At 39.9% G+C, this 94,543-nt stretch carries 91 protein-coding genes, 2 tRNA genes, 3 pseudogenes and 1 riboswitch (1 of these 97 only partly in view); of the genes and pseudogenes, 53 read left to right on the top strand and 43 right to left on the bottom strand.

The window, feature by feature from the left end:
• The coding region (locus ACINWC141_RS17045) for a transposase (protein ID WP_009393049.1) at positions 1 to 151 on the bottom strand (151 nt) is incomplete at its 3' end.
• A 65-nt stretch (positions 152 to 216) separates the two neighbouring features.
• On the opposite strand from ACINWC141_RS17045, the pseudogene ACINWC141_RS17040 reads away from it, so the two are divergent.
• The 8 genes and pseudogenes from ACINWC141_RS17040 to rdgB all read left to right on the top strand — a co-directional run.
• Positions 217 to 1,434 (top strand): annotated as a pseudogene (locus ACINWC141_RS17040) (TonB-dependent receptor); the annotation flags it as partial.
• A gap of 107 nt (positions 1,435 to 1,541) precedes the next feature.
• Positions 1,542 to 2,225 carry a Fe2+-dependent dioxygenase gene (locus ACINWC141_RS17035; RefSeq protein ID WP_009392971.1) on the top strand — a complete coding sequence of 228 codons (684 nt, stop codon included), beginning with the start codon at positions 1,542 to 1,544 and terminating at the stop codon, positions 2,223 to 2,225.
• A gap of 189 nt (positions 2,226 to 2,414) precedes the next feature.
• Positions 2,415 to 2,567 carry a hypothetical protein gene (locus ACINWC141_RS20175; protein WP_155757904.1) on the top strand — a complete coding sequence of 51 codons (153 nt, stop codon included), beginning with the start codon at positions 2,415 to 2,417 and terminating at the stop codon, positions 2,565 to 2,567.
• Positions 2,568 to 2,683: 116 nt separating this feature from the next.
• Complete coding sequence (gene leuA / locus ACINWC141_RS17030; RefSeq protein WP_009393014.1) at positions 2,684 to 4,381, top strand: 2-isopropylmalate synthase; 1,698 nt, start codon at positions 2,684 to 2,686, stop codon at positions 4,379 to 4,381.
• Positions 4,382 to 4,464: 83 nt separating this feature from the next.
• A complete protein-coding gene (gene metX / locus ACINWC141_RS17025; protein ID WP_009393134.1) occupies positions 4,465 to 5,625 on the top strand; it encodes a homoserine O-succinyltransferase MetX in 1,161 nt (386 codons plus the stop codon).
• On the top strand, positions 5,625 to 6,218 hold the full coding sequence (gene metW / locus ACINWC141_RS17020) for a methionine biosynthesis protein MetW (RefSeq protein ID WP_009393021.1): 594 nt from the start codon (positions 5,625 to 5,627) through the stop codon (positions 6,216 to 6,218). Before metX ends, metW begins: the two co-directional genes overlap by 1 nt.
• On the top strand, positions 6,215 to 6,802 hold the full coding sequence (locus ACINWC141_RS17015; RefSeq protein ID WP_034678999.1) for a tetratricopeptide repeat protein: 588 nt from the start codon (positions 6,215 to 6,217) through the stop codon (positions 6,800 to 6,802). The genes metW and ACINWC141_RS17015 overlap by 4 nt, the downstream gene beginning before the upstream one ends.
• Positions 6,803 to 6,976: 174 nt before the next feature.
• Positions 6,977 to 7,603 carry an RdgB/HAM1 family non-canonical purine NTP pyrophosphatase gene (rdgB, locus tag ACINWC141_RS17010; RefSeq protein ID WP_009392993.1) on the top strand — a complete coding sequence of 209 codons (627 nt, stop codon included), beginning with the start codon at positions 6,977 to 6,979 and terminating at the stop codon, positions 7,601 to 7,603.
• 192 nt (positions 7,604 to 7,795) lie between these two features.
• On the opposite strand, the gene ACINWC141_RS17005 is transcribed toward rdgB, so the two are convergent.
• A complete protein-coding gene (locus tag ACINWC141_RS17005) occupies positions 7,796 to 8,671 on the bottom strand; it encodes an AEC family transporter (protein WP_009393110.1) in 876 nt (291 codons plus the stop codon).
• Between the two features lie 253 nt (positions 8,672 to 8,924).
• Here ACINWC141_RS17005 and ACINWC141_RS17000 point away from each other — a divergent pair, with 253 nt between their 5' ends.
• The 5 genes from ACINWC141_RS17000 to ACINWC141_RS16980 all read left to right on the top strand — a co-directional run bounded on the left by ACINWC141_RS17000 (position 8,925) and on the right by ACINWC141_RS16980 (position 15,260).
• On the top strand, positions 8,925 to 9,143 hold the full coding sequence (locus ACINWC141_RS17000; protein WP_004794775.1) for a Sec-independent protein translocase subunit TatA: 219 nt from the start codon (positions 8,925 to 8,927) through the stop codon (positions 9,141 to 9,143).
• Positions 9,144 to 9,155: 12 nt separating this feature from the next.
• A complete protein-coding gene (gene tatB / locus ACINWC141_RS16995; RefSeq protein WP_009393098.1) occupies positions 9,156 to 9,590 on the top strand; it encodes a Sec-independent protein translocase protein TatB in 435 nt (144 codons plus the stop codon).
• Positions 9,587 to 10,357 (top strand): twin-arginine translocase subunit TatC, encoded by a 771-nt coding sequence (tatC, locus tag ACINWC141_RS16990; RefSeq protein ID WP_009393233.1) that lies wholly within the window; start codon positions 9,587 to 9,589, stop codon positions 10,355 to 10,357. Before tatB ends, tatC begins: the two co-directional genes overlap by 4 nt.
• 175 nt (positions 10,358 to 10,532) lie before the next feature.
• Positions 10,533 to 12,713 (top strand): PhoX family protein, encoded by a 2,181-nt coding sequence (locus ACINWC141_RS16985; RefSeq protein WP_009393086.1) that lies wholly within the window; start codon positions 10,533 to 10,535, stop codon positions 12,711 to 12,713.
• Positions 12,714 to 12,926: 213 nt separating this feature from the next.
• Positions 12,927 to 15,260, top strand: a complete 2,334-nt coding sequence (locus tag ACINWC141_RS16980; protein ID WP_009392956.1) for a PhoX family protein — start codon at positions 12,927 to 12,929, stop codon at positions 15,258 to 15,260.
• Between the two features lie 47 nt (positions 15,261 to 15,307).
• Here ACINWC141_RS16980 and ACINWC141_RS16975 read toward each other — a convergent pair whose 3' ends face one another.
• Positions 15,308 to 16,087: an NRDE family protein gene (locus ACINWC141_RS16975; protein WP_009393191.1), complete on the bottom strand. Its 780-nt coding sequence runs from the start codon at positions 16,085 to 16,087 to the stop codon at positions 15,308 to 15,310.
• A 93-nt stretch (positions 16,088 to 16,180) separates the two neighbouring features.
• Here ACINWC141_RS16975 and lgt point away from each other — a divergent pair, with 93 nt between their 5' ends.
• The 7 genes and pseudogenes from lgt (at position 16,181) to msrA (ending at position 21,078) form a co-directional block, all read left to right on the top strand.
• Positions 16,181 to 16,999 (top strand): prolipoprotein diacylglyceryl transferase, encoded by an 819-nt coding sequence (gene lgt, locus ACINWC141_RS16970; RefSeq protein ID WP_009393202.1) that lies wholly within the window; start codon positions 16,181 to 16,183, stop codon positions 16,997 to 16,999.
• A gap of 79 nt (positions 17,000 to 17,078) precedes the next feature.
• On the top strand, positions 17,079 to 17,438 hold the full coding sequence (locus tag ACINWC141_RS16965) for a hypothetical protein (RefSeq protein WP_009392979.1): 360 nt from the start codon (positions 17,079 to 17,081) through the stop codon (positions 17,436 to 17,438).
• Positions 17,439 to 17,449: 11 nt separating this feature from the next.
• Positions 17,450 to 17,813, top strand: a pseudogene (locus ACINWC141_RS16960) (hypothetical protein); the annotation flags it as partial.
• Between the two features lie 173 nt (positions 17,814 to 17,986).
• Positions 17,987 to 18,829 (top strand): thymidylate synthase, encoded by an 843-nt coding sequence (gene thyA / locus ACINWC141_RS16955; RefSeq protein ID WP_009393073.1) that lies wholly within the window; start codon positions 17,987 to 17,989, stop codon positions 18,827 to 18,829.
• 44 nt (positions 18,830 to 18,873) lie between these two features.
• Entirely contained in the window at positions 18,874 to 19,383 is a 510-nt protein-coding gene (locus ACINWC141_RS16950) for a dihydrofolate reductase (protein WP_003654807.1), read from the top strand.
• A gap of 14 nt (positions 19,384 to 19,397) precedes the next feature.
• Entirely contained in the window at positions 19,398 to 20,453 is a 1,056-nt protein-coding gene (locus ACINWC141_RS16945) for an Lnb N-terminal periplasmic domain-containing protein (protein WP_009393016.1), read from the top strand.
• Positions 20,454 to 20,553: 100 nt separating this feature from the next.
• Entirely contained in the window at positions 20,554 to 21,078 is a 525-nt protein-coding gene (gene msrA / locus ACINWC141_RS16940; RefSeq protein WP_005036987.1) for a peptide-methionine (S)-S-oxide reductase MsrA, read from the top strand.
• A 57-nt stretch (positions 21,079 to 21,135) separates the two neighbouring features.
• On the opposite strand, the gene ACINWC141_RS16935 is transcribed toward msrA, so the two are convergent.
• From ACINWC141_RS16935 to ACINWC141_RS16915, 5 genes are all read right to left on the bottom strand, one after another.
• Complete coding sequence (locus ACINWC141_RS16935) at positions 21,136 to 21,540, bottom strand: ExbD/TolR family protein (RefSeq protein ID WP_003654800.1); 405 nt, start codon at positions 21,538 to 21,540, stop codon at positions 21,136 to 21,138.
• Entirely contained in the window at positions 21,540 to 22,160 is a 621-nt protein-coding gene (locus tag ACINWC141_RS16930; protein WP_004641039.1) for a MotA/TolQ/ExbB proton channel family protein, read from the bottom strand. The genes ACINWC141_RS16935 and ACINWC141_RS16930 overlap by 1 nt, the downstream gene beginning before the upstream one ends.
• Before the next feature lie 42 nt (positions 22,161 to 22,202).
• Entirely contained in the window at positions 22,203 to 22,958 is a 756-nt protein-coding gene (locus ACINWC141_RS16925; protein WP_009393029.1) for an energy transducer TonB, read from the bottom strand.
• 380 nt (positions 22,959 to 23,338) lie between these two features.
• Positions 23,339 to 24,202 (bottom strand): formyltetrahydrofolate deformylase, encoded by an 864-nt coding sequence (gene purU / locus ACINWC141_RS16920; protein ID WP_004794803.1) that lies wholly within the window; start codon positions 24,200 to 24,202, stop codon positions 23,339 to 23,341.
• Between the two features lie 76 nt (positions 24,203 to 24,278).
• Positions 24,279 to 24,971 (bottom strand): TetR/AcrR family transcriptional regulator, encoded by a 693-nt coding sequence (locus ACINWC141_RS16915; protein WP_034678997.1) that lies wholly within the window; start codon positions 24,969 to 24,971, stop codon positions 24,279 to 24,281.
• A 112-nt stretch (positions 24,972 to 25,083) separates the two neighbouring features.
• Between ACINWC141_RS16915 and ACINWC141_RS16910 the strand changes: the two genes are divergently transcribed.
• The 4 genes from ACINWC141_RS16910 (at position 25,084) to ACINWC141_RS16895 (ending at position 28,965) form a co-directional block, all read left to right on the top strand.
• On the top strand, positions 25,084 to 26,532 hold the full coding sequence (locus ACINWC141_RS16910; protein ID WP_009393251.1) for a coniferyl aldehyde dehydrogenase: 1,449 nt from the start codon (positions 25,084 to 25,086) through the stop codon (positions 26,530 to 26,532).
• Positions 26,533 to 26,699: 167 nt separating this feature from the next.
• On the top strand, positions 26,700 to 26,936 hold the full coding sequence (gene rpmB, locus ACINWC141_RS16905; protein ID WP_000048256.1) for a 50S ribosomal protein L28: 237 nt from the start codon (positions 26,700 to 26,702) through the stop codon (positions 26,934 to 26,936).
• 12 nt (positions 26,937 to 26,948) lie between these two features.
• Positions 26,949 to 27,104 (top strand): 50S ribosomal protein L33, encoded by a 156-nt coding sequence (gene rpmG, locus ACINWC141_RS16900; protein WP_003654787.1) that lies wholly within the window; start codon positions 26,949 to 26,951, stop codon positions 27,102 to 27,104.
• 151 nt (positions 27,105 to 27,255) lie between these two features.
• A complete protein-coding gene (locus tag ACINWC141_RS16895; protein ID WP_009393075.1) occupies positions 27,256 to 28,965 on the top strand; it encodes a cation:proton antiporter in 1,710 nt (569 codons plus the stop codon).
• Between the two features lie 36 nt (positions 28,966 to 29,001).
• Here the strand turns inward: ACINWC141_RS16895 and ACINWC141_RS16890 are convergent, their stop codons facing one another.
• From ACINWC141_RS16890 to ACINWC141_RS16845, 10 genes are all read right to left on the bottom strand, one after another.
• Positions 29,002 to 29,280, bottom strand: coding sequence for a hypothetical protein (locus tag ACINWC141_RS16890; protein WP_002114792.1), 279 nt, complete (start codon positions 29,278 to 29,280; stop codon positions 29,002 to 29,004).
• 112 nt (positions 29,281 to 29,392) lie between these two features.
• Complete coding sequence (locus tag ACINWC141_RS16885) at positions 29,393 to 29,896, bottom strand: DUF6586 family protein (protein WP_004794811.1); 504 nt, start codon at positions 29,894 to 29,896, stop codon at positions 29,393 to 29,395.
• A gap of 81 nt (positions 29,897 to 29,977) precedes the next feature.
• Positions 29,978 to 30,340, bottom strand: coding sequence for an ASCH domain-containing protein (locus tag ACINWC141_RS16880; RefSeq protein WP_009393247.1), 363 nt, complete (start codon positions 30,338 to 30,340; stop codon positions 29,978 to 29,980).
• A gap of 9 nt (positions 30,341 to 30,349) precedes the next feature.
• A complete protein-coding gene (locus ACINWC141_RS16875) occupies positions 30,350 to 30,589 on the bottom strand; it encodes an RNA recognition motif domain-containing protein (protein ID WP_009393068.1) in 240 nt (79 codons plus the stop codon).
• 74 nt (positions 30,590 to 30,663) lie between these two features.
• Positions 30,664 to 32,643: an ATP-dependent helicase gene (locus tag ACINWC141_RS16870; RefSeq protein WP_009393237.1), complete on the bottom strand. Its 1,980-nt coding sequence runs from the start codon at positions 32,641 to 32,643 to the stop codon at positions 30,664 to 30,666.
• A gap of 114 nt (positions 32,644 to 32,757) precedes the next feature.
• Positions 32,758 to 33,330: an HdeD family acid-resistance protein gene (locus ACINWC141_RS16865; RefSeq protein WP_034678993.1), complete on the bottom strand. Its 573-nt coding sequence runs from the start codon at positions 33,328 to 33,330 to the stop codon at positions 32,758 to 32,760.
• A 135-nt stretch (positions 33,331 to 33,465) separates the two neighbouring features.
• Positions 33,466 to 34,224 carry a hypothetical protein gene (locus ACINWC141_RS16860; RefSeq protein ID WP_009393003.1) on the bottom strand — a complete coding sequence of 253 codons (759 nt, stop codon included), beginning with the start codon at positions 34,222 to 34,224 and terminating at the stop codon, positions 33,466 to 33,468.
• Positions 34,225 to 34,312: 88 nt separating this feature from the next.
• A complete protein-coding gene (gene topA, locus ACINWC141_RS16855; protein ID WP_009393140.1) occupies positions 34,313 to 36,949 on the bottom strand; it encodes a type I DNA topoisomerase in 2,637 nt (878 codons plus the stop codon).
• A 35-nt stretch (positions 36,950 to 36,984) separates the two neighbouring features.
• The gene (locus ACINWC141_RS16850; protein WP_009393208.1) at positions 36,985 to 37,434 is read right to left on the bottom strand and encodes a hypothetical protein; all 450 of its coding nucleotides are present in this window, start codon (positions 37,432 to 37,434) and stop codon (positions 36,985 to 36,987) included.
• A gap of 148 nt (positions 37,435 to 37,582) precedes the next feature.
• Entirely contained in the window at positions 37,583 to 37,960 is a 378-nt protein-coding gene (locus tag ACINWC141_RS16845; protein ID WP_009393033.1) for a winged helix-turn-helix transcriptional regulator, read from the bottom strand.
• A gap of 99 nt (positions 37,961 to 38,059) precedes the next feature.
• Between ACINWC141_RS16845 and ACINWC141_RS16840 the strand changes: the two genes are divergently transcribed.
• Positions 38,060 to 39,070, top strand: coding sequence for a zinc-binding alcohol dehydrogenase family protein (locus tag ACINWC141_RS16840; protein ID WP_009393193.1), 1,011 nt, complete (start codon positions 38,060 to 38,062; stop codon positions 39,068 to 39,070).
• A 55-nt stretch (positions 39,071 to 39,125) separates the two neighbouring features.
• On the opposite strand, the gene ACINWC141_RS16835 is transcribed toward ACINWC141_RS16840, so the two are convergent.
• Positions 39,126 to 39,371, bottom strand: a complete 246-nt coding sequence (locus ACINWC141_RS16835; RefSeq protein ID WP_009392991.1) for a SlyX family protein — start codon at positions 39,369 to 39,371, stop codon at positions 39,126 to 39,128.
• A 32-nt stretch (positions 39,372 to 39,403) separates the two neighbouring features.
• Between ACINWC141_RS16835 and abc-f the strand changes: the two genes are divergently transcribed.
• The 4 genes from abc-f to ACINWC141_RS16815 all read left to right on the top strand — a co-directional run bounded on the left by abc-f (position 39,404) and on the right by ACINWC141_RS16815 (position 44,554).
• The gene (gene abc-f, locus ACINWC141_RS16830) at positions 39,404 to 41,314 is read left to right on the top strand and encodes a ribosomal protection-like ABC-F family protein (RefSeq protein ID WP_009392978.1); all 1,911 of its coding nucleotides are present in this window, start codon (positions 39,404 to 39,406) and stop codon (positions 41,312 to 41,314) included.
• A 223-nt stretch (positions 41,315 to 41,537) separates the two neighbouring features.
• Complete coding sequence (locus ACINWC141_RS16825) at positions 41,538 to 42,170, top strand: LysE family translocator (RefSeq protein WP_004794830.1); 633 nt, start codon at positions 41,538 to 41,540, stop codon at positions 42,168 to 42,170.
• A gap of 116 nt (positions 42,171 to 42,286) precedes the next feature.
• Positions 42,287 to 43,222 (top strand): LpxL/LpxP family acyltransferase, encoded by a 936-nt coding sequence (locus ACINWC141_RS16820; protein WP_009393052.1) that lies wholly within the window; start codon positions 42,287 to 42,289, stop codon positions 43,220 to 43,222.
• Positions 43,223 to 43,453: 231 nt separating this feature from the next.
• Entirely contained in the window at positions 43,454 to 44,554 is a 1,101-nt protein-coding gene (locus ACINWC141_RS16815; protein ID WP_009393219.1) for a glycosyltransferase family 4 protein, read from the top strand.
• 58 nt (positions 44,555 to 44,612) lie between these two features.
• Here the strand turns inward: ACINWC141_RS16815 and gltP are convergent, their stop codons facing one another.
• Both gltP and ACINWC141_RS16805 read right to left on the bottom strand, forming a co-directional pair.
• The gene (gene gltP / locus ACINWC141_RS16810; protein ID WP_004794835.1) at positions 44,613 to 45,899 is read right to left on the bottom strand and encodes a glutamate/aspartate:proton symporter GltP; all 1,287 of its coding nucleotides are present in this window, start codon (positions 45,897 to 45,899) and stop codon (positions 44,613 to 44,615) included.
• Positions 45,900 to 46,597: 698 nt separating this feature from the next.
• Positions 46,598 to 47,707 carry an endonuclease/exonuclease/phosphatase family protein gene (locus ACINWC141_RS16805; RefSeq protein ID WP_009393087.1) on the bottom strand — a complete coding sequence of 370 codons (1,110 nt, stop codon included), beginning with the start codon at positions 47,705 to 47,707 and terminating at the stop codon, positions 46,598 to 46,600.
• A gap of 187 nt (positions 47,708 to 47,894) precedes the next feature.
• Here ACINWC141_RS16805 and asd point away from each other — a divergent pair, with 187 nt between their 5' ends.
• From asd to truA, 5 genes are all read left to right on the top strand, one after another.
• Positions 47,895 to 49,013 carry an aspartate-semialdehyde dehydrogenase gene (gene asd, locus ACINWC141_RS16800; RefSeq protein ID WP_009393070.1) on the top strand — a complete coding sequence of 373 codons (1,119 nt, stop codon included), beginning with the start codon at positions 47,895 to 47,897 and terminating at the stop codon, positions 49,011 to 49,013.
• 148 nt (positions 49,014 to 49,161) lie between these two features.
• Complete coding sequence (locus ACINWC141_RS16795; protein WP_009393269.1) at positions 49,162 to 50,514, top strand: type IV pilus assembly protein FimV; 1,353 nt, start codon at positions 49,162 to 49,164, stop codon at positions 50,512 to 50,514.
• A gap of 60 nt (positions 50,515 to 50,574) precedes the next feature.
• The gene (fimV, locus tag ACINWC141_RS16790) at positions 50,575 to 51,840 is read left to right on the top strand and encodes a T4P machinery localization factor FimV (protein ID WP_009392997.1); all 1,266 of its coding nucleotides are present in this window, start codon (positions 50,575 to 50,577) and stop codon (positions 51,838 to 51,840) included.
• 59 nt (positions 51,841 to 51,899) lie between these two features.
• Positions 51,900 to 52,871, top strand: a complete 972-nt coding sequence (locus ACINWC141_RS16785; protein ID WP_034679001.1) for an asparaginase — start codon at positions 51,900 to 51,902, stop codon at positions 52,869 to 52,871.
• A 14-nt stretch (positions 52,872 to 52,885) separates the two neighbouring features.
• A complete protein-coding gene (gene truA, locus ACINWC141_RS16780; protein WP_009393235.1) occupies positions 52,886 to 53,683 on the top strand; it encodes a tRNA pseudouridine(38-40) synthase TruA in 798 nt (265 codons plus the stop codon).
• Positions 53,684 to 53,705: 22 nt separating this feature from the next.
• On the opposite strand, the gene ACINWC141_RS16775 is transcribed toward truA, so the two are convergent.
• Complete coding sequence (locus ACINWC141_RS16775) at positions 53,706 to 54,716, bottom strand: AraC family transcriptional regulator (protein WP_009393102.1); 1,011 nt, start codon at positions 54,714 to 54,716, stop codon at positions 53,706 to 53,708.
• 263 nt (positions 54,717 to 54,979) lie between these two features.
• Here ACINWC141_RS16775 and infA point away from each other — a divergent pair, with 263 nt between their 5' ends.
• Entirely contained in the window at positions 54,980 to 55,201 is a 222-nt protein-coding gene (gene infA, locus ACINWC141_RS16770; RefSeq protein WP_001284370.1) for a translation initiation factor IF-1, read from the top strand.
• Between the two features lie 51 nt (positions 55,202 to 55,252).
• Here the strand turns inward: infA and ACINWC141_RS16765 are convergent, their stop codons facing one another.
• Positions 55,253 to 55,624 (bottom strand): lysozyme inhibitor LprI family protein, encoded by a 372-nt coding sequence (locus ACINWC141_RS16765; protein WP_009393093.1) that lies wholly within the window; start codon positions 55,622 to 55,624, stop codon positions 55,253 to 55,255.
• Between the two features lie 173 nt (positions 55,625 to 55,797).
• Between ACINWC141_RS16765 and ACINWC141_RS16760 the strand changes: the two genes are divergently transcribed.
• Entirely contained in the window at positions 55,798 to 56,205 is a 408-nt protein-coding gene (locus ACINWC141_RS16760) for a hypothetical protein (protein ID WP_009393023.1), read from the top strand.
• A 53-nt stretch (positions 56,206 to 56,258) separates the two neighbouring features.
• Here ACINWC141_RS16760 and leuB read toward each other — a convergent pair whose 3' ends face one another.
• The 4 genes from leuB to leuC all read right to left on the bottom strand — a co-directional run bounded on the left by leuB (position 56,259) and on the right by leuC (position 60,158).
• On the bottom strand, positions 56,259 to 57,338 hold the full coding sequence (gene leuB, locus ACINWC141_RS16755) for a 3-isopropylmalate dehydrogenase (protein WP_009393245.1): 1,080 nt from the start codon (positions 57,336 to 57,338) through the stop codon (positions 56,259 to 56,261).
• Positions 57,339 to 57,376: 38 nt separating this feature from the next.
• Entirely contained in the window at positions 57,377 to 57,961 is a 585-nt protein-coding gene (locus ACINWC141_RS16750) for a hypothetical protein (RefSeq protein ID WP_009393104.1), read from the bottom strand.
• Between the two features lie 112 nt (positions 57,962 to 58,073).
• Positions 58,074 to 58,721: a 3-isopropylmalate dehydratase small subunit gene (gene leuD / locus ACINWC141_RS16745; protein ID WP_003654711.1), complete on the bottom strand. Its 648-nt coding sequence runs from the start codon at positions 58,719 to 58,721 to the stop codon at positions 58,074 to 58,076.
• An 18-nt stretch (positions 58,722 to 58,739) separates the two neighbouring features.
• Positions 58,740 to 60,158 carry a 3-isopropylmalate dehydratase large subunit gene (leuC, locus tag ACINWC141_RS16740; protein WP_009393195.1) on the bottom strand — a complete coding sequence of 473 codons (1,419 nt, stop codon included), beginning with the start codon at positions 60,156 to 60,158 and terminating at the stop codon, positions 58,740 to 58,742.
• Between the two features lie 237 nt (positions 60,159 to 60,395).
• Here leuC and ACINWC141_RS16735 point away from each other — a divergent pair, with 237 nt between their 5' ends.
• Positions 60,396 to 60,650: a DUF2061 domain-containing protein gene (locus tag ACINWC141_RS16735; protein ID WP_171061984.1), complete on the top strand. Its 255-nt coding sequence runs from the start codon at positions 60,396 to 60,398 to the stop codon at positions 60,648 to 60,650.
• A 115-nt stretch (positions 60,651 to 60,765) separates the two neighbouring features.
• Positions 60,766 to 61,626, top strand: a complete 861-nt coding sequence (locus tag ACINWC141_RS16730) for a LysR family transcriptional regulator (protein WP_009393236.1) — start codon at positions 60,766 to 60,768, stop codon at positions 61,624 to 61,626.
• Between the two features lie 12 nt (positions 61,627 to 61,638).
• On the opposite strand, the gene ACINWC141_RS16725 is transcribed toward ACINWC141_RS16730, so the two are convergent.
• Positions 61,639 to 61,890 (bottom strand): hypothetical protein, encoded by a 252-nt coding sequence (locus tag ACINWC141_RS16725; protein ID WP_009393147.1) that lies wholly within the window; start codon positions 61,888 to 61,890, stop codon positions 61,639 to 61,641.
• 81 nt (positions 61,891 to 61,971) lie between these two features.
• Entirely contained in the window at positions 61,972 to 62,631 is a 660-nt protein-coding gene (locus ACINWC141_RS16720) for an HAD family hydrolase (RefSeq protein WP_009393222.1), read from the bottom strand.
• Between the two features lie 182 nt (positions 62,632 to 62,813).
• Between ACINWC141_RS16720 and ACINWC141_RS16715 the strand changes: the two genes are divergently transcribed.
• The 3 genes from ACINWC141_RS16715 (at position 62,814) to katG (ending at position 68,355) form a co-directional block, all read left to right on the top strand.
• Positions 62,814 to 63,299 (top strand): RNA pyrophosphohydrolase, encoded by a 486-nt coding sequence (locus tag ACINWC141_RS16715; RefSeq protein WP_004794866.1) that lies wholly within the window; start codon positions 62,814 to 62,816, stop codon positions 63,297 to 63,299.
• An 85-nt stretch (positions 63,300 to 63,384) separates the two neighbouring features.
• The gene (gene ptsP, locus ACINWC141_RS16710; protein ID WP_034678987.1) at positions 63,385 to 65,679 is read left to right on the top strand and encodes a phosphoenolpyruvate--protein phosphotransferase; all 2,295 of its coding nucleotides are present in this window, start codon (positions 63,385 to 63,387) and stop codon (positions 65,677 to 65,679) included.
• Between the two features lie 519 nt (positions 65,680 to 66,198).
• Positions 66,199 to 68,355: a catalase/peroxidase HPI gene (katG, locus tag ACINWC141_RS16705; protein ID WP_009393058.1), complete on the top strand. Its 2,157-nt coding sequence runs from the start codon at positions 66,199 to 66,201 to the stop codon at positions 68,353 to 68,355.
• A 73-nt stretch (positions 68,356 to 68,428) separates the two neighbouring features.
• Here katG and ACINWC141_RS16700 read toward each other — a convergent pair whose 3' ends face one another.
• The gene (locus tag ACINWC141_RS16700) at positions 68,429 to 69,481 is read right to left on the bottom strand and encodes an MBL fold metallo-hydrolase (protein ID WP_009393234.1); all 1,053 of its coding nucleotides are present in this window, start codon (positions 69,479 to 69,481) and stop codon (positions 68,429 to 68,431) included.
• Between the two features lie 657 nt (positions 69,482 to 70,138).
• On the opposite strand from ACINWC141_RS16700, the gene hcaR reads away from it, so the two are divergent.
• Both hcaR and ACINWC141_RS16690 read left to right on the top strand, forming a co-directional pair.
• The gene (gene hcaR, locus ACINWC141_RS16695) at positions 70,139 to 71,044 is read left to right on the top strand and encodes a DNA-binding transcriptional regulator HcaR (protein WP_009393054.1); all 906 of its coding nucleotides are present in this window, start codon (positions 70,139 to 70,141) and stop codon (positions 71,042 to 71,044) included.
• Between the two features lie 269 nt (positions 71,045 to 71,313).
• Positions 71,314 to 71,991, top strand: a complete 678-nt coding sequence (locus ACINWC141_RS16690; protein ID WP_009392975.1) for a DUF1345 domain-containing protein — start codon at positions 71,314 to 71,316, stop codon at positions 71,989 to 71,991.
• Between the two features lie 58 nt (positions 71,992 to 72,049).
• Here ACINWC141_RS16690 and ACINWC141_RS16685 read toward each other — a convergent pair whose 3' ends face one another.
• The 4 genes from ACINWC141_RS16685 to ACINWC141_RS16670 all read right to left on the bottom strand — a co-directional run bounded on the left by ACINWC141_RS16685 (position 72,050) and on the right by ACINWC141_RS16670 (position 75,068).
• Positions 72,050 to 72,655 carry a glutathione S-transferase family protein gene (locus ACINWC141_RS16685; protein ID WP_009393026.1) on the bottom strand — a complete coding sequence of 202 codons (606 nt, stop codon included), beginning with the start codon at positions 72,653 to 72,655 and terminating at the stop codon, positions 72,050 to 72,052.
• A 49-nt stretch (positions 72,656 to 72,704) separates the two neighbouring features.
• Complete coding sequence (locus ACINWC141_RS16680) at positions 72,705 to 73,397, bottom strand: helix-turn-helix transcriptional regulator (protein ID WP_009393201.1); 693 nt, start codon at positions 73,395 to 73,397, stop codon at positions 72,705 to 72,707.
• 67 nt (positions 73,398 to 73,464) lie between these two features.
• Positions 73,465 to 74,139: an HAD-IA family hydrolase gene (locus tag ACINWC141_RS16675; RefSeq protein ID WP_009393131.1), complete on the bottom strand. Its 675-nt coding sequence runs from the start codon at positions 74,137 to 74,139 to the stop codon at positions 73,465 to 73,467.
• On the bottom strand, positions 74,136 to 75,068 hold the full coding sequence (locus tag ACINWC141_RS16670; RefSeq protein WP_009392985.1) for an RluA family pseudouridine synthase: 933 nt from the start codon (positions 75,066 to 75,068) through the stop codon (positions 74,136 to 74,138). Before ACINWC141_RS16670 ends, ACINWC141_RS16675 begins: the two co-directional genes overlap by 4 nt.
• Positions 75,069 to 75,789: 721 nt before the next feature.
• Between ACINWC141_RS16670 and ACINWC141_RS16665 the strand changes: the two genes are divergently transcribed.
• The 4 genes from ACINWC141_RS16665 (at position 75,790) to ACINWC141_RS16650 (ending at position 81,464) form a co-directional block, all read left to right on the top strand.
• On the top strand, positions 75,790 to 79,137 hold the full coding sequence (locus ACINWC141_RS16665) for an Rne/Rng family ribonuclease (RefSeq protein WP_009393258.1): 3,348 nt from the start codon (positions 75,790 to 75,792) through the stop codon (positions 79,135 to 79,137).
• Between the two features lie 191 nt (positions 79,138 to 79,328).
• Positions 79,329 to 81,170, top strand: coding sequence for a long-chain-acyl-CoA synthetase (locus ACINWC141_RS16660; protein WP_009393080.1), 1,842 nt, complete (start codon positions 79,329 to 79,331; stop codon positions 81,168 to 81,170).
• Positions 81,171 to 81,290: 120 nt separating this feature from the next.
• Positions 81,291 to 81,366 (top strand) — tRNA-Lys (locus ACINWC141_RS16655).
• A 22-nt stretch (positions 81,367 to 81,388) separates the two neighbouring features.
• Positions 81,389 to 81,464: transfer RNA gene (locus ACINWC141_RS16650), tRNA-Lys, on the top strand.
• A 63-nt stretch (positions 81,465 to 81,527) separates the two neighbouring features.
• On the opposite strand, the gene ACINWC141_RS16645 is transcribed toward ACINWC141_RS16650, so the two are convergent.
• A complete protein-coding gene (locus tag ACINWC141_RS16645; RefSeq protein ID WP_009392977.1) occupies positions 81,528 to 82,424 on the bottom strand; it encodes a LysR family transcriptional regulator in 897 nt (298 codons plus the stop codon).
• A 112-nt stretch (positions 82,425 to 82,536) separates the two neighbouring features.
• Here ACINWC141_RS16645 and ACINWC141_RS16640 point away from each other — a divergent pair, with 112 nt between their 5' ends.
• Positions 82,537 to 83,292 carry an SDR family oxidoreductase gene (locus ACINWC141_RS16640; protein ID WP_009393139.1) on the top strand — a complete coding sequence of 252 codons (756 nt, stop codon included), beginning with the start codon at positions 82,537 to 82,539 and terminating at the stop codon, positions 83,290 to 83,292.
• Between the two features lie 45 nt (positions 83,293 to 83,337).
• Here ACINWC141_RS16640 and hemW read toward each other — a convergent pair whose 3' ends face one another.
• Positions 83,338 to 84,492 (bottom strand): radical SAM family heme chaperone HemW, encoded by a 1,155-nt coding sequence (gene hemW, locus ACINWC141_RS16635; protein ID WP_009393085.1) that lies wholly within the window; start codon positions 84,490 to 84,492, stop codon positions 83,338 to 83,340.
• Between the two features lie 116 nt (positions 84,493 to 84,608).
• Between hemW and ACINWC141_RS16630 the strand changes: the two genes are divergently transcribed.
• Positions 84,609 to 85,070: a DMT family transporter gene (locus tag ACINWC141_RS16630; protein WP_009393027.1), complete on the top strand. Its 462-nt coding sequence runs from the start codon at positions 84,609 to 84,611 to the stop codon at positions 85,068 to 85,070.
• 33 nt (positions 85,071 to 85,103) lie between these two features.
• A complete protein-coding gene (abeM, locus tag ACINWC141_RS16625; RefSeq protein ID WP_034678983.1) occupies positions 85,104 to 86,450 on the top strand; it encodes a multidrug efflux MATE transporter AbeM in 1,347 nt (448 codons plus the stop codon).
• 33 nt (positions 86,451 to 86,483) lie between these two features.
• Here the strand turns inward: abeM and ACINWC141_RS16620 are convergent, their stop codons facing one another.
• Entirely contained in the window at positions 86,484 to 87,734 is a 1,251-nt protein-coding gene (locus tag ACINWC141_RS16620) for an acyl-CoA dehydrogenase family protein (protein WP_009393008.1), read from the bottom strand.
• A gap of 32 nt (positions 87,735 to 87,766) precedes the next feature.
• Positions 87,767 to 89,014 (bottom strand): SfnB family sulfur acquisition oxidoreductase, encoded by a 1,248-nt coding sequence (locus ACINWC141_RS16615; RefSeq protein WP_009393009.1) that lies wholly within the window; start codon positions 89,012 to 89,014, stop codon positions 87,767 to 87,769.
• A gap of 257 nt (positions 89,015 to 89,271) precedes the next feature.
• Between ACINWC141_RS16615 and ACINWC141_RS16610 the strand changes: the two genes are divergently transcribed.
• The 3 genes from ACINWC141_RS16610 (at position 89,272) to ACINWC141_RS16600 (ending at position 91,509) form a co-directional block, all read left to right on the top strand.
• A complete protein-coding gene (locus ACINWC141_RS16610) occupies positions 89,272 to 90,570 on the top strand; it encodes an ABC1 kinase family protein (RefSeq protein WP_009392982.1) in 1,299 nt (432 codons plus the stop codon).
• A 100-nt stretch (positions 90,571 to 90,670) separates the two neighbouring features.
• The gene (locus ACINWC141_RS16605) at positions 90,671 to 90,925 is read left to right on the top strand and encodes a type B 50S ribosomal protein L31 (RefSeq protein WP_003654672.1); all 255 of its coding nucleotides are present in this window, start codon (positions 90,671 to 90,673) and stop codon (positions 90,923 to 90,925) included.
• Between the two features lie 251 nt (positions 90,926 to 91,176).
• Positions 91,177 to 91,509 (top strand): HopJ type III effector protein, encoded by a 333-nt coding sequence (locus tag ACINWC141_RS16600; protein WP_002114866.1) that lies wholly within the window; start codon positions 91,177 to 91,179, stop codon positions 91,507 to 91,509.
• 177 nt (positions 91,510 to 91,686) lie between these two features.
• On the opposite strand, the pseudogene ACINWC141_RS19900 reads toward ACINWC141_RS16600, so the two are convergent.
• The 5 genes and pseudogenes from ACINWC141_RS19900 to ACINWC141_RS16580 form a co-directional block, all read right to left on the bottom strand.
• Positions 91,687 to 91,815 (bottom strand): annotated as a pseudogene (locus ACINWC141_RS19900) (hypothetical protein).
• A 166-nt stretch (positions 91,816 to 91,981) separates the two neighbouring features.
• Entirely contained in the window at positions 91,982 to 92,362 is a 381-nt protein-coding gene (gene crcB / locus ACINWC141_RS16595) for a fluoride efflux transporter CrcB (RefSeq protein ID WP_005045024.1), read from the bottom strand.
• Positions 92,363 to 92,487: 125 nt separating this feature from the next.
• A riboswitch (Fluoride riboswitch) is annotated at positions 92,488 to 92,554 on the bottom strand.
• A 44-nt stretch (positions 92,555 to 92,598) separates the two neighbouring features.
• The gene (locus tag ACINWC141_RS16590) at positions 92,599 to 93,009 is read right to left on the bottom strand and encodes a GFA family protein (protein ID WP_009393039.1); all 411 of its coding nucleotides are present in this window, start codon (positions 93,007 to 93,009) and stop codon (positions 92,599 to 92,601) included.
• A gap of 77 nt (positions 93,010 to 93,086) precedes the next feature.
• Positions 93,087 to 94,292, bottom strand: coding sequence for a TIGR03862 family flavoprotein (locus tag ACINWC141_RS16585; RefSeq protein ID WP_009393108.1), 1,206 nt, complete (start codon positions 94,290 to 94,292; stop codon positions 93,087 to 93,089).
• A protein-coding gene (locus ACINWC141_RS16580) for a class I SAM-dependent methyltransferase (RefSeq protein ID WP_081400198.1) crosses the window boundary here: on the bottom strand, positions 94,282 to 94,543 show its final stretch. Its footprint extends 377 nt past the window's final position; the window shows 262 of its 639 coding nt (coding positions 378–639); the start codon falls outside the window, past its right edge; the stop codon is at positions 94,282 to 94,284. The genes ACINWC141_RS16585 and ACINWC141_RS16580 overlap by 11 nt, the downstream gene beginning before the upstream one ends.

The raw sequence follows: 94,543 nt of genomic DNA, 5'->3' as shown, positions 1-94,543 counted from the left end.
CAGCCTTTGCTTTGGTATTCCAATTTGAAAGAGTTTGCATTGAAATGCTAAGTTGTCTGGCTGTTTCCGAGACATTGCCTTGATTGGCTTCAATTAATTTGATGGCTTCAGCTTTAAATTCTGTGGTGTAAGTCTTGTGTTTCTTGCTCATGGTAAACTCCTGATGAGTGTGTTTAGTTTACCAAGTTAAAACCTCCTGTTTTTTCAGCACACATCATTTTGGACAGTGATGCTTATAGCGATCAACTTTCTTTGAGAGGTAAATTTAATACTGGTACATTAAAACATTCTTTTAATGTCGGTACTGAATGGAGCTTCCAAGAAACTGATCAAGGTGTACATACATTTACTAATGCTGCAGGTGAAACCACCTCAACCATTTTAGACAGCAACATTCAAAACTGTACTTCAGCCGCTGCTGTAGCAAATGGCTGGTGTACGAGTTTAAATAATCCAGGAAATGGTGCATTCTATGACACACGTGGAGCTATTACAGCACAATCAACCACTCGTAGTCATAATGTAGGCGTCTATGCTTTAGATAGTATCGAATTTAATCCACAATGGTTACTTAACTTAGGTGTGCGTTGGGATAAATTTGAAACTGAGAAAAAATACAATAAAGACGTAGGTGGACGTACACCTCATAAAGCTGGCGATAAACTAGAAAGTGATACAGATTACTTCTCTTACCAAGCTGGTTTAGTTTTTAAACCAACAGAAGATGGTAGTATTTATTTAAGCTATGCTACGTCAGCAAACCCAGTAGGTGTGCTCGCTGAAGGTGATACAGGTTCAGATTCTATTAGCGACTCAGGTACTGCAAGTGCGAGCGCAAACGATCTAAAACCAGAAGAAGCGCGCACTTTTGAATTAGGAACTAAATGGGACCTATTTAATAACCGTGCTAATTTAACAGCAGCAGTTTTCCGTACTGAAAAGCAAAATACACGTATCCAAATCGACCCTAACACGACTGCCAATGCAGGTAAAAGTAAAGTTGATGGATTTGAAATTAGCTTGAACGGAAAGATTACTGACAAGTGGGATGTATCTACAGGCTATAGCTATTTAGATAGCGAAATCACCGAGGCTGCATACAATGCCGTTGCTCAGGAAGGTAAACCTCTTCCATTCGTAGCTAAAAATAGCGCGACTTTATGGTCAACATATAAAGTTATGCCTCAATTGACTTTAGGTGCAGGTGTCGAATACCGCGATCAAGTGTTTGTGAATACAACTGCTCCAAAATACTTACCAACCTATACTATTTATAATGCGATGGCTAAATACGACGTTAATAAGAACGTAAATTTACAGCTTAATATCAATAATATTTCTGATAAGCGTTATTTCACTAGTGCACATGCAGCTCACTACGCGTTTGAAGGTAATGGCCGTAATGCTGTCTTAGCAATTAACTTTAAGTATTAAGGTTAAATTCCATAATACTTTTATGGAATTAATTAAAGTTCATATAAAATAGCCTCGTGACGAGGCTATTTTTACAAATGAAGTATTTATTTTAAAAGGTGTTTGCTGTGATTCATCATATCCCTAATGTTTTAAGTAAAGAGCAAGTTGCCGAGTTTCGTAAGCTCATGAAAGACGCAAATTGGGTGGGTGGAAAAGTGACAGCGGGCACCTTATCTGCTTCGGTTAAAAGAAATCAGCAACTCTCAGAACAAGACCCGCTTACACATCATTTAAGTGATATTGTCATCAAAGCAATTTGGCAAAATCCAGTGTTTCAGGCTGCAGCCCTTCCCCACAAAATTATTCCACCGCTTTTTAATCGTTATGATGAACATGAAAGCTTTGGTTTCCATGTAGACAACTCAATTCGTCTTATCCGTGGGACTTCTGAGCAGCTCCGCACCGATTTATCTTGTACATTATTTTTAAGTGAACCAGATGAATATGAAGGTGGTGACCTCGTTATTGAAGACACTTATGGTTATCACGAAGTTAAATTACCCGCAGGTGATGTGGTGCTCTATCCGTCTACTAGCCTGCATGAAGTCAGCAGCATTACCTCAGGCACTCGTTTTGCTTCTTTTTTCTGGGTACAAAGTTTGGTACGCGATGATAGTAAACGCCATCTTTTATTTAACTTAGATGAAAGTATTCGGGAACTGCGTAAAGCACATGGCGATAACTATCCAGAAGTCATGAAGCTCACCAATATTTATCATAATTTAATTCGAATGTGGTCAGAGCTATAATTACATTTATTTTTGACTTATTGAGATCAAGCAATTTCTCTTACCTCAATATAGCAAAAATATGAAAATTATTTTCTCAAAATCGTAAAATGGCGCAAAATTAGAAAATTATTTTCTAATTTCTGAGATTAAAATTATTATAAGAATTTTGCACAAGGTGTAATCATTGTTTAGATGTGATATATCTAAATGATAAACTTACCAGCAAACCATCAAACTTATTATTCACGGTCTAGAGATGAAAATGAATTACTTGTTTGCCCAGCCTACTCAAGCAAGACATCATCCGCAACTCCTGATGCTGCGCCAAGCGCGCGTATAAAAATTTTGTCTGCTTTTTAAAGCAGCACTTCGAAATTGCCTTTTATTTTTCTTAATTAAATACCATATATAACTGTAGAGACGTTGCCTTTTAAATATATCCAGAGCAACTGCGCTACGAGACAAGGAGTTTTCTCATGATGTTGGCTGACCCAAGCAAAAAATACCGCCGTATGTACCAACGAGTGGATTTACCAGATCGCCAATGGCCAAATAACGAAATTACAAAAGCGCCAATCTGGATGAGCACCGATTTACGTGATGGTAACCAAGCAATTTTTGAACCCATGGACATGGAACAAAAATTCAAAATGTTCAAAATGCTTGTAAAAATCGGTTTTAAGCATATTGAAATCGGCTTCCCTTCTGCATCTCAAATCGACTTCGATTTTACCCGCATGTTGATCGAAGAAAATCATATTCCTGATGACGTATACATTGAAGTTTTAGTTCAGGCACGTGATCATTTAATTGAACGTACCTTCGAATCTTTGGCTGGTGCTAAACGAGCGATTGTGCATATTTATAACTCTAACTCTCCAACCTTCCGTCAAAAGGTGTTGAATGTAGATGTTAATGGTGCAAAACAGTTAGCTATTAATGCTGCTCAAAAAGTGAAAGAGTATGCGGCGCAATATCCTCAAACTGACTGGATTTTCCAGTACAGTCCAGAATGTTTCTCTGCAACAGAGTTAGAAGTCGCTAAAGATGTCTGTGATGCGGTCACAGAAATCTGGGATGCACGTCCTGACCATAAAGTGATTTTAAACTTACCTGCGACTGTAGAAGTTTCTACGCCAAATGTGTATGCAGACCAAATTGAATGGATGCATCGTAATTTGGCACGTCGTGATGGCGTGATCATTTCTGTTCACTGCCACAATGACCGCGGCTGTGGTATTGCGGCATCAGAACTTGCAATTATGGCAGGTGCTGACCGTGTTGAAGGCTGTGTGTTTGGTAATGGTGAACGTACAGGTAACGTTGACGTTGCAGCAATTGCATTGAACATGTACACCCAAGGTGTAGCACCTGAGTTAGATTTCTCTAACATTAATGAAGTGATTGCAACGGTTGAAGAATGTACTGGCTTACCTGTGCACCCTCGTCATCCATATGCAGGTGACTTGGTATTTACTGCATTCTCTGGTTCACATCAGGATGCAATTAAAAAAGGCTTTGAGTACCAGAAAAATGAAGAAATCTGGGATATGCCTTACTTGCCAATCGATCCAAAAGATTTGGGCCGCGACTACGATGCAGTTATTCGTGTAAACAGTCAGTCTGGTAAAGGTGGTATCGCGTATTTATTAGAATCAAACTACAACGTGGTATTGCCGCGTCGTTTACAAATCGAATTCAGTCAGGTTGTTCAACAATATGCTGATGATAATGGTACAGAAATTAATGCAAAAGAAATCTGGACCTTATTTAAAGACACGTATGTTGATGTGAAAAACCACCATTACACAGTCAAAAACTACAGATTATCTGACATTAATGGCACTCAGATCATCGAACTTGATGTTGATGTCGAAGGTGAAACTCAACAGCTTCGCGGTGAAGGTAATGGACCAATCTCTGCATTCTTAAATGCACTTCAGTTACCAATTGATGTGTTGAACTATGAAGAACGTAGTATTAGTTCAGGTGCAAATGCGAAAGCATTAACCTTGATTGAACTTCAAGTTAAAGGTACAGGTAAAGGCTCATTTGGTGCCGGTGTCCATGACAATACAGTCACCTCATCCATTGAAGCAATTATTGCATGTACTAACCGTTTGATTGATCAAGGCGTTTTAAGTACAGATCAGGTGGTTGCCGCAGCTGTTTAATTAAAAAAAAGACTTTGGAAAGGATACCTAGCTTGGTATCCTTTCTTTTTATTCCTGAAAGATTTAAAAGGCGAAATGTTCCCGTGTCTTTTCCAGCTGATTCAGTGGGGTTAGTCACTCCGCAAAAGTTCCAATTTGAAGAACCATTACATCTTGAATGTGACCGTGTTTTGCCACGTTTTGAGTTAATGGTCGAAACTTACGGCACTTTAAATGCAGATAAATCAAATGCCATTTTAATCTGTCATGCCCTTTCCGGACATCATCATGCAGCGGGATATCACCACGAAGATGATAAAAAAGCTGGATGGTGGGATAGCTGTATTGGCCCGGGTAAGGCAATCGATACAAATAAGTTCTTTGTAGTTTCGCTCAACAATATTGGTGGATGTAGCGGCTCAACTGGCCCAACATCACCAAATCCTGAAAATGATAACCGTCCTTATGGACCAGATTTCCCATTAGTTACGGTACGCGACTGGGTCAAAACTCAGGCCATGCTTTCTGACCGTTTAGGTGTAAATGTCTGGTATGCGGTTGTTGGTGGATCATTAGGGGGCATGCAAGCACTACAATGGTCAGTAGATTATCCTGATCGCTTACAAAAATGTGTGATTATTGCCAGTGCGCCAAAGCTTTCAGCACAAAATATTGCATTTAACGAAGTTGCGCGACAGTCGATTTTGTCTGACCCAGACTTCCATCATGGTCGTTATTTAGAGAATGATAGTTACCCGAAACGCGGCCTGATTTTGGCTCGAATGGTCGGCCATATCACCTATCTTTCAGAAGAAGCCATGAAACAAAAATTTGGCCGTGATTTAAAGTCAGGCAAATTTATGTATGGTTTTGATGTCGAGTTTCAGGTCGAAAGTTATCTGCGTTATCAAGGTGAACAGTTCAGCCGTAACTTTGATGCCAATACTTATCTCATCATGACCAAAGCTTTAGATTATTTTGATCCATCACGTGAATACAATCACTCGTTAACGGAAGCGATGGGTAAAACCAAATGTCAGTTCTTGATAGTCTCTTTTACAACAGACTGGCGTTTTGCCCCAAGTCGCTCGCAAGAAATTGTAGATGCACTTATTACCAATCATAAGCCAGTAAGTTACTTAGATATTGATGCAGAACAAGGTCATGACTCTTTTTTATTCCCTATTCCACTGTATGTCAAAACCATGCGCGCTTTCTTAGGCGGTGAAGAACACTTAAAATCGACATCACTGGAGGCAAGTTAATGCGTATTGATCAACAACTGGCAGAAAAGTGGATTAAACCCGGCTCAAGCGTACTCGATTTAGGGTGTGGTGATGGTGAATTACTCGCTCATATGAGCCAAAAGCATCAAATTCGTGCTTATGGTTTAGAAATTGATCAAGAAAAGATTGCAATTGCCGTCAGTCGCGGGTTAAATATTATTCAACAAGATTTGAATCTCGGTTTGAGCCGTTTTGCCGACCAGTCTTTTGACTATGTGGTGATGGCACAGGCTTTGCAAGCCGTAGATGCACCCGATGTTTTATTAAGAGACATGGTGCGTGTGGGTAAACAGGCAATTATTACTTTTCCAAACTTTGCGCATTGGAAGACTCGGTCTTTTCTTGCATTAAAAGGAATGATGCCTGTATCGGATGCTCTACCATATATGTGGTATAACACCCCCAATATTCATTTATGTACATTTAAAGATTTCGAAGCACTGTGTGTGGAAAATCAGATACAAATTATTAATCGACTCGCCGTCAATGGAAATCAGCAGGGAAGCCTGTTAAGCAAACATGTTCCTAATTTGTTTGGTGAAGTCGCTATTTATCGAGTGAGTGCACTATGAAAAAGACATTATTTAGCACACTATTTGCAGGACTGCTAAGTATGCAGGCTCATGCAGATTATATCGCCCAGCCACAATCGGTTGCGAGTCAGGCTGCACGCTTTTCTACAATGGGGGTAAGTGACCTTCAGAAAGCTGCAAAAGCTGGTCAAGCAGGCGCGCAATTTTACCTTGGTACACACTACCAATATGGTAAAGATGTAGAAAAAGATGAGAAACAAGCTTTCGCATGGTTTAAAGCAGCAGCTGATCAAGGTTTATCACCAGCTCAATTAAACGTGGGTCGTATGTACGCCGACGGTATTGGTGTTAGAAAAGATGAGTCCATGGCTCGTAAATACTTTGAAAAAGCAGCAAGCAATGGTGATAACCGTGCAAGCTACAATCTCGCGATGATGGAAGAGCAAAAGAAAAACTACGTAGGTGCTTACCAGTGGTATGAGCTTTCTACTCGTGATGGCATGCTCGACAATAAAGTGATTAGCCTATCTGAAGGTAAGAAAACTGCTCTAGCGGCGAACTTAACTCAAGAACAAATCCGTACCGCACGTGACCGTGCAGACAAATGGATTCAAGCACAATAATAACGGTTCATCCGTAAAAAACCTTACTCGACTAAAGCCACCTTGTATGCTCTACAAGGTGGCTTTAGTTTAGGATATCTCATTTTATATTCTATTTATTTCCCTCTATATCCCCTCTTAAAAAACACGTAACATAACTCACGTTCGATATTAGCTATAAAGTTTGGTTTTATTATGTCTACCCCACATTGGTTTGATCAGGGCAGTTTAGTTCTTGCCAGCAATAACAAAGGTAAAGTCGCTGAGTTTGAAAAACTTTTTGAACAGCTTAAGTTACCTGTAGAAATTATTCCTCAAGGGCGTCTTAATATTCCCGATGCAATTGAAGATGGCTTAAGCTTTATTGAAAATGCCATTATCAAAGCTCGTCATGCCTCTAAAATTTCAGGTAAACCTGCTATGGCTGACGATTCTGGTATTTATGTTCCTGTTTTAGGTGGTGCACCTGGCATTTACTCTGCGCGCTATGCTGGAGAACACGGTGACGATGCAGCAAACAATGCCAAATTATTAAATGATCTTTTACCATATCGTAAAAATGGTGAAGTGATTGAAGGCATGTTTGTGTGCGTACTTGCTCTAGTAACGCATGCTGAAGATCCTTTGCCACAAATTTTCCAAGGCATCTGGCACGGCGAAATTTTAGAAGCTGCACGTGGTGAAAATGGCTTTGGCTATGACCCACTATTCTGGTTACCTGAGCTACAAGTTTCTACCGCAGAACTGTCTAAAGAAGACAAGAATAAGATTAGTCATCGTGGACAAGCGATGCAGTTATTTAGAGAGAGTTTGCAGAAATAAGCTGATCACATGGCCACAATATGCAGCGTTAAAACATATTAAACTTTGTATAGGCAAACCTTACTTTTCAAAGATAAAAAGTAAGCAAAAATCTTTTGTTAGACTGATGGCACTTCCTTGTGCCACAGTCTAACTGGCGGCATCCATGCCGCCTTCGCACAAGCAAGTGTAGAGTTAGAATTAAATAATTAATTAGACGAACATGTGTAAAAACACTGCATAAATCGCAATACAAACACAACTCACAATCGTCCCTGAAGCAATATAAGCCGCAGATCTTCCTGTCCCTTGATAATGTGTTTCTAGCGCTACAATATTGGCTGCTGGTGGCAGACAGAACATTAAAAACATCACTCCAATGTGCTGACTTATATTTGGAATCGGTAGAAATCTATAAGTTAAACCGCAAAGAATAAAACCACACACCACCTTAAATGCTTGAGCTTTCATACTATAGAATAAGTCTTTTAAATGCACTCGAGTACGGCGTAGCCACATTCCCAAAACACACATCCCAGCAAAAGTCATTGCGAACTTAGCAACCTCATACACCCAATGTATAGCTGGATGTTCGATATGTTGAACCCCTAAAAGCCTGAGCACAAGCGCGCAAAAAATTGAAATACACGGTGGAGATGACAGAACTTTTTTTAATATGTTGAGTTTACTTTGTGGTGCAGTTGTTACGGCAGTCACAGCCCATGCATTTCCAAAAAGAGACATACCAATATAGAGCGCAACAATTGGGGCCGTAGCTTCAGGCCCAAATAGAGCCATAGCAAAAGGAAAGCCTAGCCAGCCCATGTTGGTATAACTCACGCATAGCGCTAATAATCTGTCTTTAAATAAGGCCAAATAAGCAAAGAAAATAAGAAATGCTGAACCGAAGCTAAAGAGCATTAAACTCAAGCTACCCGGCTGATAAAATACCATGTTGTAAATAATCACAACTGGAATAAGCAAGCGTGCAAGCCAAGCTGAAAGAACTGGTTTTATCGTTTCTGAAAGAGAAGTCTGGGCAAGCAGAAGTCCAGTGATGAACGCCAATATTGGCAGTAATAACGCCACGTTTTCTCCTCTCACCCATCAAAATCAGTTTGTTATGCTACACCTTTTCAAAATGAAATGTACTCTCCTTTTCAAGTAATTTAAGCTTCTCCTTTTAAGCTTTTTCTAAAATAAAAAACTGCCTACATCCTTTATGAAACCCTTCTTTTGAGATTTTGACTAACAGCTATTGTCTTAAAACTGACATATAAATGTCACATTGTTGTCATGGCAACCTGTTGATATAAAGCAAACTGAAAAGAGGTATAAGATCATGGCCGGTTTATCTATTTGGCACGTCGTTATTTTTGCAATTGTCGTTATTTTATTATTCGGTACATCTAAATTAAAAAATATCGGTAAAGACGTAGGCGGTGCAGTAAAAGACTTTAAAAAATCAGTTCGTGAAGAAGACGAAACTGCTGCTCTTAATACTCCACGTACAATTGATGCCCAAGTCAAAACCCCTGACAGCACATCAGTGAAAAGCTAAAGGTTTTCCACCATGCTTGATGTAGGAATGACAGAACTACTCTGTTTTGCAATTATTGCAATTTTAGTTTTAGGTCCAGATAAACTTCCGGAAGCCGCACGCTTTGCTGGTCGCTGGTATGTTCGCCTAAAACGTTATATTACCAATTTGCAAAATGAGATTGATCAAGAGTTGCGTCTTTCTGAGTTTCGAAAAGAAATGCAGGAAGAACTCAACCGCATTGAAGCACTAGAACGCAAAGTACAACAACAACTTGAAGAAATACAAAAACAGACTACTTCAGACAATTCAGAAAAAACTGAGGTAGCTGAAACGATATCTCAGGCTACGATGTACTCCCCTGTATCGGGCCATTATGAAGTGCCCTTTCTTGCCAAATTTACACCTTTGGCATCTCAAAGCGACACTTTAGAAACACCCCCCGTTAAATTGAAGATTGCCGTATGAACCAACTGCCTTCAACGACTGTAAATACGCAAGAAAATTTAGACCAAATGCCAATCATGAACCATTTGGTCGTTTTAAGACGTCATTTATTTAGGATTGTCGGGGTAACATTATTTTTATTCTTTTGCTTATTACCCTTCCGAAATAACACTTACCAATTATTATCTGAACCTTTAAGGCTGCAACTTCCAGCATCGTCTTCAATGATTGCAACAGATGTAACTGCAACCTTTATGGCGCCTTTTAAGCTCAATTTATTTGTCGCACTTGTGCTGGCAATGCCATTTATTCTTTATGAAATATGGACTTTTGTCCGCCCAGCGTTATATCAAAAAGAACGTCATTTAGCGCTGCCATTACTCATCGGTAGTATTGTTTTGTTCTATGCCGGAGTTGCTTTTGCATACTACATTACGCTTCCTGCAATTTTACATTTCTTTATTAGTGTATCGCCTGAAACTGTTGCACCGATGACGGATATTAATAGCTACCTAAGCTTTTGCTTAAAGCTGTTTTTAGTTTTTGGTGTAACTTTTGAAATTCCGATCGCGACACTTTTACTGATTCTAATAGGCGTAGTAAATACAAAGAGTCTTGCTGAAAAAAGACGTTTTATCATTGTGGGATGTTTTTTTGTAGCCATGTTCATTACCCCACCAGATGCAATTTCTATGGTGATGTTGGCGATCCCGATGTGGTTGCTTTTCGAACTTGGATTATTGTTCGGTAAAATTCTTGAGAAAAGAAAAGCTCAATCTGATGAATAAAATTATAATTTAAAGAAAGCCTGAAATATAAAGTTCAGGCTTTTTCATATCAACCACTTTTTAATCTACGAACCTATAAACTGTCTTCAAAGTGACTTAAAAATGTAAGAAAAGTGTCATTTACAATCCATAGAATCAACTCAACAAATATACTGACAAAAGTTACGGATTTATTATGACAACTGCTTCTAACCACCCAACACGTCGCGACATTTTAAAATGGTTTACGGGGATCCCTTTTCTTCCATTAGGTGCGATGGCTACGGCAGCAACATTAGCAGGATGTAACGATAGTAATGATGATTCAGACGTTACAACTCCAACAAAACCAATTAACTTTAAAAATGCAACGTTCACTTCAATGCCAGCTCCTTCAGTTGTAGCTGATATTGCAACGACAGCATGTGCATCAAAGCTTGCTATTTCATGGGAAGATGGCAGTAAAACCGAATACCAACTGGCTTACAAACCATTCTTCTTAACAGGTACTGAAGTTCCTGATGGTAAAGGCGGAAAGATTATCGCGGGTGGTTATTTTGACATTAATAATAAGCCAATTATCGATAAATCAGTTGCTGGCAAAGAGCGTCAATTCTTCTCTGACTGTCCAGATGGTAGTTCTCTAATTAGCTTCAAACAAGCGACTGGCAAAGATTTTACAGATGCAGACAAGAAAGCATTAGGTGTCACTGGCAACCCTGTATTCCATGTGGTTCAGTTTGAATATTTATCAAAAGACCAAAATGGTGGTGATACTTACGGTAAATTATCTTCTCCGATTGCAGTGCTTACTTTAGATCAAGACCCGAAAACTGGTCATTTAACTTTAATTAAATATCATAATGTAGACACTTCAAGTGCGCATGGTTTATGGATTACTTGTGGTGCAAGCTTGTCACCATGGGGAACTCACCTTTCTAGTGAAGAATATGAACCAGATGCTTTCAATCAAAAGTTAGGTCAATCACTTTCAACCCTTAAAGCATTTAGTAAAAATGTCTATGGTGATGAAAATGCGGCTAACCCATATAACTACGGTCATTTACCAGAAATTACGGTAAATGCAGATGGTACGGGTCGTGTGACAAAGCACTACTGTTTAGGCCGTATTTCACATGAGCTTGTGCAAGTTTTCCCAGATAACCGTACAGTTTTGATGGGTGACGACTATACCAATGGTGGTCTCTTCATGTTCGTTGCAGATAAAGAGAAAGACCTATCTGCCGGCACACTTTACGTTGCCAAATATACAACAATACTTACAGATACAACGACTGGTCAGATCTCTTGGATCAAGCTTGGTCATGCAACAAGTGTAGAGATTGAAAACCTAATCAAGAGCGGTATCAAAGGAACTGATATTTTCGAATCGGTTCTACAAATTGCCAAATATCCAAGCGATGCAACGACAGCAGAAAAAGATGCTATTGATGCTGGAGATAAAGGTACACCTGAACAACAAGTTTTAGCAAAAGCTGCGAAAGATCGTTTAAAACTACAACAAGCTGCTCAAAAAGCAGAATTAGAAGCTCAAGGTTTTAAATTTACTTATTTGAGCAAAACTGGTGTTTATCTCAAGCTTAAAGATAACAGCGACAAAACTAAACTTGCAGCGGCTTTCCTTGAGACACACCGCTACGCAGCTTACGTTGGTGCTTCAATGGCATTGACCAAGAACGAAGGTACGACTGTAAATATTGCAGATAAACGCGCATATTCAGCTTTAGCTAACATTGTTGATTCAATGGTTGAAGGTGGTAGTGGTTACCTTGCTGAGCACAACGTTAAATTCCCGAAAATCACGGCTGGTGGTATTTTGGAGCATAAACTGACAGGCGGCCAAAAAGACAGCTCAAATGTAGCAATTAACAGTGAATGGGTACCTAGCCAATCTAGTCTTCTCATTAAAGGTAAAGACATTAGCTTTGACAGCTTAGGTAACACTGCTGACCCAGAACAGATTGCTAGCCCTGACAACTTAAAGTTCTCTGAAAAGCTACGTACGTTATTTATTGGTGAAGACTCTGGTAACCACTTAAATAACTTCTTATGGGCTTACAACGTTGATACCAAGCAACTGATCCGTATCTTGTCTACACCAGCAGGTGCAGAGTCAACTGGTCTACACGCAGTTGATGAAGTAAACGGTTGGACTTACATCATGAGTAACTTCCAACATCCAGGTGATGAATGGAACCGTTTCTATAAAGAAACTAACGGTGTTCGTACTGGTATCAGTGCAGATTTACTTGCGCAAATTGATACAGCAATTAATACCAACTACAGCAACAAATTCGCAGCAGCAGTTGGCTATATCACTGCCGACCCAATTGCTCCATCTGTTGTAAAAAAATAATTTCTACTCTTTAAAAAAGAAACCTGCTTTATGCAGGTTTCTTTTATTTTAGATCATCCGCGATTTTAAAAATCGACTTATACTTTCAACCAAACGATCAAATATTTCACAAACCTATCATCAAAACGTCAAAGCCTCGTCACACTACCCAACTAAGCTAATGAAGACTTTTAGAACAATCTCTTTATTTACTTACTTACTTAGGAATTTCCCATGACAGAGCTGACGCCATATCATGAAGACCAAGAACTGGATAATAATACTTCTGACAATATCCACTTTCGTGACATTTTAGAACAACATGTAAGTCGTCGTAGTTTAATTACTAAAGCTGCAAGCGGTGCCGTAGCTCTAACTTTAGCCTCTACTTTAACAGGCTGTAATGATAACAATGATGACTCAGGTTCTAACAATGGTGGAATTCCACCTGTAGATCCAAATAAAAAACCAGAAAAATTAACTTTCACGGCAGTTGCAAAAAACCACAACGATATTGTGACTGTACCTGAAGGTTATGAAGCCAATGTCATCTATGCTTTAGGTGATTCAATCAACCCTGCTTTTGGCGAATGGGACGACAATAATATTCCATCTGGCCCAAGCTTCCAGTTCCGCTCTGGTGACTGCCACGATGGTATGCACTTCTTTGGTTTGAATGCTTCAACAAACAACTTTGATGAAAGTGTTTCAGCCGAAGGTTTGTTGGTGCTGAATCACGAATATATCAACCAGACCTTCCTTCACCCAAAAGGTCCAACAAAAGTTAATGGACGCCGCCCTGAAGATGAAGTGATTCGTGAGACCAATGCGCATGGCGTATCTATTGTTCACATCAAGAAAGATGCAACAACTCAAAAAGTAGTAATTGATAAAAAATCAATTTTTAACCGCCGTATTACAGCATCAACAGAGATGAATTTTGCAGGTGCTGCTGCTGGGTCTAGTTTGCTTGCTACTCGTTTCTCACCTGCGGGTCGTCAAACTCGTGGTACTCATAATAACTGCGGTAACGGTTATACCCCTTGGGGCACTTATTTAACTACCGAAGAAAACTTTATTGGTTATTTCCAACGTTCAGGTAGCGATGAATATGCACGTACAGATGCAGAAAAAATTGCATTAAAACGTTACGGTTTAGGTGTTAAAAAAGATGAACCTTATCTGTATGAGAAAGATGAAAAAGGTGCTCCTAAAAAAGATAAAGACGGCAAGGTCATTTATTTAAAAGATAAAAACGGTGAGCTAATTCCTAACGTTGATGAACAAGGGCGACAAATTTATTTAGGCGTAAGTTCACGTTACGGCTGGGAAACAGCAATTGGTCAAGTTGAATCACAAGACTTATATGACCGCTGGAATGCTGATGTAAAAGCCGCTCAGGCAACACAAGACTACCGCAACGGACCAAATACGTTCGGTTGGATGGTCGAGATTGATCCGTTTGATAACCGCCTAAATCCAGTTAAAAGAACATCACTAGGTCGTTTTGCACATGAAGACAGTGCTTGTCGTGCTGTAGCAGGTCAGCCCTTAGCATTTTATATGGGTGATGACTCTCGCGGTGAATACATCTATAAATTCGTCTCTAGCGCAGTGTGGGATACCAAAGATGTAAATCGCGGCTACGCGGCTGGCGACAAATATATGAACGCAGGTAAATTGTATGTTGCCAAATTTAATAATGATGGTTCAGGTCAATGGATTGAACTTGCCTATGGCAAAAATGGCTTAAATGAAAGCAATACCACTTACCCTTTCAAATCTCAGGCAGACGTTGTCACATTTGCACGTTTGGCTGGCGACTCAGTCGGTGCTACTAAAATGGACCGCCCAGAATGGTGTACGGTCAATCCAGTAAACGGCGAAGTCTATGTCACCCTCACCAATAACTCGAACCGTGGTAAAGATTATGCAACTGATGCTGCAAACCCACGTAACTACACAGACCTCTACAACGGCACTAAAGAGCAAAAGGGTAACGTTAATGGTCATATTATCCGTTTTAAAGAAACTGATGACAAAACCACTGCTGAAACCTTCAAATGGGATATCTACCTATTTGGTGCAGAAGCATCTATGGCTTCAAACATCAACTTATCTGGTTTGACAGACAACAATGATTTGTCATCTCCTGACGGGATGTGGTTCGACCCACGTGGTGTACTTTGGATTCAGACAGATGATGGCGCATATACCGATGTGACTAACTGTATGATGCTTGCTGCGTTACCGGGCCAAATTGGTGACGGCGCTGCCGCCACTACTTCAAACGGCCAACAAACGCTAGTCGGCGCTAAAGTGACAGACTCAACATTACGCCGTTTCTTGGTTGGACCAAAGCAATGTGAAATTACAGGTATTGCCATGACACCTGACCACAAAGCTATTTTTATTAATGTTCAACACCCTGGTGAAGACTCGAAAAGTTACTCAACACCAGATAGTAATTGGCCTGCAACTCAAAAAGACCCAAGCAATAAAACTGCACGTCCACGTTCAGCAACTGTTGTGATTACCCGTAAAGATGGCGGTGTGATCGCGGGTTAATTCGTACAAAATTTAAAATGCCGATTCATTGATCGGCATTTTTATTATCATCGATTTAAAAGGATCTGCTGCTGAACAATTTGACCACTATGTTCACCTTGTTGGGTCTTTTCCAACCAAAGCCATTCATTATTGGTCATTCTTAGAAAATTTGAACAACGTGTGCCATACACAGGGCTTTGAATAAAAGTCGAGGACAATAACTCCTCCATTTCTGGCTGAATGCCAGTGTTCGGTAACAATGCTGTTGTGACCTTACGCTCATCTTCCAGAATATCCCAAGCCGCGTGTTGTAAAGTTAACTCTTCTGTCTGATGCTGAAGCATAGGTAAAAACTCTTGCGTAAAGCGTGTTCGTAAATGTTTAGTTTTTTCCCAATGTTCAGACATCAAGCCATTCGAAACCACATACACACCGTTAGCCAATACTTGCGGTGCTTCACCACGGTTACTCATATAGACCGCTTGATCAGCATTTCCCATAAACAAGTTAAAGCCAGCAAAATTCTGTTGCTGCTGTTCTAATTGTTGAGCAAATCGAATCGGCAATAAATCAGATTCTAAAAAAGCCTGAACCAAATGCCCCCGAGAAGTCTCATAAGACTTTTGATCTCGTCCATCCCGAAAATTAGTCAATACAGCCCATCGACCTTGAGGTGTTATTCCCATCCAAGTACCACCCGACTGCAAATCTTGTCCTGCAACAATGGGGGTATGTTCCCACTGATGCAATAAAGCCGTTGGACGATGATAAAACTCATCCCGATTTGACATAAGACACAAGGGCATATCATCCAGAACATGCCATGCTAAAGCCACAATACACATTGATTCTTGTTCCCTATCTTTACACATTGAATGTACAACATTTTTCACATCATTCCGCTACAATCTGTCAAAACGTAAGATCAAGGAGCAGCAATGCTGACCTATCCTAATATCGATCCGGTCGCAATACACTTAGGACCTCTTCAAGTCCATTGGTATGGACTCATGTATTTATTGGCATTTTTATGTGCTTGGGGGCTTGCTTCCTACCGTGCCAAACAACGTGATGGCTGGACATCGGACATGGTTTCCGACCTGGTGTTCTATGGTGCTCTAGGTGTTGTTCTGGGCGGTCGTATCGGCTATGTCCTTTTCTATGAGTTTGATAAATTCCTCGAAAATCCGATTTGGTTATTCCAAGTCTGGACAGGTGGCATGAGTTTCCACGGCGGCTTTCTCGGTGTTATGGTTGCGATGTTATTTTGGTGTAAAAAATACCAAAAAACATGGTTCCAAACCCTCGACTTTATTGCCCCTTGTGTACCGACTGGCTTAATGTTCGGACGCATTGGTAACTTTATTGGTGGAGAGTTATATGGTCGTGCGGTAACTGACCCAAATTATCCATTTGGTATGATTTTCCCGACAGATCCATTACATCTGGTCCGCCATCCATCACAAATCTATCAAGCACTTTGTGAAGGTTTAATTCTATTCATTATCTTGTGGTGGTTTAGTTCAAAACCGCGTCCACGTATGGCCGTTTCTGCCCTATTTTTAATGGGATATGGCGTTGCCCGTTTTGTTATGGAATTCTTCCGTCAGCCTGATGCCGATCAAGGTTTTATTCTGTTTGGCTGGATGACAAAAGGACAGATTCTAACAATTCCAATGCTGCTGATTGGCCTTTGGATGATGTGGTATGCCTACCAAAAGAAAATTTATGACTGGGGACCACAAAAGAATAGTTAATATCTAAATTAGAGGAGTTTCGGCTCCTCTTTTCTTTTTTTATGCTACAGTTTTTACTCTCCCAAAATGAAGATACACCATGCTGGAATTCTGGTTTAACACGCAAGTCCCAACATTTAAAAAATTAGTGATTTTGATTATTACGCTACTTATTTGTATTGCACTATATCAATACCAACCGCTGCCTTTAGATACGATTCTAATGTTTACTGGGACTGGAGTAATTTTTTTAATCTGTCGTTACTTTAAATTGCATTTCGCTCAAAGCAACCCAACTGGTTTACTCTACCGTCTATTTACTTGGATTCCTATTGCCCTTTTGTTTGCCCTTATTTTTGTTAAAGCAATGCCAAACTTGCTGATCTGGGGCGTTCAAGGAATCGCGTTTATGGCACTAGCAGCTTTTATTTTTTCACCTCAATCGCTTTTTAAGAAATAGGTTTAGTTGTCATGTTGGCTTATTGGTACAACGCTCCGCGCCATATCAAACTCATCTTTATTGTTGCCGTTTGTGGGGCAGTTTACGCAGCTAATCAAATTCAGCCCTTGTCTCCTATTTATACCGTAGTTAGCCTTATTCTCGGTTTTGGTTTACAAGTTGGACATTACTTAAATAGCAAAATTTCAAATAACAAATCATATAAATCGAGCTTTGGACTTTTAATCAAAATCTATCCTATTTTTATCGTCGTTATTTTGATGTATCTGCTTCCTGTTCAGGATAAATGGATTCTTGCAATACAAGCTTTAGGCTTTGTACTGGTTGGCTTTTTTCTTGTTTCAATTTATCAAAATCGTGCCAAACGATTTGAATAATTACATCCATTGAAATGTCATAGAACCATTTTTAGATTTTCATCTTGAGCTACAACAGGTATCATCTTTGAGTATTTATACATTTATGTATTTACACATTTATGTATTTATATATCATCTGACCTATCTTTCCCTTTTATTTTATGGAATTAATCCGAACTCGAGAGTGCTATGCGTGCATATTTAGACCTACTACAACATATCCTTGATAATGGCGGTGACAAAGGCGACCGTACAGGCACAGGAACCCGTTCTGTATTTGGTCATCAAATGCGTTTTGATCTCTCTAAAGGTTTTCCTTTACTCACCACAAAAAAAGTTCACTTCCGCTCGATTGTGATTGAGTTACTTTGGTTTTTAAAAGGCGACACCAACGTCCAATATCTAAAAGATAATAAAGTTTCAATTTGGGATGAGTGGGCAACAGCAGAACAAACTGCTCGTTTTGGCCGCCCAGAACATGAGCTTGGTCCAGTCTATGGTCATCAATGGCGTAATTTCGGTGCAACCAAAAACGCTGATGGTACTTATAACCAAGATGGTTTTGACCAGATTAAATGGTTAATTAATGAAATTAAAACCAATCCAAACTCTCGTCGTCTAATTATTTCCGGTTGGAACCCGAATGAAGCTGGACAAGTGGCTTTACCACCTTGTCACACGCTTTTTCAATTTTTCGTACAAGACAACAAGTTGTCATGCCAACTTTATCAACGTAGTGCAGACGTATTCTTAGGTGTACCTTTTAATATTGCGAGCTATGCGTTACTCACCCATATGATTGCTCAAGTGTGCGGTTTAGGAGTCGGTGATTTTGTTTGGACGGGTGGTGATACGCATCTTTATGTTAACCATTTTGAACAAGCTAAACTTCAATTGACACGTGAACCTTTACCGCTTTGCCAATTGAAACTAAATCCAGAAATAAAAGACTTATTTGATTTCAAATTTGAAGATATTGAAATTGTAGGTTATGAGTCACACCCTGCAATTAAAGCACCCGTTGCAGTATAACGACGACTCAAATTTCATTAGGTTACGGTTTAGAGAATAAGATTATGGCATGGCAAAATGTAGAAGTTGTTCACGTTGTGGCAATGGATAAAAACCACTGTATTGGTAAAGGCAATGCGTTGCCATGGCATATTTCTGCCGACTTAAAACACTTTAAAGAAATCACCCAAGGCGGTGTGGTCGTGATGGGCCGTAAAACCCTTGAGTCTATGGGCCGTGCGCTGCCAAACCGTGTGAACTGGGTCATTACCCGTGACATTAACTGGCAATTTGACGGTGTTAAAGTTGCCTATTCAATTGAAGATGCTTTAAATGCAGCTTTAGAAGATGTAAAAAATACTGAAAAACAAGCATTGTTCATCATTGGTGGCGGCGAGATCTTCAAGCAAACTTTGTCAATTGCAGACCGTCTTGAACTCACTCATGTTGACTTAGATGTACAAGGTGATGCACATTACCCAACAATACCGAGTGAATTTCATAAAACTGCGAGTGAACAGCAAGTTGATGAAAAATCAGGAACTTCATTCGAGTTTGCCACTTATAAAAAATAATTCTATGGATGTCTATGCACAATATCGGAACACGTGAATTTATTATTGCTCTACTTTTTGGGCTGTTACATAGTCTATTCACGCTGTTTATTGTGCTCTCTAGCATTTGGGTATGCGTAGCGCTCTGGGTTCAACAACCATTCGGATGGTTAGGTAGTCGCATACTCATTGGCATCTGGATTGCTTTTGCGCTGAGTATGGCGGGCCTATATGTTGAAGGTCATATTATTAGCCGCCGTACAGACATCCTGATTTACCTTTTAGCATTTGCCTGCTCTCTCGTTTGGTATTTTTCGATTACTGCACGTCAAGACCGTGATTGGAACCCTGAAGTTGCCAATATGCTGAGCTACGAAAAGCACGGCGATGTGATTACTCTGCATAATGTTCGTAACTTCAATTGGCATCCCGATGGAACCTATGATGTTCGCTGGGAAACTCGAACTTTTGACCTTAAGCAATTAAATGGCATAAACATCATTGCCTCTTACTGGATGGGGCCACAAATTGCCCATACACTCGTGAGTTTTGAGTTTAAGAATCAGCAACCTTTAGTCTTCTCAATTGAAATTCGCAAAGAAAAAACCGAAGAGTTTTCAGCAATCGGTGGTTTTTTTAGAAAATATGAACTTAGCCTCATTGCTTCTGATGAAAAAGATATTGTGTACACCCGGAGTAACATCCGCAAAGAGCAAGTTTATAATTTTCCTATCAACATGCCGCGATCTGAGCAAAAAGCTTTATTTTTAGAATATCTTAAAAAATCAGATGAGTTACGTACAAAACCAGAGTGGTACAATACGCTCACGAGTAACTGTACAACTCTAATTTTTGATATGGTTCAAGCCATTAATCCATATGAGCTTCCTAAAGATTATCGTCTAATCGCGTCAGGTTACTTACCTAATTATTTATATGATCTTAAAGCACTTAATCAAACTATCAGTTTAAAACAGTGGTATCAAATTGCACATATCAACCCACGTACTGAAAATTTTGAACAGCTTTCAGATCAGAGTAGTGAACACTTCTCTCAAATCGTTCGACAAGGTTTACCTAAAGCAAAATGAAATAAGTAATGCACTTTTCTTTACTTTTTTATACATGCTTTACTTTGTATTTTAAATACATAAACCCTATTGTAATAGGCAGGAAATAGAGGGAAAAACAATGCAACAGGCATTATTTGGCGGCGGCTGTTTTTGGTGCGTCGAAGCTGTATTTTTACAAATACGCGGTGTAGAAAAAGTAACTAGTGGTTATGCAGGTGGGCACACGACTAACCCTACCTACGAGCAAGTATGTCAAGGAGATACCCAGCACGCTGAGGTGATCTTGGTTGATTTTGATGAAGAGCAAGTAACTTACTCCCAGTTACTCGATGTGTTCTTCGCGACTCATGATCCAACGACTTTAAACCGCCAAGGTAATGATATTGGCACGCAATATCGCTCTGTTATTTACTATTACAATGAAGAGCAGAAGCAGGCAGCGGAACATACGATTCAAACGCTAAAAGATGATGATCTTGATATTGTGACTGAACTGTCTCCTGTTCCGACGTTCTATCCAGCCGAAGAATATCATCAGAATTACTATGCAAAGAATCCTTCACAAGGTTATTGCAACTTTGCGATTCCACCTAAGTTGCTCAAGCTCTATAGTAAATTCCAGCATCTGATGAAAGATCAATAAATTAGAGCAATAAAAAAGCAACCAAATCGGTTGCTTTTTTATGAGGTAAACTAAATTCTAGTTTTCACTGACAAAGGCAATATCGCTCAGTCCGGCTTCACTGGCGCGAGACATTACCTGTGCAACAGTATCGTACTTCGACTCTTTATCTGCACGAAGCTGAACTGTTGGTTTAACATCACCTTGACCTGCTTCTTGAAAACGTTTTTGAAGCTCATCAAGGCTAATTACTTGAGTATCCCAAGCCACTTCACCATTTGCATTAATACTAATCGTAATTGCTTTTGGTGGTGGATCAATAATTTCAGCAGTTGTTTTAGGAAGCGTTAATGGAATCGATGGGTTGGCAACTGTTGCTGTGACCAAAAAGATGATCATTAACACCAACATAATGTCGATTAGCGGAATGAGGTTCATCTCATTTATGCCACTATCGTGGTCTTCACCCAATTGAAAAGCCATTAAGCTTGACCTCCAACATAACTTTGCTGTGCAGTTTTAACATCAGACTTCACAGTTGAGTCTTGCTGCAACATCGTATCAATTAATAAGCTGTGCGCTTGATCTTGTAAGTCATGCGCAAGACCACGGTTAGCACGCACACAAATGTTATAAGCCAATACTGCAGGAATCGCAACTGCAAGACCAAGACCCGTCATGATAAGTGCTTCACCTACTGGTGTAGCCACTTGAGCCAAACCTGCCTGACCACTCTTACCTACAGCAACAAGTGCATGGAAAATTCCCCATACTGTACCAAACAAACCAACGAATGGTGCAATTGAAGCAATTGTTCCTAAAACAGAAATACCCTTTTCAGCATTGACTTTTTCAGCAGAAATTTGACGAAGTAGAGCCTGCTCTGCAACTGCTTTACGTTGCTCAAAACTTAAAGGTTGTAACTTTGCTTTTAGCGAAGTGATAGCCTGAGAAAGTTGAGCATAAGCTTGTTGCTTTAATTGGCGAGTCCCCATCAAACGTAAGATGAAAACTGTCCAGGTAGCAATCGACATTGCCAATAAGATGAAATACAGGGTTTTACTCACTGCATCTGCATGTTGCCAATAGATTGAAAAGTTCATATGAACTCCTGATTAAGGTTAGCCGTTGGGACTCAAATTCATTTAAGGGGTTAAATCAAAGGGTTGCTCTGCTTTAATTGGATAAGCAACGCCATTTTCCATATAAGGTTTAAATTTCGCACCGCGAACAGCACGGACAACTTTGTCATCTAGACTTGGAATACCACTACTTCTGGTCACTCGTACATTAATAATCTTGCCCTTTTCATCGGCTTCAATCAGTACCATGACAGAGCGTGCTTCGCCTTGTAAATCTTTTGAAGAAACTGTTAAACGTGGTGAACGACTCCACTGTACCCCCGAACCACCAATTGAAACTCGTTTTGGTGATGGATCTGGAGCGGGTTGAGTTTTAGGTGCTTCTTGTACCACTGGCTTTGGTTTTTCAACAACTTTTTCAGTCACAGTTGTTGTCGTTGTCACTACTTTGGTTTCAACTTTAGGTTCTGTCTTTACTGTTTCTTTTGGTGTTTCAGCCTTTTTCACCTGTTGAATTTTTTCCACTTTCTTCGGTGGTGTCACAGGCTTTTCAACAACTTTAACTTCTTTTACCTCTTTCTTCGGTTCCGGCTTTTTAGGCGGTTCCTTTGGTTTAGGAGGTAGTGGTTTTGGTTGCTCTTGAATTTTTACGAAACGGACCTGTAAAGGTTTCTTATCGATTGGCTTTAATTCAGCAGGCTTAATATGGCTAACTGCCCATAAGACCCCGATATGACCAATTGCAACCGCAATTAGTGCAGTGATGACTTTCTTTTTCATCGGATTGGGAGAGTTTAAGGCTGCGGAAGATTGACTCATAAGAATCTAATTACCTAATGGATGATGATTTCAGCTTTCTATTTATAGAAACGATTTCAAACATCGGATAGAACAATAAAGTGCCACAATAATAAATGAGAAGTGTTTTCATTTGCAACTATTTTTTGAGAAAAACATTTACTCTGCCTCATGACTTCGTAGTGGCTCAGTATCTTTGCTTTAGTTTTCTCATAGTTACATCAATAGATATCTCCTGTTCATAATTTGTTTAGTCAAACTTAAATAGTTAGGCTAATTGCACCATGGACAGATCAAATCCTAACATAAAACCACTCAATACTGATACGTTATATCATTTCAAATATATTTTGGATATAAAAAAACACGCAAGAAGCGTGCTTTTTTAGAATACTTGCTATTTAAAAAACAACGGTCTTATTACCATCAACAATAATACGATCTTCTAAATGCCACTTCACTGCACGAGCCAATACATTACGTTCTACATCTTCACCAAGTTCACGTAATTGCTCAACATTATAATCGTGGCTTACACGCTCAACGTCTTGCTCAATAATTGGGCCTTGATCAAGGTCAGCAGTTACATAGTGAGCTGTCGCACCAATCAACTTCACACCTTTTTCATAAGCTTGCTTATAGGGGTTAGCACCCACAAAAGCTGGCAAGAAAGAATGATGAATATTGATGATTTTCATTTCCCATTTCGCAACAAAATCTTCACTTAAAATCTGCATGTAACGTGCAAGAACTAATAAATCGTTGCCTTGCATCATTTCATCAATTTGCGCATAAGCTTCAGCTTTATTGTCTTTAGTGACTTTAATTACAGTAAATGGAATACCGAAGTTTTCCACAGATTCACGTAAGTCTTCATGATTTGAAATGACATGAGTAATTTCACACGGTAACGAACCGCGTGCATGACGCCATAATAACTCAAGCAATGCATGGTCCACTTTAGAAACTAAAATACCAACTTTTTTAACATCGTTTACGAAAGCAAGGCGCCATTGCATGCCATAACGCTCAGCAACATTCGCAGCAAAAGTTTGAATTAAGGCATCTTTACGTGACTGTAAGTGGTCAAGCTCAAATTCAACCCGCATGAAATAACGTCCGCCCTGAGCTTCCGTCGCGTACTGATCAAGCGCGGTAATGTTTGCACCTTGGTGATACAAAAAGCTCGATACCGCTTGTACGATCCCAGGCTTGTCTTCACAAGTAATCAGTAAACGGGCTGTATTGGCAGTGGTCATATTCATTTGGTTAATATCGCTTAATTGAGACAAATTTTTTTAATAGGCCGGGTATTCTAGCGCCCTAAATAAGCAAGCACAACTATTCATCTTTCAAGGATGACAAGCTGGCAAATAGATCTGAAGGGCCAAGCGACTCAAGCAACTGCTCATAAGTCGCTCGGCTTTCCCCCATCAAATAAGGACCTTCAAGGAAAACCATTTGGCGTAAAGCTTGCCAAACCCATTTTTCTTCTAAATGGTTATTGTCACTAATATGGCCAGACATATATAAAAAGTTGGTCCAGTTTGTTAATACAATCCAGAGGTTAATAATGAGGGCTTCAATTTCCGATGCCGTCATTTTCATAAGACCCGCATCGACAAAGGCTTGATAAATTTTTTGCCCCTGCTGCATGACCTGTCCCGCAAAACGCGGATAAATCTTTTTAAAGTCTTCGTTACTTTCAACTAAGTGATAAACATCACGATGAATAAAACGATAACTCCATAACTGGCCACTGAGCACTTGAAAATAGTTGATTTTATCATTGGTCGTTAATGGTCTATCTTCAGGCAAAGAAAGCATTTCCAAAGTCTCGGCCTGATATTGATGCATTAATTCCTTAATAATTTCATGCTTATTCCGGAAATGATAATACAAGTTTCCGGGACTGATCCCTAACTCCGCAGCAATATGATTGGTTGTAACCGACCGTTCACCTCGCTCGTTAAAAAGCTGCAAACTGATTTGTAAAATCCGGTCTTTTGTCTTCAGAGCTTTAGGTTGAGACATTTTAATAACCTTTAATAATTCACATGGTTAAGACTTGAACACATAAACTGACTTGACTATTTAGAGTATTTACTCTAAAAAATAAAAATATCAATGTATTTGGTAAGTGCCGATGAACAGTCAAACAAAAACAAATCCAGAGACTCAGCTCCCTTATGATGTTAAGCATTTACATGACTTGCTTGAACAACAAAAGCTTGCTTATTTACGTCATCCGGTACCCACTGCTAAAGAGCGTATTGATCGTTTAGCTCGTCTTAAAAGAGTCTTGGTAAAATATCAAGATCAGATTGCCGACGCAATTAACCTTGATTATGGCAATCGTGCAGTTATGGAAACAAAAATTGGTGAGTTACTCACTAGTTTGGAACAAATCAAATATTACAGTAAACATCTGACAGCGTGGATGAAACCTTCAAAACGCCATATCAGTGTATTACATCAGCCAGCAAAAGGTTGGGTACAATATCAGCCTATGGGTGTGATTGGTATTATTACACCATGGAACTACCCATTGCTTCTTTCAGTGGGGCCATTAATATGTGCGCTGGCAGCGGGCAACCATGCCATGATCAAAATTTCGAGTGCTTCTCCAAACTTTGGACGAGTGCTTGAAAGTGCCTTAGCAGAAGCATTCCCACAAGAGTTAGTTGCTGTGGTGAATGGTGGCGGCGTTATTTCAGATGCTTTTAGTCATTTGCCTTTTGACAAAATGATTTTCACAGGCTCGACTTCTGTTGGTAAAACAGTGATGGCAGCCGCAGCTCAAAACCTAGTTCCAGTTATTCTTGAGTTAGGTGGAAAATCTCCGGCTCTTGTACATGCCTCTATGGACATGAAAGATGTGGCTCAACGTATTGCTGTAGGTAAATTATGGAATGCGGGACAAACTTGTGTTGCACCTGACCATATTTTCTTACCACGCGGAAAAACTGCCGAGTTCATCGAAAACTTTAAATTGATTGTGGCTGGGATGTACCCTCATTTCCGCAATAATCAAGACTACACGTCTATTATTAATGACAAACAATACAACCGTATTCAGGGCTACCTTGAAAATGCTCGTGATCAAGGCGCGCGTATTGTTGAAATTAATCCACAAAATGAAATTTTAGATGATGTCCGTAAAATTGCGCCGACGTTAGTTACAGGTGTAACGACCGCAATGGATATTATGCAAAATGAAATTTTTGGACCTATCCTACCAATTTTGGAATATGACCAAATAGAAGAAGTCGTCGAATTCATTAATAGTCGCCCACGTCCTTTAGCGATGTATTATTTTGACTATGATCAGGCGCGCGCTGATTATATTGCACAGCACACCCACTCAGGGCATTTTGGAATCAACATGGTGATTACCCATGTGGCTCAAGATGATTTACCGTTTGGGGGAATTGGTGCATCAGGTATGGGGAAATATCACGGACCAGAGGGCTTTTTTAGCCTTTCTCATGAACGTTCGGTGATGTCAAATCCAAAACTTTATAGCCTTAAATACATTCTTCCACCGTTCAATAAGCCCATTCATCGTTTCATTTCGAAAACCTTGTTGCGCTAACTGATCAAGGCATGATCTGTTATACTAAATCATGCCTCGTTTTTACCAATTCCGCTTGTCTTTTAATCGTATTTTTGGTATAAAACGCCCCTTGAATGAATTCATCCGTTTACATTTAGTATGACTGGCCACAGATTTGCTGTTGGCTGAATCAATGGAGTTACACCATGTCTAAGGTTTGCCAAGTTACCGGCAAGCGTCCAGTCGTTGGTAACAACGTCTCACACGCCAACAACAAAACCAAGCGCCGGTTCGAGCCGAACCTGCACCACCACCGTTTCTGGTTAGAAAGCGAAAAACGTTTTGTACGTCTTCGTTTAACCACTAAAGGTATGCGTATTATTGACAAATTGGGTATCGAAAAGGTTGTTGCAGACCTTCGTGCTCAAGGTCAAAAGATCTAAGGAGTCTGAGCAATGCGTGATAAGATTCGTCTCGTTTCTACAGCTGGTACAGGTTATTTCTATACCACGACTAAAAACAAACGTACTATGCCGGAAAAAATGGAAATCAAAAAATTTGATCCAAAAATCCGTCAACACGTGATTTTCAAAGAAGCTAAAATCAAATAATTTTAGCCTCGAAAAAAAACGACTTCACAATGAAGTCGTTTTTTTTTGCATTTTTTTTATACGTAGCTTTTTTTTGTTAAACTTTCCACATATTTCGCCTTGGCATTTTTTATGCTTGTCTTTAGCCTAACTCACGTAAAAGGAGTTTTTAGTGCCGCATGACGTAGATTTAATTATTTTACTTGCTGTTGGTTTCGGCGTTGCCCTCATTTTTGGCTATATTGCAGCCCGATTACGACTCCCCCCTCTTATCGGCTATTTAATTGCCGGAATTATTATTAGTCCAAATACACCTGGCATAGAAGCAGATATTCATCTTGCTAACCAGCTTGCAGAACTTGGGGTCATGTTTCTGATGTTTGGTGTGGGGATGCACTTTTCATTAAATGACTTATTGCTGGTTCGACGTATTGCTTTACCAGGCGCGATTTTGCAAATTGCGGTCGCTACCCTATTAGGGGTTGGCGTATCCATGCTATGGGGATGGAGCTTTGGTTCTGCACTTGTTTTTGGCTTAAGCTTGTCGTGTGCGAGTACGGTTGTATTATTAAAAGCTTTAGGAGACCGCGGTCTTTTAGACTCAGTTAACGGCAAAATTGCTGTGGGTTGGCTGTTAGTCGAAGATTTAGTGATGGTACTTGTTTTAGTGCTCCTTCCAGCTACAGCAGTTTTACTCGGCGGGAAAGCACCAGAAGGTGCAGATGGTAATATCTGGTTAACTCTTGGACTCACTTTATTAAAAGTAATTGGCTTTATTGCCTTTATGCTGATTGTAGGTAAACGTGTTGTTCCTATTATTATGCAGTTTGTTGCTCGTTTAGGTTCAAGAGAGTTATTCACTCTTACTGTTGTTGCCGCTGCTGTTTCAATTGCCTATGGGTCTTATGCCATCTTTGGGGTTTCAATGGCATTAGGGGCGTTCTTTGCGGGGATGGTTGTTAAAGAATCAGACTTTAGTCACCGTGCAGAAGAGGAAACGCTTCCATTACGCGAAATTTTCTCAATTCTGTTTTTTGTTTCTGTGGGCATGTTGTTTGACCCACATATTCTTATTGACCGCCCACTCCATATTTTGGCTGTCATCGCAATTATTATGATAGGTAAAACGCTTGCTGCAATGGCTTTGGTTTTATTCTTTCGCTATCCAATTAATACAGCCCTTACAGTTGGCGCGAGTTTGGCCCAAATTGGTGAGTTCTCGTTCATTTTAGCAACTCTTGGTGTCTCATTAGGCCTATTAACTTTAGAAGCACAAAACTTGATTCTAGCTGGTGCTTTATTTTCAATTACGCTGAACTCTTTTATATTCTCAGCCATTGAGCCTGTACAACGCTGGATTCGTGAGCGCTCTCATTTAGCTCGTCTTCTGGAACGTAGTGGTGACCCATTAGCAATGTTACCCGATGAAGTTGATCAAGCTTATTTACGCGATCAGGTCGTTATTGTTGGATATGGCGGTGTGGGACGACGTATTACTGAAAATTTAATTAATGAAAATATTAAAGTCGTTATTGCTGAAGAGAATCGTGAAATCGTAGAAAAGCTACGTCAGTCGAATATTGCTGCTGTGAGTGGTGTTGCAACCGAACCAGGTGTTTTAATTCAAGCACATATCATGCATGCAAGACTCTTGGTGATCTCACCAATGGATATTTTAGATATTCACCGTATTGTGGCGATTGCCAAGCAATTAAATCCTCAAATTCAGGTGTTAATTTGCGCAGAAAGTAAAGAAGAAGCCGCAGTAATCAGAGATGAGAATATTGGTGAAGTGTTCTATGCCAAAGAGGAAATGGCAAAGAATATGAGCCATCATATATTAAATCAGATCGAGCTTGCCCATCAGTCAACTATTCATTAACCCTATGAAAAAAGCGTACTCAAGAGTACGCTTTTTTTAACTTAAGAATTTAGGCTGTTCGTCTAATACCTCAGCCTGCCACTCGTTTACCTGCTTTTCGAGCAGTCCAAATAGTGCAGCCTGAATCATATGCTGAGCAACAACTGGCGTTTGCTCACCCAAGATTGCTTTTACTTCATCGCTAAATTGAATTTTAACCAAGGGTTCATTCTCAGAACCTGCATTACGCAAGGCCAGTTCGCCACCTTCGAGTTGGACTAATTCCAAAACGGCTTCTTGATTTCCAAATAACTCTTTCAATTGCTGTATAGACATATAATTCCTCCATGTTTCAACATGGTGGCAAAGCACCCTTGCACTTTGCATCTCTTGTCTTATTTATATAGGCACACCCGCATTAAATTTCAAGCACTCGGGCAGTTTAATTTTAGAACTCGACCATTTCATTACGAAAACCATCAATTAAATGGCTTAATTCGCGATGCCATTCACGCAAAATCTTAACATCTGGCAACCAAGATTGAGGACCTTGAGTCACTTTGATAATGAGATTAGAAGATGTTTCTTCTTCTGGGGTCGGCTCTTTAGGTTCTGGTGCATATTGACACATACGGTAAGCTCGTTTGAGCTCTGCGACAAAACCATCTTTTGCTAATTGTTGCAAAACGGACACTTCTGGAGACACTTGTCCTTTTGCCGCCATATGTTCTTCAATAGATTTTAAAGTGGGTTGCAATTCATTTAAACGGTAATAACGTACCAATTCTTGTAAGAAGGCTAACATTGCGCCATGTAAATGAAATACAGCTGCTTCACGGTAGGCTTGTATCTGCTGCACATGATCAGTCTGTTCTGCTTGTTGACACGCTAAGCGCGCAAAATAGAGCTTCTGATTGGTACGATCGGCATGATAACGAGCAACACGTGACATAACTAAACTTTCCTGTTTTAAAATCGCTATTGCAACAGCTATTCTTTAGCTTACCGACTCCATTAATAAAATCAACGTTATTTATGGTAAATCCAGCTCAACTTGATAAATTTTACGTTTCGCTAAAACTTTTAGTGGTTGCTTTATAGGACGAACATTACTTAAGACCCACGCGAAATACCCTTCGCTCCAAGCAGATGCACAGGCCAAATTGACCTCATCATTTCGCCAAGTATGAATAGAGTCGACATCAACCAAAGCGACAGCAACTCCTTCTTCTTCATCTGTATCTGCGAAAAGAAAGTTTTGATTTTCGACAATCAATAGATCTTTGATTGGCAGTTTTGTAGGTACCCATGAACGCACTTCAAGTGTTTTGATACCTTCAGCGATACGAGTACCATTTGGCGTTATAATCGAAAGAGCTAAAAACTGTCTTTTCACAATAAAGACTTACTCTTCCGCTGCTTTAACGCGAATTCCATTACCTTTAACTTTAAGCAGATTTAAGCCTTTAATTGCCTTAATTGCTTCACGTGGGTTAGGCATCTCAACAAAACCAAAACCTTTTGATTTACCTGTGTCTTTATCAGTAACAAGAACACACGTATCAACTTTACCATATGCTTTGAACAACTCTAAAATTTCAGTTTCACTCACAGCACGATCTAAATTACGAACTAATATCTTCATTTTCTAACCTTAATTGGCAATTAAAGGGAGCAGCCAATATATATTTAAGTAATCACAGTGTCTTATACAGTAGTTTAATCCAGATCGATACCAAAACCTAAATTTACTGCAGGTGAACGGTTCCATTGCTTTTTAGCAAATGGCTGGGGCACTTGCCTATGAATCTTTGCCTGAACCAAATGTGCAGGAAGATCATTTAGGAAGTAGCTTTCAATTTTACGACCTTGTTCGTCATAATTGTCTTCTGACCATGTATTGAGGTTTTGCTTCGTCAAAATTAATTCATTTTCTGCACGTGTTAGCGCAACATACAATACACGGCGCTCTTCTTCGACATCATCAAAATCGCCTTGCGCCCTTGCATAAGGATATTGATTTGGCGATACATGAGGTACATAACAGACTTTTTGTTCAGCACCTTTAGCGGAATGAATCGTAATTAAAGTCACTAAATCTTGATCAGCTGCTTTTTCAATTTCAGAAACTGAAATAGGTTCAAGAACATATTCTTCGAGAAATTCACCTAAAGATGCATGTTTACGTGCAAGTTGCTTGACCAAATCAAAGTCTTTCAAACGACGTGACCAATCTTTAGTTTTATAATTCTGCTCTAGCTGTTCACCTAAAGCATCGAGTGCTAAGCCAATACTTGCTTCAACATGCTGCTGTAATACATCTAGCTGCTTTAAAATTAAAATCGCTTGTAAAGGGACTTTTCCATGGCGTTCTAGACGGTTGCAGCGCTCTTCAACATCACCAATACCCATCAGCTCTTGAGCGAGCTTACTCGCACCAACATCACCAATACCATCCCACAAGGTTAAAAAACGCATCCACGCCAAATCATCGTGAGGGTTACTTACAATACGTAGCAAGCTAAGTACGTCTTTCACATGGGCAGACTCAAGAAGTTTTACCCCACCAATAAAACGATAAGGTACTTCAGCAGCAATAAAAGCCCCTTCCAGATATCGTGCACTATAGCCAGAACGGACCAAAACCATATGGTCGTGCCAGCTTGCCCCTTGCTGATGTCGCGTTATTAAGTCCTGTGCAATCCAGTTTGCTTCTTCATACTCATTACCAAATAGGTGTAGCTGAGGCTTTTGCCCTTGGCCACGACGCGCTTGTAGCTGTTTTTGATAATCAATGGGGCTATGCGCCAACAACCAGTTTGACAAATCCAAGATTTCTTGAGTCGAGCGATAATTTAAATCCAGTGTATGAATGACTGCATCAGGTATTCGCTCTTTAAAAGAATGGATATTTTCAAAGTCGGCACCACGGAAACCATAAATCGACTGGGCATCGTCGCCCACACAAAACAACTTCACTTTGCCAATCAGGGGTTGTAATAAAGCCCATTGCAAAGGATTGGTATCTTGCATTTCATCAACTAACAATGCCCGACAAAATCCTGCTACCCAGTTAGTCAATGCTTCAGAGTTTTGTAAATGAACAGCCACAATTGATAAAATATCGTCGTAATCTAAAAAATTACGCTCTCTTTTTCGCTGCTCATAGGTTTTCATTAAATCTGCAATTTGAGTCTTATGCTCATATGCATCTGGAAGCTGTTTAATTAATGCTTCAGAAAGCTTTGTTTGAGTATTTCGGGCATAAGAATATAAATCACAAAGCTCTGCTGCTTTAGGCAAGACATTATCTTTATCTTTGCCTCTTAATAAACGAAACATCAGTAACTGATCATCGCGATCAATAATACTAAATTGATTTAATCCAAAAGCTTGTGGATTACGGCGTAGTAAATACATACAAAAAGTATGAAAAGTTGAAGCTCGCAGACCCTTTGCCTGTGCTCCTACATGCTGCTCTACTCTTGCAACAATTTCACTCGCAGCACGCCGAGTAAACGTTAAAATCTGAATTTGGTTCGCTGGCAAGCCTTGATCAATTAAATAGGCTGCACGAGCAACAATAGTTTTAGTCTTGCCACAACCAGCGCCCGCCAAAACTAAACAGTTCTGTGCAGACGTAGTCGCTGCTTTTTTTTGCTGAGCATTTAGTTCATTAATTAATTTTGCAAGACTCATAACACATATCGCTAGAACACCAAGACATAGTTTAACAGACCCCGACAACTGATGGGGCCACCTCCCTGAAAACAAAAAGAGCACCTAAAGTGCTCTTTGGTTCAATATTGATTTTTAAGATACTGTTTTTGAACTAGATGGAAGATGTTTGATGGCTGATGCCAAACCTAAAAAGTTAATTCCCTGAAATAAGATATCAATAGCAAGGAACATTCCTAATACCCAAAAAGGTGAATCTTTAGAAACTAAAATTAAAATACCTGTAAACAGAGTAAGTAATCCTGAAAATAAGGTCCAGCCCCATCCAGTAATGGGCTTAAGTAAAATTGCATTTATAGTACGTATTGCACCAGCAATAATCAGCGCTATAGACAATAGGCTTGTCAGAACCACTGCTGTAGTGACTGGAGTAGAAAACGCATAATAACCAGCCATTAAATAAAGCACACCAAAGATTGCCCACAACCATCGGCTTGCGCCTTTAAAAACACTCATAGCTGCGACAAGGTGTAAAACACCGCCAACCATCATGAGTATTCCAAATAGAAAAACAACAGAAAAGGTCGCAAATGGTAATGAACTAAATAAAATCAGACCAAAACCAATAAGCACAAACCCTAATATCAAATACCATTTACGGTCAGCATGTAACTGATTACGTACCAAATCATTACCTACAGTTTTCATCATGGCTACTCTTATTATCAGGCATTAGAATTTCATCTACCTGATAATAGTGATGCACTTCACATTTTTTGTCTGTATAAAATCTGCATCGTTTTTTAACAATTGATGTGGATAAAGCAGTATTTATCCACAGTTTTATTTCACCCAGCCAATTTCTTGGGCTGTAGGTAAACCAATTAATGTTTCATGTAAACCATTCGGCATTTTACTGCTCTGTTCAGATAAAGGTGTTCGACCACCCATGATTTCGGCATCAGTCTGTGGATATAGAGGCACTTTTTCAGGTTGAGCATAACCTAAAGGGTAAACAGGCTGTCCAGTTTTTAAATCGTATTTGTCTTGTGCCCCAAAGCCGTGTAATAACTCATGAACAATCACGACCTGATTTTGTGAAGCTTGTGTTTTGGTCGCAAATAAATTCACACTACCAATTCGACCTTTTTCTAAAGCAGTCGAATGGATCAAGACTTTTTGGTAGTTGGGATCATAATAATTTAAATAAAGTTTAAGTGAAGCTCCACTATCTTCAGGTTGTTGATGTCGCCATGCATAGAAACGAAATTTTAAGCTCCACCAAATAACATGCAAAATATTGGCGTTTTGAGGAACCTCAGGCGGTCGTTGCTGCAACTGTTGTCCTAGGCGAATTGTAAAGTTTCCTGATTGCCCACGATAATGCTGTGACCACTCACTTAAATAACTGCTAATTGCCCAAAAATCTTCGTTTTTTAACTGATGTATATAGCTCTGGGTTGTCTCCAAACCATCTGCATTAACTGGATGTAAAATAATGACAACTGGCTGATTCCAATCTTGATTTTGATCTCGCCATGCTTGAACAGCAACAATCAATAAAATAATTAATAAGCATAAGACCCGAATGTTTTTCCACATTCTTATTCCCCATAAAATTAAAATTTTCTTTTATTGTTTTAGACATAAAAAATGCTAGCTGAGCTAGCATTTTTTATGTTGGACTTGATTAGCCCTCAACCCATTTACCATCTTGGTAAACTAGGCTCCATTTGGTTTGTTTGCCTTCTGGGGTTTCCGAACCGACATATTGTGATTGATTCTTACGACTGAATTTCACAATTGTTGGATTACCTTCAGGGTCTACATCTGGTGCTTGTAAAATAAATTGATATTTTGGATCAAGCTGAGCTGCCACACTACGTAACTCTGCAACTTTTGGCGCACGTGTTTCACGAATTTTCGGGAATTTACTTGCTGCCAGGAATAAGCCCGCCGCACCATCACGCAACACAAAGAAGTCATCATGTTTCGTTGAGCGCAAATGTTCCATCTTGATCGGTTCTACACGTGGAGGTGCAGGTTGTCCACTCTTCAAGACTTTACGAGTATTGTCACAGCTTGTACAAGCGAAATACGGACCAAAACGTCCCGTCTTAAGCTGCATTTCACCATCACATTTATCACATGGGATCGTTGGGCCATCATAACCCTTAATCTTGAACTCACCTTCTTCAAGCTCAAAACCATCGCAGTCAGGGTTATTACCACATACGTGCAGTTTACGGCCACCATCAATCACATAGCTGTCCATGGCAGTGCCACATTTTGCACAGCGATGCTTTGACATCAAGTCAGCAGTTTCAGCACCATCATCATCAGAGAGCGCAGCTAAAGACTCAACAGGTGTTAAGTTCAATGTACCCTTACAACGCTCTTTAGGCGGCAAGTTATAGCCAGAACATCCTAAGAATACACCTGTTGTACCCGTACGAATCTGCATTGGACGTGAGCATTCAGGGCAATGTACTGCTGGTACTTCAACTGGTTGGTTACGGCGCATTCCCTGCTCACCTTGAGCATTGGTAAGACGTTTCTTAAAGTCGCCGTAGAAAGTGTCCAGTAACTCTTTCCAATTACGCTCGCCTGTTGCAACTTTATCAAGCTGTCCTTCAAGGTCTGCCGTAAACGCATAGTTCATCAAGTTATTAAAACTTTCATCGAGACGATCCGTCACAATCTCACCCATTTTTTCGGCGAAAAGACGACGGTTTTCTAACTTAACGTAACCACGTTCCTGAATGGTAGAAATAATCGCTGCATAGGTCGAAGGACGACCAATACTACGTTTTTCAAGCTCTTTAACTAAAGATGCTTCAGTAAAACGTGCAGGTGGTTTAGTAAAGTGCTGACTTGGATCTAACTTTTCTAATTTTAAGATCTCGCCTACTTTAATAGCAGGTAAAATAATATCGTCATCTGACTTATTCGCGCCACGTACTTTCGTGAAGCCTTCAAATACAAGCGTACGGCCTTTTGCCTTTAACTCAACATTCGCTGCTTCAACAATCAAAGTAGAAGATAAATATTCTGCTGGTGTCATTTGACACGCAACAAACTGACGCCAGATCAAGTCATATAGACGTTGAGCATCACGCTCTACACCCGCAAGCTGATCACCTGTAAGTGCAACATTTGATGGACGAATCGCTTCATGGGCTTCTTGAGCACCCGCTTTGTTACCATAACGGTTTGGCTTTGCCGGTAAATATTTTTCACCATATTGGCTTTCAATATGGGCACGTACCATGCTTACTGCATCATCACTCAAGAACGTTGAGTCAGTACGCATATAGGTAATAAAACCGGCTTCATATAAACGCTGAGCCAACATCATGGTTTTCTTCACAGAAAAGCCTAAACGTGTACTTGCAGCCTGTTGCAAAGTTGAAGTGATGTAAGGTGCACTTGGATTAACCTTAGTTGGTTTATCTTCACGCTGTGCAACTTTATATTCAGCACCTTTTAAAACATCTAATAAAGCATCAGTTTCAGCTTTATTTTTCAGTTTAAGGGCTTTACCAGCCTGTCTAAATGCTTCAAGACGAATATCATCTTTTTTGGCTTGGGTATCTGCAAAAACTTGCCAATATTCTTCTGGAATAAAAGCACGAATTTCACGCTCACGCTCTACAACCAGTTTCACTGCTACTGACTGTACACGTCCGGCAGATAAACCACGGGCAATTTTCTCCCAAAGTAATGGTGAAACCATAAAGCCCACGACACGGTCTAAGAAACGGCGTGCTTGCTGAGCATTCACACGGTTTAAATCAAGACGTGTTGGCTGTTTAAATGCTTCTTGAATGGCATTTTTGGTAATTTCGTTAAATACTACGCGGTGATAACGGCTGTCATCACCACCAATCACTTCTCTTAGGTGCCAAGCAATGGCTTCCCCTTCTCTATCCAAGTCCGTTGCGAGATAGATTGCATCGGCATCTTTGGCGAGTTTTTTGAGTTCAGCTACAACATTTTCTTTACCAGGCAGAACTTCGTAATGAGCTTCCCAACCATGCTCAGGATCAACGCCCATACGATTAACTAAAGCCTGACTAGCTTTTTGTTCTTTTTCGGCTTCGGTGAGTTTAGTCCGGGCAGCCGGCTTTTTCTCTGTTGATTTACTGCCACCTGTTGGCAAGTCACGTACGTGACCTACAGAAGACTTTACAATGAATTGCGAACCCAAATATTTATTGATGGTTTTCGCTTTGGCAGGCGACTCCACAATCACTAAGGCACGTTTATGTGCAGCAGGTGCAGTAGATGCTGTGCTTTGAGATGCAGAGCGCGAGGTATTCGCCATATAAAATGTTATTCCTATACCAATAAATTTAAAAATCAGGCTTTAGCCAAGGTCAACAGATAAGCCTTCATCTCATCTAATTGTGTTGCTCTCAGGTCTGATTCCTCATCCCAATAAAGCCCTACACAGTTTGCCTGCATATCAATAGCATAAATCCCTTTTAATGCAATGGGAGAATCATTAAATTTCTCATCACCCTGCACCACTTTTAATTTGCCGTCTATAACGCGAGCACGCATTAAAGATAAACGGGCATCAGGAATCAATACACTATAATAAGCAACCATGCTGGCACGTTTTTCAGTCGCCATTGGGACATGTGTCCATTCAGGTGCAACGATTACACGTGGGTGTAATCCCATTTTGCGTGCTTTATCACGCATAATACCAAGTGCCTTTTCACGTGGGCTCACTCTTAAACCAAAAATGGAGCCTAGTACGAAAAGAACAATGATAACGGTAACCCAAATTCCCATATTGTCCATAGCAAAACCTATTAATCTCTTTTATTAGAGTTGCATAAGCTGACCAGAAAACGCAAGTTACATCATAAAAATAATGCACGATAAGATCGCAAGACCCAAAATATCGGTATTTCACAGTGCAAATTGCCATGATGTAGCTCAAATATATTTAAGAGTTTTGATCATCCTTAACAATTGCTAATTTACCAAATCGGTCAAGATGGGTATCACCCCACAGTTTTAAAGCAAATAGAATCTGCTCAAGACTTTGTCCTAAATCGGTCAGGCAATATTCCACTTTAGGCGGAACCTGAGGATAAACTTCCCGATGAATAATTCCGTCTTGTTCTAACTCACGTAGCTGATTTGTCAACATTCTTTGGGTAATGCTCGGAACACGTTTTCTAATTTCATTAAATCTTAAAGTGCCTTCATTAAATAAATGCCAAAGAATGACGCACTTCCACTTTCCATCAATCAAACTAATGGCCGCCTCCACTGAACAACCCGGAGAGCAATCAAAACTTGAATGTCGTAATTTTGCCATTTTACAGTATCCTTTTTGACACTATGAGCGTTATTTGTCTGTAGTCACTAAATTTAAGCTTACGTTATGATCAAACTCCCAACAAGAGGAATTATTCTTATGAAAGCTGTGGCATATCAAAAAGCAGGTCCCATTACATCGCCAGAGGCACTTGTTGATATTGAACTCGATACGCCAGTTGCACAGGACCATGATCTACTTGTTCGTGTTCAGGCAATTTCTGTGAATCCGGTAGATACTAAAATCCGTAACAACGTAAACCCAGAGAATAATCAATGGAAAACTCTTGGATGGGATGCAGTAGGTGTCGTTGAAGCGATTGGAGATCAAGTTTCACAATTTAAAGTCGGAGATGTAGTCTGGTATGCAGGCGCACTCAATCGCCAAGGCAGTAATAGTGAATTACAGTTGGTTGATGAACGTATTGTGGGTCATAAACCAAAAACTTTAGAAGCAACTGAAGCTGCAGCTCTTCCTTTAACGGCTATCACAGCATGGGAAATGTTATTTGATCGATTACAAGTACCCAAAGTTGCCCCAGAAAATACAACAATATTAGTGATTGGTGGAGCTGGTGGTGTAGGCTCAATCACAATTCAGCTACTCAAACAGTTGACTAATCTGACGATTATTACGACAGCTTCACGAACAGAAACCAAAGAATGGGTTAAGCAACTTGGTGCTGACTATGTATTAGATCATCGTCAACCTTTAACAGGACAAATCAAGCAATTAGGTTTAAACGCACCTTTATATGTGTTCTCGACCACTCAAACAGATCAACATTTATCAGATATCGTAGAGTTGATTGCACCACAAGGTCATTTTGGCTTAATTGATGATCCAGAACAGTTAGATATTAAGCCTTTTAAATCGAAGTCTGTATCGGTGCACTGGGAGTTTATGTTTACACGTTCAATGTTCCAGACTGAAGATATGGAAAAGCAAAGTGAACTATTAAATGAAGTCAGCAAACTGGTTGATGAAGGGAAAATCAAAACTACTGTTTCGCAAGTTTTAAGCCCCATTAATGCTGAAAACTTAAAACGAGTTCATCAGCAAATTGAAAGCGGTACAACAAAAGGGAAAATCGTATTACATCGTTTTTAAGCAAAATTTATCAATATCTCCTAATAAAATGGCAAGTATTGAACTTGCCATTTTATTAATAGTGGGGAGGTTTATTGGTTAATGGGTCAAAAGGTGCAATACCTTCCGATAAATCCGATGATTCCACACGTTGATAAAGAAATTGCATTTGTTTTTTTAAATCAGCTATTTCTTGGGTCTGAATAGCGAGTTGTTGATTTAATTGTTCAACTAAATCATCCAAAAATGTAATTCGCACTTGCAAATCTTCAATGGGTGCGGACAATGACGCTTGATCATCATGATATGGTGGTTTAGTCATTTAAATCCTCATTTGAGATTCTGGAAAACATTATGGCCTATATTACCCTAAGGGATGTCCAACTTGCTTTTGGCGGACCTGCCTTGCTCGATGGCGCGAACTTTAATCTAGAACGTGGCGAACGAGTCTGTTTAATTGGTCGTAATGGTGAAGGTAAGTCTACTTTACTTAAACTGATCGAGGGAAGCCTATTACCAGATTCTGGTGAAGTTTCCATTCAAAATGGTCTAACTGTTTCAATGTTAGCCCAAGACGTACCAATGGACTCTGGCAAAGTAGCCGACATTGTGGCAGATGGTGCAGGAGAAGCTTCCGAAGTACTCAGAGCTTATCATGAAGCGACCGATGCTTGTATGCTAGGTGATATGGAAGCCTGTGATCGTATGGGTAACCTTCAGCATAAGCTAGACCAACTAGACGGTTGGGCACTCGAAAATAAAGTAAATGCTCTTTTAAGTAAAATGGGTCTCGATCCAAATGCCGACTTGGCAGACCTGTCAGGTGGACGTAAACGCCGTGTTTTATTAGCTCGCGCTCTTTTGACACAACCAGATGTATTACTTCTAGACGAACCAACGAACCATTTAGATGTTGAAAGTATTGAATGGCTAGAAAAATTCTTACTCGATCAAAATAATTTAACGCTTCTGTTTATTTCGCATGACCGTTCTTTTGTAGATAGCATTGCAACTCGAATTGTGGAACTCGATCGCGGAATTCTGCGAGGTTATGAGGGCAATTATTCTCGCTATTTAGAGCTAAAAGCTCAGCAAATGGAAGCAGAAGAAAAACAAAATGCTTTATTTGATAAAAAATTAGCTGAAGAAGAAGCTTGGATTCGCCAAGGTATTAAAGCGCGTCGTACCCGTAATGAAGGTCGTGTGCGCGCCTTAAAAGCGTTACGTGAAGAATCGAAAGCACGCCGCTCACAACAAGGCAAAGTGAGTATGGCAACCCAAGATGCAAATCGTTCAGGTAAATTAGTATTTGATATCGAACATTTAAGTGTCGCTTACGATGACAATTTATTGATCAAAGATTTCTCTACCCTTGTCATGCGTGGCGATCGTATTGGCTTGGTAGGTGATAACGGCGTTGGTAAAACGACGTTAATTAAAGCCATTTTAGGTGAAATCGAACATGGCGGTTCAGTTAAAACAGGTACACAGTTAGAAGTGGCCTATTTTGATCAGTTACGTAATGCCTTAGACCTTGAAAAAACGGTAATGGCAAACGTTTCAGAAGGCTCTGACTTTGTTGATGTAAATGGCAACCGTCGTCATATCTATAGTTATCTTCAAGACTTCTTATTTTCACCTGAACGTGCCCGTACTCCGGTAAAAGCCCTTTCTGGTGGTGAAAGAAATCGAATCTTACTGGCTAAATTGCTACTCAAACCGTCGAATCTAATTGTAATGGATGAGCCAACCAATGACTTGGATATGGTGACTCTAGAGCTTCTAGAAGAAATGTTGTCTGATTATAAAGGCACCTTGCTTCTCATTAGCCATGACCGTGCATTTATGGATAACGTAGTAACTTCTACGTGGGTATTTGATGGCAAAGGCAATATTGCAGAATACATCGGTGGCTACCAAGACTATTTGCAGCAACGTCCAGATGACAAAGTAGTAGATCAGAAATCTGATGTAAAAAAAGCTCAGGCAAAAGCTGAAGCGGAAAAAGCTGCGGCCCAAAGTACCGTTAAAAAGGTAAAACTGAGTTATAAAGATCAGCGTGAACTTGAACAATTACCCGCTGAAATTGAAAACTTAGAAAAGGAGCAAGCAGAACTTTCTGAGAAACTTGCAGACGGTTCATGGTTTGTTAAAGATGCTGATGCAGCAACCAAAGCAAGCCAACGTCTTACAGAAATTGACGAGTTATTACTTGAGAAATTGGAACGTTGGGACGTGCTTGAACAAATGAGCAAAGGAAACTAATCCTCTTTCTTAAAAAATATAAAAAGCCTCCTTAAATTAAGGGGGCTTTTTTTATATTGCAAATAAAAGCTTTTTAAAACTCAAAATTTATAAAACACATTTTTATAATGGATTATATCTTCGCTATTCTTAGTATTTTAAAAATAGCCTTGTGCTTGAATATAAGACTTATAGAAATAATTATGTTATATCTAACCGTATAATAATATTGGAGTCTTTTCGCATGCTAGAGCTTTCTCAAATTTTGGCATTTGGACTAATTTGTTTGGCGATGGTACTTACTCCTGGCCCCAATATGATTTACCTTATTTCACGCTCAATTTGCCAAGGGAAAACTGCCGGATTTATCTCTTTAGGTGGCGTAGCTGTAGGCTTTATTTTTTATATGCTTTGCGCATCTTTTGGTATTACAGCGTTAATTGTAGCTGTTCCTTATGCTTACGACACTATTCGTATTGCTGGGGCAATTTATTTACTCTGGCTTGCATGGAAAGCACTCCGTCCAAATGCAGCTCCTATTTTTAATGTAAAAGATTTATCAGTAGATTCCCCTGCTAAACTCTTTTTAATGGGTTTTGCGACCAACTTGCTTAATCCAAAAATTGCTATTATGTATTTATCTTTACTGCCACAGTTTATTCATCCACAACAAGGCAGTATTTTGTGGCAATCAATTCAACTCGGTACGATTCAAATTTTTGTAAGCGTCTCAGTAAATGCGCTTATTGTACTTTCTGCGGGTAGCATTGCCCTTTTTCTACAACAAAAACCGCTTTGGGCAAATATACAACGCTGGCTTATGGGAACTGTACTCGCTGGACTTGCTGTTAAAATTCTTTTAGAAAATCGCCGATAACTCAATCTTCTTATTTCATCCTCTATTAACACTCAATTGAACAGTGTATTACGTCGATAAATTCAGTTCGTGATACACTTTTGCCAGTTTTAACTTTTTGAAATCTTAATATCGTTATGAGCCCAAAGCAGCCTTATACGCCCGGTGAATTTCAATGGTCCTTTTTATTGCCTAAATATTGGGGTGTTTGGATTGCTATTGTCTTTTTAATGCTTTTGGCTATTTTACCTTGGGCCATACAATGGCGTCTGGCACATAGCGTCGCTCATCTGGCTTGGAAATATCTAAAATCACGCCGTAAAACGACTATTCGTAATTTAGAAGTCTGCTTTCCTGAATGGTCTCCCGATAAAGTTCAACAACAAGCTCAACAAGTTTTCGTCGATATGATGCTTGGGGTGTTTGAAACCTTAAATGCATGGTACAGCCCACGCTGGTTTAAAAACCGAGTCACGATTGAAGGCTTAGAACACATTACCAATGCCCAAGCTCAAGGCAAAGGTGTTTTATTACTGGGGACACATAGTACGCTTCTTGATGCAGGTGGTTACGTATGCGCTCAATATTTCGAACCAGATGTTGTGTACCGCCCTCAAAATAACCCATTGCTCGATATGCTGATTTATCGTTGCCGTGGCACGATTTATAAAGCACAAATCGATCATGATGATATGCGTGGTTTAATTCGTCATCTTAAAGATGGCGATGCAATTTGGTACAGCCCCGATCAAGATTTTGGACTCAAACAAGGTGTTATGGCACCGTTTTTTGGTGTACCTGCAGCCACAGTAACAGCACACCGCCGCTTATTAAAAATATCAAAAGCAGTCGCCGTGCCTTTATATTTCTACCGCCATGGAGATATTAAAAATCCGAAATATCATGTTCTGATTGAACCTGCGGTCGATAATATGCCAAGTGAAGACGAAGTTGATGATGCAACTCGTGTTAATAAAATTATCGAAAATCAACTCCGCATTGCACCAACTCAATATATGTGGTTCCACCGTCGCTTTAAAACACGTCCTGAGGGGTATGACGAGATTTACTGAAACCTTCAATAATTAGGCACTATAGTTATAAACATCTAAATAAACTCCAGTATGTACTATCGTGCGAAGGCGACATGGATGTCGCCTGTTGGACTATGACATCATGGATGTGTCGTTAGTCCAACAAATGGTTTTGTTACTTTTGCCAAAACAAAAGTAAGGTGTAAACTCCACTTAATGAATGAACAAACCACAAGACCCCGCTTTGCTACAACCTACAGGCAAAAAATAATGAAAGTGATGCAACTTCTTCCAGAACTCAACAGCGGTGGCGTAGAACGCGGCACACTCGAAATTGCACGTGCACTTGTTGCACAAGGCCACCAATCTTTAGTTGTTTCAAACGGTGGACGCTTGGTCTCACAACTCGAAGCTGAAGGTTCTACTCACTTAACGCTACCAATTCATAAAAAATCACTTTCAAGCTTGTGGCAAATCCGTCCATTACGTCAGTTAATTGAACAGCATCAACCAGATATTGTTCATGTACGCTCACGTATACCTGCATGGCTGACTCACTTTGCCTTAAGAAAAATACCTGCGAACAAACGCCCTTACCTCATTAGCACAGTGCATGGCTTTTATTCAGTCAATCGTTATAGTGCGATTATGACGCAGGCCGAAAAAGTAATTGCTGTTTCAGACAGTGTGGTTAAATACATCACTGACCATTATAAAAACTGCCCTCCCCAAGATATTGTTCGAATTTATCGTGGAATTGACCCAGCCGCGTTTCCACATAATTATCAGCCATCAGCACAATGGTTTAATCAAGTTTTTAATGACTTTCCTGAACTCGAAAATAAGTTTTTACTTTGCTTACCTGGCCGTATTACACGTTTAAAAGGACATGAAAGTTTAATTGAACTGATGCAAAAACTAGGTGAACAATATCCTCAGCTACATGCTGTGGTGGTTGGTGGTGCCGATGCAAAAAAACAGGCCTATTTAAGCGAGTTGCAAAGCACCATTCAAAGTAAAGGTCTTGCAGATAAAATTACCTTTGTAGGCCATCGCTCAGATATTCGCGAATGGCTCGCTTTTAGCGATATTGTGCTCTCTCTATCCAATCAGGCAGAAACATTTGGTAGAACAGCATTAGAAGCGCTCTCAGTCGGTACTCCAGTCGTTGGCTGGAACCGTGGAGGTGTTGCCGAGATCTTATCTAATGTCTATCCTCAAGGTCTTGTTGAAGTAGGAAATGAAAAGGCTTTACTGGAAACAGTGAGAAAGCATATTGAACAGCCTCAAGTCGTTGCCCCTGTTACCATGTTTAGCTTGAAAGACATGTGTGATCAAACACTGGCCTTATATGAATCTGTACTGAAGTAAGCCTATAAAAAAACCCGCGATTAACGCGGGTTTTTATTACAACAATAAAAAGTCAGCCTTATTTAAGCGATGCTTCATAAGCTGCTGCTTTTTCATAGTCGTATTGTTTTTCCCATTTACTAATCACAAGTACTGCAAGTGCATTACCTACAACGTTCAACGCGGTACGTGCCATATCCATGATACGGTCAACACCAGCAATAAATGCCAAGCCTTCTACAGGAATACCAACACTACCTAATGTTGCTAATAACACAACAAACGATACGCCAGGAACACCTGCAATACCTTTAGAAGTAATCATTAAAGTTACAACTAAAATGACCTGTTGGCTAATTGACATTTCAATACCGTAAAGCTGTGCAATAAAGATTGCCGCGATACTTTGGTAAAGCGTAGAACCATCAAGGTTAAATGAATAACCTGTTGGAATAACAAAACTAGAAATTGCTTTAGGCGCGCCATAAGCTTCCATTTTTTGCATAATACGCGGTAAAACTGTTTCAGAGCTTGCAGTTGAATATGCCAAAATTAATTCATCTTTCAAAATCTTAAACAAAGTAAAGATATTGATGCTGAACATTTTTGCAGTTAAACCAAGTACCACCAAGGCAAAGAACAAGATCGCGCCATATACCAACACGACTAACTTGCCTAAAGGGATAAGCGAAGCGAAACCGAAGTTTGCCACAGTTACTGCAATCAAACCAAACACACCCACTGGCGCATATTTCATGATGATGTGCGTTACACGGAACATAGTTTCCGATACAGCATGAAATACGTTTAATAATGGATCTTTAGTTGTTGCTGGTAATGAAGACAAACCAATACCAAATAACACAGCAAAGAAAATCACAGGTAACATTTCGCCATGCGCCATTGAACTAATAATGTTCGTTGGAATAAGCGATAATATTGTCTGCATGATGCCATGAGACTGTGACTGAACTTCTTCAGTTGTATGCTTATATTGAGAAATATCAGTTTGAACCAGTTGAGACATATCAATGCCTGAACCTGGATGGAAGATATTCGCTGCAACCAAGCCAACCAAAATAGCAATAGTGGTAATAATTTCAAAATAGAGAATGGTTTTAAAACCAAGTCGCCCTAAACTTTTCGTACTGCCAACACCTGCAATACCTAAAATTAAGGTAGAGAAAACGATTGGAATAACAATCATTTTAATCAGGCTAATGAAAATCTTACCAAGTGGCGTAAGAACATTAGTTACAATACTGTCTTTGATTTCAGGCTGATTATGTAAAACAGCCCCGACAACTATCCCTAGGATTAAAGCAATTAAAATTTGCCAAGCAAGGCTAAATTTAAAATTCTTCATAAGACAATCCTTATGCACCGCAAAGTATCAAATATGAGAGGGAGAAGACCACTAACTAAGAGTGAAACCTCAATATGTACAGTAATTTCCAAACAGAAATTTAAATGTACAAACAAATCACAACTCGCCGATCCGGCGAGATAAACAACAATGCCTGTTGACGATCCAACATGTCAACGATCGGCACATTCTATTGAGATTTATTAATTAAACAAGTCCAATTTATATCTAAATAGATCAACGACTATATTTATTCACCAATAATCTATAAAAACAAAAACTTATCAGAAAAATTTTTTGTATCTTTTTTCATTGGAAATTGCTCAGATTTATATAAAAACGCATAAGTGTTTACCTAATATTAAATAGATTTTAATATTAAGATTAGCTTAAAAATATTTCTTTTATTTACAATAAATTAATTAAGATGTATAAAAATATTAACCCGAGTTCTGCGTCCTGCAAAACTCGGGTAAATGAGGTTGTGCTTTCAGGTTGATCGTTATTCTTATTGTTTCCATTCCAGCATCTTATCCATGATGCTATTCCATATCAGCTTTATGTATCCTTACGTGGGATCGTCCATTCCCGTTTCCGTGTGCCGATGAATGTAGAATAAGGTTTTTATCACCCTCTGCCTATTCGCCCTAGACTCAAATCTTTGTACGATATTGCTTACATCAATTTTTATATTTTTTTTATTTATAAGGCTGCGCAATTTTATCAGTCACAATTTTTTCTTCTTTTTCAGCTTTCGCAATTCCTTCTTGTATGGCGCTTTGAGCCTCTTCTTCATCGCTTTGGGTTTGTTCCAATTCTTCTTGAAGATGTTCAAATATACGTCCAGACTGCAAAACAACATATACTGGAAAATGATCAGATCCAATATGTGGCAACCGTTTCATTTTAACCAAACCAAAATCGGTACTATGAAAAATGTGGTCTAAAGACCAACGCAGCAATGGATAATCTGCATGAAAAGTATTAATAAAGTGTCGACCAACCCGTGGATCAAGTAACCCGCTAATCCTTTGAAATAAACGCGTAGTACGTGACCATGCTACATCGTTTAAATCCCCCATCACAATACAGCTTTCATCTAGATCTTTAATTTGATCACCCACAATTAAAAGTTCTGCATCCCGTAAAGTCGAATCTTTCGCCTCAGTTGGGCTCGGTGGCTTAGGATGCAAACAATAGAGTTGAACTGGCATACCAGATCGTAAAGTCACAGTGGTATGAATAGAGGGAATTTCGTCACTTAAAATAAATTTAACTTCAGTGTCCGATAAAGGTAAGCGGCTATATAAATGCATGCCGTATAAATTATCTAAAGGCACTGGAACGCGATAAGGATAATCCTGTTCAATTTCTTTTAAAGCGTTTTCCCACGTCTTATCACTTTCCAGTGTGAGCAATAAATCCGGTTTTAATGTCCTGATCTGCTCAAGAAGTAAATGATATTTATCATTAGGAGTTAGAACATTCGATACAATTAATGAAATTTGCTTTTGTGGATCTAATTGAGATGATTTTACCTGCTTAACCTGTTTTTTCCAGAACAAGGTATAAGGCAAAACCATTTTAAGCTGATAGGCGATGGCAGCAATAAGCACAGCAAGCAATATTTCACGCCATGCATTCCATTCACTGGGCCAAAACAACATACCAATAAAGGCTAATAAACCAATAAATAGAATCTGTAAACGTGGGAAGTCGGCACCGCGAAACCACCACTCATCACGAGGAATAAGTGACCAGAAACTTAACCAAATCACCAGACCAGCTAAAACTTCGATATAAATCATTGAATTTTCTCTTTTAAGATGATTTGATTTTTAAAGTTTTTGTCATCTTTATCAATTTTGTATGTAACATAAACAAGATATTCTACTCAATAAACATGGTGTTTTGTTTCTGTAACGCTTGCAGTTGTGGACACTTTTGATACACTCAACTCCCCCTAATAATTTTAACGCACCGAGGCAAAATGACATGAAAGTAGGTCTGGTCGGTTGGCGCGGGATGGTCGGTTCCGTCCTTATGCAACGTATGGTTGAAGAGAATGATTTTGCTCATATTGAGCCATTTTATTTCTCTACCAGTAATGCAGGTGGTGAAGCTCCTTCATTTGGTGGTAAGACTGCCCCAGCACTTATGGAAGCTACAGACATTAATAGTCTGAAGCAAATGGATGTCATTATTACCTGTCAAGGTGGTGACTATACGTCTGAAGTTTTCCCACAGTTAAAAGCAACTGGTTGGAATGGCTACTGGATTGATGCAGCCTCTACTTTACGTATGTCAGATGATGCAATCATCGTTCTTGACCCAGTAAACCTTAACGTCATCAAAGACGGTTTGGTGAACGGCACCAAAACTTTCGTAGGCGGCAACTGTACTGTATCGCTTATGTTGATGGGTGTAGGTTCACTTTTCCAAAACAATTTGGTGGAGTGGATGACTGCTATGACTTATCAAGCAGCATCAGGCGCTGGCGCACAAAACATGCGTGAGCTAATTACTGGTATGGGCTACTTATATAACAATACCAAAACATTGTTAGATGATCCTAAATCTGCAATTTTGGATATTGACCGTCAAGTTGCCGAGCTACAACGTGGAGAAGGTTTCCCATCTGCTAACTTTGGCGTGCCATTAGCTGGATCGTTGATTCCGTACATTGATAAGCAACTTGAAAACGGTCAGTCAAAAGAAGAATGGAAAGGTCAGGTTGAAACCAACAAGATCTTGGGTAACTCACAAATTGTTCCTATCGATGGCCACTGTGTCCGTATTGGTGCAATGCGTTGTCACTCTCAAGCTTTGACGATCAAGTTGAAAAAAGATGTGCCACTTGATGAAATCGAAGATATGATTCGTACTTCAAACCAATGGGCGAAAGTTGTACCAAACACTCGTGAAGCGTCTATGACTGACCTTACACCTGTTGCTGTAACTGGGACATTAACTGTACCTGTTGGCCGTTTGCGTAAACTTAACATGGGTAAAGAATATTTAGGCGCATTCACAGTAGGTGATCAGTTACTTTGGGGTGCTGCTGAACCTTTACGCCGTATGTTACGCATCTTAGTAGAATACAAAAACTCATAATTTGATCTGAATTATTCAGTCAAAATAAAAAGCCGATCACACTAGATCGGCTTTTTCGTAACTGGTTTGTGAAAATTCTACAATTTATTTACATTTCATTATTGTATAATTTTGAACGACTTTACGACTTATTAGGTCATGGATTGAGATGACTGTTTATAACAAATTAAAAATTGCCATTTTCACCATTATGTCTTCGCCTTCTATTTATGCGATTACATTAGACCCTATACAAATTCAGTCCGCTCCCGGAGATTTGTTATATGCAGAAATGAATTTCCAACAAGCTGACCCTAATGCCACTTTACAAGTCAGTTTAGCGACTCCTGAAGATTTAAGTGCTTTGGGTGTAACTCATCAGCCACCGGGAAATCTTAATTTTTACACACGCCAAAATGGTCAAGGTTCTGGGGTTATTGTGATTACCTCGTCTCGCCCTGTTATTGATCCTGAACTCAATATTGTTGTAAAAATCAGTGAAGGTTCTGCAACGCGTTTGCAGCATATCAAAACTGTACTTAAGCCTTCTTCTATAAAAAAGACCGAAAATAACGAAAGTACTTTATCCCCTCAGTTTATTGTCAATGAAAAGGATATTGCTTTAAATCTACCAGAAAGTACCCAATATACTTCATCAACTTCAGCTACAACGATAACAAACTCGAATAGTGAACACAGCCTTAATATTAGCTCTGGGACTGCCCCAGTAATAAATCCAAATTCATCTACCTCAGTTAATGAAAACTCTTCGGTTCAAGCAACTCAACAAATTGCAACAAGCACTACTACTCCTGATCAGACACAAATTAAACCTGCTATCAACAAGTCAGATGCAAATAATCCGCCAAAAACGGCGGTTAAAAATTTAGCAGTACAAAAGAAACCTGTTCCATCCAAAAAGCTCAGTCAAACTGCTGCAAAGAAACAAACCCTGAGCCCGCCTAAGGGACCAGTAACTTCAGGTAAATATGTAGTACAACACAATGAGTCTTTATGGAGCATCGCTAATCGTATTGCAGCGAAAACCAAACAGCCAGTTGCCAAAGTCATGCATGATATCCAACAACAAAACCAGCATGCTTTTATTCAAGGTGATGTAAACCGTTTACGTCAGGGAATCTCTCTAAAACTTACCCATACTCCTGTCGCGAAAACTCAGCAAAATAAATCAAAAACAGAAATAACGCATGCTGCAAAATCACCTTCTGGCCAAGCTAAATACCGCTTGCAACAAGCAGAAATGAGCATCGTGGCTGAAAACAGCCAAAATTCTACGCATGGAAGTGCTAAAAAGAACACACAACAAAGTCAAAACAATACTGAGTTAGCAGTAAAAGTTATGACAAAAAGAGAAAAAACCGTTACATTACAAAGGAATGTAACCAAACTAAATCAAACTTTACGTTTAAAAGACCAACGTATTCAACTTTTGAATGCACGTTTGGCAGAGTTACAACAGCAGTTACAAGCACAGCAACACACTCACAAGCAAAAACATTAAGTTAAAACCAGAGTGAGCACGCTTTATATTGCAAATATTTATTTTTTTAAGGGGAAAGTAATGTTATATGTGATTCCGTTCATCATATTACTCGTGGTCGCTGTCATTTTAAAAAAACGTGAGAATAGCCAGAAACAAGAGGCCACTTCCCCGAAAACGGTAAATAGAAAAAACAATAAAAAAACGAACTCTAAATCGAGTAAAAACTCTCGAGAAAAAAGTAAAATAAATGTGGTAGAAGAAACACTTCCATCGATTCCACAAAGCAACCCTGTTCCAGAAGCTGTACGTCAAAAAATCCAACAGCTCATTCAAGAAAAACAATATTCAGCTGCTGAAGCTCAAGTGAATCAGGCGTTAAAAAAAGATAATACACAACATGAGCTTTATTTATTATTGCTTGAAGTTCATATTGCACAAAAAGATGAATTTGCTATAACCCAACTGATTAGTCATATTCGAAGTCTAGCACTCAATGAAATAGTGAATCAGGCGGAAGCCAGACAAAAAGAATATGAGTCGTCAAGACAACCAGATGCTATCGATTTTCCTCAAGTTCAAACATACGAAGAACCAAAAGACTCACCTGACACAACAGCTCAGTTTGACCAGTTAACAACAAATTCTTCTGACGCATCTTTTGATGACTTGCAACAAGGCTATACACCTGTAAAACAAGAAACTGCTGTTGAAGTTGAACCTTTAGAGTTTAACTTTTCATTTGAGCAAACCAAGACTACAGAAAGTACCAACCAACCCACACAGAAATCAGAGTTAGCACCATCTCAAGAAAAAAATGATTTGGCTGACTTAGAGTTTTCTTTTGACTTGGCGCCTTTGGATGAATCTGAGGAAAAATATCAGACAGCTGCAATACCAGCAGATCAAGAGAACAACACCAATGCTTTGGATTTTAATCTTGAATTAACCCATGAAAATCCAGAAGTAAAATCTAATGAACAGATCTCATCATTAGATGAACTTAAATTGGTAGAACAAGCTCCATTAGAGTCGAATTCAATCACCTCTATTGAATTTTCGTTAGATGAGCCTGCGTTAGTTACAGCACCAGAGATTGAAACTCAAAACCATGTAGATTTAGTAGGCGAAGTAACTACCCCAGATCAAACTAAAGATCCCCTTCTAGAAGCTTTTCCAGAATTAAAACAGTTAGATGAAAATGAACTTGATCTAAAACTAGCTGAGCAATACATCAAGTTAGGTGCTTACCCAGCAGCTCACGCCTTATTGGCAAGTAATGAGCAAAAATTCAACACAGAACAACAACAACGTGCGAAAAACCTACTTAATCACATAGCTTCTTAGAACTGTTCGATTTACCATAAGCAGTCAGTGATGACTGCTTTTTTATGCCTGCAAAAAATATGAAAAAAATAGCCTTATTTTATATGGGTGGTACTTTTGGTTGCATCGGTGAACCTTTAGCTCCTATGCCTTATGACCAATTCTTACCTCAACTTGAAAAAGTGATTCCCCCCCACTTAACAGTTGACTGCTTTGCTGCGCCCAATATTGTTGATAGCAGTGCATGTACGGCGCCTGACTGGTTACGCCTGATTCAACGTATACAACAACTACAACTTGAAGGTTATCAGCATTTCGTTGTTATTCATGGTACAGACACGCTCAGTTATGCGGCTGCAACCTTAGCCCGCTTTTTGGGTCAAAGCTGTCATATTGTGATTACTGGTAGCCAATATCCATTACTTAATATTCAAGGTGATAATACCCGTGAATTTACTGATGCGATTGAGAACTTATATCTTGCATTAGAACAAGTGATTGCCCTACCTGTAGGCGCTTATCTCGCATTCCATCATCAAGTATTCCATGCACAAACTGCATTAAAAACTCATACGACTGAACTTGATGCTTTTTCTGGTCTTAAAGCTGAGTCTGAATTTACACCTCAGCAAAATGAATTGATTGTGCAAGATACGCAAATCGAGCGTGCAGCATCTTTTCAAATTTTGAATTGGATGATGCAACCTATTGCAACCGCTCAAATGGTTCAACAATTACGAAACTTGCTACCAGCCCCACCTCAATTCTTAGTATTACAAGGTTTTGGTACAGGTAATATTGCAGTAAACCAAGAACTACTTGCCACATTAGATGAGCTCTATGCACATGGCTGCGTTCCGATTCTAACAACTCAGGTGACATTTGGTGGTATTGATCAGCGCTATGCAATTAGTGCATGGGCCAAAACTGCAAAAATTGTCATTAGTGATGCACATAGTCATGCAGATCTCTATGCAAAAGCGCTTCAAATCTATTTAAAATACTCAACCCCAGAACAGTGGCTCAGCCATTGGAACGAAAATTTGCATTAAATAGAGGTAAAACCATGCAACGTTATGCAGTCGGTATTGAATTTAGCGGAGTTCAATATCGAGGTTGGCAAACACAACAGCCAGGCGTTGCCAGCGTACAAGAAACTATTGAACGTGTGCTTAGCAAAGTCGCAAATGAACCCATAGCACTTCATGGTGCTGGTCGTACCGATGCAGGAGTACATGCAACCAATATGGTGGCACACTTCGACACGCACGCCATTCGTCCAGAAACAGGATGGTTAAGAGGGGCAAATAGCCAGCTACCTAAAGACATTTCCATTCAGTGGATTAAGCTGATGGATGAAAGTTTTCATGCCCGCTTTAAAGCGACTGCTCGACGTTACCGCTATGTTATATATAACACGCCTCATCGCCCTGCACTCTTGCATAAACAAGTTACTCACGTTTACCAAAAGTTAGATGTGAAAAAGATGATCGAAGCGGCAAGTAAATTTGAAGGCACTCATAACTTTGAAAGCTTCCGCGCAGCAGCTTGCCAATCAAATCAGCCTGTACGACATGTAAAACATTGCCGTTTATTTGAACATGGACGCTATTTGGTTTTAGATATTGAAGCAGATGGTTTTCTACACCATATGGTTCGCAACATTGTTGGTTGTTTACTCGAAATTGGTCAAGGTATGTATGAAATTGATCATATCGATACAATGTTTGCTGCACAGGATCGTAAGGCCGCAGGAATAACCGCCCCACCCGACGGTCTTTATTTTATTCAGTGTAATTATCCCGAGCAGTTTGATTTACCACAGCCCCCGCTTGGGCCACATTGGCTAAACTTACCTGAGTAAGCTTAGCCAGCGCTCTATATTTCTATCGATGTTGTTTACGCTTACGGTACTCAACTGGTGTCTCATTCGTCCAACGCTTAAATGCACGATAGAACGTACTCGGTTCAGAGAAGCCTGTTAAATACACAATTCGTTCAACACTCTCGTTGGTATTGGCCAAAAGTTTTTTAGCCAAACGGCAGCGATAATCTGACAAAATTTGCTGAAAACTGGTATTAGCTTCACTTAACTGAGTACGTAAGCGACGCGGGGTAATATTCAACTGAGCCGCAACCGTTTCCAAGGTGGTTTCTCCACTTTCCAGCGTTGAACCAATCGCACGGCGAACTTCACCCACTAAATCATAACGAGCCAGTTCTTGTAACTTTTCAATTGCAAGCTGCTCATGCAACTGCAATAACTCAGGCTCTGCTTGCCAAAGCTGAAAATCTAAAATAGCTGCATCAAAATATAAACGTGTCTCTTTTTGACCTAAACTGACCGGGCAGCCAAATACGCGGAAATATTCATCCTCAGAGGCCCCTTCGCTAAAATTGAAATCGATGAAGATCGGATGAAATTGCCCTTCGGTAATGAACTTAAAAAATCTCAATATGCCCGAAATTGCACATTCCGAAAAATGTCGATTAACAAGATTATCTGCACCAATCTGTTCGCCATTGGTTAAATAACAACGCCCTTCCTCAATGACAAGTTTTGCATCAAATGCATCACTAATCAGTCGTTGATATGCCAAGGCCCGTTTTAAGCCCTCGCCAAAGGTTTCACTACTAATAAATAGATGTTCGATGACCTGACCGCGGTACAAAGGCAAATGCTCGCCTAAATGCAGACCGATATCTGGATCTTTACTGACTTCCTGAGCGGCAGTCCAAAAGGCGTACTGTGCACTTAACGGTGTACGTGCATTCGTATCAACCTGATTTAAAGCAACTCCCGCTTTGGTTAATATTTCTTCTGTTGGCAAACCCGCACGACGAATCGCTTGGTAGCCAAAGCGTAATACAACTGATGCATCTGTTAGCTGACCCACGCAGTGCCCTTCCATGTAGATACTTCACTGATATTTAGGGCTGTTGACCTTTACGCAATTAACAGTCCCTAATAACTATGATTTTAGATTAGCGTTGATTGACCAAACTGACAACAGAATTACTCTTCTTTTGTGAAAAAAATTACATCTTTTTTTATTAGTCATACTTTAACCAGATGCTTGAGTAGAAGCGTGTCTATCTTGTTTTTTTTAAAAAAATTGACTATAATTTGCGCCTTTCCAATTTGATCATCAGGTAGGCTATGGCCAATAAAGAGGAACTCATTGAGTTCGAAGGCGTTGTCACCGAAACGCTTCCTAATACGATGTTCCGTGTACGTCTTGAAAACGGTCACGAAGTTATTGCACACATTTCTGGTAAAATGCGTAAACATTATATTCGTATTCTTACTGGCGACAGTGTAAAAGTCGAAATGACTCCATATGACCTCACTAAAGGTCGTATTACGTACCGTGCTCGCTAATTAGTGAATGCAAAAAAGCCACTTCATGATGTGGCTTTTTTATTGCGTTGTTTATTCACTTAAGCGACTGGTTTTACATCCCACCGTTTGGCATTCACGCAATCTTTCTTGCAGCCAATGGTTTCTTTCTTGCGTTGTCTGTAAACGACATTGCACGTCTACGCTATTTCTATTTGAATCTGTACAATCTGCATCACGTTGACGTATCCATGCAAGCTGAGACTTCTTAAGAATATTTTTCTGCGTGGTATTCAACTTTACTCGCAATGCTTGATAATTCTTATTCAGATCTGCATCTGCACTCGCATAAATTTTATTTGTACAGTAAATATCATCGTAAGTATTTCGGGCACTATCACAGTTATCGGCATAGACGACAGTCATTCCAAAGCTGCATAAAAATGCAAAAGCAATTTTTCTCATCGTATTTTCCCTTAGTTTTCTACAAAATTATTATTAGGACGGTTTGAGTGTAAGTATAAGTCTAAAGGTAAGTTCACCTTTCATTTATCATAAACTTCCTTTTTTACTTTACAAGATTGTAAATACAACCTATTGTTCTTTAATAATAAATATAATTTTTTATTGAGATAAAAATGAATATAGATACCCGATTACCCATTGGCCTACTCTGTTTAATCGTCATGAATATGAGCGCTTGTACTAGCCATCCACGCCAATCGGTAGATTTACAAGAATATTTAAAAAGCTTTCTAGGCAAATCCTCTGCAACCATTCAGCAAGATATCAATCTACGTAGTCTGGGTTTTCAAGTTTCTAGTGCCCCACAGAAAACATCTAATCAACTCATTTATACGATTTTGCGTCCATTAAACATTCCGATTCCGATGGTGACTAATGTCGACATGAGAGGGAATTCTGTCGCTATACAGTCAGGTAATCTGAGTGGCAATTCTTACGATGTGAATTTCAACTGCAAAGTTATTTTTCAGCTTAAGAATGATATTGCCGAGTCTATTCAATATGAAGGCAAAGCTTGTTAAAACATAAGCACAAAAAAACGCAGCGTTGAGCTGCGTTTTTTTATAAGAACCTTTTAAGCAAGAGCAGCTACAACTGCTTCACCCATCTCGGCTGTACCAACTTTTGTCATGCCTTCAGACATAATATCTGCTGTACGCAAGCCTTGATCAAGCACTTGACCTACTGCATCTTCAATTGCTTTTGCAGCAGCTTCTTCGCGGAAGGTATAACGAAGCATCATTGCAACAGAAAGAATTGTTGCTAATGGGTTGGCCACATTTCGACCTGCGATATCAGGTGCAGAACCATGGCAAGGCTCATACATACCTTTGCCATTTTCATCTAACGATGCAGATGGCAACATGCCGATTGAACCTGTAAGCATTGCTGCTTCATCAGATAAGATATCGCCAAATAAGTTACCCGTTACGATCACGTCAAACTGTTTAGGTGCACGTACAAGTTGCATTGCAGCATTGTCGACATACATATGTGAAAGCTGAATGTTTGAATAACTTGCTTGCTGCAAATCAGTCACTGTTTGCTTCCAAAGTTCTGTAACTTCTAAAACGTTGGCTTTATCGACTGAACAAACTTTACCACCACGTAAACCTGCAAGCTCAAAAGCCACTTTTGCAATGCGCTTAATTTCACTTTCAGAATAAACGTCTGTGTTATAGCCTTGTTTTTCACCGTTTTCGAGTTCACGAATACCACGTGGCTGACCGAAATAGATACCGCCAGTCAATTCACGAACAATTAAAATATCTAAGCCAGCAACAATTTCAGGTTTTAAGCTAGAAGCATCTGCTAATTGCGGATAAAGAATGGCTGGACGCAAGTTAGCAAACAAGTTAAGTTCACTACGAATTTTTAAAAGACCACGTTCAGGGCGAATAGAGCGCTCAATGGTGTCCCATTTTGGTCCGCCTACCGCACCTAATAAAATTGCATCTGCTTTTTTTGCTTGTTCACTCGTTACAGCTGGATATGGTTCACCGTGTGCATCAATTGCAGCGCCGCCCAATAGGCCATGTTCCCAAGTCAACGATAAATTAAATTTTTCATTTACTGTATTTAATACTTTTTCTGCTGCCCCAACAATTTCAGGACCAATACCATCACCAGCTAAAATTAAAATCTGTTTAGACATGAACTTTTTCCATTTTCCAAAAACAAGCAGCGTTATGATTACCGCGATGTTAGTTTTTTCTGTTCAAGGAACTCGCCTAGCCCTGTTGTTACATCAAATGGTCGACAAAAACGGCGAATTACACGCCCATCCTGATCTAAATCGACACATAATGGATCTGGTACAGAAACATTGAGCAAACTACCCGAACGGTTAGATTTGTCTCGGTACATTTTAAATGTATAGCGATGGTTGGCATTAAACTGGTGAATCACATGAAATGTTTCTGCCCGATCTGGAGAAATCGGATAGAAACGGATCACCACTTCATATTGTTTAGCAGGCACAGATAAATATAAACTGTTGGTCTGGCCAAGCACTGAACCGTGCAACCGTACAATTCCTTGATGAATTGCCTGATTACTAATTCGTCGTGTTTGCGCATCCACTACAGTAATATCATTTAGTCGTTCAAATTCACAACTCTTCGCGCCCGAACAATATATTACTGCATTCTGCCCCAAATTTTCTTGTTCAGCCTGCTTAATACGGACAGTATCCACTACATTGTACGTGCTCTGACAAGCACTGAGTGTTATTGCGCACAGGCTCAACAAAAAGCTATGAGTAACGTTCCTCTTCATTGTTCAAGCCCAATCCTCATCTAGTGCATAATTTTAAGGTGTTTTTATGCTTTAGCATGTTAGCAAGAGTTTGAACACTACGCCATGGCTATGTTTAAAATGTACCAAAAGGTTAATTTAACTCTTGGAATACCCAAGGACGAACCTGTTTAGTTTTTTCTTCATAAGCACGAATTGCATCAGCATTTTGAAGAGTTAAACCAATATCATCTAAGCCATTTAACAAACAATGCTTGCGAAATGGGTCAACTTCAAATTTAAAAGCTTCCCCTGTTGGCGTACGTACTTCCTGAGCAGCTAAATCAATTGTTAATTGATATCCTTCATTTGCCGCACATTCTTTAAATAATTGATCAACAATTTCTTCTGACAAAATGACTGGTAACATGCCATTTTTAAAACAGTTATTAAAGAAAATATCAGCAAAGCTTGGTGCAATAACAGTACGGAAACCGTATTCATTTAATGCCCAAGGCGCATGCTCACGGCTTGAACCACAACCAAAGTTAGTACGAGCAATTAAAACATTTGCGCCTTGATAACGTGGCTGGTTCAAAACGAAATCCGGATTTTTAGGACGTACTGAATTATCTTGTCCCGGATAGCCTTCATCTAAATAACGAAGTTCATCAAATAAGTTATCGCCAAAACCAGTACGTTTGATTGATTTCAAAAACTGTTTTGGGATAATTAAATCTGTATCAACATTGGCACGATCTAATGGTGCAACGATACCTTGTTCAACTGTATAAGCTTTCATGGTTTGCTCCAGACCGAATTAAAATGAACGAACGTCAACAAAGTGACCTGCGATTGCAGCCGCTGCCGCCATTGCCGGGCTCACCAGATGAGTGCGACCACCATTGCCTTGACGACCTTCGAAGTTACGGTTAGACGTCGATGCACAGTGTTCGCCCGGTTGTAACTTATCTGCATTCATTGCTAAACACATTGAACAACCCGGTTCACGCCATTCAAAACCAGCTTCCAAGAAGATTTTATCCAATCCTTCTTTTTCTGCCTGTTGTTTCACTAAACCTGAACCCGGAACAATCATGGCTTGCTTAATGCTAGAGGCTACTTTACGGCCTTTAACCACCTCAGCCGCAGCACGAATATCTTCAATACGAGAATTAGTGCAAGAACCAATAAAGACACGGTCAAGTTGAATATCAGCTAATGCTTGACCTGCATTTAAGCCCATATATTGATAAGCACGCGTCCAGTCATTACGTTGAACGTCATCTTTCGCCTGTTCTAAAGTTGGTACAGCTTCTGTGACCGGAATAACCATCTCAGGTGAAGTTCCCCAAGATACTTGTGGCTCGATCTCTGCGCCATTTAATTCAACGACTGCATCAAACACAGCATCTTCATCTGAATGCAAAGTGGCCCAGTAAGCAACAGCTTGTTCCCATTGCTCGCCTTTTGGTGCGTAGCTACGACCTTTCACGTATTCAACAGTTTTGTCATCAACAGCAACCATACCAACACGAGCACCCGCTTCAATCGCCATGTTACATACCGTCATACGCCCTTCAATCGACATATCACGGAAAACTTGACCACCAAACTCGATTGCATAGCCTGTGCCGCCAGCAGTACCAATTTTAGCAATAATGGCCAACACCACATCTTTTGGTGTTACGCCTTTGCCTAATACGCCATCTACACGCACTAACATGTTTTTAGATTTTTTCTGGATCAAACATTGTGTTGCTAACACATGTTCAACTTCAGATGTTCCAATACCATGCGCCAAGCAACCGAAAGCACCGTGAGTCGCTGTATGTGAATCACCACATACGACTGTCATGCCCGGTAAAGTTAAGCCCTGTTCAGGTCCAACGACATGCACAATACCCTGACGGATATCATTAATGCTGAATTCAACAATATTAAAAGCTTTACAGTTGTCATCTAAGGTTTGAACTTGAATACGAGACGTATCATCTTCAATACCGGCGATACCTTGATCACGTTCTTTTTTAGACGTTGGAACGTTATGGTCCGGTGTAGCAACATTTGCACTTAAACGCCATGGTTGACGACCCGCAAGTTGCAAACCTTCAAATGCTTGTGGACTGGTCACTTCATGCAATAAATGACGGTCAATATAAAGTAAACATGAGCCATCATCACGCTGTGAAACAACATGGTCATCCCACAATTTGTCATATAAAGTTTTGCCTGCCATGTCGTCTTGCTCCATTGGACTGGGTAATTCTAATCTTTCTTCGATTATAGCCAGAGTTTCACATAAATCTAATTTATCATTTTTATAAATTATAAAACTTTTTGGAATAAATTATAATTCCTTTGAGGTACCACAAATTTAATAAATCGTTTTTGTTAATGATTATCATTTGCATAATCAATTTTTAATCTTATACTCTCATCTCTATACTAAAAATATCTAAAGTGGCTAAAGAGAATGAACATGGCTAATATTCAAAAATTCGTTATAAATAATCAACGTACATTAAAGAAAACCTTCAGCTATTACATTATGCATATTAGTGTAGCAATGATAGTTGCATACTTTGTAACAGGTAATATATGGATGGCTTTAACCTTAAGTATGCTTGAACCAACCGTACAAGCTTTTGCTTTTTTCTTCCATGAAAAAGTATGGGCTGCTAAAGATCGCCGCGTATCAGCTTTAGCCGAAAAAGAAACAACGGCTTAGGCTAAGATTAGGGCGGTAATTCACAACTTTCTCACTCGTTTTGCTGCAAGCATGATACGATTTTGGCTTGGCAACTTTAGCCTCTCGATTTTTCTATTCCAAGTTGAGTTGTATTATGAATCTTGCAGCCTTTGAAGCTTTTGTAAAAGTTATGGAAACAGGGTCTATCTCTGTGGCTGCAGATCAATTATTTATTACTCAGCCGGCTGTTACCAAGCGAATTCACAGCTTAGAAGAATATTTTGGTGTAAAACTATTTGAGTCCGCAGGCCGAGGTGTGCAGGCAACTCATGCTGCACATTCATTATTACCAAAAGTTAAAAACTGGCTCAATGAGCTGGGCGATATCCATCACACCCTCAGCCATGAACAAACTCAGATACAAGGTCGTTTAAAAATTGGAACCAGTCATCATATTGGCTTGCACCATCTACCCGCCCCCCTTAAACACTTTGTTCAGCAATTTCCACAGGTCACTTTAGATGTGCATTTTGTTGACTCAGAACAAGCACATGAAAAAGTGCTGGCTGGTGATTTAGAGTTAGCATTTTTAACACTTCCCCCTTCAGGTGATGAGCGTCTTAACTACATTACCATTTGGAATGATCCTTTAGTTTTTGTTGCTGCCCCATTTCATCCACTTGCACAAAAAAAGAATCTCAGCTTACAAGACCTCATTGAATACCCAAGCTTGTTACCCGCTGCACAAACTTACACTGCTCAAATCACATTAGCCGAGTTTGAAAAACAAGGGCTTAAACCAAAAATCACCATGAGTAATAACCCTCTTGAGTCTATTCGCATGTTGGTGTCGATTGGTTTAGGTTGGTCAGTTTTACCAAAAACTCTGCTAAATCAAGATATGCAGCAACTTGATTTAGATGTAGAAATGAATCGACAATTAGGTATGGTATGGCATCCTGCACGTACTCAATCTAGAGCAATGCAAGAACTAATTAAAATGATGCAGGAATAAGGAATAATTCTATTAATGGTTATATTTTTTAAAAAGAATATAAATTAGAACTGCAAAAGGCAGCAGTAAAAATAGTATGCCCCAACCAAAGAAAATCGCGGCAACAACAATGCCGATCAAAGTACCTGAAAATAATAGAAAAATAATGTAAATAAAGAGTTCACCAAGGAGCGTGATGAAACCGTCAATTAGCTGCCCAACAAATTCTTCAAGAAGATTGCCGCTTCGGGTCTTCTTTTCTTCAGCCTCATTCTGATTATCCATCATATCCTCACCCATCATCACGACCGAGTTAAATCGCCCTTACTCTCAATGCAGCAAAAGCGATTCAAATCCTGAGGAATATCATGCCTGTGAAATTGACCAGTCCTGAATCTCCCAATTATTTTCTTGAGCCAGTTTTTCAAGACGATCATCAGGATTTACTGCAATCGCATGAGTTGCATATTCAAGTAAAAAACGATCGTTGATTGAATCTGAATAAGCCCAAGATTCAGATACGCTACGACCTTCCAACCAACCCTCTAGACGTGCAAGTTTGCCCTTTTGGTAACACGCTAAACCAGCCACTTTACCTGTATATTTCCCCTCAGCAACTTCAGCATTGGTTGCCAAAATTTCTGTAATTCCAAATTCACGGAAAATTGGCGCAGTAATAAAATCGCTTGTTGCTGTAATACCGACAATTGTATGACCTAAATCTTGATGTTTTTTGATTGCATCAAAACCTTTTGGACGCATTTGTGGACGAATCACTTTTTGCATGAACAACTGGTGAAGTTCAGTTAAGTAATTATTGTCGTGCTTTGTTAAAAATCCAAAGACAAATTCATTATAAGCATATGGGTCAAGTTGTCCTGCTTTGTAATCTTCATAAAATTTATCATTCATCTGACGATGATGAACCGGATCAACCAAACCTTCATTGACTAAAAATTCACCCCACGAGTGGTCTGAATCGGTATTTAACAAGGTATGGTCTAAATCAAACAACGCCAGTTTCATGAAAATTCTCGTTTAAACTGAAATTTAAGAAAAAAAATGTAAATCTATCTCCGCTAGTCGATAGAAATTCGTTAAGATCGTAGCAATTTAAACATTTTACTTTGATCTTTTCGAGCTGGACATAAAAAAGTGTTTGTCCCCGCGATTAAAGTCAACGATATAGACAATATTTAGGTAGCCAAATGATCGATTCAGAAGGTTTCCGACCGAATGTCGGGATCATTTTGGCAAACGATGATGGACAGGTTTTATGGGCAAAGCGCATTGGTCACAATGCTTGGCAGTTTCCACAAGGAGGCATTCAGTTTGGAGAAACCCCTGAACAGGCACTTTTTCGAGAACTGAGAGAAGAAATCGGCTTATTGCCCGAACATGTCCAGATTATTGCGCAAACCAAAGGATGGCTGCGTTATCGTTTGCCACATCGGTACATTCGGTCAGACTCTGACCCCGTATGTATCGGACAGAAACAAAAATGGTTTTTACTGAAGTTAACTGCGCATGCAAAAAATATTCAGTTAAACCTCTCCGACCCACCCGAGTTCGATGAGTGGCAGTGGGTTAGCTATTGGTATCCTCTTGGACAAGTGGTGAACTTCAAGCGTGATGTTTATCGCAAAGCCATGGTGGAGTTGTGTACACAGTTGCCGATGCAACAATTACCCTAAAAATCATTTATCTAGCAAATGATTTTTGTTAAAAGTGCTGTTATAAATACATTCATAGTCTAAAAAAATACTGGAGTATACATCCATGTCAAACATGCAACTCGACACTCTACGGCGCATTGTCCAAGAGGTTAATGCGTCCGTCAGTTTGCATGAATCGTTAGACATTATGGTCAATCAGGTTGCTGAGGCCATGAAAGTGGATGTTTGCTCTATTTATTTGCTCGATGAACGAAATCAGCGCTATGTCTTGATGGCTTCAAAAGGCTTAAATCCTGAGTCTGTCGGTCATGTTTCACTGCAATTAGGTGAAGGCTTGGTGGGTCTGGTGGGTCAACGAGAAGAAATTGTTAACCTGGACAATGCACCAAAACATGAGCGTTTCTTGTATTTACCTGAAACAGGCGAAGAAATTTACAACTCATTCCTTGGCGTTCCTGTCATGTACCGCCGTAAGGTTATGGGTGTTTTGGTTGTCCAAAACAAACTTCCTCAAGATTTTAGCGAAGCTGCCGAGTCTTTTTTAGTTACGCTGTGTGCCCAGCTTTCTGGTGTTATTGCCCACGCACACGCAGTTGGAAATATTGATGTATTTCGTAAACCAAGTAATGGCCCTGCCTATAAAACCTTTCAAGGCGCTTCAGGTGCAGGTGGGGTTGCTTTAGGTCGCGCTATTATTTTATATCCTCCTGCCGATTTGGGTTCTGTACCCGACCGCGAAGCAGAAGATATTAGCGATGAACTCCGTATTTTAGATCAAGCCATTTCATCAGTTCGTTCAGAGATTCGCTCTCTAGATGAAAAAATGCATGATTCTTTAATGGCAGAAGAACGCGCTTTATTTAGTGTTTTCTTAAGAATGCTAGATGAAAATGCGTTACCGGCCGAAATTAAAGAACTCATTCGTGATGGGCACTGGGCACAAGGTGCAGTACGTCGTGTCATTGAAAAGCACACTGCCCTATTTGCACAAATGGAAGATGACTATCTTCGTGAGCGGGTTTCTGATCTTAAAGATTTAGGACGCCGTATTTTAGCTTCTTTACAAGAAGAAGATTCTAGCCACCGCGAGCTGAGTCCAGACAGTATTTTAATTGGCGAAGAAATTAGTACTGCGGCACTCGTAGAACTACCTGTAGACAATATTGCAGCAATTGTAACCTCAGAAGGTGCAGCCAACTCACATATGGTGATTGTTGCCCGGGCATTAGGTATCCCAACAGTGGTTGGTGTAACTGAACTGCCTGTGAATACCCTTGATGATGCAGAAATGATCGTGGATGCCTATCAGGGCCGTGTTTTTGTAAATCCTCCACGTCGCTTACGCCAACGTTATAAAGAAATTCAAAAAGAAGATGAACAGATCGCAAAAGATCTCAAGCAATATGAGACAAGAGAAGCAATTACTCCAGATGGTGTATCTGTTCAGCTTTATGTGAATACGGGTCTCATGATTGATGTCGTGCGCGGAGTACAACGCGGCGCACAAGGTGTGGGTTTATATCGAAGCGAAATTCCATTCATGTTACGGGAACGTTTCCCCGGTGAAGAAGAGCAGCGTGCAATCTATCGTCAGCAGTTAAGCCATTTTGCCAATAAACCTGTGGTGATGCGAACTCTAGATATTGGGGCCGATAAAGACTTGCCTTACTTCAGTATTGAAGAAGAAAACTCGGCATTAGGATGGCGTGGTATCCGTTTTACGCTTGACCATCCAGAGATCTTTTCGGCGCAAATTCGCGCAATGCTCAAAGCCAGTATTGGTTTAAATAACTTGCATATTCTATTGCCAATGGTCACAACCGTAAGTGAAGTCGAAGAAGTACTTTATTTACTTGAGCGTGACTGGATTGCAGTGCAAGAGGAAGAACAAGTTAAAATTACCAAACCGAAAATCGGGATTATGGTTGAGGTGCCAAGCGTATTGCTACAAATTGATGAGTTTGCCGAACTTGTCGATTTCTTCTCTGTTGGTTCGAACGACTTAACCCAATACTTACTCGCGGTTGACCGTAATAATCCACATGTGGCAAACGTTTACTCGCATTTCCATCCCTCTATTCTACGTGCTTTAACACGCTTGGTTAAAGAATGTCATGAACACAAAAAACCAATCAGTATTTGTGGTGAAATGGCAGGTGATCCATTATCGGCAATCTTGCTCATGGCAATGGGCTTTAATACCCTTTCGATGAGTTCGAGTAACATTTTGCGAGTACGAAAAGCAATTTGTCATGTACCAATGACAGATGCACAAAAATTACTTGATGATGTTATGAAAATGAATAATCCACTCATTGTGAAAAGCTGGCTCGAGTACTATTTTAAAACTCACGGCTTAGCAGACATGGTCAAATCAAATCGAATTGTAAATGTTTAATATCTAATAAAAAAGGAGAGCAATGCTCTCCTTTTTTATTTCAAATAACTTAATAAGACTAAATATATAAATTTCTTTCCATTCTTGTTCACCTTGCTTTTTTAAACAAAAATACAATCGGTTTTTTAAATCAATATTGACAATTTAATCCATTTGAAAAATAAAACTTCTACTTTTACTATGTTTAAAGAGCGTTATTAAAAGATCTTACGTTGTTCCAGCAATTGAAGAGGTAATTCTATGCATCATTATTTACAGCCTTCAGCTTATTTTTCCTTTTGTTTTTTAACCTTCATCCAGTAAATTGGAGGAATAACAATTAAAGGAATCTGATGCATTATTGAATAAAAATGATGGGCCAACATCTTAGTGAAAAGAATTTTTTAAACGGTTTCTCTCACCATTTGTTTACTCATTTCTTTATTTGATAAACATGAGTTTTTAACCCAGAAGTCCAGGAAAATGAGCCCTATTACTTTATCAAGAGCTCAATAATTATTACCCAGAGAGAATATAACCATGTCAGACGAATCAAAATGTCCTTTTTCAGGCCATAAATCAAAACCAGAGGTAACGGTCGGTGGTGGCACGCCTAGTTTACATTGGTGGCCAAAACAATTACGCGTTGACTTACTGAATCAGCATTCAGAACGTTCTAATCCACTCGGTAAAGATTTTGATTACCGTAAAGAATTTAACAAACTCGACTACTATGCCCTCAAAGCGGATATCAAAAATGTATTAACCGATTCTCAAGATTGGTGGCCAGCCGATTGGGGAAATTACACAGGCTTATTTATTCGATTAGCATGGCATGCTGCTGGTACATATCGTATGGGCGATGGCCGCGGTGGTGCTGGTCGCGGTCAACAACGTTTTGCACCATTAAATAGTTGGCCTGACAATGCGAGCTTAGATAAAGCACGCCGTTTGCTATGGCCAGTTAAACAGAAATACGGTCAAAAAATATCGTGGGCTGATTTATTTATTCTTGCCGGTAACATTGCGCTTGAGTCTTCTGGTTTTCGTACCTTTGGTTTTGGTGCAGGTCGTGAAGATGTCTGGGAACCAGACAACGATGTAAACTGGGGTGATGAAAAAGAATGGTTAGCTCATCGAAATTCTGAAGCATTAGAAGGCAGCAACCTCGCTGCAACCGAAATGGGTCTAATTTATGTAAACCCTGAAGGCCCTCAAGCCAGTGGTGACCCAAAATCGGCTGCGCCGTTCATTCGCGCGACTTTCGGCAACATGGCAATGGATGACGAAGAAATTGTTGCTTTGATTGCAGGCGGTCATACTTTAGGTAAAACCCACGGTGCTGGCTCTGCTGACCATGTGCAGGCTGATCCTGAGGGAGCGTCAATTGAACAAATGGGCCTTGGCTGGTCAAACAGTTTCGGTACTGGTGTTGGTAAAGACGCGATCACTTCTGGCTTAGAAGTGATTTGGTCACAGACTCCAACACAATGGAGCAACTACTTCTTTGAAAACCTTTTCAAATACGAGTGGGTACAAGAACGTTCACCTGCTGGTGCAATTCAATGGGTAGCAGCAGATGCTGAAGCGATCATCCCTGATCCGTTCGACCCATCAATCAAACGTAAACCAACAATGCTGACTACAGATTTGACCTTACGTTTTGATCCTGAGTTTGAAAAGATCTCTCGTCGTTTCCTTAACGATCCACAAGCCTTTGCCAATGCTTTTGCTCGCGCTTGGTTTAAATTAACTCACCGCGATATGGGACCAAAAGCACGTTATTTAGGACCAGAAGTTCCTGCTGAAGATTTAATTTGGCAAGATCCATTACCTGCTGCTAGCGCTGCACCATCGGCTGCAAGCATTGCTGATGCAAAAGCAAAAATTGTTGCACTAGGGCTATCTGCTGGCGAGTTGGTTTCTCTTGGGTGGGCTTCAGCGTCAACTTTCCGTGGGGGAGACAAGCGTGGTGGCGCAAACGGCGCACGTATTGCTTTATCACCGCAACGTGATTGGGAAGTCAACCAAAAAGCTGTTGAAACTTTAACTAAAATTGAAGAAATCAAAGCCTCAACTCAACTGTCATTAGCTGACTTAATTGTGTTAGCAGGTAACGTTGGTGTAGAGCAAGCTGCTCAAGCGGCAGGTTTCAATATTAGCGTTCCATTTGCCGCAGGTCGTGTTGATGCATTACAAAGTCAAACTGATGTCGAATCTTTCCAATTACTTCTCGGCCTTGCCGATGGTTTTAGAAACTGGAAAAAAGACGGCGTCGGCGTATCAACTGAGGCATTATTAATTGATAAAGCACAGCAACTGACTTTGACTGCACCTGAGTTAACCGCATTGGTTGGTGGTTTACGTGTTCTAGGCACTAACTGGGATGGTTCACAACACGGTGTATTCACTCAGCGAGTTGGTGTACTCAGCACAGACTTCTTTACGAACTTACTCGACATGTCTACTGTATGGGCACCTGTTGATTCCTCAGGTGAAGTATTTGAAGGCAAAGACCGTAAAACAGGCACAGTAAAATTTACCGCAACACGTAATGATTTAGTGTTCGGTTCAAACTCAATCTTGCGTGCACTTGTAGAAGTTTATGCTCAGGAAGATGGTAAAGAAAAATTTGTTCAAGACTTTGTCGCAGCATGGACTAAAGTTATGAATCTTGATCGTTTTGACTTAGCTTAATTTTAGTCAAAATAATAAAAAGCCAGTTCAAATTGAACTGGCTTTTTTAACTTAAATATAAAATGATGCACTTTTACACGGTCAATTTATGCCCTTCTCGAATGCAATAAAAAGGATTCGCAAGTTTCGATGAAGCTTTAATTGCTTGCCCTAGAGCATGCTCTGGATCTTCTCGGTCTTCATCAGTCAACTGAAAAGTTCGATAATGAATCGCAACAGAACGATGAGCCTGTAAATCGAAGTGCGCATGTAGCGCATCTTGTGGATTCATATGTACATAACTCATCAGTTCACGTGGTTCATAAGCCCCGATTGGAAGTAAGGCAACCCTTGGCGCACCATAACGTGCATGAATTTGCTTAAAATGACCTGCATAACCTGTGTCACCCGCAAAGAAACAATGACCAGTTTTAGCAACAACCGAAAAGCCGCCCCAGAGTGCTTTATTCTGGTCACGTAGACCACGACCTGAGCCATGCTGTGCAGGCGTATAGATTATTCTTAATTCATGATAGGGAATTTCTTGCCACCAATCCATCTCAATCACATGAAACTCTTTTGGTAAATAAAAGCCATTCCCGAGTCCAGTATAAATCGGCATTGCGAATTTTTTATGTAGCCACTCAAGTGTAGCCAAATCCATATGATCATAATGATTATGGCTGAGTAGAACACCATGAATAGTCGGTAATTGTTCTAGCGCAAAACCTGCCGGACACACACGTCGTGGACCACGGCCATGTGAAGGGCTTGCATAATCACACCATACTGGATCTGTAATAAAGTTATAAGGGCCGATCTGAATCAATACGGTTGCATGACCAACAAACCAAACTTGCCAATCATCTATATCTGCCTGAGGTCGATTTTGGGGTAGTGTCACAGCCGTATTTACACGAGCATCATATTCATTTTGAATATCCACTTTCCATGTAAAAGACTCGCGTGTGACTAACCAACGCAATAGCTCTTTTGAGCCACGAGCAGGTAATTTAGGTTGTTGATTATAAAAACGTGTATCCGTTTCACGCCCTGACTCGGGATGATAAAAAGGAGGTTTTATCCATGTATGCGTCCAACAGGACTGAGTCGGCAATTGATATGTTAATGTCGGCTTGTCTTTCATGGGCTTTTCTATGTTTTAGCATCGGCAGAATGGATGTGTTCAGGTTTCTATCTTAACGATTAAAACAAATTAAGCTATGGCACTTACACTTATTTATCATATAAATATCCCTTTTATTGTGGTCACAGCCAACATAATTTGAATTAGATTGCCATAAAAAATACATAGATGTGTTGGGTTTATGCTTCGATAATTACGATTCTTATTAAGAGCACTTGTATAACATAACAATAATAAGTCACGTGAAGTTGTCAGCGAGTTACTCTGCCCTACCTTGATAGGCCGTACTTTTCTAATTTAAAATCTTTTAACAGCTGAGGAAACAAAATATTTAGTAACAATTAAATTTGATTCAGTCTGACACGATTTATATTTTATAACTTTAATTTATTCTTCTTCATTTTTGCATAATATGAGAATTACCCACATGAATATTTAAAACATTTAAATTTTTCTTTGATTAAGTAAAAATAATGTATTTAAATTCTAATAATTAATATATTTTATGAATTACTAGAACTTATAATTCTATATTAAATGTTTAATGAAAATTAAAATTCCATTTATTTTATAAATACCTAAAGTACCTTCACGCTATATCCCTTTATGCTTTATACTTCACATAAATCATAGTAAGACATTTTTTGGATTAGTCTTATGGAACTACGCCACCTCCGATATTTCATTACCGTTGCTGAAGAATTAAATTTTAGTAAAGCCGCTCTTAAACTTTTTACCGCACAGCCCTCTCTTAGCCAACAGATTAAAGATTTAGAAGAAGATGTTGGTGTACGACTTTTAAATCGCACGAAACGTAAAGTTGAGTTAACCGAAGAAGGTGAAGTGTTTTTAGAACATGCTCGCCTAACTCTTGCTCAAGCTGAAAAAGCAGTTGCTATGGCACGACAAGTTTCTAAAGCCAAACAGCAACAGTTGCGTATCGGTTTTGTCCCCATCGCAGAAATGAAAATTTTCCCTTACGTTCTTCCTAATCTACGACTACAACACCCCGATCTCATCATTGAATTATCTAACTTAAACAATACTGAACAACTTAAAGCTTTAAAAAAAGGTGAGTTAGATATTACCTTTACTCGAGAAAACACGGATAGCGATGATATCCAAAGCCAATTTGTTTTAACTGAACCTCTGATTTTTTTACTTCCTAAAAATCATCCACTTACTCAATATGACCGCATTCCTGTCTACGCTTTACACGGCGTTGATTTTATTATTCCCGCTGCCGAGCAGTCACAAACATTACATAACACGATTTTAGACTTTGCCAAAACACACAATATTGACCTGAACATTGTTCAAAAAGCGGATAGCATGTTGTTTAACATTAACTCTCTTGGCTCTGGATTAGGTTGTACAATTTTACCCGCCTATGTTGCACCTTTAGGAATCAAAAACACTGTAGTTCGCCCGCTCGATATCGAATTACCAACACTCGATTTATTCGTAAATTACCGTAAAAATTCACAGTCTTTAGGTGTTCAAAAGTTTATTGATCAACTCACTAAAGTGTTTCATCTGGATAAAAATTTAAATCAAGCATAATTGGGAAAACTATATTTTTATTTTTAAGCATATGATTAATAAGAGCACTTTTATAAAAAGTATAAGTAAATATTATTTTTATTTATTTTATACTTTTTATAAACAGTTTAGTCCGCGATTTTGCTCTATTTTACTTACAAGGTAAAAGAAAATATTTCTTAAATATAAATGAAAATCTTGAAATAAAATCTATATAAAACTAGATATTATTTTCACCATTCAATAAAAAATAATATATTTACCACGTAGTAAAAGGAGATTAGGAAAAAATGGTTGCAGTATTTCAACATCTTGGACGTAGTGTACTAAACCGCCCTCATTTCTTTATTGCTTTATTCATAGGATTTATTACAGCAGGTATTCTGACATGGTTAACTTCTTGGAAATGGTCAACTATTTTATTAGTTAGCTGGAATACCTCCATTAGTATATATTTACTACATGTCTGGCAGCTCATGAAAAGTGCTGATCATTCACAAATGCAACAGCAAGCTAAAAAACAAGATGAAAGCAAATGGGTCATTATGCTGATTGTTTTATTGGCCTTAGCCATGTCCTTAGTTGCTATTTTAATACAGCTTTCCCAACTTCCTTCTGATCATTCTGCCAAGTTAGGCCATGTGGCTTTAGCTTTACTTACCATTGTTTCTGCATGGCTTTTTATGCATACCGTTTTTGCCCTGCATTACGCACATGATTTCTATATGGCTTTGTCTAGAAATGAAGAAAGTGGTGGTTTAGATTTCCCTGGCACAGAACATCCGACTTACCCCGACTTTTTATATTTTAGTTATATTATTGGTACTTCTGCTCAAACTGCCGATGTTTCGATTACCACCAAACACATGCGTCTTTTAAACTTATTTCACGCAGTGTTGTCTTTTGGGTTTAATACCACAATTTTAGCGATCTGTATTAACGTTGCTGCTGGCTTTCTTACCAACTAAATTTTTTTATTTACCGAATAAAAAAGCCATCCTTTTGGATGACTTTTTACTTAAAAGTTTAGCTGGAGAAAACTGCACCTAGTGTTTGCAAACTTTTACGTTGTTTGATGTTTTCCACATAGCGAGTAATGACAGGATGGGATTCAATCATACCCATTTTCAATTGCCATAAAAGCATTGCTCCAACGCTTACATCAGCAGCAGTAAATTGCTCACCACATACATACGGGTTTGCTTCACTAAGCCCTTGCACTAAAGCTTGGTAAGCATCGTTGTAATCGCCATAGCCAACAAACATTTTTTGCTCAGGTGATACTTCTATTCCAAGGGCTTTATCAACACCCGCAGCTTCCCATGGGCCTGCCATCACAAATAACCAGCGATAGTACAAACCACGTTTTGGCTCACCTAGTGCAGGAGCCAATCCCTTGTCAAAAAATTTATCAGCCAGATAAGCACAGATTGCGCCTAGCTCATAAATCACAACATCGCCATCCACCAATACAGGCACTTTTCCAAAAGGGTTAATTTTTAAATATTCTGGTGATTTCATTTCGGTTCTGTATGCAACTTCAATACGCTCACATTCAACACCTAATTCGGCTAAAAGCCAGTCGATCACAACACCACGTGACTCTTTGTTAGTATAAAGTTTAAGGCTCATTTTTATGGCTCCTTGTTTATCGTGGGTTCTAGTCTACAAAACCTCTTTGTCAGTTTTTGTCAGTAGTCTGCGACTCTTGTGCCCACCACTGCTGAAATAATTGTTGCTTAAATGATGGGTATATTTCTTGGCTTAAACTCAGCTGTTGAATACGATCTATTCTAAAATGTCGAAAATCTTGTCTGAGTTCACACCATGCGGCCAACACAATTTTGTCATTAAAATATCCCAAGGCAAAAGGCCACAAAGTTCGAACACTACTCCGTTGCTGCTCATCAAGATAATGCATCGAAATTTTGACTTGCTGCCGAATAGCTAAACGCACCTGTTCGACTTGATTTTCATCCACAGGCAACCATGTATTAAACGCTCTTAAGGTCGTTTGCTGTAACAAATATTGGCGATGTTCAGGTAAAACAGAATTCAATTTAGCTAATAGAGATGTAGATGCCGATTGTAACGATTGATCTGGCACACTTTTCAACCAATACAATGCTAAGAAAATAGCTTCGACTTCATTTTCATTGAGTGTCATTGGTGGTAATAGAATATCTTCTTTAAGCTGAAAACCTATACCTGCCGATGCCTCAATTACTACTCCCTGCTCACGTAAGCTATCGATATCTCGGTAGACACTTCGTACGCTTATTCCCATACGCTCAGCAAGAACTTGCGCCGTGATTGGATAACGCGCTTCACGAAGCTGTTGCAAAAGGTTTAATAGACGAATAGAACGACTCATTTTTCTCTTCTTATTGTTATTTAAATTCAAATAAGGGGGAATTATATCCCCCTCGTGCTGCTTTAAATTACGCTAAATCTACAGCAGGTAACTGAGCATAACCTTTTAAAAAGTGATGAAGCTCTTGAACATCTTTAGCAATTGTTAAAGGTTTGAATTGTTGTAGCACTTCAACCGAATGAACCCCATAACCCACACCAATACGTGGCATATCTAACCGCTGAGCCATCTCAAGGTCATAGCTACTATCACCAATCATTACCGCACGTTCAACACTTACGCCAGTGACTGTTAAGATTTCTTGTAACATGAGCGGATCTGGTTTCGATCTGGTTTCATTGGCTGCTCGAGTCACATCAAAAAGATGAGTACTCTGTGTTTTTGCGATTACACGATCTAGCCCACGACGGTTTTTACCCGTTGCGACTGCAAGTTTTAAACCTTGCGCTTTTAAATCATGTAGTAGCTCAGCAACACCATCGAACCATGCATCATTTGTAGAGTTTGCAATATAGTGATCGCCATACGCCTTTAAAATTGAATCATGTAACTCAGGCGCTTCTGGAAATAGGGTTTGCATAACTTCGGGCAAACCTAAACCAATAATGCTTTTTGCTGCTTCATCGGTTAAAGGCAATTCATGTTGTTCTGCGGCATGTTGCAAGCTAGCAACAATCTGTCCAACAGAGTTATATAAAGTCCCATCCCAGTCAAAAATAACTAATTCGGTTTTTAGACTCATTTTGCCACTCTCAAAGCCTTTAATAACTGGGTCATGTCTTCTGGTAACGGCGCTTCAATCGGTGGATAGCCCGGAATATCTAAACGCATTGCGTGTAAACATAAACGACGTGCTTCAGGGCCAGAGTACTCGGTCGTGTGTCCATATTTATCATCACCAATCAAAGGGTGTCCAATGCTTAAACCATGCACACGAATCTGATGAGTACGACCAGACAAAGGCGACGCATGGACCAATGTCGCATTTTTAAAGCGCTCTGCTACCACCCATTCGGTTTTACTTGGTTTGCCATCTTTAGTCACACGTACACGACGCTCGCCATTTGCCAGCTCATATCGTAATAAAGGCGCATCAATTAGCTGTTTGTCTAGGCTCACTTGGCCTTTAACAATTGCAGCATAGGTTTTACGGATTTTGTGCTCACGCAACATATCTTGTAGTTGTTTTAAGGTGCTACGTTTTTTACTAATCATGACCAGACCTGAAGTATCCCGGTCAATACGATGAATAAGTTCTAAATATTTTTTGCCTGTTGCTGCGCGTAGTGCCTCAATCAAACCGTATGCCATACCACTGCCACCATGGACAGCAATACCTGAAGGTTTATTAACAACTAATAACCCTTCATCTTCATAGACCACACGGCTTAATAAGCCTTGTGCTACACTATCACTGACGGGAGCGGCTGTTTCATCTTTTTGTTCGTAACGAATTGGAGCAACACGAATCTGATCGCCAATCTCAAGTTTAGTCTCTGCTTTAACACGTTTTTTATTTACTCGAACCTGACTTTCACGAATCAAACGATAAATACGACTTTTAGGTACACCTTTTAAACGCGAGAACAGGAAATTATCAATTCGTTGTCCTGCTTGATGTTCATCCACCTCAAACCAAGTGACACTTTGCCATTGCTGTGTAGAATTCATACTAATATTTAAACCTGAAATTTTGCTAAATTTGATTAATAAATGACCGTTTAGCTTAGTTTTTTCACAAGAAATCTAAGCTTAGCCCATAGGCAGATGCTGCAAGGTTTGATATAGTCAGCGCACGGATACCGCCGTAAGTGAACATCTAATAGGGAATTTCCCTGATTGAAACCTCAATCAAAATGATGCTTTCACCATCAGCTCGGATAGGTCCTAAAGAATTATGCCGACGCCGAAGGCTTATTATATCGGCAAAATGACAAACTGTTGCGTTTAATTCAGTTTGTTCAAAAAAATATGTTACCAACTCTAGTTGGTTATGGAACGTAAACTGATACACATCAGACAAATCGCTCCTTAATGTTGCCTTCAGGCTAAAGCGTTGATGCATTGGAACTGCCGAAAGCACCGATACGATGAACATTCCGTATCAAACTTCTAAAAGGAAGTCACTTCGCGCACAATGACAGTGAAAGTCATTAACCAATGCACCGCTCACCCGCCAGTGAAGCACTAAGGAAGTCTGATTTAAAGGTTGAAGCAGTATTGCCTACATCACAGACGAGAATCGAAGTTAAGGCTAAATGTAGCCGGTAACAGATGACTCAGACCACAAATATTTTGAGATCTGGGAAATGATCCGTCATGTTCGATGTTCGTTCAGAACCTTTAAGTTTGTGCGATATGTTTGTGTGGGTCACTATTAGGTGTCACACCCATGAAACGTATGTTGATTAATGCAACTCACGCAGAAGAAGTCCGCGTTGCACTTATCACTGGTAATCGTCTTTACGATTTTGATTTAGAAAATCGTACCCGAGAACAGAAAAAATCCAATATCTATAAAGGCCATGTAACCCGCGTAGAACCTTCTTTAGAAGCTGTGTTTGTTGAATATGGCGCAGGCCGTCAAGGCTTCTTGTCTATGCGTGAAATTGCGAATAGTTATTTCCAAGCAGACCCGCGACAAACTTCAAACATTCGTGAACTCATCACTGAAGGTACTGAATTACTTGTTCAGGTTGAAAAAGAAGAACGTGGTAATAAAGGCGCTGCCCTTTCTACATTCATCTCACTTGCTGGACGTTATTTGGTTCTTATGCCAAACAACCCGAAAGGTGGCGGTATCAGTCGTCAAATTTCAGGTTCTGTACGTGAAGAATTAAAAGAAATTTTAGCTTCTTTAAATTTACCTCGTGGCATGAGTGTTATTGTGCGTACCGCAGGTATTGGCCGTACTCAAGAAGAATTACAGTTAGATTTACAGCATTTGCTTGACCTCTGGGCACAAATCCAAGGCACTGCAAGTTCTGGTCCATCTCCAATGCTTGTTCACCAAGAAGCTGGTGTAGTGACTCGTGCTATCCGCGATTACTTACGTGATGACGTTGCAGAAATTTTAATTGATAGCGAACAAGCCTATAACGAAGCGTATAACTTTGTTAAAGCAGTTATGCCACGTCAATTAGACAAACTTAAAACTTATACTTTAAACGAGCCTTTGTTTGCTCATTTTGGTATTGAAAGCCAAATTCAAACTGCTTACGAGCGTGAAGTAAAACTTCCTTCTGGTGGTTCAATCGTAATTGACCAGACTGAAGCTTTAGTTTCAATCGATATTAACTCTGCGAAATCGACTCGTGGACATGACGTTGAAGAAACTGCGCTTAATACAAACCTAGAAGCAGCAGAAGAAATTGCTCGCCAACTTCGTCTTCGTGACATTGGCGGTTTAGTTGTTATCGACTTCATCGATATGACTAAAGAACGCAACCAACGTATGGTTGAAGCAAAACTTCGTGAAGCAACACAAAGCGACCGTGCACGCATTCAGTTTGGCCAACTCTCTCGTTTTGGCTTAATGGAAATGAGCCGTCAACGCTTACGCCCATCACTTGAAGAAGCAACTGGATATGTTTGCCCACGCTGTCATGGCACAGGCATGGTTCGTGACTTACGTTCACTTTCGCTTTCAATTATGCGTAAAGTAGAAGAAATTGCACTTCGTGAACGTCATGGTGAAGTACAAGTAGAAGTTCCTGTTGAAATTGCAGCGTTCTTACTCAATGAAAAACGACACAGCCTTGTTTACTTAGAGCAAACTTCTAGTGTTCGTGTGACTATTTTACCTCACCCACACTTAGAAACACCTCACTATGAAATTCAGTACAATCCAGATGGATTTGCACCATCTAGCTACGAACGTACTGAAGCAACTCGTTCAAGTGAGAAAGAGTTAGGTTATGAATCTTCTGAATGGCATTTAGAAGAAGCAGATCATGGCCATACTCATGCAGCTCCTGCTGCAAACACTGCCGGACAAAAGAAAGTAAATCAATCAGCTCAACCTTCTGCTGCTCAATCAAGCACTCAAAAAGCGGCAAGTCCTTGTGCATGGTTAGAGAACCTTTTTGTTCAAAAACAAGCTAAAACTGTTGATCAATCTCGCTCGGCACAAAATGCTGCTGCTACAATTGAACAAATGGTGAATACGGGCGCTGTAAGCCGTGGCCAGTTTGGACAAGTCGTAGTACCAGCAGTTGCTGAAGTTGTTTCGGCTCCATCTAACAATGCTTATATTTCACAATCTCCTGCTAAACAGGAAGTTCGTGAGAATGTTGAAAAAGACGACAATAAAGTACAACAACGTCCAAACAACAAAAAACGTAAGCACAAAGAGCAACGTGAACAACATCACCATGCTCAAGAGCCACAACAACAGCAACCGCAACAACCACAACAGGTTCATGAAGAAGTTGTACAATTATCACGTCAAGAACAACGTGAGTTAAAACGTCAACAAAAGCGTCAGCACCCAGATCAGCCACATCCACAACATCAAAATGATGGACAACAAACTGAAAATGCTGTGCCGCGCCGTGACCGTAATAATCAACGTCCGAACCGTCCAAATCGCCACCGCGATCCAAGCGTATTAAATGAAAATCAAAATGCGCCGGCACCAGTAGTGGTTGATGAGAAACAAATTAAGGTTGATTTGATTGATGCTCCAAAGCATGAAGTCATGAATACAGCCTTAGTGATCAATGTTGATCAGGCACAAAGCGAAATTATTGCTTTAACTCCTGACCAACCTGTTGAGCGCACTGAAACAGCACCTGTTGTTGAAGTCGCTCAAGAGTCAGCTCCAGCCCCTGTTGCTGTTGTAGAAGAGACGGTAGCTGCTGAAACAGAAGAAACTACTCCTCCTCCAGCAGACAACAAAAATCAACCGCAAATTCAACGTGCGAGTAATGACCCTCGTATGCGTCGCCGTGAACAACGCAACGCAAAACGTGCTAAAGCTGCGGTACCATCTATTGCCCCATCGCAAATTCCAACTTTGGCGCAATATACGATTGGTAGCTTGATTCGTCATGTTTATGGTGAGGACTGTACAGTATTGATTGAACAGTTTGGCTTAGTCCCAACATTTAATCGTGCATTGCAGAAATTTGTTGAACAGTATGCAAGTACTCTCGTAACCGAAGTCGCGTCTGATGATGAAGACAAGAAACCTGTTACTCGTGATGCAGAGCTTCCAAGCAACAAGCCATCACAAGAAGCAGAGCCTGCGCCTGTACTTCCATTGACGCCACAAAAAGAGCAAACACCGCGTGTTGCTAATGATCCACGTGAGCGTCGTCGTTTAGCAAAACTTGCTGCTGAACAAGCTTTTGAGCAAGTTAAACAACAACACTCTGCACCAGAAGAAGCTGCTCCTGTAGCTCCAGCTGTTGAAGAAACTGTTGTTGCCCCAGCTGCAGAAACGCAAGCACCTGTTGAGTCAAAACAACAACCGCTTGAGCTTGATCAGGTGAGTGAAGTAGCGCAAAGTGAAACAAGCGAAAAAACACCAGCTGAAACTGTGGTTGAAGCTCCGGTTGTGAAACAACCGAAAGCATCGGCAAGAGCTAAAGCAGCCGCAGAACAAGCTGTAGCACCAACAGAAACTACTGCTGAGGTTGAATCAGAAGATTCTAAGGCGGATCTGGACAAACCAAATCGCCCACCTCGTCGTCCTCGTGGTCGTCCACCAAAGAAAGCAAATCCTGTAGCTGAGTAAATCATTTGCTCAATTGCAACTAATTTAAACAAACCTAGTCATTTCGATGACTAGGTTTTTTTTGTTATTTTTAACCAATTAGGTTGATTGCACTAGAAGAAAAGTTTTAAAAGCATGGTGAACCATGAAAAATACTGTACTTTTGCCAACGCAACCTTTTTTGGATTGATCGAAAAATAAATAGGATTGATATGAGCCAGACAACACAGACCGATATCATTACGCTTGGTGATGTTGCCACAAGACTTCCTAGCTTCATCCCCAAAGTGCCCCATATCCTGAATGGTCTTAAACAGGCTTACTTAAGAACAGCAAATACACCAACGGGATTAGGTGTCGCTTTTGAAAAAGCTGTTAAGCGAAATCCGCAAGGCATTGCATTATTATTTGAAGATCAAAGTTACTCATACGAAGCTTTAAACGAATGGGCTAACCAGATTTCTCATTACTATCTCTCTCTCGGCGCACGTAAAGGTGACGTGATTGCGGTAATGGTGGAGAACCGTTCTGAACTCATTGCCACAATTGTAGGCTTAGCTAAAATTGGGGTAACTATTGCGCTTGTTAATACCTCTCAAGTAGGTAAGGTCCTCGCTCATAGCATCAATCTTGTAAAACCAATTGCCGTAATTGCGGGTGAAGAAGTTCGAGCTGTAATTGATGAAATTCGTCAGGACTTAAATGTTCCTACAGACCGTTTCCATTGGTTTGCAGATCAGGCAACACGTCAAGATGCGGGAACCGCGCCTCAAGGTTATGCCAATCTTGCAATAGAAATTGATCAATTTCCAAAATTTAACCCATCGACTACGCAATCTGTTCATGGCAATGATGGCCTGTTTTATATTTATACTTCGGGCACAACAGGCTTACCAAAGGCTGTTATTTTCAAACATAGTCGCTGGACGCTCGCATATGGCACCTATGGTCACATTTTAAACCTTGGTCCAGCTGATGTGATGTATGTCACTTTACCGCTGTACCACGCAACGGGTGTCGTCGTGTGCTGGTGTGGGGTGATTGCAGGAAGTTCTACCCTTGCAATTCGACGTAAATATTCAACCAGCGCGTTCTGGAAAGATGTTCAGAAATTTAATGCCTCTGCAATTGGCTATGTAGGAGAGCTTTGCCGTTACTTAATGGATGCTCCTCCTACAGAAATTGACCGTGCCCACCGCGTAACCAAAATGATCGGTAATGGCATGCGTCCAAACATCTGGGATAAGTTCAAACAACGTTTTGGTGTCCAAGAGGTTCTTGAGCTTTATGCATCAAGTGAAGGCAATGTTGGCTTTAGTAATATTTTTAACTTTGACAACACGGTAGGCTTCTCTCCTACGCCCTATGCCATTATTGAGTTTGATAAAGAGAAAAACGAACCTGTACGCGATAAAAAGGGTTGGTGTAAAAAAGTTAAGGCAGGTGAAATCGGTTTGCTAGTCGGTAAAATTACCAGTCGCTCACCTTTTGATGGCTATACAGACCCAGAAAAGAATAAATCTGTGATTATGAAAGATGTCTTTAAAAAAGGTGACTCATATTTCAACACAGGTGATCTTGTTCGTAATATTGGTTTCCGTCATGCCCAATTTGTTGACCGCTTAGGAGATACCTTCCGCTGGAAAGGCGAAAATGTATCTACTACTGAAGTTGAGAACATGGTTTGTGAGTATGACAAGATCGCTGAAGCAGTGGTTTATGGTGTAGAAATTCCAAATACGAATGGTCGTGCTGGTATGGCAGCAATCACACTTGCTGATGGTGCTGAGTTAAATGACGCTGATTTAACAGAAATGGTCACTATATTTAAAAAATGCCTACCTACTTACGCAGTACCTGTGTTTTTACGTGTACAAGCTAAGGTTGAAACAACAGGTACTTTTAAATATCAAAAGAATAAATTGAAGGAAGATGCGTTTAATCCAGGCAAAACTTCTGAACGTTTACTCGCTTTATTACCTGGTGCAAACAGTTATTGTGACGTCACAACTGAAATTTTTGACAATATTCAGGCATATAAATACCGTTTTTAGTTCATTTTTTAACTAAACAAGAGGAAATCGTGCTTTTTATAGGCAATCATGCAAATGTTTTTGAATTACCTCTTGTGTTAGTTGAATAACTTGCTAAAATACGCGACATCAAAACGATACGGGTCGTTAGCTCAGTTGGTAGAGCAGCGGACTTTTAATCCGTTGGTCCCGCGTTCGAGTCGCGGACGACCCACCACTTATCTGTTTTGAACCTATTTGGGTCGTTAGCTCAGTTGGTAGAGCAGCGGACTTTTAATCCGTTGGTCCCGCGTTCGAGTCGCGGACGACCCACCAAATTCTAAAAAGCCTCTCACTGCGAGAGGCTTTTTTTATTGTTATCGTATTTTAGTTTTATGACTAAAAGATGACGATGCATTTCTTATATAAAACTTCTTTAACCCAGTTCATAAAGATTTCTAAACGTTTAGGAATATAACTTCGGTTCGGATACAAAATATTAAGTGGCAATGATTGAGCAGTATATGCGCTTAGCACTTCAACCAAAATTCCTTGCTCAATTTTATCCTGAACATCGTAGTATGGAAGTTGAATAATCCCCAAACCTGCACAAGCAGCTGCAATATAGGCTTCTGTATTATTTATACTTAAAGCACTATCCATCATCACTGTTCCATCTTGATATAAAAATATGCCCTGTTTTTCCCCTACGGCTCCTGCGTAGTTAATAAGCTTGTGCTGAGATAGGTCTTCTAATTGTTCAGGAATACCATATTGTTCTAAATAATGAGGACTTGCACAGTTCACCATAATCAAGTTGCCAACAAACTTCGCGATCAAACTACTATTATCTAGCTGCCCTACCCGAACAACGCAATCAATTCCTTTTTCGATCAAGTCAGTGATGTCATCTGAGCTATTCAGTTGTAAATGGATATCTGGATAGCGATTATAAAAATCGGGAAGTTCAGGAATAATCACTTGATGCACGATTCGGCTGGGCATTGAAACTTTTAGCGTGCCACGGTAATGCTGCTTTTGCGCCTGTATAAGTTGTTCGAGCTGTTCATAGTCAAATAATAGATTTTGACATTCGGGCAATATTCTTTGTCCATCTTGGGTAAGACTGACTTTACGGGTAGTACGATGAAATAAGCGTACTCCATAGTGAGTTTCAAGTTGCTGAATTGCACTCGTCACCGTCGAACGGGGTAAATCAAGCTGATTTGCCACTTCACTAAAGCTTTGTCGTTTAGCGACTTCTGTGAAAATAAAGAATTGCTGCAACCGATCCATTTAATTGTTCGTATTTTCTGAATAGTTAAACCAAACTAGCACAATTGATCAAAAATTACCGCCAATCTAGACTAAAAACACATTAGAACAAGTCATCATAGGAACAACCATCATGGCAATTCATACTCTGAAAGATAAAGTTGTACTGATTACAGGCGGTGCAAAAAACTTAGGTGGACTCATTAGCCGTAAATTTGCAGAACAAGGCGCAAAAATCGCAATTCACTACAATAGTTCTGAAACTCAAGCTGATGCCGAGCAGACACTCGCAGAGGTAACAGCATTCGGTGTAGACGCCGTTTTAATTCAGGCAGACTTAACGGATATTGATAATATTGAAAAGCTCTTCTTAGACACGAAGCAGCATTTTGGCGGAATTGATATTGCCATTAATACGGTTGGAAAGGTTTTGAAAAAATCCTTTTTGGAAACTACAGAACAAGAGTTTGATAGCATGAGCGATATCAACTCAAAAATTGCCTATTTCTTTATTCAGTCGGCAGGTCGTCATTTAAATGACGGCGGAAAAATCTGTTCAATCGTTACCTCTCTTCTTGCAGCTTACACTGGACTCTATTCAACCTATGAAGGCTTAAAAGCGCCTGTTGAACATTACACCCGCGCTGCATCAAAAGAATTTGGTGATCGTCAGATTTCTGTGACTGCTGTTGCGCCAGGTCCTATGGATACACCATTCTTTTATGGACAGGAATCTGCCGAGGCAGTGGCTTACCATAAATCAGCTTCAGCTTTAGGTGGATTAACCAAAATTGAAGATATCGAACCTTTAGTTCGCTTTTTGGTGACCGACGGATGGTGGATTACCGGTCAAACAATATTTGCAAATGGCGGCTACACCACTCGTTAAAATCAAAAAAGCCGCATCTACTGATGCGGCTTTTGTTTTATTTAATTATAAAAATTCTTCAAGCACTGAGTTTAAGAAAATATGCCCCTGCTCAGTACAAGCCAAACGAGAAACATCGTCTACCAGTAGCTTTCTTGCTCGTAGCGAAGTGAGTACATCATTTAAGTGATCTAAGTTTAAGCCTGTACGCTGCTCATATAGTTCAGCTTTTACCCCGTCATTTAAACGTAAAGCATTCATCATAAACTCAAAAGGTAGCTCTTCTGCCTCTATCTTTTTCATTTGTAAATGTTCGGCCGGAACTTTAGCTAAATAGTCTTTTGGCAAACGGGTTTTTTGGAAACGATACACCCCATCTGGTCGCGTCACTTTGCCATGTGCACCTGCACCAATTGCAAGATAATCACCAAATTCCCAATAATTTAAATTATGTGCTGAAGGCAGCTCTTTACGCCATGCCGAAACTTCATAATTTATAAAACCATTTGCCTTAAGATATGCTTCACCCTGCTCTTGAATATCTTCAAGCATTTCATCTTGTGGTAGAACGGGTTGAGTACGGAAAAAAACGGTATTCGGTTCAATAGTAAGTTGATACCAACTGATATGTGTCGCGCCACTTTCTACAGCAAGCTTGAGATCATAAAGTGCCTGCTCTAGCGTTTGCTCAGGCAAACCATGCATTAAGTCTACATTCACTCGCTTAAAGCCAGCCTGCTTTGCTTGTTGAATCGCTTCAATTGCATTGTTTGCAGAATGAATACGTCCAAGCTTTTGCAAATGATCAGTATCAAAGCTCTGAACACCTATCGATAAGCGGTTAATGCCAGCCTCTAAATACCCTGCAAATGGGTCATGCTCTACCGTTCCCGGATTTGCCTCTAAGGTAATTTCGCAGCTGTCTTCAAACTGAAGTAATGATTTAAGTTCTGCAAATAACCATACATAACCCTGTGCCGAAATGAGTGAAGGTGTCCCCCCACCAATAAACACACTGTGAATCGAACGTCCCTGTGCCATTTCTATTTGAGTTTTAAAGTCGGCGACCAACGCGTTTAAATAAGTTTGTTCGAGCTCTGAAGAAAGTGCTCCGTCTGGTACCGCATGCGAGTTAAAGTCACAATATGGACATTTACGCACGCACCAAGGCATGTGGATATATAAAGATAAAGGGATAGAAGCAGGGTTTAATACGGCCAAGGAGCAGGTCCAATTTACACAATATTTCTATTTTAACATGACTGCATCAATGGGCTTATGAAAACATACCTTAATTGCTTTAGACTGAATTTAAACATTCTTAAATACTGATAAAAATGATGAAATTCTCTAGCCAACTTTTCCTGTTTTTACCCTTAGCTATGGGAATCGGTGTTGCCATGGCTTTTCAAACTGCAATTAATGCTCAGCTGCGCGAGCAATTACACTCACCTTTGCAGGCAGCTTTATTATCATTTTTCATAGGTACTATTGTTTTAGCGGTTATGGTTTTCTTTCAAAGTGCCGAGAAGCCCACTTTAGGTGAAATAACGAATATTCCATGGCTTCTTTGGACAGGAGGTTTTCTTGGGGTTTATGCAATCAGCATGAGCATTTATACTGCACCTAAGCTTGGTTTTTTAACCTTTACAGGGCTAGTCGTTTTTGGGCAAATCGTTATTTCTATGTTACTTGATCATTTTGGTTGGTTGGGCACAGAAAAGACACCTGTTACATGGCAACGGTTTCTTGGTGGAGTCATCATCTTTGTCGGTGTGGTACTCACTTTGCAGCGTTAGCTTCATTTTTTATATTTAAAAAGAGTACCTTTTGTGTCGAATGTCACATCTTTTCGGTCTGAATTAAAACAACTCTTCCACTTAATGCTTCCGATTTTAATTACCCAATTTGCTCAAGCAGGATTCGGGTTAATTGACACTATTATGGCTGGGCATTTATCTGCAACCGATTTAGCTGCCATTGCAGTAGGGGTCGGTTTATGGATTCCAGTCATGCTCCTGTTCAGCGGCATTATGATTGCAACAACACCTTTGGTAGCCGAAGCAAAGGGTGCAAGAAATACGGACCAAATTCCAGTGATTGTCCGTCAGTCATTATGGGTCGCCATCATTTTAGGTGTAATGGCGATGCTCATTTTGCAGCTTATGCCATTTTTCTTGCATGTGTTTGGCGTACCTGAAAGCTTACGACCTAAAGCAAGCTTGTTCTTGCATGCAATTGGCTTGGGTATGCCAGCTGTGACTATGTACGCAGCTTTACGTGGCTATTCAGAAGCATTAGGTCATCCACGCCCTGTAACAGCTATTAGCATGTTAGCTTTAGTTGTGTTGATCCCTCTTAACATGATTTTTATGCATGGATTTGGGCCAATACCTGCACTAGGTAGCGCAGGCTGTGGTTTTGCGACCTCAATTTTACAATGGCTAATGCTCATTACATTAGCAGGCTATATTTATAAAGCTTCGGCTTATCGAAATACGTCTATTTTTGGCCGATTTGATAAAATTAACCTGACTTGGGTTAAAAGAATTTTACAGCTTGGTCTGCCAATCGGTTTAGCTGTGTTCTTTGAAGTCAGTATTTTTAGTACAGGTGCGCTGGTTCTTAGCCCACTCGGTGAGGTTTTTATAGCTGCACACCAAGTCGCAATTTCCGTTACCTCTGTGCTGTTTATGATTCCGCTTTCACTAGCCATTGCCTTGACCATTCGAGTAGGTACTTATTATGGTGAAAAGAACTGGGCGGCAATGTATCAGGTGCAAAAGATTGGTCTCAGCACAGCAATATTTTTTGCCATATTAACCATGACTTTTATTGCCCTAGGCCGTGCGCAAATTGTATCAATTTATACTCAAGACTTAACCGTAGTTCCTGTTGCGATGTATTTACTCTGGTTTGCCATGGCTTATCAGTTAATGGATGCATTGCAAGTGAGTGCCGCAGGTTGTTTAAGAGGTATGCAGGATACCCAAGCACCGATGTGGATTACACTCATGGCGTACTGGGTGATTGCTTTTCCTATTGGGCTTTATTTAGCGCGTTATACCCATTGGGGCGTGGCTGGTGTATGGTTAGGCTTGATTATTGGTTTAAGCATTGCCTGTGTATTATTACTTTCACGGCTTTATTTAAATACCAAACGTTTAAGCAAAACCTAATAAAAAAGCCGATTATTCATCGGCTTTTTTATTTTATGCAGACTTGGCCCGCGGGCTTGCTCCAATTTGCCAGACAAAAGGCAAATCTGTCCGGTTCACTTCCCAATCTCCAATCACCTTTTCTTTATAGATGAGTGGATTATGTGAAGACACCGTTCGCGCATTACGCCAGAAACGGTCGAGTTGTTTGACCTGACTACTTGCTGATGCACCTAAAGCATTAAATAACTGGCTGGTTAAATCCAGTACCAAATTAGAAATCACCACCTGCCCTTGTGCTGACTCAAGCTCTGCATCTACATTAAACTGATGTTCTTTTACCTCTAACTCGCTAAAGTGACTTTCATAAGCCTTTTGTAATGCTTCTGCTGTTTTAATCGTAATTGCTAAACTTGCATAGGCTTGAGCAGAGGCTTTACCCACCACCTGTAAAACTTGTGGGTCGTGACGAACAAGGTCACCATTACCATGACTAAAAATACGCTTTCGCTCACGTATTTCTTGGCTAAAAGTTTCGACCGCGGCATGTGCAATCCCTGTTAGGGTTGCAAGGTGGACAACTTGATAAAAAGCGGTCTGATATTTAAAACGTTGGTCAAATGGAATAAGGTGCGAAGCTGGCAAATGAACCTGATGTACTTTTAAAGTGCCACTACCTGTTGTCTTTTGTCCAAAGCCATCCCAATCATCAATCACACTTACACCTGTTTCATGACGATAAATTGCAGCAATCACATGGCGGTCATTCACTTCATCGTAAGCAAATAAATCGATCCAGTCAGCAAAAATACTTCCTGTCGAATAGTACTTTTCACCATTCACCACTAAGTTACCCGAAGCATCTTTGGTGACTCGCGTAATGACATCACCAATCTGTACATTTCCGACTTCTGTCCATGCATTCCCAACTAAATCACCTTGTACAAAGCGCTGAAACCAAACCTCTTGCGAATGTTCTCTATGGGCAACTAAGCGGTCTTCAACAAAAGCAAAGTGTCCACGCAATGCTTGCACAATATTCGAATCTGCTTGGGCTAACTCTGCTAACAGCTGGAACAGTTGCGGCAATGACACCCCATCTCCACCATATTTAACCGGAACACGTACCGCACCTAATTTCAGTTCTTTTAACCACTGAATCGGTTCAAAAGGTAAAATCCGCTCTTTTTCTCGTTGAATTGCGCCTTGGGCAATTTTTTCAAAAACTGGACGAAATCTACTTGCTACCTTTTCATAGTCGGCACCGACAGACAGTTCTTCTAATTCAATTTGGGTAATCGTCATCTTTATTCTCCTAATCTTATTTTTTCTTCAATTTAACTCCATGCATGGCGAGGTGGATGGATGCCATTAAGGTAATAATTACCAACAATGTGATATTTCCAGCGCACAGGATCATGCAAGGTGTGGGTACGCGCATTTCGCCAATGGCGGTCTAGATTAAGCTCAGACAAAGTAGATCGCGTTCCCGACAATTCAAAAAGCTTATTCGCTGCTAAAATCGCAACTTCTGTAGTAAGTACTTTTGCTTCAGCAACTAGTAATGTGGCTTGGTTTACATGCTCTTCTGTCGTATCTGCAATCGCTTGATCAATCGCATCTCCGGCCAAATCTAATACCGCTTCTGCTGCACGAAGTTTTATTTTTAAATCACCAATGTTTGCAATCGTATAGGGATCATCGCTCGCTTTCTCCAGACCTGAATCAACCCATGCACGGCTATGATTTTTGACATAGTGGATTGTTTCTTCAATTGCACCACGTGCAATACCAGCATCGACAGCAGCTTGAATAAATTGTGAAATTGCACCTGCCGGTGTAGGACGTTCGAAAGCCTGATAAATCGGAACTAAATACTCTTCACGTACTGGAACTTGATTAAGTTCAACAGTGCCACTGGCCGTAGTTCGTTGCCCAAAACCAGACCAGTCATTAATAATATTAACTCCTGAGGTCTCCCGAGGAACGAGTGCTGCATAAGGCTGACCTTGTTCATTCACCGCCACAATCGGAATCCAATGAGCAAGCAAGGCACCGGTTGCAAAGAATTTCTTGCCATTAATTTCATAACCGTGCTCGGTCTTTCTCAGTGTTGTAGTGAGATCTGCAACTGTTTTGCTATGTTTTTCTGAAAAGGCATTTCCAAAACGGATTCCTCTCAGCACTAAATTAAAAAAGAATTGTTGTTGTTCAGGTTTCGCATCAAGGCGTAAATGCTCAATAAAAGCTAAATGGTTTTGGGGAAGCTGTGCAAGAGATGGGTCAACACTCGCAATTGTTTTAATAACCTCAGCCAAGGTTCGATATTTAACTTGTGCACCACCAAATTGCTTAGGAACCGTAATGGCCCATAAGCCACTTTGCGAGAACTGTTGAATTTCATTTAAAGGTAAACGGCGCTCTCTGTCCCGCTCCGATGCCTCTTGTGCAAACTCTTGGGCAAGTTGTTTGGCAATCTCAATTGCTTCTTCATCAGAACGAATAATATGCGCGTCTTTTGACTGCTCAAACACAGATAAAGGAACCGCTTGAGACCGCCCATGGGCCGAATTTAAACTTGTCATAACTTTTGTTATCTCTATTTTTATTTAACTTGCCATTCACATTAGCACCAAAAAAACAGAGACTTTATAGATATTAAAGCTTTGTTTATGAAATGGATTTTCACAAGCTTTTCATATTTTTTACTATAAAAATAACATTTTGTTTTTTGAAAATTTTCTTACATCACATAAACAATTTCATATAGGCTTTTTAAGCTTTGTCACCTATGATCAAAACTAGGCAATATTATGTTGTAGTCAATTGAGGTATCGAAGATATGGCAAAGAATGCAAGTTCACCCGGCAAACGATTTATGAAACTTGCAGGAATGACCGCGAGCATTGCAACGAAAACCGTTTCTAACTCGATTCGAAACTTGACCGCAGATGAAGAACAAAAGCTAGCTTCAAAAACTAAGCTATTTCAGGATATTGGTTTGCAAATTGCCGACACCTTAGGAGAAATGAAAGGTGCCGTCATGAAAGTCGGGCAAATCGCATCGCAATATAAAGATATTTTTCCACCCGAAGTCGCTAAAGCAATTTCAAAGTTACAACGCCAAGCCCCAGCCATGCCTTTTGCTGCTATTCAGCAACAAGTTGAACGTGAGCTTGGAAAACCACTCAATGTTGCCTTTAAATCCTTTGATCAAGAACCTTTTGCTGCTGCTTCAATTGGACAAGTTCACAAAGCTACTCTACCTAGTGGTGAACAAGTCGTCGTGAAAGTGCAATATCCGGGTGTTGATGAAGCCTGTGAAAGTGATTTAAAACAAGTACGTTTAGCGCTTCGTTTAATGGGCGTGCTTAAAATTGATAAAAAGCTACAAGATCAGCTTTTTGAAGAAATTCAAGATAGCCTGTCAGCAGAGCTCAATTATGAAATTGAAGCTCAAAATCTTGAAGTTTTTAAAACCTTTCATAGCCAGTTAGATGACAAAATTATCATCCCGACCGTTTATAAAGATTACTCTTCAAGACGTATTTTGACCTTGAGCCTTGAACAAGGTGACAGCATTGAAACTGCTAGCGCTTGGCCTCTGGAAATTCGAAATACCATTGGACGCCGCTTGATCCGTGCTTTAGGCCAGGAAATGTTCTTTTTAAAACGTTTTCACTGTGACCCTCACCCAGGTAACTTTGCCTTCCGCCAAGATGGCAGTGTCATTATTTATGACTATGGCAGTGTTAAAACGCTTTCAAATGAACTCGTGCAGCACTTTAAAATTTTGGTAAATGCAGCTCGCCATGAAAATATTGATCTGATTGAAACAGAGTTACTTGAACTGCACTCTCTTGCCGAAAAAGGCAAATTCCCAAGTGACTTGTATAAACTCTGGATTGAAGTTTTATTGCGCCCACTTGATACTACTTATGATTTTGCCGAGAACTCATCACATCATGATGGCATGTTACTTGTGAAAAAATCTTTGAAGTATTGGGATGTCTTTAAACCATCGCCAGATACGCTCATGGTCAATAGAACCATTTCAGGGCATTACTGGAACCTGATTCATTTAAAAGTACATGATAACCTCAGTGATTTATTTGAAGAGCTAGTTCCGCCTTCTCACTAACTTAATTTACTTATCTATGTAGCCTGTTAGGGTTACATTGACTTTTTAATTGTTATGTTATAACATTTCTTTAATCAAAAATAATTTAGGACAATCTCTCATGCGTAAAGATATTCATCCTGCTTATCAACAAGTGTTATTTCATGATACCAATGCAGATGTGTACTTCTTAATTGGCAGTACTCTCCAGACGAAACAAACCAAAGAATATCAAGGACAGGTCTATCCTTATGTCACTCTTGATATTTCGAGTGCGTCACATCCTTTCTACACAGGCGAAGTACGTCAAGCCAGTAATGAAGGTCGTGTGGCAAGCTTTAATAAACGCTTCGCTCGCTTTAATCGTAAGAGTTAATCTTACGTTAAGATTTGACCCATACACTTAAATCATTGGAAGCCTAAGACTATCTCCTCCACTTAGGCTTCTTTTTTTATGTGTATTTTTTCGATCTTTTTAAGTTGTGTATAAAAGAGAACTTATCCACAAGTTGTATAAAAACTCTTCTGAGTTTTCCCCATAACTCTTCAATTTTTATAATGACCAAGCTTCCAAAGTGCCTATTCGATGCTATGCTTAAGCCCTCATTTGTTAGGAAGTTTAAGATAATGGCACAAGAGTTACTTGCCCAATTACAAGCAGGCACAGCAAAATTTTCAGACGTTTTAGCTCATATTGAAGCACGTTACCAACATACTCCAACAGCTTTTCAAAATGGCGCACAGCATAACGCTGCGACTGAAAATCAAGGCAGTGCAAAAGTTTTCTCTTTTGCCAAGTTACAAGGTTTAGACCAAGCACAAACTTTAAGTTTATTTGCAGAACACTACGCATCTGTATTGGCTACCCCTGAGGGCACTGACCATCAAAATATTCGTCAGTTTATGCAAAATGGTTGGGATGGTGTGAAGTTTGAAGGTCAGGCTTTAACTGAAAAATAATAAGTGCTAGTAAGTAATGTCTTAAATTAGAAGATTGTCACAATAGAGTTTTTTCAGTGACGTACTATATCTAGATTAGCCTTCGACTCGTCCTACTTTTCTTTTGGGAAAAGTAGGCAAAACCTGAGCTGCGACTAAAGCAGCGCAAGATCAACAGAACCTGTTATCTGTTTGCACTTATCCAATATGTTGCAAAAACAAAATATAGCTAATTTCAGTCAGGCTGTTGATGACTTTAACGCGTATCAAATCCCAAAATAAATCCTATGTTTTTAATTCGTCATTTACTATCGTGACAAGCGGCATGGATGCCGCTGTTTTGCTGTGCTATATGGATGTAGCCTCAGCGACACAAAAGATTTTTGCTTACTTTTGACCTTTCAAAAGTAAGGTATGCCTATACAAATGGTGCTGGAGAATATCTTAAAACCGAGGCTGTGCATTATATGTCACGCCTTCAACATCTGAATAATCAGTTGCCCGCTACCCAATAATAAGTCGCCAATCCCAAACACGTAAAAATTAACGATCCAATTAAATGGATGGAAATTCCTAACATCGCCATTCCCAATTTGCCACTTTGTAATAAAGTCACAATCTCAATCGAGAACGTTGAAAAGGTAGTTAAAGCACCACAGAAACCCGTAATCACAAAAAGCTTATAGTTCGGACTTAAATCACTTTGGGCAAAATAAGCAATTGCAAAACCAATAATAAAACCACCGACTAAATTAACGGTAACCGTACCAAGTGGAATTTGCGGATAAATCGGATTGAGTTTTAAACCTAAAAACCAACGTAACCATGCCCCGAGAACTGAACCTAAAGCAATTGAAAGTAAAGAATAATACATAAGAACACCCCTTTAGATAGATGCTAAAAGAGTAAAAAAGAATGAAGCATAACGTGACATGGCGTACTCCAAAAAATAAGCAAAGTACGCAAAAACCTACGTACCCAGCGATATAAATACATGAGGGTAACGTAGGCATCATTAGCCAATAGGGCAGTTTTTCAAGGGAAGAATGCCATCTCCCTGTTTTAAGTATATTAGATCATCTTGAATTTAATTTAAACATACTTTTTAAATCATGGACGTTCATCGTATTGCGGTAAATCGTCACAAATGCTTTCCCACTCTGCTTTTGAAGCAGCAAAAATATGCATCGTTGGTTTTTGGGCAAGTGGTGTATCAAGTGTGCCAATTCTTAAACGATATAATTCAGGCTGTGCATCACGCGAGCTAATTAAAGGTGAACCACATTCACTACAGAACCAACGGTACACACCCTCCACAGCAAATTTTTTGACTAGGTCTTCACCTTGAGTAATTTTAAAATCTGCACTTTTAACTGGAGCATTTGTGGCAAATGCTGTTCCATTGGCTTTCCGGCATCGTTGGCAGTGGCATTGAATAATATCTCCGATATCGCCTGTAATTTCATAGCGAATACCCTGACATAAACAACTTCCCTGGTAGACTGGTGATGCTTGAGACATGTTCTCATAGTTCCTATTATTATTGATCGCTCAAAAATAACACTTTTCATATATCAAACATAGCGCCAAATTAGTTCTTATTTTTCTAAAAATGAATGTACACCTTCACCAGCTGCTCGCCCTGTGGCAAAGCATGCCGTAAGCAAATAACCGCCTGTAGGCGCATCCCAATCCAGCATTTCACCACAGCAAAAAACACCTGAGTTTTGTTTAAGCTCTAAGCTTTCAGTTAATACATCTTGCTTAACACCACCAGCACAGCTAATTGCTTCCTCAATAGGTCTAAAGCCATCTAACTTAATTTGAAGTGCTTTAATATGCTGAGCCATAACCTCTGGTTGGCTCCATAGTGCTTTATCAACGACTTCTCTAATTAAGTTAATTTTAGCCGTATCTAAACCTGCTTTACGCCAGATATTAGTCAGAGACTGTTTTTTTCCACCCTGCAATTTTTTAATTAACTGAGACAACTCTACATCGGGCAATAAATCTAAAAATAGATTTAAGCTTTTCCCTTGTTTTTGTTGTTCTCTTAAAGCTCGTCCAAGTTTATAAATGACACCACTTTCTAAACCATAGTGAGTAATCACAATATCGCCATGAGTAACTTGGTTAGGCTTAACCCACGCATTGATACGCTTTAAAGGTTCACCAAAACAGCTTTCCATAAAAGAGGACCACGCGTGCAATACCCCTGCATTGCTTGGTTGGAAAGGCTCAATATTAGATTGATCAACCCATTGCTGCCATGCGCCATCACTCCCTAGTTGTGACCAAGACACCGCACCGCAGGCCAATACAACTGCATCGTATTGCCGGGTAAAAGTTTCAGTGCTTTGATTATTCTGGTTTTCCAAAGTCACCGAAGTACCTTGCAAATCAATACAACGATGACGATAAAAGAATTTAACTTGTTGCTCTGCCAAACGGTTTAGCCAAGCACGCAGCAAAGGAGCTGCTTTCATTTCGACAGGGAAAATACGACCTGAGGTGCCCACATAAGATTCAATTCCCAGACTTTTCATCCAGCTTTGAATCCAGACTGCATCCCATTTTTCAACCCACGGTTTGAGCCATTCTGCATGATCATAACGTTCAATGAACTGTGCTAAAGGTTCAGCATGTGAGATATTTAAGCCCGTTTTGCCCGCCATCAAAAACTTGCGTGCCGCTGAAGGTTTTTGTTCATAGACATCAATATCATAAGCGTATTGGCTTAGTACCTCAGCAGCCATAAGACCTGCTGGGCCTGCTCCAATAATGGCAACCCGCTTATTCGCCATGTGTTTGCCCTTGCAATGGCGCGAACCCATCAAATCGAGTTTGATAACCTTCAGGCTTGGTCATAATGAGCTGCTGACAAAGCTCACCACGTTCTAAATACTTAATTTCAAAATGGGTACGTGCAGAGGTTTGAGCAATTTTTTCTTTTTGGTAAGGCAGCTTCCATACATTTAATAACTGCTGCTCTGCCTCTTCAATATAGTCGGGAATATTACTTGCCAGAGTAATGGTTCCACCTGTTTGCAGACGC

This window comes from Acinetobacter sp. WC-141 (assembly GCF_000313935.1).
Taxonomy (GTDB): domain Bacteria; phylum Pseudomonadota; class Gammaproteobacteria; order Pseudomonadales; family Moraxellaceae; genus Acinetobacter.
This window is presented reverse-complemented; position numbering and strand designations above follow the sequence as displayed.

What these genes read in the sequence shown, in the direction of transcription:
- ACINWC141_RS20175 (WP_155757904.1), top strand. Translation starts at nt 2,415, where the DNA reads ATGATAAACTTACCAGCAAACCATCAAACTTATTATTCACGGTCTAGA.
- leuA (WP_009393014.1), top strand. Translation starts at nt 2,684, where the DNA reads ATGATGTTGGCTGACCCAAGCAAAAAATACCGCCGTATGTACCAACGA.
- metW (WP_009393021.1), top strand. Translation starts at nt 5,625, where the DNA reads ATGCGTATTGATCAACAACTGGCAGAAAAGTGGATTAAACCCGGCTCA.
- ACINWC141_RS17015 (WP_034678999.1), top strand. Translation starts at nt 6,215, where the DNA reads ATGAAAAAGACATTATTTAGCACACTATTTGCAGGACTGCTAAGTATG.
- rdgB (WP_009392993.1), top strand. Translation starts at nt 6,977, where the DNA reads ATGTCTACCCCACATTGGTTTGATCAGGGCAGTTTAGTTCTTGCCAGC.
- ACINWC141_RS17000 (WP_004794775.1), top strand. Translation starts at nt 8,925, where the DNA reads ATGGCCGGTTTATCTATTTGGCACGTCGTTATTTTTGCAATTGTCGTT.
- tatB (WP_009393098.1), top strand. Translation starts at nt 9,156, where the DNA reads ATGCTTGATGTAGGAATGACAGAACTACTCTGTTTTGCAATTATTGCA.
- tatC (WP_009393233.1), top strand. Translation starts at nt 9,587, where the DNA reads ATGAACCAACTGCCTTCAACGACTGTAAATACGCAAGAAAATTTAGAC.
- ACINWC141_RS16985 (WP_009393086.1), top strand. Translation starts at nt 10,533, where the DNA reads ATGACAACTGCTTCTAACCACCCAACACGTCGCGACATTTTAAAATGG.
- ACINWC141_RS16980 (WP_009392956.1), top strand. Translation starts at nt 12,927, where the DNA reads ATGACAGAGCTGACGCCATATCATGAAGACCAAGAACTGGATAATAAT.
- ACINWC141_RS16975 (WP_009393191.1), bottom strand. Translation starts at nt 16,087, where the DNA reads ATGTGTATTGTGGCTTTAGCATGGCATGTTCTGGATGATATGCCCTTG.
- lgt (WP_009393202.1), top strand. Translation starts at nt 16,181, where the DNA reads ATGCTGACCTATCCTAATATCGATCCGGTCGCAATACACTTAGGACCT.
- ACINWC141_RS16965 (WP_009392979.1), top strand. Translation starts at nt 17,079, where the DNA reads ATGCTGGAATTCTGGTTTAACACGCAAGTCCCAACATTTAAAAAATTA.
- thyA (WP_009393073.1), top strand. Translation starts at nt 17,987, where the DNA reads ATGCGTGCATATTTAGACCTACTACAACATATCCTTGATAATGGCGGT.
- ACINWC141_RS16950 (WP_003654807.1), top strand. Translation starts at nt 18,874, where the DNA reads ATGGCATGGCAAAATGTAGAAGTTGTTCACGTTGTGGCAATGGATAAA.
- ACINWC141_RS16945 (WP_009393016.1), top strand. Translation starts at nt 19,398, where the DNA reads ATGCACAATATCGGAACACGTGAATTTATTATTGCTCTACTTTTTGGG.
- msrA (WP_005036987.1), top strand. Translation starts at nt 20,554, where the DNA reads ATGCAACAGGCATTATTTGGCGGCGGCTGTTTTTGGTGCGTCGAAGCT.
- ACINWC141_RS16935 (WP_003654800.1), bottom strand. Translation starts at nt 21,540, where the DNA reads ATGGCTTTTCAATTGGGTGAAGACCACGATAGTGGCATAAATGAGATG.
- ACINWC141_RS16930 (WP_004641039.1), bottom strand. Translation starts at nt 22,160, where the DNA reads ATGAACTTTTCAATCTATTGGCAACATGCAGATGCAGTGAGTAAAACC.
- ACINWC141_RS16925 (WP_009393029.1), bottom strand. Translation starts at nt 22,958, where the DNA reads ATGAGTCAATCTTCCGCAGCCTTAAACTCTCCCAATCCGATGAAAAAG.
- purU (WP_004794803.1), bottom strand. Translation starts at nt 24,202, where the DNA reads ATGAATATGACCACTGCCAATACAGCCCGTTTACTGATTACTTGTGAA.
- ACINWC141_RS16915 (WP_034678997.1), bottom strand. Translation starts at nt 24,971, where the DNA reads ATGTCTCAACCTAAAGCTCTGAAGACAAAAGACCGGATTTTACAAATC.
- ACINWC141_RS16910 (WP_009393251.1), top strand. Translation starts at nt 25,084, where the DNA reads ATGAACAGTCAAACAAAAACAAATCCAGAGACTCAGCTCCCTTATGAT.
- rpmB (WP_000048256.1), top strand. Translation starts at nt 26,700, where the DNA reads ATGTCTAAGGTTTGCCAAGTTACCGGCAAGCGTCCAGTCGTTGGTAAC.
- rpmG (WP_003654787.1), top strand. Translation starts at nt 26,949, where the DNA reads ATGCGTGATAAGATTCGTCTCGTTTCTACAGCTGGTACAGGTTATTTC.
- ACINWC141_RS16890 (WP_002114792.1), bottom strand. Translation starts at nt 29,280, where the DNA reads ATGTCTATACAGCAATTGAAAGAGTTATTTGGAAATCAAGAAGCCGTT.
- ACINWC141_RS16885 (WP_004794811.1), bottom strand. Translation starts at nt 29,896, where the DNA reads ATGTCACGTGTTGCTCGTTATCATGCCGATCGTACCAATCAGAAGCTC.
- ACINWC141_RS16875 (WP_009393068.1), bottom strand. Translation starts at nt 30,589, where the DNA reads ATGAAGATATTAGTTCGTAATTTAGATCGTGCTGTGAGTGAAACTGAA.
- ACINWC141_RS16870 (WP_009393237.1), bottom strand. Translation starts at nt 32,643, where the DNA reads ATGAGTCTTGCAAAATTAATTAATGAACTAAATGCTCAGCAAAAAAAA.
- ACINWC141_RS16865 (WP_034678993.1), bottom strand. Translation starts at nt 33,330, where the DNA reads ATGAAAACTGTAGGTAATGATTTGGTACGTAATCAGTTACATGCTGAC.
- ACINWC141_RS16860 (WP_009393003.1), bottom strand. Translation starts at nt 34,224, where the DNA reads ATGTGGAAAAACATTCGGGTCTTATGCTTATTAATTATTTTATTGATT.
- topA (WP_009393140.1), bottom strand. Translation starts at nt 36,949, where the DNA reads ATGGCGAATACCTCGCGCTCTGCATCTCAAAGCACAGCATCTACTGCA.
- ACINWC141_RS16850 (WP_009393208.1), bottom strand. Translation starts at nt 37,434, where the DNA reads ATGGACAATATGGGAATTTGGGTTACCGTTATCATTGTTCTTTTCGTA.
- ACINWC141_RS16845 (WP_009393033.1), bottom strand. Translation starts at nt 37,960, where the DNA reads ATGGCAAAATTACGACATTCAAGTTTTGATTGCTCTCCGGGTTGTTCA.
- ACINWC141_RS16840 (WP_009393193.1), top strand. Translation starts at nt 38,060, where the DNA reads ATGAAAGCTGTGGCATATCAAAAAGCAGGTCCCATTACATCGCCAGAG.
- ACINWC141_RS16835 (WP_009392991.1), bottom strand. Translation starts at nt 39,371, where the DNA reads ATGACTAAACCACCATATCATGATGATCAAGCGTCATTGTCCGCACCC.
- abc-f (WP_009392978.1), top strand. Translation starts at nt 39,404, where the DNA reads ATGGCCTATATTACCCTAAGGGATGTCCAACTTGCTTTTGGCGGACCT.
- ACINWC141_RS16825 (WP_004794830.1), top strand. Translation starts at nt 41,538, where the DNA reads ATGCTAGAGCTTTCTCAAATTTTGGCATTTGGACTAATTTGTTTGGCG.
- ACINWC141_RS16820 (WP_009393052.1), top strand. Translation starts at nt 42,287, where the DNA reads ATGAGCCCAAAGCAGCCTTATACGCCCGGTGAATTTCAATGGTCCTTT.
- ACINWC141_RS16815 (WP_009393219.1), top strand. Translation starts at nt 43,454, where the DNA reads ATGAAAGTGATGCAACTTCTTCCAGAACTCAACAGCGGTGGCGTAGAA.
- gltP (WP_004794835.1), bottom strand. Translation starts at nt 45,899, where the DNA reads ATGAAGAATTTTAAATTTAGCCTTGCTTGGCAAATTTTAATTGCTTTA.
- ACINWC141_RS16805 (WP_009393087.1), bottom strand. Translation starts at nt 47,707, where the DNA reads ATGATTTATATCGAAGTTTTAGCTGGTCTGGTGATTTGGTTAAGTTTC.
- asd (WP_009393070.1), top strand. Translation starts at nt 47,895, where the DNA reads ATGAAAGTAGGTCTGGTCGGTTGGCGCGGGATGGTCGGTTCCGTCCTT.
- ACINWC141_RS16795 (WP_009393269.1), top strand. Translation starts at nt 49,162, where the DNA reads ATGACTGTTTATAACAAATTAAAAATTGCCATTTTCACCATTATGTCT.
- fimV (WP_009392997.1), top strand. Translation starts at nt 50,575, where the DNA reads ATGTTATATGTGATTCCGTTCATCATATTACTCGTGGTCGCTGTCATT.
- ACINWC141_RS16785 (WP_034679001.1), top strand. Translation starts at nt 51,900, where the DNA reads ATGAAAAAAATAGCCTTATTTTATATGGGTGGTACTTTTGGTTGCATC.
- truA (WP_009393235.1), top strand. Translation starts at nt 52,886, where the DNA reads ATGCAACGTTATGCAGTCGGTATTGAATTTAGCGGAGTTCAATATCGA.
- infA (WP_001284370.1), top strand. Translation starts at nt 54,980, where the DNA reads ATGGCCAATAAAGAGGAACTCATTGAGTTCGAAGGCGTTGTCACCGAA.
- ACINWC141_RS16765 (WP_009393093.1), bottom strand. Translation starts at nt 55,624, where the DNA reads ATGAGAAAAATTGCTTTTGCATTTTTATGCAGCTTTGGAATGACTGTC.
- ACINWC141_RS16760 (WP_009393023.1), top strand. Translation starts at nt 55,798, where the DNA reads ATGAATATAGATACCCGATTACCCATTGGCCTACTCTGTTTAATCGTC.
- leuB (WP_009393245.1), bottom strand. Translation starts at nt 57,338, where the DNA reads ATGTCTAAACAGATTTTAATTTTAGCTGGTGATGGTATTGGTCCTGAA.
- ACINWC141_RS16750 (WP_009393104.1), bottom strand. Translation starts at nt 57,961, where the DNA reads ATGAAGAGGAACGTTACTCATAGCTTTTTGTTGAGCCTGTGCGCAATA.
- leuD (WP_003654711.1), bottom strand. Translation starts at nt 58,721, where the DNA reads ATGAAAGCTTATACAGTTGAACAAGGTATCGTTGCACCATTAGATCGT.
- leuC (WP_009393195.1), bottom strand. Translation starts at nt 60,158, where the DNA reads ATGGCAGGCAAAACTTTATATGACAAATTGTGGGATGACCATGTTGTT.
- ACINWC141_RS16735 (WP_171061984.1), top strand. Translation starts at nt 60,396, where the DNA reads ATGAACATGGCTAATATTCAAAAATTCGTTATAAATAATCAACGTACA.
- ACINWC141_RS16730 (WP_009393236.1), top strand. Translation starts at nt 60,766, where the DNA reads ATGAATCTTGCAGCCTTTGAAGCTTTTGTAAAAGTTATGGAAACAGGG.
- ACINWC141_RS16725 (WP_009393147.1), bottom strand. Translation starts at nt 61,890, where the DNA reads ATGGATAATCAGAATGAGGCTGAAGAAAAGAAGACCCGAAGCGGCAAT.
- ACINWC141_RS16720 (WP_009393222.1), bottom strand. Translation starts at nt 62,631, where the DNA reads ATGAAACTGGCGTTGTTTGATTTAGACCATACCTTGTTAAATACCGAT.
- ACINWC141_RS16715 (WP_004794866.1), top strand. Translation starts at nt 62,814, where the DNA reads ATGATCGATTCAGAAGGTTTCCGACCGAATGTCGGGATCATTTTGGCA.
- ptsP (WP_034678987.1), top strand. Translation starts at nt 63,385, where the DNA reads ATGTCAAACATGCAACTCGACACTCTACGGCGCATTGTCCAAGAGGTT.
- katG (WP_009393058.1), top strand. Translation starts at nt 66,199, where the DNA reads ATGTCAGACGAATCAAAATGTCCTTTTTCAGGCCATAAATCAAAACCA.
- ACINWC141_RS16700 (WP_009393234.1), bottom strand. Translation starts at nt 69,481, where the DNA reads ATGAAAGACAAGCCGACATTAACATATCAATTGCCGACTCAGTCCTGT.
- hcaR (WP_009393054.1), top strand. Translation starts at nt 70,139, where the DNA reads ATGGAACTACGCCACCTCCGATATTTCATTACCGTTGCTGAAGAATTA.
- ACINWC141_RS16690 (WP_009392975.1), top strand. Translation starts at nt 71,314, where the DNA reads ATGGTTGCAGTATTTCAACATCTTGGACGTAGTGTACTAAACCGCCCT.
- ACINWC141_RS16685 (WP_009393026.1), bottom strand. Translation starts at nt 72,655, where the DNA reads ATGAGCCTTAAACTTTATACTAACAAAGAGTCACGTGGTGTTGTGATC.
- ACINWC141_RS16680 (WP_009393201.1), bottom strand. Translation starts at nt 73,397, where the DNA reads ATGAGTCGTTCTATTCGTCTATTAAACCTTTTGCAACAGCTTCGTGAA.
- ACINWC141_RS16675 (WP_009393131.1), bottom strand. Translation starts at nt 74,139, where the DNA reads ATGAGTCTAAAAACCGAATTAGTTATTTTTGACTGGGATGGGACTTTA.
- ACINWC141_RS16670 (WP_009392985.1), bottom strand. Translation starts at nt 75,068, where the DNA reads ATGAATTCTACACAGCAATGGCAAAGTGTCACTTGGTTTGAGGTGGAT.
- ACINWC141_RS16665 (WP_009393258.1), top strand. Translation starts at nt 75,790, where the DNA reads ATGAAACGTATGTTGATTAATGCAACTCACGCAGAAGAAGTCCGCGTT.
- ACINWC141_RS16660 (WP_009393080.1), top strand. Translation starts at nt 79,329, where the DNA reads ATGAGCCAGACAACACAGACCGATATCATTACGCTTGGTGATGTTGCC.
- ACINWC141_RS16645 (WP_009392977.1), bottom strand. Translation starts at nt 82,424, where the DNA reads ATGGATCGGTTGCAGCAATTCTTTATTTTCACAGAAGTCGCTAAACGA.
- ACINWC141_RS16640 (WP_009393139.1), top strand. Translation starts at nt 82,537, where the DNA reads ATGGCAATTCATACTCTGAAAGATAAAGTTGTACTGATTACAGGCGGT.
- ACINWC141_RS16630 (WP_009393027.1), top strand. Translation starts at nt 84,609, where the DNA reads ATGATGAAATTCTCTAGCCAACTTTTCCTGTTTTTACCCTTAGCTATG.
- ACINWC141_RS16620 (WP_009393008.1), bottom strand. Translation starts at nt 87,734, where the DNA reads ATGACGATTACCCAAATTGAATTAGAAGAACTGTCTGTCGGTGCCGAC.
- ACINWC141_RS16615 (WP_009393009.1), bottom strand. Translation starts at nt 89,014, where the DNA reads ATGACAAGTTTAAATTCGGCCCATGGGCGGTCTCAAGCGGTTCCTTTA.
- ACINWC141_RS16610 (WP_009392982.1), top strand. Translation starts at nt 89,272, where the DNA reads ATGGCAAAGAATGCAAGTTCACCCGGCAAACGATTTATGAAACTTGCA.
- ACINWC141_RS16605 (WP_003654672.1), top strand. Translation starts at nt 90,671, where the DNA reads ATGCGTAAAGATATTCATCCTGCTTATCAACAAGTGTTATTTCATGAT.
- ACINWC141_RS16600 (WP_002114866.1), top strand. Translation starts at nt 91,177, where the DNA reads ATGGCACAAGAGTTACTTGCCCAATTACAAGCAGGCACAGCAAAATTT.
- crcB (WP_005045024.1), bottom strand. Translation starts at nt 92,362, where the DNA reads ATGTATTATTCTTTACTTTCAATTGCTTTAGGTTCAGTTCTCGGGGCA.
- ACINWC141_RS16590 (WP_009393039.1), bottom strand. Translation starts at nt 93,009, where the DNA reads ATGTCTCAAGCATCACCAGTCTACCAGGGAAGTTGTTTATGTCAGGGT.
- ACINWC141_RS16585 (WP_009393108.1), bottom strand. Translation starts at nt 94,292, where the DNA reads ATGGCGAATAAGCGGGTTGCCATTATTGGAGCAGGCCCAGCAGGTCTT.